At 63.6% G+C, this 113,631-nt stretch carries 104 protein-coding genes, 1 tRNA gene and 1 pseudogene (1 of these 106 only partly in view); 57 read left to right on the top strand and 49 right to left on the bottom strand.

The window, feature by feature from the left end:
* The 4 genes in view from CK218_RS21965 to CK218_RS21950 are tightly spaced (at most 38 nt apart) and all read left to right on the top strand, a layout consistent with a single transcriptional unit that may run on beyond the window.
* A protein-coding gene (locus CK218_RS21965) for a beta-ketoacyl-ACP synthase (protein WP_095828868.1) crosses the window boundary here: on the top strand, positions 1-296 show its 3' portion. 895 nt of this gene lie to the left of the window's left edge; the window shows 296 of its 1,191 coding nt (coding positions 896-1,191); its start codon lies off the left edge, out of view; it ends in the stop codon at positions 294-296.
* Between the two features lie 17 nt (positions 297-313).
* Positions 314-1,585, top strand: coding sequence for a beta-ketoacyl-ACP synthase (locus tag CK218_RS21960; RefSeq protein WP_066999795.1), 1,272 nt, complete (start codon positions 314-316; stop codon positions 1,583-1,585).
* Between the two features lie 38 nt (positions 1,586-1,623).
* On the top strand, positions 1,624-2,652 hold the full coding sequence (locus tag CK218_RS21955; protein ID WP_066999792.1) for a zinc-binding dehydrogenase: 1,029 nt from the start codon (positions 1,624-1,626) through the stop codon (positions 2,650-2,652).
* 6 nt (positions 2,653-2,658) lie between these two features.
* Positions 2,659-3,645 carry a lipid A biosynthesis lauroyl acyltransferase gene (locus CK218_RS21950; RefSeq protein WP_095828867.1) on the top strand — a complete coding sequence of 329 codons (987 nt, stop codon included), beginning with the start codon at positions 2,659-2,661 and terminating at the stop codon, positions 3,643-3,645.
* 73 nt (positions 3,646-3,718) lie between these two features.
* Here CK218_RS21950 and CK218_RS21945 read toward each other — a convergent pair whose 3' ends face one another.
* Entirely contained in the window at positions 3,719-4,564 is an 846-nt protein-coding gene (locus CK218_RS21945; RefSeq protein WP_143749675.1) for a hypothetical protein, read from the bottom strand.
* 188 nt (positions 4,565-4,752) lie between these two features.
* Positions 4,753-5,184, bottom strand: coding sequence for a L,D-transpeptidase (locus CK218_RS21940; RefSeq protein WP_066999783.1), 432 nt, complete (start codon positions 5,182-5,184; stop codon positions 4,753-4,755).
* Positions 5,185-5,440: 256 nt separating this feature from the next.
* Between CK218_RS21940 and CK218_RS21935 the strand changes: the two genes are divergently transcribed.
* The 5 genes from CK218_RS21935 (at position 5,441) to CK218_RS21915 (ending at position 11,774) form a co-directional block, all read left to right on the top strand.
* Positions 5,441-6,718 carry an acetylornithine deacetylase/succinyl-diaminopimelate desuccinylase family protein gene (locus CK218_RS21935; RefSeq protein ID WP_095828924.1) on the top strand — a complete coding sequence of 426 codons (1,278 nt, stop codon included), beginning with the start codon at positions 5,441-5,443 and terminating at the stop codon, positions 6,716-6,718.
* A 115-nt stretch (positions 6,719-6,833) separates the two neighbouring features.
* Positions 6,834-8,312 carry an ABC transporter substrate-binding protein gene (locus tag CK218_RS21930; protein ID WP_095780788.1) on the top strand — a complete coding sequence of 493 codons (1,479 nt, stop codon included), beginning with the start codon at positions 6,834-6,836 and terminating at the stop codon, positions 8,310-8,312.
* A gap of 29 nt (positions 8,313-8,341) precedes the next feature.
* On the top strand, positions 8,342-9,289 hold the full coding sequence (locus CK218_RS21925; RefSeq protein WP_095828865.1) for an ABC transporter permease: 948 nt from the start codon (positions 8,342-8,344) through the stop codon (positions 9,287-9,289).
* Positions 9,286-10,155, top strand: coding sequence for an ABC transporter permease (locus tag CK218_RS21920; RefSeq protein ID WP_095828864.1), 870 nt, complete (start codon positions 9,286-9,288; stop codon positions 10,153-10,155). Before CK218_RS21925 ends, CK218_RS21920 begins: the two co-directional genes overlap by 4 nt.
* On the top strand, positions 10,152-11,774 hold the full coding sequence (locus tag CK218_RS21915; protein WP_095828863.1) for a dipeptide ABC transporter ATP-binding protein: 1,623 nt from the start codon (positions 10,152-10,154) through the stop codon (positions 11,772-11,774). Before CK218_RS21920 ends, CK218_RS21915 begins: the two co-directional genes overlap by 4 nt.
* A 15-nt stretch (positions 11,775-11,789) precedes the next feature.
* Here CK218_RS21915 and CK218_RS21910 read toward each other — a convergent pair whose 3' ends face one another.
* Complete coding sequence (locus CK218_RS21910) at positions 11,790-12,215, bottom strand: TerB family tellurite resistance protein (RefSeq protein ID WP_066999766.1); 426 nt, start codon at positions 12,213-12,215, stop codon at positions 11,790-11,792.
* 112 nt (positions 12,216-12,327) lie between these two features.
* On the opposite strand from CK218_RS21910, the gene CK218_RS21905 reads away from it, so the two are divergent.
* The 4 genes from CK218_RS21905 (at position 12,328) to CK218_RS21890 (ending at position 14,814) form a co-directional block, all read left to right on the top strand.
* A complete protein-coding gene (locus CK218_RS21905; protein ID WP_066999763.1) occupies positions 12,328-13,113 on the top strand; it encodes a TSUP family transporter in 786 nt (261 codons plus the stop codon).
* A 52-nt stretch (positions 13,114-13,165) separates the two neighbouring features.
* Complete coding sequence (locus tag CK218_RS21900) at positions 13,166-13,336, top strand: hypothetical protein (RefSeq protein ID WP_082980616.1); 171 nt, start codon at positions 13,166-13,168, stop codon at positions 13,334-13,336.
* Between the two features lie 138 nt (positions 13,337-13,474).
* On the top strand, positions 13,475-14,308 hold the full coding sequence (locus CK218_RS21895) for a helix-turn-helix domain-containing protein (protein WP_095778480.1): 834 nt from the start codon (positions 13,475-13,477) through the stop codon (positions 14,306-14,308).
* An 86-nt stretch (positions 14,309-14,394) separates the two neighbouring features.
* A complete protein-coding gene (locus CK218_RS21890) occupies positions 14,395-14,814 on the top strand; it encodes a VOC family protein (RefSeq protein WP_095828862.1) in 420 nt (139 codons plus the stop codon).
* A gap of 152 nt (positions 14,815-14,966) precedes the next feature.
* On the opposite strand, the gene CK218_RS21885 is transcribed toward CK218_RS21890, so the two are convergent.
* Both CK218_RS21885 and CK218_RS21880 read right to left on the bottom strand, forming a co-directional pair.
* Positions 14,967-16,442 (bottom strand): cobyric acid synthase, encoded by a 1,476-nt coding sequence (locus CK218_RS21885; protein WP_095828861.1) that lies wholly within the window; start codon positions 16,440-16,442, stop codon positions 14,967-14,969.
* Entirely contained in the window at positions 16,442-17,047 is a 606-nt protein-coding gene (locus CK218_RS21880) for a dimethylsulfonioproprionate lyase family protein (protein WP_095828860.1), read from the bottom strand. Before CK218_RS21880 ends, CK218_RS21885 begins: the two co-directional genes overlap by 1 nt.
* A gap of 138 nt (positions 17,048-17,185) precedes the next feature.
* On the opposite strand from CK218_RS21880, the gene CK218_RS21875 reads away from it, so the two are divergent.
* Both CK218_RS21875 and mmsB read left to right on the top strand, forming a co-directional pair.
* Positions 17,186-18,352, top strand: coding sequence for an isobutyryl-CoA dehydrogenase (locus CK218_RS21875; RefSeq protein WP_095828859.1), 1,167 nt, complete (start codon positions 17,186-17,188; stop codon positions 18,350-18,352).
* A gap of 24 nt (positions 18,353-18,376) precedes the next feature.
* Positions 18,377-19,261: a 3-hydroxyisobutyrate dehydrogenase gene (mmsB, locus tag CK218_RS21870; protein WP_095828858.1), complete on the top strand. Its 885-nt coding sequence runs from the start codon at positions 18,377-18,379 to the stop codon at positions 19,259-19,261.
* Between the two features lie 321 nt (positions 19,262-19,582).
* Here mmsB and CK218_RS21865 read toward each other — a convergent pair whose 3' ends face one another.
* From CK218_RS21865 to CK218_RS21850, 4 genes are all read right to left on the bottom strand, one after another.
* The gene (locus tag CK218_RS21865) at positions 19,583-20,962 is read right to left on the bottom strand and encodes an aspartate aminotransferase family protein (RefSeq protein WP_066999742.1); all 1,380 of its coding nucleotides are present in this window, start codon (positions 20,960-20,962) and stop codon (positions 19,583-19,585) included.
* A gap of 50 nt (positions 20,963-21,012) precedes the next feature.
* Complete coding sequence (locus CK218_RS21860) at positions 21,013-21,135, bottom strand: capsid protein (RefSeq protein WP_066999731.1); 123 nt, start codon at positions 21,133-21,135, stop codon at positions 21,013-21,015.
* 32 nt (positions 21,136-21,167) lie between these two features.
* The gene (locus tag CK218_RS21855) at positions 21,168-23,237 is read right to left on the bottom strand and encodes a prolyl oligopeptidase family protein (protein WP_095828857.1); all 2,070 of its coding nucleotides are present in this window, start codon (positions 23,235-23,237) and stop codon (positions 21,168-21,170) included.
* A gap of 89 nt (positions 23,238-23,326) precedes the next feature.
* Positions 23,327-24,487 (bottom strand): MFS transporter, encoded by a 1,161-nt coding sequence (locus tag CK218_RS21850; RefSeq protein WP_095828923.1) that lies wholly within the window; start codon positions 24,485-24,487, stop codon positions 23,327-23,329.
* Between the two features lie 255 nt (positions 24,488-24,742).
* Between CK218_RS21850 and CK218_RS21845 the strand changes: the two genes are divergently transcribed.
* The 4 genes from CK218_RS21845 (at position 24,743) to CK218_RS21830 (ending at position 31,909) form a co-directional block, all read left to right on the top strand.
* Positions 24,743-26,320, top strand: coding sequence for a trimethylamine methyltransferase family protein (locus CK218_RS21845; protein WP_095828856.1), 1,578 nt, complete (start codon positions 24,743-24,745; stop codon positions 26,318-26,320).
* A gap of 53 nt (positions 26,321-26,373) precedes the next feature.
* Positions 26,374-28,944 (top strand): FAD-dependent oxidoreductase, encoded by a 2,571-nt coding sequence (locus CK218_RS21840; RefSeq protein WP_095828855.1) that lies wholly within the window; start codon positions 26,374-26,376, stop codon positions 28,942-28,944.
* A gap of 92 nt (positions 28,945-29,036) precedes the next feature.
* On the top strand, positions 29,037-30,545 hold the full coding sequence (locus tag CK218_RS21835; RefSeq protein WP_179294568.1) for a glycosyltransferase family 39 protein: 1,509 nt from the start codon (positions 29,037-29,039) through the stop codon (positions 30,543-30,545).
* A gap of 17 nt (positions 30,546-30,562) precedes the next feature.
* Positions 30,563-31,909, top strand: a complete 1,347-nt coding sequence (locus tag CK218_RS21830; RefSeq protein WP_095828853.1) for a Xaa-Pro peptidase family protein — start codon at positions 30,563-30,565, stop codon at positions 31,907-31,909.
* Here the strand turns inward: CK218_RS21830 and CK218_RS21825 are convergent.
* Together CK218_RS21825 and CK218_RS21820 are read right to left on the bottom strand one after the other, a co-directional pair.
* Positions 31,871-32,716 (bottom strand): PhnD/SsuA/transferrin family substrate-binding protein, encoded by an 846-nt coding sequence (locus tag CK218_RS21825; protein ID WP_095828852.1) that lies wholly within the window; start codon positions 32,714-32,716, stop codon positions 31,871-31,873. The genes CK218_RS21830 and CK218_RS21825 overlap by 39 nt on opposite strands.
* Positions 32,717-32,791: 75 nt before the next feature.
* Positions 32,792-33,802 carry a fatty acid desaturase gene (locus CK218_RS21820; RefSeq protein WP_095828851.1) on the bottom strand — a complete coding sequence of 337 codons (1,011 nt, stop codon included), beginning with the start codon at positions 33,800-33,802 and terminating at the stop codon, positions 32,792-32,794.
* A gap of 228 nt (positions 33,803-34,030) precedes the next feature.
* On the opposite strand from CK218_RS21820, the gene CK218_RS21815 reads away from it, so the two are divergent.
* Positions 34,031-34,888: a helix-turn-helix transcriptional regulator gene (locus tag CK218_RS21815; protein ID WP_066999708.1), complete on the top strand. Its 858-nt coding sequence runs from the start codon at positions 34,031-34,033 to the stop codon at positions 34,886-34,888.
* A gap of 155 nt (positions 34,889-35,043) precedes the next feature.
* Positions 35,044-36,060: a betaine--homocysteine S-methyltransferase gene (gene bmt, locus CK218_RS21810; protein ID WP_066999705.1), complete on the top strand. Its 1,017-nt coding sequence runs from the start codon at positions 35,044-35,046 to the stop codon at positions 36,058-36,060.
* A gap of 12 nt (positions 36,061-36,072) precedes the next feature.
* Here bmt and CK218_RS21805 read toward each other — a convergent pair whose 3' ends face one another.
* The 6 genes from CK218_RS21805 to CK218_RS21780 all read right to left on the bottom strand — a co-directional run bounded on the left by CK218_RS21805 (position 36,073) and on the right by CK218_RS21780 (position 42,486).
* Positions 36,073-36,474 carry a hypothetical protein gene (locus CK218_RS21805; RefSeq protein WP_245299688.1) on the bottom strand — a complete coding sequence of 134 codons (402 nt, stop codon included), beginning with the start codon at positions 36,472-36,474 and terminating at the stop codon, positions 36,073-36,075.
* Positions 36,475-36,488: 14 nt separating this feature from the next.
* The gene (locus tag CK218_RS21800) at positions 36,489-38,657 is read right to left on the bottom strand and encodes a VWA domain-containing protein (protein ID WP_095828850.1); all 2,169 of its coding nucleotides are present in this window, start codon (positions 38,655-38,657) and stop codon (positions 36,489-36,491) included.
* A gap of 2 nt (positions 38,658-38,659) precedes the next feature.
* A complete protein-coding gene (locus CK218_RS21795; RefSeq protein WP_095828849.1) occupies positions 38,660-39,223 on the bottom strand; it encodes an RNA polymerase sigma factor in 564 nt (187 codons plus the stop codon).
* A gap of 73 nt (positions 39,224-39,296) precedes the next feature.
* Positions 39,297-40,028: a dienelactone hydrolase family protein gene (locus CK218_RS21790; RefSeq protein WP_095828848.1), complete on the bottom strand. Its 732-nt coding sequence runs from the start codon at positions 40,026-40,028 to the stop codon at positions 39,297-39,299.
* Between the two features lie 104 nt (positions 40,029-40,132).
* On the bottom strand, positions 40,133-40,822 hold the full coding sequence (locus tag CK218_RS21785; RefSeq protein WP_095828847.1) for a hypothetical protein: 690 nt from the start codon (positions 40,820-40,822) through the stop codon (positions 40,133-40,135).
* A gap of 89 nt (positions 40,823-40,911) precedes the next feature.
* On the bottom strand, positions 40,912-42,486 hold the full coding sequence (locus CK218_RS21780; protein ID WP_066999687.1) for a trimethylamine methyltransferase family protein: 1,575 nt from the start codon (positions 42,484-42,486) through the stop codon (positions 40,912-40,914).
* Between the two features lie 281 nt (positions 42,487-42,767).
* Between CK218_RS21780 and CK218_RS21775 the strand changes: the two genes are divergently transcribed.
* Entirely contained in the window at positions 42,768-43,466 is a 699-nt protein-coding gene (locus CK218_RS21775) for a B12-binding domain-containing protein (RefSeq protein ID WP_066999684.1), read from the top strand.
* Between the two features lie 86 nt (positions 43,467-43,552).
* Here the strand turns inward: CK218_RS21775 and CK218_RS21770 are convergent, their stop codons facing one another.
* On the bottom strand, positions 43,553-43,690 hold the full coding sequence (locus tag CK218_RS21770) for an entericidin A/B family lipoprotein (protein ID WP_019858698.1): 138 nt from the start codon (positions 43,688-43,690) through the stop codon (positions 43,553-43,555).
* A gap of 56 nt (positions 43,691-43,746) precedes the next feature.
* Between CK218_RS21770 and CK218_RS21765 the strand changes: the two genes are divergently transcribed.
* The 7 genes from CK218_RS21765 (at position 43,747) to CK218_RS21735 (ending at position 49,244) form a co-directional block, all read left to right on the top strand.
* Complete coding sequence (locus CK218_RS21765; RefSeq protein ID WP_066999681.1) at positions 43,747-44,376, top strand: DUF1638 domain-containing protein; 630 nt, start codon at positions 43,747-43,749, stop codon at positions 44,374-44,376.
* 167 nt (positions 44,377-44,543) lie between these two features.
* Positions 44,544-45,119: a DUF4893 domain-containing protein gene (locus CK218_RS21760; protein WP_095828846.1), complete on the top strand. Its 576-nt coding sequence runs from the start codon at positions 44,544-44,546 to the stop codon at positions 45,117-45,119.
* A 105-nt stretch (positions 45,120-45,224) separates the two neighbouring features.
* Entirely contained in the window at positions 45,225-46,007 is a 783-nt protein-coding gene (locus CK218_RS21755; RefSeq protein WP_095828845.1) for a formyl transferase, read from the top strand.
* Positions 46,008-46,142: 135 nt separating this feature from the next.
* Positions 46,143-46,445 (top strand): virulence factor, encoded by a 303-nt coding sequence (locus CK218_RS21750; RefSeq protein ID WP_066999671.1) that lies wholly within the window; start codon positions 46,143-46,145, stop codon positions 46,443-46,445.
* Positions 46,438-47,037: a methylenetetrahydrofolate reductase C-terminal domain-containing protein gene (locus CK218_RS21745; protein ID WP_066999668.1), complete on the top strand. Its 600-nt coding sequence runs from the start codon at positions 46,438-46,440 to the stop codon at positions 47,035-47,037. The genes CK218_RS21750 and CK218_RS21745 overlap by 8 nt, the downstream gene beginning before the upstream one ends.
* Positions 47,034-48,128, top strand: a complete 1,095-nt coding sequence (locus CK218_RS21740) for a methylenetetrahydrofolate reductase (RefSeq protein WP_095828844.1) — start codon at positions 47,034-47,036, stop codon at positions 48,126-48,128. Before CK218_RS21745 ends, CK218_RS21740 begins: the two co-directional genes overlap by 4 nt.
* 138 nt (positions 48,129-48,266) lie before the next feature.
* Positions 48,267-49,244, top strand: a complete 978-nt coding sequence (locus tag CK218_RS21735; RefSeq protein ID WP_066999662.1) for a methyltetrahydrofolate cobalamin methyltransferase — start codon at positions 48,267-48,269, stop codon at positions 49,242-49,244.
* A gap of 79 nt (positions 49,245-49,323) precedes the next feature.
* Here the strand turns inward: CK218_RS21735 and CK218_RS21730 are convergent, their stop codons facing one another.
* Entirely contained in the window at positions 49,324-49,566 is a 243-nt protein-coding gene (locus CK218_RS21730; RefSeq protein WP_245299687.1) for a hypothetical protein, read from the bottom strand.
* 89 nt (positions 49,567-49,655) lie between these two features.
* Between CK218_RS21730 and CK218_RS21725 the strand changes: the two genes are divergently transcribed.
* The 3 genes from CK218_RS21725 to CK218_RS21715 all read left to right on the top strand — a co-directional run bounded on the left by CK218_RS21725 (position 49,656) and on the right by CK218_RS21715 (position 53,304).
* The gene (locus tag CK218_RS21725; protein ID WP_095828843.1) at positions 49,656-51,725 is read left to right on the top strand and encodes an ASKHA domain-containing protein; all 2,070 of its coding nucleotides are present in this window, start codon (positions 49,656-49,658) and stop codon (positions 51,723-51,725) included.
* A gap of 185 nt (positions 51,726-51,910) precedes the next feature.
* Positions 51,911-52,096: a hypothetical protein gene (locus CK218_RS21720; RefSeq protein ID WP_067329623.1), complete on the top strand. Its 186-nt coding sequence runs from the start codon at positions 51,911-51,913 to the stop codon at positions 52,094-52,096.
* Positions 52,097-52,344: 248 nt separating this feature from the next.
* Positions 52,345-53,304 (top strand): alpha/beta hydrolase, encoded by a 960-nt coding sequence (locus CK218_RS21715; protein ID WP_095828842.1) that lies wholly within the window; start codon positions 52,345-52,347, stop codon positions 53,302-53,304.
* A gap of 1 nt (position 53,305) precedes the next feature.
* On the opposite strand, the gene CK218_RS21710 is transcribed toward CK218_RS21715, so the two are convergent.
* The gene (locus CK218_RS21710) at positions 53,306-54,205 is read right to left on the bottom strand and encodes a LysR substrate-binding domain-containing protein (protein ID WP_066999645.1); all 900 of its coding nucleotides are present in this window, start codon (positions 54,203-54,205) and stop codon (positions 53,306-53,308) included.
* A gap of 220 nt (positions 54,206-54,425) precedes the next feature.
* On the opposite strand from CK218_RS21710, the gene CK218_RS21705 reads away from it, so the two are divergent.
* The 3 genes from CK218_RS21705 (at position 54,426) to CK218_RS21695 (ending at position 56,361) form a co-directional block, all read left to right on the top strand.
* Positions 54,426-54,611 (top strand): hypothetical protein, encoded by a 186-nt coding sequence (locus CK218_RS21705; RefSeq protein ID WP_066999640.1) that lies wholly within the window; start codon positions 54,426-54,428, stop codon positions 54,609-54,611.
* A 336-nt stretch (positions 54,612-54,947) separates the two neighbouring features.
* Positions 54,948-55,082, top strand: a complete 135-nt coding sequence (locus CK218_RS31430; protein ID WP_082980636.1) for a hypothetical protein — start codon at positions 54,948-54,950, stop codon at positions 55,080-55,082.
* Positions 55,083-55,422: 340 nt separating this feature from the next.
* Positions 55,423-56,361 carry a GlxA family transcriptional regulator gene (locus CK218_RS21695; RefSeq protein ID WP_348626470.1) on the top strand — a complete coding sequence of 313 codons (939 nt, stop codon included), beginning with the start codon at positions 55,423-55,425 and terminating at the stop codon, positions 56,359-56,361.
* Between the two features lie 143 nt (positions 56,362-56,504).
* Here CK218_RS21695 and CK218_RS21690 read toward each other — a convergent pair whose 3' ends face one another.
* The 5 genes from CK218_RS21690 to CK218_RS21670 all read right to left on the bottom strand — a co-directional run bounded on the left by CK218_RS21690 (position 56,505) and on the right by CK218_RS21670 (position 63,681).
* Entirely contained in the window at positions 56,505-56,846 is a 342-nt protein-coding gene (locus CK218_RS21690; RefSeq protein WP_095828922.1) for a peptidase inhibitor family I36 protein, read from the bottom strand.
* A gap of 114 nt (positions 56,847-56,960) precedes the next feature.
* Positions 56,961-57,809, bottom strand: coding sequence for a DUF1194 domain-containing protein (locus tag CK218_RS21685; protein WP_067329284.1), 849 nt, complete (start codon positions 57,807-57,809; stop codon positions 56,961-56,963).
* A gap of 92 nt (positions 57,810-57,901) precedes the next feature.
* Positions 57,902-60,463, bottom strand: coding sequence for an FAD-dependent oxidoreductase (locus CK218_RS21680; RefSeq protein WP_095828841.1), 2,562 nt, complete (start codon positions 60,461-60,463; stop codon positions 57,902-57,904).
* Between the two features lie 322 nt (positions 60,464-60,785).
* On the bottom strand, positions 60,786-61,049 hold the full coding sequence (locus CK218_RS21675; RefSeq protein WP_179294567.1) for a hypothetical protein: 264 nt from the start codon (positions 61,047-61,049) through the stop codon (positions 60,786-60,788).
* Between the two features lie 142 nt (positions 61,050-61,191).
* Entirely contained in the window at positions 61,192-63,681 is a 2,490-nt protein-coding gene (locus CK218_RS21670) for a mechanosensitive ion channel family protein (RefSeq protein ID WP_095828839.1), read from the bottom strand.
* A 205-nt stretch (positions 63,682-63,886) separates the two neighbouring features.
* On the opposite strand from CK218_RS21670, the gene CK218_RS21665 reads away from it, so the two are divergent.
* The 5 genes from CK218_RS21665 to CK218_RS21645 all read left to right on the top strand — a co-directional run bounded on the left by CK218_RS21665 (position 63,887) and on the right by CK218_RS21645 (position 70,693).
* The gene (locus CK218_RS21665) at positions 63,887-65,146 is read left to right on the top strand and encodes a sarcosine oxidase subunit beta (RefSeq protein WP_095828838.1); all 1,260 of its coding nucleotides are present in this window, start codon (positions 63,887-63,889) and stop codon (positions 65,144-65,146) included.
* A gap of 12 nt (positions 65,147-65,158) precedes the next feature.
* The gene (locus CK218_RS21660; protein WP_067329272.1) at positions 65,159-65,452 is read left to right on the top strand and encodes a sarcosine oxidase subunit delta; all 294 of its coding nucleotides are present in this window, start codon (positions 65,159-65,161) and stop codon (positions 65,450-65,452) included.
* Positions 65,449-68,442: a sarcosine oxidase subunit alpha gene (locus CK218_RS21655; protein ID WP_095828837.1), complete on the top strand. Its 2,994-nt coding sequence runs from the start codon at positions 65,449-65,451 to the stop codon at positions 68,440-68,442. The genes CK218_RS21660 and CK218_RS21655 overlap by 4 nt, the downstream gene beginning before the upstream one ends.
* 22 nt (positions 68,443-68,464) lie before the next feature.
* On the top strand, positions 68,465-69,052 hold the full coding sequence (locus tag CK218_RS21650) for a sarcosine oxidase subunit gamma (protein ID WP_095828921.1): 588 nt from the start codon (positions 68,465-68,467) through the stop codon (positions 69,050-69,052).
* Positions 69,053-69,250: 198 nt separating this feature from the next.
* Positions 69,251-70,693: an MFS transporter gene (locus CK218_RS21645; RefSeq protein WP_095828836.1), complete on the top strand. Its 1,443-nt coding sequence runs from the start codon at positions 69,251-69,253 to the stop codon at positions 70,691-70,693.
* Between the two features lie 27 nt (positions 70,694-70,720).
* Here CK218_RS21645 and CK218_RS21640 read toward each other — a convergent pair whose 3' ends face one another.
* Positions 70,721-71,425 carry a nitroreductase gene (locus tag CK218_RS21640; protein ID WP_066999610.1) on the bottom strand — a complete coding sequence of 235 codons (705 nt, stop codon included), beginning with the start codon at positions 71,423-71,425 and terminating at the stop codon, positions 70,721-70,723.
* A gap of 235 nt (positions 71,426-71,660) precedes the next feature.
* Here CK218_RS21640 and CK218_RS21635 point away from each other — a divergent pair, with 235 nt between their 5' ends.
* The 6 genes from CK218_RS21635 (at position 71,661) to CK218_RS21610 (ending at position 80,339) form a co-directional block, all read left to right on the top strand.
* Positions 71,661-72,248 carry an XRE family transcriptional regulator gene (locus tag CK218_RS21635; protein WP_179294566.1) on the top strand — a complete coding sequence of 196 codons (588 nt, stop codon included), beginning with the start codon at positions 71,661-71,663 and terminating at the stop codon, positions 72,246-72,248.
* A gap of 107 nt (positions 72,249-72,355) precedes the next feature.
* Complete coding sequence (locus CK218_RS21630; protein ID WP_095828835.1) at positions 72,356-74,809, top strand: FAD-dependent oxidoreductase; 2,454 nt, start codon at positions 72,356-72,358, stop codon at positions 74,807-74,809.
* Positions 74,806-75,705 carry a homocysteine S-methyltransferase family protein gene (locus CK218_RS21625; RefSeq protein WP_095828834.1) on the top strand — a complete coding sequence of 300 codons (900 nt, stop codon included), beginning with the start codon at positions 74,806-74,808 and terminating at the stop codon, positions 75,703-75,705. The genes CK218_RS21630 and CK218_RS21625 overlap by 4 nt, the downstream gene beginning before the upstream one ends.
* Entirely contained in the window at positions 75,705-76,886 is a 1,182-nt protein-coding gene (locus tag CK218_RS21620; RefSeq protein ID WP_095828833.1) for a pyridoxal phosphate-dependent aminotransferase, read from the top strand. The genes CK218_RS21625 and CK218_RS21620 overlap by 1 nt, the downstream gene beginning before the upstream one ends.
* Positions 76,883-79,330, top strand: coding sequence for an FAD-dependent oxidoreductase (locus tag CK218_RS21615; RefSeq protein WP_095828832.1), 2,448 nt, complete (start codon positions 76,883-76,885; stop codon positions 79,328-79,330). Before CK218_RS21620 ends, CK218_RS21615 begins: the two co-directional genes overlap by 4 nt.
* Before the next feature lie 94 nt (positions 79,331-79,424).
* On the top strand, positions 79,425-80,339 hold the full coding sequence (locus CK218_RS21610; protein ID WP_095828831.1) for a LysR substrate-binding domain-containing protein: 915 nt from the start codon (positions 79,425-79,427) through the stop codon (positions 80,337-80,339).
* 3 nt (positions 80,340-80,342) lie between these two features.
* Here the strand turns inward: CK218_RS21610 and CK218_RS21605 are convergent, their stop codons facing one another.
* The 5 genes from CK218_RS21605 to CK218_RS21585 form a co-directional block, all read right to left on the bottom strand.
* A complete protein-coding gene (locus CK218_RS21605) occupies positions 80,343-80,615 on the bottom strand; it encodes a DUF3303 family protein (protein ID WP_095828830.1) in 273 nt (90 codons plus the stop codon).
* Between the two features lie 73 nt (positions 80,616-80,688).
* Positions 80,689-82,152: a RimK family protein gene (locus CK218_RS21600; RefSeq protein ID WP_067321133.1), complete on the bottom strand. Its 1,464-nt coding sequence runs from the start codon at positions 82,150-82,152 to the stop codon at positions 80,689-80,691.
* Positions 82,153-82,156: 4 nt separating this feature from the next.
* On the bottom strand, positions 82,157-83,254 hold the full coding sequence (locus CK218_RS21595) for a GNAT family N-acetyltransferase/peptidase C39 family protein (RefSeq protein ID WP_095828829.1): 1,098 nt from the start codon (positions 83,252-83,254) through the stop codon (positions 82,157-82,159).
* A gap of 207 nt (positions 83,255-83,461) precedes the next feature.
* Positions 83,462-84,256: an anti-sigma factor gene (locus CK218_RS21590; protein WP_095828828.1), complete on the bottom strand. Its 795-nt coding sequence runs from the start codon at positions 84,254-84,256 to the stop codon at positions 83,462-83,464.
* Complete coding sequence (locus tag CK218_RS21585; protein ID WP_066998131.1) at positions 84,253-84,771, bottom strand: RNA polymerase sigma factor; 519 nt, start codon at positions 84,769-84,771, stop codon at positions 84,253-84,255. The genes CK218_RS21590 and CK218_RS21585 overlap by 4 nt, the downstream gene beginning before the upstream one ends.
* A 245-nt stretch (positions 84,772-85,016) precedes the next feature.
* Here CK218_RS21585 and CK218_RS21580 point away from each other — a divergent pair, with 245 nt between their 5' ends.
* Together CK218_RS21580 and CK218_RS21575 are read left to right on the top strand one after the other, a co-directional pair.
* The gene (locus tag CK218_RS21580) at positions 85,017-85,262 is read left to right on the top strand and encodes a type II toxin-antitoxin system VapB family antitoxin (RefSeq protein ID WP_095777849.1); all 246 of its coding nucleotides are present in this window, start codon (positions 85,017-85,019) and stop codon (positions 85,260-85,262) included.
* Positions 85,262-85,690, top strand: a complete 429-nt coding sequence (locus CK218_RS21575) for a type II toxin-antitoxin system VapC family toxin (protein ID WP_095800114.1) — start codon at positions 85,262-85,264, stop codon at positions 85,688-85,690. The genes CK218_RS21580 and CK218_RS21575 overlap by 1 nt, the downstream gene beginning before the upstream one ends.
* Positions 85,691-85,693: 3 nt before the next feature.
* Here CK218_RS21575 and CK218_RS21570 read toward each other — a convergent pair whose 3' ends face one another.
* Entirely contained in the window at positions 85,694-88,438 is a 2,745-nt protein-coding gene (locus CK218_RS21570; RefSeq protein ID WP_095828827.1) for a DUF2339 domain-containing protein, read from the bottom strand.
* Between the two features lie 246 nt (positions 88,439-88,684).
* On the opposite strand from CK218_RS21570, the gene CK218_RS21565 reads away from it, so the two are divergent.
* Positions 88,685-89,149 carry an NUDIX domain-containing protein gene (locus CK218_RS21565; RefSeq protein ID WP_066997443.1) on the top strand — a complete coding sequence of 155 codons (465 nt, stop codon included), beginning with the start codon at positions 88,685-88,687 and terminating at the stop codon, positions 89,147-89,149.
* 9 nt (positions 89,150-89,158) lie between these two features.
* On the opposite strand, the gene recO is transcribed toward CK218_RS21565, so the two are convergent.
* Positions 89,159-89,911 carry a DNA repair protein RecO gene (gene recO / locus CK218_RS21560; RefSeq protein WP_066997446.1) on the bottom strand — a complete coding sequence of 251 codons (753 nt, stop codon included), beginning with the start codon at positions 89,909-89,911 and terminating at the stop codon, positions 89,159-89,161.
* Positions 89,912-90,200: 289 nt separating this feature from the next.
* On the opposite strand from recO, the gene CK218_RS21555 reads away from it, so the two are divergent.
* The gene (locus CK218_RS21555) at positions 90,201-90,995 is read left to right on the top strand and encodes a type II CAAX endopeptidase family protein (RefSeq protein ID WP_095828826.1); all 795 of its coding nucleotides are present in this window, start codon (positions 90,201-90,203) and stop codon (positions 90,993-90,995) included.
* Between the two features lie 34 nt (positions 90,996-91,029).
* Here CK218_RS21555 and CK218_RS21550 read toward each other — a convergent pair whose 3' ends face one another.
* The 10 genes from CK218_RS21550 to rpoZ form a co-directional block, all read right to left on the bottom strand.
* The gene (locus CK218_RS21550; RefSeq protein WP_095828825.1) at positions 91,030-91,923 is read right to left on the bottom strand and encodes an aminoglycoside phosphotransferase family protein; all 894 of its coding nucleotides are present in this window, start codon (positions 91,921-91,923) and stop codon (positions 91,030-91,032) included.
* Positions 91,924-91,963: 40 nt separating this feature from the next.
* Entirely contained in the window at positions 91,964-92,896 is a 933-nt protein-coding gene (gene era / locus CK218_RS21545; protein ID WP_179294565.1) for a GTPase Era, read from the bottom strand.
* On the bottom strand, positions 92,881-93,597 hold the full coding sequence (rnc, locus tag CK218_RS21540; RefSeq protein ID WP_066997455.1) for a ribonuclease III: 717 nt from the start codon (positions 93,595-93,597) through the stop codon (positions 92,881-92,883). The genes era and rnc overlap by 16 nt, the downstream gene beginning before the upstream one ends.
* 4 nt (positions 93,598-93,601) lie before the next feature.
* The gene (lepB, locus tag CK218_RS21535; protein ID WP_066997458.1) at positions 93,602-94,351 is read right to left on the bottom strand and encodes a signal peptidase I; all 750 of its coding nucleotides are present in this window, start codon (positions 94,349-94,351) and stop codon (positions 93,602-93,604) included.
* 80 nt (positions 94,352-94,431) lie between these two features.
* The gene (gene acpS, locus CK218_RS21530; RefSeq protein WP_067321104.1) at positions 94,432-94,845 is read right to left on the bottom strand and encodes a holo-ACP synthase; all 414 of its coding nucleotides are present in this window, start codon (positions 94,843-94,845) and stop codon (positions 94,432-94,434) included.
* Positions 94,842-95,426 (bottom strand): DUF2062 domain-containing protein, encoded by a 585-nt coding sequence (locus CK218_RS21525; protein WP_066997464.1) that lies wholly within the window; start codon positions 95,424-95,426, stop codon positions 94,842-94,844. Before CK218_RS21525 ends, acpS begins: the two co-directional genes overlap by 4 nt.
* Positions 95,427-95,704: 278 nt before the next feature.
* Positions 95,705-96,085, bottom strand: coding sequence for a VOC family protein (locus CK218_RS21520; protein ID WP_066997467.1), 381 nt, complete (start codon positions 96,083-96,085; stop codon positions 95,705-95,707).
* 73 nt (positions 96,086-96,158) lie between these two features.
* On the bottom strand, positions 96,159-96,737 hold the full coding sequence (gene pyrE, locus CK218_RS21515) for an orotate phosphoribosyltransferase (protein ID WP_066997469.1): 579 nt from the start codon (positions 96,735-96,737) through the stop codon (positions 96,159-96,161).
* Positions 96,738-96,856: 119 nt separating this feature from the next.
* Entirely contained in the window at positions 96,857-99,085 is a 2,229-nt protein-coding gene (locus CK218_RS21510; protein ID WP_066997471.1) for a bifunctional (p)ppGpp synthetase/guanosine-3',5'-bis(diphosphate) 3'-pyrophosphohydrolase, read from the bottom strand.
* Between the two features lie 125 nt (positions 99,086-99,210).
* Positions 99,211-99,612 (bottom strand): DNA-directed RNA polymerase subunit omega, encoded by a 402-nt coding sequence (rpoZ, locus tag CK218_RS21505; protein ID WP_066997473.1) that lies wholly within the window; start codon positions 99,610-99,612, stop codon positions 99,211-99,213.
* Positions 99,613-99,908: 296 nt separating this feature from the next.
* Here rpoZ and CK218_RS21500 point away from each other — a divergent pair, with 296 nt between their 5' ends.
* On the top strand, positions 99,909-100,490 hold the full coding sequence (locus CK218_RS21500) for an NYN domain-containing protein (RefSeq protein ID WP_066997475.1): 582 nt from the start codon (positions 99,909-99,911) through the stop codon (positions 100,488-100,490).
* Positions 100,487-101,158 carry a uracil-DNA glycosylase gene (locus CK218_RS21495; RefSeq protein ID WP_164747319.1) on the top strand — a complete coding sequence of 224 codons (672 nt, stop codon included), beginning with the start codon at positions 100,487-100,489 and terminating at the stop codon, positions 101,156-101,158. The genes CK218_RS21500 and CK218_RS21495 overlap by 4 nt, the downstream gene beginning before the upstream one ends.
* Here the strand turns inward: CK218_RS21495 and CK218_RS21490 are convergent.
* The 3 genes from CK218_RS21490 to dapA form a co-directional block, all read right to left on the bottom strand.
* Positions 101,127-101,828 (bottom strand): glycoside hydrolase family 25 protein, encoded by a 702-nt coding sequence (locus CK218_RS21490; protein ID WP_245430627.1) that lies wholly within the window; start codon positions 101,826-101,828, stop codon positions 101,127-101,129. The genes CK218_RS21495 and CK218_RS21490 overlap by 32 nt on opposite strands.
* Positions 101,829-101,912: 84 nt before the next feature.
* Entirely contained in the window at positions 101,913-102,392 is a 480-nt protein-coding gene (smpB, locus tag CK218_RS21485) for an SsrA-binding protein SmpB (RefSeq protein ID WP_095777858.1), read from the bottom strand.
* 25 nt (positions 102,393-102,417) lie between these two features.
* Positions 102,418-103,299, bottom strand: coding sequence for a 4-hydroxy-tetrahydrodipicolinate synthase (dapA, locus tag CK218_RS21480; protein ID WP_095828824.1), 882 nt, complete (start codon positions 103,297-103,299; stop codon positions 102,418-102,420).
* 301 nt (positions 103,300-103,600) lie between these two features.
* Here dapA and CK218_RS21475 point away from each other — a divergent pair, with 301 nt between their 5' ends.
* Both CK218_RS21475 and CK218_RS21470 read left to right on the top strand, forming a co-directional pair.
* Complete coding sequence (locus CK218_RS21475; protein ID WP_095828823.1) at positions 103,601-105,643, top strand: lytic transglycosylase domain-containing protein; 2,043 nt, start codon at positions 103,601-103,603, stop codon at positions 105,641-105,643.
* 291 nt (positions 105,644-105,934) lie between these two features.
* A complete protein-coding gene (locus tag CK218_RS21470; protein WP_095828822.1) occupies positions 105,935-106,822 on the top strand; it encodes an alpha/beta hydrolase in 888 nt (295 codons plus the stop codon).
* A 69-nt stretch (positions 106,823-106,891) separates the two neighbouring features.
* On the opposite strand, the gene CK218_RS21465 is transcribed toward CK218_RS21470, so the two are convergent.
* Together CK218_RS21465 and CK218_RS21460 are read right to left on the bottom strand one after the other, a co-directional pair.
* Positions 106,892-107,965, bottom strand: coding sequence for a site-specific integrase (locus CK218_RS21465; RefSeq protein ID WP_095828821.1), 1,074 nt, complete (start codon positions 107,963-107,965; stop codon positions 106,892-106,894).
* 243 nt (positions 107,966-108,208) lie between these two features.
* Positions 108,209-109,396, bottom strand: coding sequence for a porin (locus tag CK218_RS21460; protein ID WP_095828820.1), 1,188 nt, complete (start codon positions 109,394-109,396; stop codon positions 108,209-108,211).
* A gap of 442 nt (positions 109,397-109,838) precedes the next feature.
* Between CK218_RS21460 and CK218_RS21455 the strand changes: the two genes are divergently transcribed.
* From CK218_RS21455 to CK218_RS21445, 3 genes and pseudogenes are all read left to right on the top strand, one after another.
* Positions 109,839-109,929, top strand: a tRNA-Ser gene (locus CK218_RS21455).
* A gap of 105 nt (positions 109,930-110,034) precedes the next feature.
* Positions 110,035-110,276 (top strand): annotated as a pseudogene (locus CK218_RS21450) (GIY-YIG nuclease family protein).
* A 100-nt stretch (positions 110,277-110,376) separates the two neighbouring features.
* Positions 110,377-111,570 (top strand): porin, encoded by a 1,194-nt coding sequence (locus CK218_RS21445; protein WP_095828819.1) that lies wholly within the window; start codon positions 110,377-110,379, stop codon positions 111,568-111,570.
* Between the two features lie 269 nt (positions 111,571-111,839).
* Here CK218_RS21445 and CK218_RS21440 read toward each other — a convergent pair whose 3' ends face one another.
* Positions 111,840-113,522, bottom strand: a complete 1,683-nt coding sequence (locus CK218_RS21440) for a sulfotransferase (RefSeq protein ID WP_095828818.1) — start codon at positions 113,520-113,522, stop codon at positions 111,840-111,842.
* Between the last annotated feature and the right edge of the window lie 109 nt (positions 113,523-113,631).

Here is a 113,631-nt window from a genome sequence, read left to right as displayed (position 1 = left end):
TGCTGACCATTTCCGGTGCCTCCGGCGCCCATGCCGCCACGACGGCCGAAAAGGTGGCACTCGATGCCAACCCGGCGCTTGCAGTGCGCGCCTTCTCGACGCTCACCGGCCACATGAAGGAAGCGCAGTTCCCCTTCGCCGTGGCGCTTGCCGCGCTCGCCGTCGACCGCAAGGCCCCCTACCCTGTCTTCGATGCCACAGTGGAGCAACCATTCGAAGGCGCCCCCAGCTCCGTCCTTGCAACGGCTATCGGCTATCACCAATTCGAGGGCCTGGGGCTGATCAAGGCCGCTTAGAGCGAGACAGACAGAACATGGCCAATCTCCGCGATCACATGGGCAGGCCGATCGTCGCCGTGACCGGCATCGGCGTGGTGACTTCGCTTGGCGTCGGCAAGGCCGACAACTGGGCGGCGCTGACCTCGGGAAAGTCCGGCATCCATCCGATCACCCGTTTTCCCGTCGATCATCTGAACACCCGCATCTCCGGCATGGTCGATTTCCTGCCGTCGAGCTCCAAGGGTGCCAGTCCCCTCACCTACGAACTGGCCGAGACGGCCGCCCAGGAGGCGGTGTCGGAGGCCGGCCTCGATTCCGGCGATTTCGGCGGCCCGCTCTTTCTCGCCTCGCCGCCGGTCGAGCTCGATTGGGCCGACCGCTTCTCGCTCTACAATTCCGACAAGAAGGAAAGCGGTTCCGAGAGATTGCTGCGCGTGGCGCGCGGACTGAAGGAGCTCGGCATTTTCGAGACCACCCAGTTCGGCTCGATCGCCGATCGCCTGGCCGATCGTTTTGGCACGCGCGGCCTGCCGATCACGCTGTCGACAGCCTGCGCGTCAGGCGCCACCGCCATCCAGCTCGGTGTCGAGGCCATCCGCCGCGGCGAATGCGACAAGGCGCTGTCGATCGGCGCCGATGGCTCCGCCACGGCCGAAGCCCTGATCCGCTTCTCGCTGCTCTCGGCGCTTTCCACCCACAACGACATTCCCGAAAAGGCCTCGAAACCCTTCTCCAAGGACCGCGACGGTTTTGTCCTTGCCGAAGGTTCCGGCGCGCTGGTGCTGGAATCGCTGGAGGCGGCACTTACCCGGGGTGCCACGATCCTCGGCATCATGCGCGGCTGCGGCGAGCGCGCCGACGACTTCCACCGCACCCGCTCCAAGCCTGACGGTTCGCCGGCCATCGCCGCGGTACGCGCCGCCCTTGCGGATGCCGGCTTGAGCGAAGACGAGATCGACTACGTCAACGCGCACGGCACCTCGACGCCGGAAAACGACAAGATGGAGCATCTGTCGCTGTCGACCGTGTTCGGCGAGCGGATCGGCTCGATGCCGATCTCGTCGAACAAGTCGATGATCGGCCACACGCTGTCCGCTGCCGGCGCGGTCGAGGCCGCGTTCTCGCTGATGACCATGCGCGAAAGCGTCATCCCGCCGACCATCAATTACGACAATCCTGATCCGGCAATCGTGCTCGACGTGGTGCCAAACAAGAAGCGCAACGCCGAGGTCGGCACGGTTCTGTCGAATTCCTTCGGTTTCGGCGGCCAGAACACCTGCCTTGTCATGGCGCGGGAACCGGTCTAAGCGGATGTTTTCCCGCTTCCAAAGTACCGACAGGCCAAATGCGCGCATTGCAACTTATCGAGGACCGCCGCCTTGAAACGGTGGACCTTCCGCCTCCCCCGCCGCCTTCGCAAGGTGAAGTGACGCTCCGCATCAAGGCGGTGGCGCTCAACCATATCGACGTCTGGGGCTGGCGCGGCATGGCCTTCGCCAAGCGCAAGCTGCCGCTGGTCGTCGGCGCCGAAGCCTCGGGCGAGGTCGAGGCGGTCGGACCCGGCGTCTCCACCCTCCTGCCGGGGCAACTGGTGTCGATCTACGGCGCGCGAACCTGCGGGCTCTGCCGTGCCTGCCGCGAGGGCCGCGACAATCTTTGCGAGCACGTCTCCGGCGTCCACGGTTTTCATCTCGACGGCTTCGCGCAGGAAAAGATCAACCTGCCTGCCCGTCTCCTGGTGCCTGCGCCGCCCGGTGTCTCCGAGATCGGCGCTGCCGTCGCACCCGTCACCTTCGGCACGGTCGAGCATATGCTGTTCGACAACGCGAAACTGGAGCCCGGTGAGACCATCCTCGTCCATGCCGGCGGCTCCGGCATCGGCTCCGCAGCCATCCAATTGGCGAAGCGCATGGGCTGCACGGTCATCACTACGGTCGGCTCGAACGACAAGATCGACAAGGCGAAGGCGCTTGGTGCCGACCATGTCATCAACTATCGCGAGGATCGCTTCGAAGGCGTGGTGCGCAAGCTGACGAAGAAGAAGGGCGTCGATGTCGTGTTCGAGCATGTCGGCGCCGACACCTTTGCCGGCTCGATGCTGTGCCTGAAGCGCGGCGGCCGCCTCGTCACCTGCGGCTCGACCTCCGGCGTCTCGACGCAGGTCAACCTGATGCAGCTTTTCCAGCAACAGCTGAAGCTGCTCGGCTCCTTCGGCTGCCGCATGGAGAACATGGCCGATGCCATGCAGAAGATGGCGGCCGGTCTCGTCGCGCCCGTGATCGACACCGAAGTCGGCTTCGACGACATCGACGCCGCGCTGAAGCGCATGGAAGGCCGCGACGTCTTCGGCAAGATCATTCTTCGCGTTTCCTAAGACAAGATGGTCGGCAAGGTGCTCAAGAAAGCCCGCCGGGACCTCATGTTCCGCTATGGCCGGCGGCTACGCCAAATGGAGCACTGGCTGGTGGCGCGGCTTGCCATGGCGATCATCGGCCTGCTGCGCCTTTTGCCGCCTGACAGCGCGCTCAACTTCGCCGACCGCGTCGCCCGCCGCATCGGGCCGATGGTCGGACGGCACAGGGTAGCCGTCAACAATCTGCGCCTTGCCTATCCGCAAAAGAGCGATGCCGAAATCGAGGCCATCGCGTCCGACATGTGGGGCAACATGGCCCGGCTTGCCGCCGAATACATCTTCCTCGATGCCCTCTTCGATTTTGACCCGAATGCCGCCAAGCCGGGCCGGGTCGAGGTCAGCGGTATCGAGCATTTCGTCGAAATCGCAGGCGAAAAGAAGCCGCATATCCTGTTCACCGGCCATCTCGGCAATTTCGAGCTTTTGCCGGTCGCCGCCGCCACCTTCGGCATGAACATCACGGCGCTGTTCCGCCCGCCCAACAATCCCTACCTTGCCGACTACATCCACTCGACACGCCGCTCGAGCATGGGAGGCCTGCTGCCGTCCTCGACCGGCGCATCGTTTGCCCTCGCCGCCATCCTGGAAAACGGCGGCAATATCGGCGTGCTGGTCGATCAGAAATTCACGAACGGCGTCGAGACGACCTTCTTTGGTCGCCCCTGCCAGAGCAATCCCGTGCTGGGCATGCTCGCCCGCCACTATGACTGCGATGTCTATCCGGCGCGCTGCGTCAGGCTGCCGGGAAACCGTTTCCGATTGGAAATCGAAGACAAGCTCGACTTGCCGCGCACCGAAACCGGCAGCGTCGATGTTCACGCCACCACGCAGCTGCTCGCCGACATCGTCGAGCGCTGGGTGCGCGAGGATCCCGGACAGTGGATGTGGTTCCACAAGCGCTGGGAGATGAGCGGCCGCCGACGTAAGCGGCGTGAGCAGGCCAAGGTCAGCTAAAGCGGCCCAGAACGTCCCATGCGCAACGCAAAGCCGCGAGGACTAAGTCCACGCGGCTCCAGGTTCAGATGTCTCAAAGCGGAGCGGGGATGGTGAAGTTCGGCCGGAACGTATCCATCGTGGCACCGTTGCGATCCTCGGAAAGCAGTGTGTCCGAGCCGAAGCTTGCCCGCAGGCCAACCACGTATTTGTGGGTGTTCACGGTGCCTGAAGCTTCCGAGAAGGTCAGGTGATCCAGCTGATAGCGGCCAAATACCGACCAAGGGGTCCCCGAGAACCGATAAGTAGCCTGCAATGCCGCCGTTACCGTATCGAAATGTCCGCCAAAACCGGACAGCCGCGAGAAGCCGAGTTCACCGTCGAAGCGGAGATTGTCTTGCGCGAAATACCGCACGACACCCCGGCCGCCCCAATTGTCGAAATGTTCGGACTCGGCGCTGGCCCGCAACTGCCCGTAGTAGGCCTGCCCGTAGATCGTCACGTTGCCGAAATAGGCCTGAGCCTCTGGACCGACAGTGAAGGTATAAAGGTCTAAGTCACCGATGCCGTTATCGCCGCCAAATCCGTTTATCGTCGCAAATCCACCCAGCGCATATGAGCTCGGATCGCGCCAGTAACCGTGGATCGCACCGCCGTAGCTGTAGATGTTCGTGCCTTCGACCCAAAGCGAATCGATCACCCCGTCAGTCTGGATGTTCCAGCGGGCGTCGATCGGGAAATTCACCCGAACAGCGCCGCCGGCAGTCGTGCCATCCGAGTCGTCCCCGGGGGTCGCGAAATAGAGACCTCCGAGATAGATTTCGCCATAACCTGATATATGCGGCTGCGCGAGTTCCTGGTCCAGAAGAACGGGTGCATCGGCAGCAAAAGCCGAGGTTGCGGTTGCCGCGATCGCAGCGCTCAATAGAAATCGATACATTAAAGTCCCCAAGCAGCCAGAACAACGCTTCGTACTTACCACTGCGCCGTCATGCAAACCAGCTTCGGCGATGCTCACGCTAGTATAAGCTGTTTGTTTTCGAAGCATGTGCGGCATTGCTGCAACGCTCCGAGCAGGCGCAGCCATCAAATGCTGCCTGCGGCCTAGGCAGCCCTCTCCGGCCCGTTTCAATCGGTGACGACGATTCGCGTGTTGCCGTAGCCGGCTTCCTTCACCATCGAATAGAAAGTCGCGGCATTGGCCGTATGCAGGCGCACGCAGCCATGCGAGGCCGGACGCCCGAGATACTTCACGGCGCCGGTGCCGTGAATGGCGTAGCCGCCGCGGAAGAACACCGAATACGGCATCGGCGAATTGTCATACTTGCGCGAGTACCACATCCGCGCGGTCCATTGCGGCCGGTAGCTGCCGCGCGGTGTGAAGTAGCCCCTACGGGCCGTCGATACATTCCAGCGATACAGCACCTGGCCGTATCTGCTGACGGTCATCGTCTGCGTCGAGACGTCGATATTGGCGACCAGCGAAGCCGCCCGGCTTGCGATCGACGTGCCGAGCAACGTGGTTGCCAGCACGGCCGCCATGAGGCTGGATTTTTTCATGCGATGAACCCCCTTCGATTGCCCCCTGCCATCACGTGGTCTCTTTTCCATCATTTTTGCCGGCAGGTGCGTTAAGTACCACACACTCCTTGACAAATTCGCCAATTCGATTTCGCGAATTTGAATGATTTCCCGTCATAGTTGCTGGGCCGCCACCCACTCTCAACGGTTTAAGCGCGAGCCTGTCCTCAATCATTGTCCGGCAACCGCGAAAGGCAGCTTGCAAAAGCGCCGCGTTGCTTTTTCAATCGGCAGGATGAATGAACGACTCCTCCGGGCCGTCGATGACCGGGTCGACGACCTGATCGCGCTGACCGCCGAGCTCATCCGCTTTCCGACCGTCAATCCGCCCGGCGAGGCCTACCGGCCATGTGCCGAGTATCTCGGCGCACGCCTCAAGAAGCTCGGCTTCGAAACCGAATTCATTCGCGCAGAAGGCACGCCCGGCGACACCGACCGCTACCCGCGCGTCAATGTCGTCGCCCGCTTCGACGGCCGCTCGCCCGGTGCCTGCGTCCATTTCAACTCGCATATCGACGTGGTCGAGGCCGGCGAAGGCTGGACCGTCGATCCTTTCGCCGGCCTGGTGAAGGAAGATAGGGTCTACGGCCGCGGCGCCTGCGACATGAAAGGCGGGCTGGCGGCTTCTGTCATTGCCGCCGAAGCCTTCATGGAGGTCTACCCCGACTTTCCCGGCGCCATAGAGATATCCGGCACGGTCGACGAGGAATCCGGCGGGTTCGGCGGCGTCGCCCATCTGGCGAAGCTCGGCTATTTCTCGAAGCCGAAGGTCGACCACGTCATCATCCCCGAGCCGCTGAACAAGGACCGCATCTGCCTTGGCCATCGCGGGGTCTGGTGGGCCGAGATCGAGACCAAGGGCGAGATCGCGCATGGCTCGATGCCGTTCCTCGGCGACAATGCGGTGCGCCATATGGGCGCCGTCGTGCAGGCCTTCGAGGACGAGCTTTTCCCGGCGCTCGACCGCAAGGTGACGCGCATGCCGGTGGTGCCCGAGGGCGCCCGGCGCTCGACCATGAACATCAATTCCGTCCATGGCGGCCAGACCGAGGATTTCCGGCCGGGACTGCCCTCGCCCAACGTGCCGGATTCCTGCCGGCTGACCATCGACCGCCGCTTCCTGCTCGAGGAAGACCTCACCACCGTCAAGGGTGAAGTCACCGGCATCCTCGACCGGCTGAAGCGCGAGCGAGAAAAGTTCGACTACGAGATCCGCGACCTGATGGAGGTGCTGCCGCTGATGACCGAGCGCGACGCGCCGGTGGTGAAAGCCGTCGCCAAGGGCATCATGGAAATCTTCGACCGCGAGCCGGAATACGTCATCTCGCCCGGTACCTACGACCAGAAGCATGTTGCCCGCATTGGCCAGATCTATGACTGCATCGCTTATGGCCCCGGCATCCTCGATCTCGCGCATCGGCCGGACGAATGGGTGGGCATCGCCGACATGGTGGACGCGGCCAAGGTGATGGCGATCGGCCTCGACGTGCTGCTGCGCGGTACGACCGGCTGATCGGGAAAAACATTTCCCTTGGCGCCACCCGGCAGCACGAAACGCAATTTACTCACAGGCCAAATCACGCTTCTATCGGCTGGGCTTGTCCGTTTGACCGCATGGGAGTTCGGCAATGAAACTGTGGAAGACCATTTTGGCCGCCGCTGTGCTTACTTTCGCTGCCGCCACGTCGGCATTTTCGGCCCGCACCGACCTCGTCATCGGCATTCCGCTCGAACCCCCGCATCTCGATCCGACCGCGGGCGCCGCCGCCGCCATCGACGAGGTGCTCTACGCCAATGTCTTCGAAGGTCTCACCCGCATCGGTCCGAACGGCGAGGTGATCCCCGACCTTGCCGAAAGCTGGACCATCTCGGATGACGGCAAGATCTACACTTTCAAGCTGCACACCGGCGTGAAATTCCACGACGGCAGCGATTTCAGCGCCGATGACGTGAAATTCTCTCTCGACCGTGCCCGGGCCGACAATTCGGTCAACGCCCAAAAGGGGCTGTTCGCGCAGATCGACAAGGTCGATGTCGTCGATCCGGCGACGGTGAAGGTCACGCTGAAAAACCCGCAAGGCTCCTTCCTGTACAATATGGGCTGGGGCGACGCGGTGATCGTGTCACCGAAATCGGCCGACACCAACAAGGAAAAGCCGGTCGGCACCGGCCCCTTCAAGTTCCAGAGCTGGGCCAAGGGCTCGTCGATCACGCTTGTGAAGTCGGATAACTACTGGGGTGCCCCGGTTGCGCTCGACAAGGTCGAGTTCCGCATCGTACCCGATGCCGCCGCGGCCGTGCCGGCGCTGCTTTCCGGCGACATCCAGGCCTTCCCCTTCTTCGATCCCGACAGCGTCGCTCAGGTCAAGGACGATCCGCGTTTCAAGGTGGTGATCGGCTCCACCGAAGGCGAGACGATTCTTTCGATCAACAACAAGAAGCCGCCCTTCGACAAGCTCCAGGTGCGCCAGGCCATCTCCTTCGCGCTCGACCGCAAGGCGATCATCGACGGCGCCTCGGCGGGCCTCGGCGTGCCGATCGGCTCGCATATGTCGCCCGCCAACAAAGACTATGTCGACCTCACCGGCCTCTATCCGCACAATGTCGACAAGGCCAAGGAACTGCTGAAGGAAGCCGGCCTAGAAAAAGGCTTCAAGGCGACGCTGAAGCTTCCGCCGCCGTCCTATGCGCGGCTTGGCGGCGAGATCATCGCGTCCGAGCTGCGCGATGTCGGCATCGATCTGGAGATCATCCCCGTCGAATGGGCGCAATGGCTGGATCAGGTCTTCACCAAGAAGGACTACGACCTCACCATCGTCTCCCACACCGAGCCGAACGACATCGATATCTATTCGCGCAAGGACTATTACTTCAACTACGACAACCCGGCCTTCGACGCCATCATCGCCAAGCTCAACCTGACCTCGGACGAGGCGAAGCGGAAAGAGCTGCTGGCAGAGGCGCAGAAGATCCTGGCCGACGACGCCGTGGTCGGCTTCCTTTACGAGCTGCCGAAGGTCGGGGTCTGGGACGCGAAGCTGCAGGGCCTGTGGGAGAATGCACCGATTCAGGCCAATGACCTTACCAAGGTGAAGTGGACGGATTGACGGCCGGCGCGGTCGCCTGATCGCCTCCCATGGCCACCTATCTCCTCAAGCGCCTCATCATCGCGGCCATCACGCTGGTGCTGGCCTCGATGGTGGTGTTTGCGGTCATGGAAATCCTGCCTGGCGACCCGGCGCGCCTGATGCTGGGCTTCAACGCCAGCGCGGACCAGGTCGAGCTGTTGCGCAACCAGATGGGCCTGAACGCGCCGCTTGTCCTGCGCTACCTGCACTGGGCGGGCGGGTTGCTCAGCCTCGATTTCGGTCGCTCCTACACCTATTCGGTTCCCGTCATCGACCTCGTGGGTGAGCGCGTCGTCGTTTCTCTGCCGCTGGCGCTAATCGCGCTGGCGCTGTCGACCGTCATAGCCATTCCGGTCGGGGTGTTTTCCGCCGGCCGCCAGGGCCGGGCCGGCGACACAGTCGCCATGGGTGCTGCCCAACTCGGCGTTGCCGTGCCGAATTTCTGGTTCGCGCTGATGCTGATCTATCTCTTCGCCGTCTGGCTGCGGCTGGTGCCGGCGGGTGGGTTTCCTGGCTGGGGCGCCGGGATCTGGCCGGCGGTAAAATCGCTGCTGCTGCCGGCGGTGGCGCTGGCGCTACCGCAGGCGGCGATCGTGGCGCGCGTCGCCCGCTCGGCGCTGATCGAGGTGCTCAACGAAGACTATATCCGCACCGCCCGCGCCAAGGGCCTGCCCTACCGCGCCGTGCTCTGGCGCCACGCGCTGCGCAACGCCATGATCCCGGTGCTCACCATTCTCGGCCTGCAATTCGCGTTCCTGCTTGCCGGCACCATTATCATCGAGAATGTCTTCTATCTGCCGGGGCTTGGACGGCTGGTGTTCCAGGCCATCACCCAGCGCGACCTGATCGTCGTTGAGAGCGTCGTGATGCTGCTGGTCGCCGCCGTGATCGCCGTCAATCTGCTGGTCGATTTCTCCTACGCCGTTGTCGATCCGCGGCTCAGGGGGCGACAATGACGGTGCGCGTCGACCTGCCCGAGGAAACGCTTGCCGGGGTTTTGGCCAAAGCCTTCGGCAACCGCTCATTTCTGATCGGCTTCGCCATCACGCTGCTGGTGGCCGCGATCGCGCTGCTCTCCTTTGTATGGACGCCCTACGACGTCACCAAGCTGGTGATCGCAGACAAGACGCAGGCGCCCTCGTGGACGCATTGGTTCGGCACCGACCATTTCGGTCGCGACATCCTTTCGATGATCATGGTCGGCGCACGCAACTCGATCGCGGTGGCGCTGGTGGCGGTCGGTATCGGCATGGGCATCGGCGTGCCGCTCGGCGCCTTCGCGGCGGCGCGGGGCGGCCTTGCGGACGAGGCGCTGATGCGCATCAACGATCTCGTCTTCGCCTTCCCGGCGCTGCTGTCGGCGATCATGATCACGGCCATTTTCGGCCCGGGCGCCGTCAACGCCATCATCGCCATCGGCATATTCAACATCCCGGTCTTTGCGCGCGTGGCCCGCGCCGGCGCCTTGGCGATCTGGCCGCGCGAATTCATCCTCGCCGCACGGGCTGCCGGCAAGGGCATGACGCAGATTTCTATCGAGCACATCCTGCCCAACATCGCGACACTGCTGCTGGTACAGGGCACGATCCAGTTTGCGCTGGGCATCCTCGCCGAAGCGGGGCTTTCCTATGTGGGCCTGGGCGCGCAGCCGCCAATGCCGAGCTGGGGCCGCATGCTGTTCGACGCGCAGACGCGGATGGTGACGGCGCCGTGGATGGCGATCTTTCCCGGCATGGCGATCATCGTGACCGTGCTTGGGCTCAACCTGCTCGGCGACGGCATCGCCGACATCCTCGATCCGAAATCGCGGCGGCGGCGATGAGCCTGCTCCAGATCGAGAACCTGTCGCTTGTCATCGGCGGAACGCCGATCCTGAAGCAGGTCGAGCTTGCGATTGCGCCCGGCGAGGTGGTCGGCCTGGTCGGCGAATCCGGTTCCGGCAAATCGATGACGGCGCTGACGATCATGAGCCTGCTGCCGCATCTAGCTCAAGCCCGCGGACGCGTCACTTTCGACGGCATCGACCTCCTTGCAGCGAGCGAGGACCAGATGTGCGCGCTGCGCGGCGACGACATCGGCATGGTTTTCCAGGAGCCGATGACGGCGCTCAATCCAGTCAAGACCATCGGCGAGCAGGTGGCCGAGGGCATTCGCTGGCACACCAGGGCGGGCCGCGCCGAGGCCGAGGATCGCGCGCGAAAAATGCTCGACCGTGTCGGTCTGCCGGAAGCCAAGTTCCCACTGTCGCGCTACCCGCATGAGCTCTCCGGCGGGCAGCGCCAGCGCGTCGTCATCGCCATCGCCTGCGCGCTGAAGCCAAAACTGCTGATCGCCGACGAGCCGACCACGGCGCTCGATGTGGTGCTGCAGGCGCAGATCCTCGACCTGCTGCGCGACCTCGTCAGCGAAAACCGCATGGGCCTGCTGCTCATCTCGCACGATCTCGCGGTGGTGACCGAGATGGCCGACCGTCTGACCATCCTGCGCGGTGGCGAAGTGATGGAGGCCGGCGACACCGCGCGCACGCTGTCGGCACAACACCACCCCTACACGCGCGAGCTGGCGCTGGCTTCCATGCATGTGCCGGCGCGGCCCAAAAAACACCTTGCCGGTTCGGCAAGGCCGCTGCTCGAAGTCGAAGGCCTGAGCCGCGACTATCCGGGTCGGCGCAAATCCTTGTTCCGGGCGGCAGAACCGATTCGCGCCGTCGACGATGTCTCGCTAACCATCGAGCCGGCCCAGTCGGTAGCCCTCGTTGGCCGTTCCGGCTGCGGCAAATCCACGCTCGCCCGCATGATCCTGGCACTGGACAAGTCGACGGCGGGCTCAATCCGCTTTCGCGGCGAGACCATCACCGGCAAGTCAGAGGCCGAACTGAAGCCGGCCAGGCGCGACATGCAGGTCGTCTTCCAGGACCCTTACGGCTCCTTCGATCCACGCCAGAAGGTCGAGAAGCTGGTCGCCGAGCCGTTGCATCTTCTCGAGACCCAGCCGTCGAAAGCCGAGCGGCGCGAATTGGTCGCGCATGCGCTGCATGAGGTCGGACTCGGCCCGCGCGACATGGACAAATATCCGCATGAATTCTCGGGCGGCCAGCGCCAGCGCCTGTCGATCGCCCGCGCCATCATCACCCGCCCGAAACTGGTCGTCGCCGACGAGCCGGTCTCGGCGTTGGATGTGTCGATCCGCGCCCAGATCCTCGACCTCTTCGCCGAGCTTAACCAGAAGCTCGGCATCGCCTATCTGTTCATCACCCATGACCTGACGGTTGCCCGCGCCATGTCGGACGAGGTGCTGGTCATGCATGAGGGCAAGATCGTCGAGCGCGGCAGGACGGCCGATGTGCTCGACAGCCCGCGCTCGGAAGCCGCGCAGGCGCTGGTCGCGGCGGCGCCGGACCTTCACCGTGCGATAGCGCGACGCATGCAGGAACAAGGGTAAGCGGCGAGCCCGCGCTCAGCCCTCCGGTTTGACCAAATCCACCGGGCTGATGTCGAGCAGGTCGAGCGTGCGACGCAGCAGCTTCACCTCGCTCTCGGCAAGCTTGGAATCCGCCTTCGCGATCTCGGCCATGTGGCGCGCAAGCAGCTTTCGCCGCTCGACATCGAGGTCGCGGAACAGCGCGATCGCTTGTGAGCCGTTGGTCTCGTAGCCGTAGTCGTTGAGATATTCGACGACGCTGTCGATCGAGGCTTCGGGAATGCCAAAGGCTTCCTTGCAGATGTGCCGGAAGGCGACCATCTCGCTCTCCGACACCGCGCCGTCGGCCAGGATCATCCGGAACAGCATCAGAAGCTCGGCCGACAGCACCGGATCGTCCGCTACCTTGCGCACGCCCGGGTCGCCGTCGAAGATCGAGCGTATCTGGTCGAGCAGCGCCATCGCCGTAAGCCTCCCTTTGCGATTCCGTTGAAATTGTTAGCGTGGAATCGGTCTTGCGCAAACTGTCTAAGCATGATGGAAGCAGCCGTCCCCCGCCTTGACCCACAGCCCGATGATCGACCTTACCTTGCAGACTGTCTTCATGCTCACCGCAGCCGCTTTCGCGGCGGGCTTCGTCGACTCGATCGCCGGCGGTGGCGGCCTGATCACCATCCCGGCGCTGCTCCTGGCGGGCTTCTCTCCGGTGGCAGCGCTCGGCACCAACAAGCTGCAGGGCATGTTCGGGTCCGGCTCGGCCACGATCCATTATGCCGCCAATGGCCAGGTCGATCTGCGCCGACAACTGCCTCCCGCGCTGCTGGCGCTGGTTGGCGGCGCCATCGGCGCCTTGCTGGCGACGATCGTGCCCGGCGACTTCCTGCGCGCCCTTTTGCCGGTTCTCCTGATCGCGATCGCTCTATACTTCGCGTTCAAACCCAACATGAACGACGTTGACCGCGCAGAACGTCTGTCGCCGCTCCTATTCGGCCTAACGGTTGTGCCTGCCATTGGCTTGTACGACGGTCTGTTCGGCCCAGGCACGGGCTCGTTCCTTATGCTCGCCTTCGTCAGCCTTGCCGGCTATGGTCTGCTCAAGGCGACCGCGCACACCAAGCTGCTCAATTTCGCCTCCAACATCGGCGGCTTCGTCGTCTTCGCCGCCGTCGGCGTCATCGACTGGAAGATCGGTCTGATGATGGGTGTCGCCCAGTTTCTGGGCGCCCGCCTCGGCGCAGGCCTCGCCATCAAAATCGGCGCAAGACTGATCAAGCCGCTGCTGGTGATCGTGTGTGTAGCGCTGGCGGTGAAGCTGCTTGCCGACCCGGCCAATCCCCTACGCCAACTCATTGGTGTGTGACTGTCCTGCTGGTAGAATTCGGGTGTTGCGAATCATGTTGGAGGGACCAGACATGAATCTTAGTGCGCCCACGCAGATCGTGTTCATTATTTCGTTGGTCATCGCCGTCATTGGCCTTCTCGCCGCTCTCGGCCTTCTTGCGTTCATTCCTCTTGCGTCGGTGTGGATCATGCTCATCGCCTATGTCGTGCTCGCCGGCGGCTGTCTGATGCGCGGCGCTTGACGCAATTCCAGGAAAAGTGTGCAGCGGTTTTCCGTCCGGAATTGCGTTAACCGCCAACACCAATCTCAGGCAACTCGGGGCGCCCGGCCCTGCCGGGCGCTTTTGATTTTTGCGAGCGTGTTCTGCTAGACTCGCGGCATGTCCGACGAGACGGAGCGCCATCGGCAGGATACTCGCTCTCCCGCCCTCCATTTCGAGATGGTGCGGCGCAAACCCGCCGCTTCTCTCGCAGGCATCGTCACGGATATCTGCGGCTACCGGGAAATACGGCCAGGCCATTTCCGCATGGTCGAATATGCCTCGCTGACTGTACCGCTGGTGATCAGCTTCGCCGGAGCCTTCGCCATCGGGCTCGGCCGCAGCCCGGGCGACAACGATCGCTACGCCAGCTTCGCCGCCGGTCTCTATGCCGGCCCGGTCATGATCGAATCCTTCGGCGCCGCCTGCTGTGTCCAGGTCAATTTCACGCCGCTCGGCGCCAGGCAATTCTTCGGCCTGGCGATGAGTGAATTGCGCGACCGCATGGTCGGGTTGGACGATGCGATGGGCTTTGATGGCATCGCGCTGCGCGAACAGCTCGGCGAAGCGTCGGATTGGGACAAGCGCTTCGACATTGCCGAGGGGTTCATCGCAGGCCGCCTCGCGGACGCGCATGCGCTTTCGCCCGAAATCGCCTGGGCCTACCGAACGGTCATCGCATCGGGCGGCCGCACCCGCATTTCGGCGCTCGCCAGCGAGATCGGCTGGAGCCGCAAGCATCTGGCGGCGAAATTCACCGACGCGATCGGCATCGGCCCGAAGACATTGTCACGCATCGTGCGCTTCAACCGCGCGCTGTCGCTGTCGAAGCGGCAGGACGACAACTGGGCCGGCATTGCCGCCGATTGCGGCTACGCCGACCAGGCGCATCTGGTGCGCGAATTCCGTCAGCTTGCCGGCGAAACGCCGTCCGGGCTCGCCGCGCGGATCTAAGCCTCAGGCGAGGTAACATTTCTTCAAGACGTGGAAACCGCCTTCGCACAGACTGGCATTCATTCAACCGGCACAGGGATATTGTCATGCCAGCAACAAACGAAGCACCCCGTCTCTATCCAGCCCTGCGATACAGGAACGCCGCTAGGATGATCGACTGGCTCAGCGAGGCCTTCGGCTTCGAACTGCGCTCCCGTTATGGCGATGGCGGCATCGTTCACCACGCGGAACTGACCTTTGGGTCCTCGATGATCATGCTCGGCACCGCGCGCGACGACGATTACGGCAAGATGGTCGGCGAGCCCGGCGGTGGCGGCGGCAAGTCCATCTACATCGCCGTCGATGATGCCGATGCCGCCTATGCCAAGGCGAAGAAGGCCGGCGCCAGGATCACCCAGGAACTGGTCGACCGCGACTATGGCAGTCGCGAGTTCATCTGCCTCGACCCCGAAGGCAATGTCTGGTCCTTCGGCACCTACTGGCCGAAGGCGGGCGAGAAGGCGTAGTTGCTATCCGCGCCGGCATTTGCGGCTGGCGAAAACGCCTGAACTTCGTCATCCACGGGCGGAGCGGGAGCGAAGCGGACGCGAAGACCCGAGGATGACGATGCGACGGAAGCTTTCGCTAATGGCAAGCGTATGCGCATCGACGGGAGGACCTACCGCGCCAGCCCGAAAAGCGCATCGCAGTCGAGATGCTTCTCCAGCTCGGCCGCGACCTCGTCCAGCGCCTTCTCGACCTCGGCGCGATAGTCGATGCCCCCATCCTTGACCCCGAGGCTCGCAAGGTAGGCCGCGCGAAAAGCGTCCGCTGCAAACAGCCCATGCAGATAGGTGCCGATAACCTTGCCATCGGCGGAGACCGCGCCGTCCTCGAAGCCGTTGATGATCGCCGAAGGCCGCGCCGTGTCCGGGCCGGTGGTGCGGCCGAGATGGATCTCGTAGCCTTCGAGCGGCAGGCCGAACTGCACCGAATGAGCGCTCGAGTTGCGCACCGTTTTTTCCGGTTCCATCACCGTCTCGATGTCGAGCAGGCCAAGGCCCTCCGTCTCGATGACGCTGCCTTCGATGCCATTGGGGTCGCGAACCTTGCGGCCGATCATCTGATATCCGCCGCAGATGCCGACGACATGGCCGCCGCGTTTGCGGTGCGCGGCAAGGTCGCGATCCCAGCCATTCTCGCGGAATTTTATCAGATCGCCGATGGTCGATTTCGAGCCCGGAATGACCACCAGCCCGGCATCTTCCGGCAGCGGCTTTCCCGGCGGCACGAACACCACCTCGACCTGCGGCTCGGCCTTGAGCGGATCGAGATCGTCGAAATTGGCGATCCGCGCCAGCATCGGCACCGCCACCTTCAGTGCCCGCCTTTCGCCCGAGGCAAGGCGCTCGAGCACAACCGAATCTTCGGACGGCAGCCTTGCCGCGGACTTCAGCCAGGGCACGACGCCGAAACAGCGCCAGCCGGTAAACTTGCCGATGGCACTGACCCCATCGTCGAATAGCGAGACATCGCCGCGGAACTTGTTGATGAGATAGCCAGCGATCATGCGCCGGTCTTCCTCCGGCAGGATCAGATGCGTGCCGGCGACGGAAGCAATGACGCCGCCGCGGTCGATGTCGCCGATAAGCACCACCGGGACGTTGGTACGCGTGGCAAAGCCCATATTGGCGATGTCGCGGCTTCTAAGGTTGATCTCGGCCGGCGAGCCGGCGCCCTCGACGATGACGAGGTCGGCGTCCTCGCCGACCTTCGCCCAGGAATCGAGCACCGCATCCATCAGCCTTGCCTTTATCGCCTGATAGTCGCGCGCCCGCGCCTCGCCAAAAACCTTGCCCTGCACCACCACTTGCGAGCCGATGTCGCTTTGCGGCTTGAGCAGCACCGGGTTCATGTGCACGGTCGGCCTCACCCCGCAGGCCAGCGCCTGCAGCCACTGCCCGCGGCCGATCTCGCCGCCGCCGGTCTTGTTGTTGCCGGGGATGTCGGCGACGGCGGCGTTGTTGGACATGTTCTGCGGCTTGAACGGCCTGACCTTCAGTCCGCGTTTCTTTGCTGCCCGGCAGAGCCCCGCCACCAGCACCGTCTTGCCGACATCCGAGCCAGTGCCTTGCAGCATGATCGCTCTGGCCATCAGCCCCTGCCCTCCGCGCCGATGATCGATTTCTGCGCGAGCGGTCCACCTCGCCAGATATAGAGCGCCATCAGTGGCTCCTTGCCGGTACTCATGGCGTGATTGACGTTTGACGCATGGTGGATGATTTCGCCCGCCGCTCGAACCCGAAAGCCGGCCTCGCCCATGCGCCACTCGGTGCCGCCGGTCAGCGGAATGTAGATCTCCTCGGCGGTGTGGTGATGGTCTGGGTAGACACTGTCGGGCCCGAGGATCAGCAGGCCGCCCGCGACCTCGTCATTGGCGAAATGCCCGCGCATGCCGAACACCTCCAGCCAGCCGTAATTGTCGATGAAGAGCTGTCCGAAATCGGCAGCGGTATAAGTCTGGCCCCAGCACAGCTCATTGCGATGGTCCGCGATGAACCGCGTCAGCGGCCCGGCGTCCCGCCGCGCAAGCTCCGCAATCCGATCGAGATGGCGAAGGCAACGAAGCGCACGTGGTTCGCGCGAACGAGAGGGCATGTGCCAATCGATGCGCGCGACGGCGTCCGCAACCAGATCGCTGTCGATGCCGGCGAGATAGAAGTGGAACCGGTCCAGCAGCTGATCGAAAATTGTCGGCACGCAAGACTCCGTTGATCAATCCATGCACAGCCGGTCCGCGGCGGGCTGGGTTGCGCGGCGGCATCATTGGTCTAGATTGATCGCTGCGCAAAGCCAAAAACGACAGGCCACAAGGCCTGAAACGACAGGGAGCACGCCATGGACGCGGCAGTCGATGCGGGCACTGGCCAATTCGAACTCACCGAGCAACAGCGCGCCATAAAGGAGATGGCTGAGGCCTTCGCGGCCGATCGGGTCGCGCCGAACGCGCTCGACTGGGACCGGGCAAAGCACTTTCCGGCCGACGTGATCCGCGAGACAGGGCCGCTCGGCCTGGGCGGCATCTATGTCCGCGACGATGTCGGCGGCTCGGCGCTCGGTCGGCTCGATGCGGTGCTGATCTTCGAGGCGCTGGCGCATGCCGATCCGGCCTTCTCCTCCTTCATCTCCATCCACAATATGGCGGCCTCGATGATTGACCGCTTCGGCAGCGACGAGCAGCGCCGGCGCTTCCTGCCGAAGCTGACCACGATGGAATGGCTGGCGAGCTATTGCCTGACCGAGCCTGGCTCCGGCTCGGATGCCGCCGCCTTGAAGACGAGAGCGGTGAAGAGCAGCGGCGGCTATGTCTTGAACGGCGCCAAGCAGTTCATCTCCGGCGCCGGCGACAGCGACCTCTATGTCGTCATGGCGCGCACCGGCGGCGACGGGCCCAAAGGCATTTCGACCCTGGTGGTGCCCAAGGATGCGCCCGGCCTCTCCTTCGGCGCCAATGAGCACAAGATGGGTTGGCATATGCAGTCGACCCGCCAGGTCATCTTCGAGGATTGCATGGTGCCGGCCGAGAACCTGCTTGCCACCGAAGGCGCGGGCTTCGGCATCGCCATGGCGGGGCTCGACGGCGGCCGGCTCAACATCGCCGCCTGCTCGCTGGGCGGCGCGCAATCGGCGCTCGACAAGGCGCTCGCCTACACGAGCGAGCGCAAGGCCTTCGGATCGAAGATCAACCAGTTCCAGGCCCTGCAGTTCAGGCTGGCCGACATGGAGACGGAGCTGCAGGCGGCCCGCATCTTCCTCTATGCCGCCGCCTCGAAGCTCGATCGCAAGGCGCCGGATGCCGGCAAATGGTCGGCTATGGCCAAGCGCTTCGTCACCGACATCGGCTTCGACGTCGCCAACGAGGCGCTGCAGTTGCATGGAGGCTACGGCTATCTGCACGATTACGGCATCGAGAAGCTGGTGCGTGATTTGCGCGTCCACCAGATCCTCGAAGGCACCAACGAGATCATGCGCGTCATCATCGCGCGTACGCTGATCGGCCGCTGAAGCAGCAAATTTCGGGAGACAACGATGGCAACGATCGCCTTCATCGGCCTTGGCAATATGGGCAACCCAATGGCTGCCAACCTCGTAAAGGCGGGGTTTGCGGTGCAAGGCTTCGACCTCCTGCCGGAGAACCTCACGATCGCAAAAGAGCATGGCGTCACCGTCATGGCCAATGCCGTCGCCGCGGTGAAGGACGCCGACGTGGTGATCACCATGCTTCCCGCGGGCAAGCATGTGTTGTCGGTCTACGAGGACATCGCGCCCAAGGCGAAGAAAGGCGCCTTGCTGATCGATTCCTCGACCATCGATGTCGAATCGGCACGCAAGGCTCACGCCATTGCCGCCAGGCACGGCTTGCCTTCGATCGACGCGCCTGTGTCCGGCGGCACCGGCGGCGCGACCGCCGGCACGCTCACTTTCATGGCCGGCGGGTCGGACGCAGCATTCGCCTCTGCCGAGCCGATCCTGAAGCCGATGGCCGGCCGCATCGTTCATTGCGGCGGTGACGGCGCCGGCCAGGCCGCCAAGATCTGCAACAACATGATTCTCGGCATTTCGATGATCGGCGTCGCCGAAGCCTTTGTGCTCGCCGAGAAACTCGGCCTGTCGCACCAGGCGCTGTTCGACGTCGCCTCCACCTCCTCCGGCCAGTGCTGGTCACTGACCGCTTACTGCCCGGTGCCCGGCCCTGTTCCGGCGTCGCCCGCCAACCGCGACTACAAGCCGGGTTTTGCTGCCGCCCTCATGCTCAAGGACCTGAAATTGTCGCAGGAAGCCGCGCAAAGCGCCGGCGCCGTGACGCCTCTGGGCGCCGAGGCGACGCAGCTCTACGCGCTGTTCAATGCGCAGGGCAACGCAGGCGCCGACTTTTCCGGCATCATAAATTTCCTGCGCGGCGATCAAACCTAAGCAGCTGCTTGCAAAGGGTTATTAGCAAATTTTTTCGACAGAAATCCGGCAAATTTAGATTTGCTTAAGGTCTCGCTAACTCACCGGTAACGATGTGCCTTTAAAACGGACTGCGAGGCGGACATCGCAACCGCCCGGCGCTCCGGATCAGGTCTCGCGTACCGGAGCCCGTAAGTTTCGCAGGTCTCGAGTAGCGAAACGCCATGCGTATTTGGCAAAGCCGCGTTCCCTTCTGGGACGCGGTTTTTGCGTCTGGGCAAGGCTTCGCTGCAGATTCGGGTCGCCGGGCACCCTCCAGCAAGGGCGCCTGGCTGTGTTTTCTCAGCGCTTCCGCAAATCCGCCTCCGCAAGGTCGAGCGCCTTGGCGATGCGCTCGCAGGCCATGTCGATGGTGTCGCGCGTCCAGATCAGCGGCGGCGACAGTATCATCGTGTCGCCGGTGGCGCGCAGCATCATGCCCTGCGAGATCGCGTGATCGCGCACGACGACCGCCGCACTTCCCGACGGCAGGTATCGTTCCTTGGTCGCCTTGTCCTTGACGATCTCTATCGCACCCATAAGACCGATCGAGCGCACCTCGCCGACCAGCCTGTGGCCGGCGATGCGCTCCTGCAGCGCCTGCGCGAAATAGGGACCGGTGTCGGTCCTGACGCGCTCGACCAGACCTTCCCGTTCAATGATCTCGAGGTTCTTCAGGGCCACCGCGCACGCGACCGGGTGACCGGAATAGGTGTAGCCGTGGTAGAACTCGCCGCCCTTTTCGACGAGCGTCCTGCTGATGCGGTCGCCGACCAGGAGCGCCGACAGCGGCTGGTAGCCGGAGGTCAGCGCCTTGGCGGTGGTGATGGTGTCGGGCTCAACGTCGAAGGTCTGCGCCGCGAACCATTCGCCGGTGCGGCCATAGCCGGTAATCACCTCGTCGAGCATCAAGAGCACGTCGTATTTGCGGCAGATGCGCTGCACCTCCGGCCAGTAGCTGATCGGCGGGATTTTCACACCGCCCGCACCCATCACCGGCTCGCCGATAAAGGCGGCGACCTTGTCGGCGCCGGCTTCGAGGATGGCGTCCTCGACGGCCTTGGCGGCGCGCAGGCCGAAATCATGGTCGCTTTCGCCGGGCAGCGCGACCTCATAGGCATAGGGCATCATCACATGGACGATGTTCGGCACCGCGCCGCCGAGTTGCTTGTGCATCGGCTCCATGCCGCCGAGCGAGGTGCCGGCGATCGTCGAGCCGTGATAGGCCATCTTGCGCGAGATGATCCGGTTCTTCTCAGGCTTGCCTTCGAGCGCCCAATAGTGGCGCACGAGCCGCAGCGCTGTGTCGTTGGCCTCGGAGCCGGACGAGCCGTAGAAGACCTGACCGACATGCTCCGGCGCCAGTTCCGCCAGCTTCTGCGACAGCAGCACCGGTGTAGGCGTCGAACACTTGAAGAAGGAGTTGTAGTAGGGCAGCTCCTTCATCTGGGCGTAGGCGGCCTCCGCCAGTTCGTCGCGGCCGTAGCCGACATTGACGCACCAGAGGCCCGCCATGCCGTCGAGGATTTCCGTTCCGTCGGAATCATAGATGAACGGCCCTTTGGCGTGGGTGATGATGCGAGAGCCCGCTTCACGCAGTTCCTTATGGTCGGTGAAGGGATGGAGGTGATGCGCGGCATCGATCTGCTGAAGCTGCTTCAGCGAATAGTTCTGATAAGTCATGGGTTTGTCTTTCCTCTTGAATCAATCCGGCGGTGGCCGGGGCGGATTCGTCAGAGGAAACGGGGCGGCGAATAGCCGATGCGGGCGCACAGCCGCAAAAGCTCGGCGCGCAGCGTGCGCGGTGACGGCGTCACCGCGACCCCGAAGGCGCCTGATGTGCTGATGCGGACCATGGCGGCACATTAAGCCGCCAACGGCCACCAATTCAAGCTGGACCGGCAAGCGTGCGCTGCAGAAAGACGTAGCGCATCGCCGTCTGCGCGGCCTGGGGCCGGCGATCGCCGCGCCCGCCATGGCCGCCTTCGGTCTCTTCGAAGAACAGCGTCTTGCCGTGACCGGCGGCCTGCAGCCGCGCCGCCATCTTGCGCGCATGCCCCGGATGGACGCGGTCGTCCGCGGTCGAGGTCATCAGCAGCACCGGCGGATAGACGGCACCGGTCGCCACACGCTGATAGGGCGAATAGGCGGCGAGCCATGCCGCCTCCTCCGGCTTTGACGGATCGCCATATTCCGCCATCCACGAGGCACCGGGCGGCAGTTCGGTGTAGCGCAGCATGTCGAGCAGCGGCACGTCGATGAGGACGGCGCCGAACAGCTCCGGACGCTGCGTCAGCGAGACGCCGGTCAGCAGGCCGCCATTCGAGCCGCCCTGAATGCCGAGTTGTGCCGCCGTGGTGATGCCGCGCCTGACCACATCCTCGGCGACCGCGGCAAAATCATCGAACGCCTTCTGGCGCTTACCCTTGAGCGCCGCCTGATGCCACGCCGGGCCGAACTCGCCGCCGCCGCGGATATTGGCCTGCACATAGGCATTGCCCTTGTCCAGCCAGAGCCTGCCGCGGATCCCGGCATAGCCGGGCAAGAGCGGCACTTCGAAGCCGCCATAGCCATAGAGCAGAGCCGGCACCGGTCCCGTCTGGTCGCGCCGCCTGACGACGAAATACGGGATCATCGTGCCGTCCTTCGAGCGCGCCTCGAACTGCTCCGAAACATAGGGCGATGCATCGAAGCGCGGCGGCTGCGATTTCACGGTTTGCAGTGTGTCGCCATTGTCGTCCGACCATATGATCGAGCTCGGCGTCAGGAAATCGGTGAAGGAGAAGGAGACGCTGGAGCCGAAATGCTCGGCATGGCTGATGCCGACATTGCCGTTGTCGGGCAGGTCGACCGGCTTCACCGACCAGCCATTGCCGGTGCGGTCGCAAACGACGACCTTGCCGCGCACATTGTCCATCAGGTTGATGAACAGCCGGTCCTGCGTCCTCGCGAGACCTGCGATTGAAACGCGGTGCTCCGGTTTGAGCAGCGTCTCGACCGGCTCGAACGAACCGGTTTCAATCCAGCGGTCGAAATCCACGGAATAGAGCCCATCCGGCAGGCAGCGCGTGCCGTCCGGCGCCGTCCACGGGCTGCGGACGCCAAAGACGAGCTCTCCCTTGAAGATCGCGGTGTCGGTCGCGTCGTCGGGCAGCGGGATGCGCCGGTTCTCGCCCGAAGCCAGCCGGAGAAAACTGTGCGAGGTGAAGAAGTCGATGGTCTTGCCGAGCATGACATGTTTCTTGTCGCCATCGAACTCCACGCCGCCGCCGACCGCGAGATGATTTTTTTCGCCCTCGAAGATCGGCGTCGCCTCCTCCAGCTTCGTGCCGCGCCGCCAGAGCTTGATCACCCGCGGATAGCCTGACTGAGTTTTGTCCTCGTCCTCGAAAGCCGCCGAGACGATCACCGTATCCCTGTCCAGCCAGGAAAACCCCGACTTCGAAGCCGGTGCCCGAAACCCGTCCTCGACGAAGGATTTGGTCGCAATGTCGAACTCGCGCATCTCGCTGGCGTCGCCGCCGTCCGGCGACATGAACAGCAGGCAGCGGTCGAAATCGGGATAGAGCCGGCTCGCGCCGCCGAACACCCATTTCACGCCTTCCTTGGCCGAGAGCTGATCGAAATCGAGGATCGTTTCCCATTCCGGCTTGTCGGTCTTGTAGGAGGCGACCGTCGTGCGGCGCCACAAGCCCAGCGCGTTGGTCTTGTCCTGCCAAAAATTGTAGACGTAACCGGCGAGCGCCGATCCGACCGGGATATTGTCCTCGGCCGTCATCAGGTCGAGCGCGGTCTCGAATGCCGCCTGATAGGATGGATCGCCCTGCAGTTCGGCGACAGTCGTCGCATTCTGGCGATGGACCCACTCAAGCGCTTCCTTGCCGTTGCGATCCTCCAGCCACAGGAAAGGATCCTCGACCGGCAATTCAGGCTGGGTTTGGGTCATCGGGCTGGTCATGCTGGTCTCCGAGTCTGGCGGCCCTGCCTACATCGCGTTCGCCGCGCCAACATTCAAGAGCAGCGCTGCCTGCGCTCAGCCAGCCGGCCCTACATCACCCGCCGGCGAATGACGGTGGCTACAGCCAGCGCCGCGCAGATCGCGCCGAGCGTCACCGGAAGCCCCGCGGCGCCGATCAGGTCCATCACGCCGCCGGTCAGCGGCGGCACGAGGATGCCACCGACGCCCCACATCAAGGAGAAGGCCGCATTGCCCGCGACCAGCGCCGAGCCGGTAAAACGCTCGCCGAGCTCGATGATCGACATCGTGTAGATCCCGTAGGACACCGCGCCCCAGATGAAGACGCAAGGCCAGATCAGCGGCGTCTCGATGAGCGCCGGCAAGAGCGCGCAGCCAAGAACCGTCACCGAGACACAGCCGAAGCGCACGAGGCGCGCTGTCAGTCTTTCGGCGAGCAGGCCGAGCGGCACCTGCATGGCGATGTTGCCGGCGATCATCGTCGACAGCAGCGCCGACATGCGCGTCTCGGGAATGCCGAAGTGGGTGCCATAGACGGGAAGCAGCGCCAGCACCGACTGCTCGAAACCGGCGGCGGCGACGACCGCCGACAGGAGCAGCCAGGCGAGCGGCATGAAGCCGAGCACCGAAACTTTTTCGCCTGCCTCGTCGACCTTGGGCAGGCGTTTCACCACGACCGCCAGGCAGGCGCCGCAGAAAAGAAAAGCAAAGATGCCGACCAGAAAAGGCGGCCAACCCTCCGTGCCGACCGCCAGCAGGCAGAGCGGCCCGGCCGCGAACCCAGCCGAGATGATGGTCGAATAGATGCCCATGACGCGCCCGCGCCGCGACGGCGGCGCCAGCGCGATCACCCAGATTTCGCTGAGCACATAAAGCGGGTTGGTGACCACGCCGACCAGGAAGCGCAGTGGGAACCACAAATAGACGTCCTGCGTCCAGCCGATCAGCGCCAGCACCAGTGCCGAGAGCCCGGCGCAGGTGAGCGCAGTGCGCCCTGCTCCGAACCGGCGCGCCAGCCCCGGGATCAGTGGCGAGGATAGGATGAAGCCGACCGGCGTCATTGCCGCCGACAGGCCGATCACCGCCGGCGACACACCCTGACGCTGCAGGATGAAGCTCAGCAGCGGATAGGAAAGCCCCTGCGCGATGGCGAACACCGACACGGTCGCGATCACGCCGGTAATCGCGGCCCACTGCACCGTCTCGCCGGTCTCTGATTTCGCCAGAGCCATCATTCCTGCTCCATTCAACGGAGGCTTAGCCGCTGCCGGCGACAGCCGTAACGGCCAACTGACGGCAAGGGCGCATGTTCCAGCCAATCCTTGTCAGGAACGCCGGCAGGGAATGCTTTGGCGGCGGCAATTCGGCGGGCCAATCTGCCCTTCCGTCATGTCGCTTCCCTCGCCCTAGTGGTCGCCGCCTCCTTACCGGCAGCATTGCCGCCGGTCCATTATGCCGACCACTTTCGCATCCCCACGAGGCCTCTCATGACTGCCGCCATTCATCCCGCCGAACCGGCATTGGCATCCGATCGCGCCCGCCGCGGCGGCCGTGCTGGCAAACGCGCCGGCGGATCGGCAGCCTTCGAGCAGCCGCCGTTCCGGCAGCTTAAGAACCCGCTGGTGCCCACCAGGCTGGTGTCCGACGACGAACTGGAATCGATCCACCTCGCCTCGCTGCGCGTTTTGAAGGAGATCGGCGTCGACGTGCTGCATGACGAAGCCCGCCGCATCATGAAGGCGCATGGCGCCGACGTTCGCGAAGGCAGCGAGCGCGTTCGCTTCGATAGCGACATGATCCTCGAGCTCATCGCGCACTGTCCGCCGGAGTTCACGCTGCACGCCCGCAACCCGGCGCACAATCTGCGCTTTGGCGGCAACAACGTCATCCTGTCGATGATGGCCTCGGCGCCGAACTGCTCCGACCTCGACCGCGGCCGCCGCCCCGGCAACCAGGTCGACTACCGCAATTTCCTGCGCCTGGCGCAGATGCACAACATCCTGCAGTGCACCGGCGGCTATCCGGTCGAGCCGATTGACATCCATCCCTCGGTCCGGCATCTCGAATGCATCCGCGACCTCGCCACGCTGACCGACAAGGTCTTCCACATCTATTCGCTCGGCAAGGAACGCAATGTCGACGGCATCGAGATCGCCCGCATCGCGCGCGGCATCAGCCGCGAGCAGCTGATGGAGGAGCCGTCGGTCTTCACCATCATCAACACCAATTCGCCGCTCAAGCTCGACGTGCCGATGATGGAAGGCATCATCCAGATGGCCAGCATGGGCCAGGCGGTGATCGTCACGCCGTTCACGCTCTCCGGCGCCATGGCGCCCGTCACCATCGCCGGCGCGCTGGTGCAGCAGAATGCCGAGGCGCTTTCCGGCATCGCCTTCGCCCAGATGGTGAAGAAAGGCGCGCCGGTCGGCTATGGCGGCTTCACCTCCAATGTCGACATGAAGTCGGGCGCACCGGCCTTCGGCACGCCCGAATACATGAAGGCGCAGCTCGCCGGCGGCCAGCTTGCCCGCCGTTACAATATCCCCTACCGCACCTCCAACACCTGCGCCGCCAACACGGTCGACGCGCAGGCCGCCTATGAAAGCGTCTTTTCGCTCTGGGGCGCCATCCAGGGCGGCGGCAATCTGATGATGCACGGCGCCGGCTGGCTGGAAGGCGGCCTGCGCTGCTCCTATGAAAAGACCATCCTCGACATCGACCTCTTGCAGATGGTGGCCGAATTTCTCACCCCGCTCGATCTCTCCGAAGACGCGCTCGGCTTCGACGCCATCCAGTCGGTCGGCCCGGGCGGCCATTTCTTCGGCACCCAGCACACGCAGGAGCGCTACAAGACCGCCTTCTACTCGCCGATCGTCTCCGACTGGCGCAATTTCGAGACCTGGACCGAGGCGGGCTCACCGACGGCGCTGGAACGCACCAACAAGGTGTGGAAGGAGCGCCTCGCGGCCTACGAAGAGCCGTATATGGACCCGGCCATCCGCGAGGAGCTCAACGACTTCGTCGAGAAGCGTCGCGCCGAAGGCGGCGCGCCGACCGATTTTTGATCTTTCACGCCCCGCTCACTCGATTCAGTCTCTGCAAAAACGGACCTATCTTCATGAAATCCCACGTTAAAGCGGTTGTCATCGGCGGCGGTGTCGTCGGCTGCTCGGTGCTCTACCACCTCGCCAAGGCCGGCTGGACCGACATCATGTTGATCGAGCGTTCGGAGCTGACCTCCGGCTCGTCCTGGCACGCGGCGGGCGGCTTCCACACGCTGAACGGCGACCCGAACGTCGCCAAGCTGCAGGCCTATACGGTCCAGCTCTACAAGGAGATCGAGGAGCTTTCCGGCCAGTCCTGCTCGCTGCATCTGACCGGCGGCGTGATGATGGCCGACACGCCCGAGCGCATGGACTTCCTGCGGCTCGCCCACGCCAAGGGCCGCTATCTCGGCATGGATACCGAGCTGATCACGCCGTCAGAAGCCAAGGCGATGTTCCCGCTGATGGACGAGAAGAATTTCGTCGGCGCCATGTGGGATCCGGTCGAAGGCCATCTCGACCCCTCCGGCACGACCCACGCCTACGCCAGGGCCGCGCGAAAACTCGGCGCCGAGATCGTGCTGCGCAACCGCGTCGTCGAGCTGACGCAAGAAGCCGACGGCACCTGGAACGTCGTCACCGAGCAAGGCACCGTGAAAGCCGAGCATGTCGTCAATTGCGGCGGGCTGTGGGCGCGCGAGATCGGCCGCATGGTCGGCGTCGAGCTGCCGGTGCTGGCGATGGAGCACATGTACCTGCTCACCGAGCCGATGCCAGAGGTCGAGGAATTCAACAGATCTACCGGCCGCGAGATGATCGGCGTGCTTGACTTCAAGGGCGAGATCTACACCCGCCAGGAGCGCAACGGCATCCTGCTCGGCACCTATGAAAAAGCCTGCAAGCCGTGGTCGCCGGTCAACACGCCCTGGGATTTCGGGCATGAACTCTTGCCACCCGACATCGATCGCATCGCGCCGTCGCTGGAGATCGGCTTCAAGCATTTCCCCGGCATCGAGAAGGCCGGCATCAAGCAGATCATCAACGGCCCCTTCACCTTCGCGCTCGACGGCAACCCGCTGGTCGGCCCAGTCCAGGGCCTGACCAACTTCTGGTGCGCCTGCGCCGTCATGGCCGGCTTCAGCCAGGGCGGCGGCGTCGGCCTGGCGCTGTCCAACTGGATGGTGCACGGCGATCCAGGCTTCGACGTCTGGGGCATGGATGTCGCCCGCTTCGGCGAATGGGCGACGCTGCGCTACACCAACGCCAAGGTGCGCGAGAATTATTCGCGGCGCTTCTCGATCCGCTTCCCGAACGAGGAACTGCCGGCCGCCCGGCCGGCGCAGACGACGCCGCTCTACGACACGATGCTCGCCAACAATGCGGTCATGGGCGACTCGTGGGGACTGGAAACCCCGCTCTGGTTCGCGCCCAAGGGCACCGAGCCAAAGGACATCGTCTCCTTCCACCGCTCGAACGATTTCGGCCCGATCGGCGAGGAAGTTCGCGCGACGCGCGAACGGGTCGGCGTCACCGAGATCGCCAACTTTGCCAAGTACGAAGTTTCTGGGCCGGGCGCCGAGGATTTCCTCAACCGGCTGATGACCAACCGGATGCCGAAGACCGGCCGCATTGTGCTCACCCCGATGGTCAACGAGTTCGGCAGGCTGATCGGCGACTTCACCATCGCCAAGACCGGTGAGGACCGTTTCATGATCTGGGGCTCTTCGGCCGCGCAGAAATACCATATGCGCTGGTTCGAGAAGCACCTGCCCAAGGATGGTTCTGTGCGCATCCACCGCTTCGACCAGACACTGGTCGGCTTGTCGATCGCCGGACCGAGCGCGCGGAATTTGCTGCAGAAACTTGTGGACGTCGACGTCTCGACCAAGGCCTTCCGCTTCATGGACTTCCGCGAGATGGCGGTCGGCGGCGCGCCCTGCATGGTCAACCGCATCACCTATACCGGCGACCTCGGCTACGAGATCTGGATGGCCCCCGCCTATCAGCGCCTCGTCTACAAGGCGATCAAGGAAGCAGGCGAGGAATTCGGCCTCGTCGATTTCGGCATGCGCGCGCTGCTGTCGATGCGTCTCGAAAAGAACTTCCCAACCTGGTTCCGCGAGTTGCGTCCGATCTACGGGCCGTTCGAAGGCTCGATGGACCGCTTCATCAAGCTGGAGAAGAACGACTTCATTGGCCGCGAGGCGGCTGCCAGGGAGCAGGCGCAAGGGCCGAAGCTGCGCCGCGTCTCCTTCATCGTCGATGCTGCCGACGCCGACGTGATGGGCGACGAGCCGATCTGGGCCAAGGTCAGCAAGGATTACGGCACGGTGGAGAAGCCGCATGGCTACGGCGCGCCGCGCTTCGACGAGACGGGCAAGGAAGTGCGCGGCTCCGAAGCCGCCGAAGGCGCTTCGGCCGAGCGCGGCATCGTCGATGGCGAGTGGCGCGTTGTCGGCTGGGTGACCTCGGGCGGCTATGCGCATTACGTGCAAAAGTCGATGGCCCAGGGCTATGTGCCGGCGGCCCTTGCCGAGGACGAGAGCGCCGGCCTGTTCGAAATCGAGATCCTCGGCCACCGCCGCCCGGCCCACATCAACGTCGAGCCGCCCTTCGACCCGAGCGGCGAGAAGATGCGCACCTGATTCCAGGAAGCCGTAATGTACCGCTTTCGGATCGTGTTGGTGGCCGGCTATATAGCAACCGGCCACCAACGCATCAGATGAGAAGACGACCCTTGCGGCAGCTGGAGAAATGGACCGACTGGCTCTGCGATGAACGGGTCGGCCCTTTCAGTGCCGCAATCGCGTTTGCACTTGCCTATTGCCTGGTCCAGATCGTGGTGATGCCGCTTTCGTCCCATTTCGTGGGCACCGGCGTCGGCGTCGACGACTCCGAACAGTTGATGGCGATGCGCTTCCTCGCGGCCGGCTATGGCGGCTCGCAGCCGCCTTTATACACCTGGTTCGGCATCCTCACGGCCTCGCTGGTTGGAACCAGCATTCTCGCGCTCAAGATCGTCAAATACACGCTGCTGGCCGGTGGATTGGTCGCGTCCTTCGCCACAGTGCGCCGCCTGGGCTATTCAGCCCGCGCGGCGACCACCGCCATGTTCGGCCTGCTGCTGTTTCCACAGATCGTATGGGAGATGCAGCATGCCCTCACCCACTCGGTCGCGGTTTTTTGCTTTTCATCGCTGCTGCTCCTGGCAGTCGCCGAGTTGCAGAAACGGCGCTCGACTACCGCGTATGTGCTGCTTGGCTTGGCGACGGCCGCCGCAATGCTGTCGAAATACAATGAGGTGATCTTTCTCGCTGCGCTGTTCCTTGCGGCGCTGTCCGTCCGCGAAACACGTGAGGCGATCTTCGATCGCCGTTTCCTGATCAGTGTGGTTGTGGCGATCCTTGCCTGCCTCCCCACATTCTACTGGAGCCTCACGCATCTCGGAGACCTGCTGGCGCACAGCGGTGGCCTGGGCGTCGCCGAAGGGGGCAGCGCGGCAAAGACCCTGTCTCGCGGCATCCGCGGCTTAGGCAATGCGATGCTCAATTTCGCCGGGCTGCCGGCCACGATCTTTGCCGTCGCGTTTTTCCTGGCGCGCAAGCAATCCGCTCCACCGCCCGAGGCCGCACCGTGGCCAGAGACGCTGGTCTGGCGGGCGATAGCCTTCGCCTTGCTGATCACGCTCGTGGTGGTGCTGGCGGGCGGCATCACACAGTTTCGCGATCGCTGGATGCTGCCCGTATTCGTGCTGTTGCCGGTCGCCATTGCCATGCGGCTGGGCGCGATGGGGGAAAGGGGCAGGAAGACGCAGGCGACAATCGTCTTCGTCGGCGCCGTGATGGCCATCCTCGTGCTTCCGGTAAGCTGGTACATGCAGGTCCACGGCGGCGATAACCGCGGCAGCATCGTGCGCATGGACTACGCTTCGCTCCATCGTCAGCTGACAGCCGACGGTCCGGTCGGCACTGTGGTCTCGAGTTGGTTCTGGATCGGCAATCTCCGCCTCGTCGATCCCGATCTCATCGTGCTCGACGACGAGATACCCGATTTCGTCAGATCGATCCGCGAGCCCGCGGTGCTTGTGCTCGCGGATGACGAGGAACCGGCCTCCGTCATCTTCAAAAGGATCACCGAGGCCGGCTATGTGATGGATACCGTCCATCGGCGCATCGCGGTGCCGCAGTTGGGGAGCGCACCGCGCCAGGTCACGATCACCAGGCTGCACAAGATGAAGCCGCAATAGACAGACAGGGGGACCGCATGGACACACAACGTTTCGGCCGCCACCGCAAGATCATGCCGTTCGAACCCGGTTCCGTCGAGGCGCTCCGCGCCGCCTCCCGCGAGAAGGCTGGCGCGCTCAACCAGCACGCTCTGGGCTATGGCGCGGTAGCCGAAGCCGAATGGGCGGCGGCAGGCATTGCCGCTCCCGACCTGCCTGCCATGCGAACCTATCGGCTCGAGCGCATCCGCGCCGAACTCAGGCGCCGCGACTATGCCGGCGCCCTGCTCTACGACCCGGTCAACATCCGCTACGCGACGGATTCGACCAACATGCAGCTCTGGGTCGCGCACAATCCGACCCGCCACTGTTTCGTCGCCACAGAAGGTCCTGTGGTGCTGTTCGACTATTTCTCCTGCGAGCATTTGTCGGATCACGCCGGCGTCGTCGACGAGGTGCGGCCGGCGGTGTCGTGGATGTACCTTTATAGCGGCGAGCTGACCGACAAGAAGGTCCGCCGCTGGGCAGCCGGCATCGCCGAGCTCCTTGCCGAGCACGGCGGCGGCAATCGGCGGATCGCCGTCGACCACATCAACCCGGAAGGCGTCGAAGAGCTTGCCCGCCGCGGCATCACGGTCGGCAATGGCGAGGCGGTGATGGAGAATGCGCGCCTCATAAAGTCGCCCGACGAGATCCTCGCCATGCGCCGCGCCATTGTCGCCTGCGAGGCGGCGATGGGCGAGATGGAAGCGGCGCTGAAGCCGGGCATTTCCGAGAACGAACTCTGGGCGGAACTGCATCGCGGCAACATCGCGCGCGGCGGCGAATGGATCGAGACCCGGCTTCTGTCGTCCGGGCCGCGCACCAACCCCTGGTTCCAGGAATGCTCGTCGCGCATCGTCGAGGACGGCGATCTCGTCGCCTTCGACACCGACCTCATCGGTCCCTATGGATTTTGCGCCGACCTCTCGCGCACCTGGCTCTGCGGCGATGGCCGGCCGTCCGACGAGCAGCGTGACCTGTTCCGCATCGCCGCCGACCAGATCGCCCACAACACGGCATTGATGCGGCCGGGCATTTCCTTCCGCGATCTCGTCGAACGCTCCGCCGTGCCGCCTGGAGACTGCTTCCCGGCGCGCTACGGCGTGCTCTACCACGGCGTCGGTCTGGCGGACGAATATCCGACCCTGCCGCATGCCAGCGACTGGACGGACGACACGCCGGATGGCGTCCTGGAACCCGGCATGGTGCTGTGCGTGGAAAGCTATATCGGCAGGCTCGGCGGCCGCGAGGGCGTCAAGATCGAGGAGCAGATCCTCATCACCGAGACCGGCAACGAAAAACTCTCAGCCTACCCGCTCGACGAAAAGCTGCTTGGCAGCTGACCCGTCCAAGCCAAACTCGGCGATGGCCTCGCGCATGGACGCAACGACGTCCGCCGATGTGGCCCTGGCCGAAATAAATGGCAATCCCTTCCGCCTAGTCGTCCAGCCGACGACTTTCATGCGCCGCGCCGCCGGCTCGAATCGCTGCGCCAATGCCCAGCTCTGGCAGTCGATGGCGGCGATATCGGCCCTGCCCTCGGCGATGGCGACGATCGACGACCGATGGCCGCCGCTTTCGCCGCACGAGGCGAAGACGCCCAGACTTTCGCCGATCGCCTCCAGGTCGCGCGTCAGCCCGAGCAGCCCGGACATCGAATCCGGATTGTTGAAGATGAAGCGCTTGCCGCGGATGAGATCGAGCGGGATGACAGCCTTGCCATCCTCGGGCGAGCCAACCGACCGCCCGCCATCAGCCGGCATCACCAGCGCGCTGGAATAGAGCTCGCCCTGCCCGCCCTCGAACGCGTCATAGCTTGGCTGAGCGACCACCTGCACATGCCTGGCAAGGCCGAGCTCCATCGGCCCCCAGCAGGTCTGTCCGAAAAGCAGCGCCGGGCTCAGCCAGAGCTGGTGAAAATCGAACTCATCCGGGGGCAATGTCGCGGGGTCGGGCGCTATCAGCTTTCCGGCGCCGTCTTGGATGCCGCCGGACACCGGCGGCAGGTCGCGATTGCTGCGCGCCATTCTTTCCGGCGCGTCGATACCCCTCCGTCGAAAAGCGTCGCGGAGCTGCGCCCATTGCGCGTCGATCTCGCCACGAACTTCCGGCCAGTCATACATCGGCAGAGCCGCAATCAACTTGCTCATGACGAACAGCTTTCAAAACAGGCGGTCATCGGCGCCTGAATTCCGCGGCGATAAAGCAGTCGCGAAAGTTCGAAATTACTCTTTGGGCGGCTCAGCCGGCACCGGAGCCGTGCCAAGTCCACTCACATTACGCGCTCTGATACGCGGTTTGAAGGCGCGGCCGGGTTCGGGCGCGCGGCGCAGCACCGGATGCACCACCGGCTCCTTGGCCTTGAAGGCAAATGATTTGATCAGCGCGAAATAATTCGGATAGACGTAGCCGTTGTTCATCCGCAGCCATTCTTCGCGGCGATCGCGAAACATCTTCGGCAGTCTGTACCAGGCGACCGTCGGGCTCTTGTGGTGCACGAAATGCAGGTTGTTGTTGAGGAACAGGAAGGAGAGCGGCGACCGCTCGACGATGATCGTGCGGCCCTCCGGATGTTCCGACCACTGATGCTCGGCATAAGTGCGCACCGAAATCAGGGACTGGCCGAGCCACACCGGCCCCAGTATGTAGAGCCAGAGCGGGATGCCGAAGCCGAAGGTCACGATCGGCACGACCACTGCAAGTCCGATAGCATGCAGCAGCCAGGCTTTGCGGATCGCCTTGTCGCCGGCGGCCATCTGTCTGGCGTCGTCGAGGAAGAAGCCGATCGACGACAGCCAAGGTCCGAGAACGAAGCGGCCGACCATTGTGTTGTTGATCTTGAGCAGGAACTTCATCGCCGGCGGCATTTCCTCATGCATCCAGAGCGCCTGGTAATAGCTTTCCGGATCGTCGAGCGGGTCGGTCAGCCGCTCGTCGGCGTGGTGGCGAAGATGGATCGCCTTGAATCGGCGGAACGGCCAGACCAGCCCGATCGGCAGGACGACGAAGGCTTCGTTGATGCTGGCGTTGCGGGTCGGATGGCCATGCAGCACTTCGTGCATCAGCGAGGATTGCAGGGCCAGTATCAAGGCCAAGGCGACAAGGGCCAGCAGCGGATAGGAAGGCCAAAGCAGGAAGCCGGTGGCAAGCCAGGCGCCATAACAGAACAGTGTGAGGAATACTGTCGGCCATTCCACGGCCGGTGTGCTGCTATGTCTCTTGCGTATGCCAGTCATGCTATCGACCACTGCCTTCCAGTCGCCGGAACCACTTTGATTCCTGACAGCATTGTGTCAGGAGCCTGTCGTTGTCGCAACGCGACAAAGTGAACAATCTGTTGCGAATGCGCATTTTTGGCTGCAGATGTTATATATTGTAAACAGATTTGGAGATTTATTTGCGCCTGAGCACCTAGCCAGCAGGCCTGGGCGCAAATTTTTCCTCCATTGGAAAGGCGCGGCGTGATGGACAAGCGTGATCTGTCGACGGTCTTCCGAGAGCGCCTGAAATTGCTCTTGACACGCTCGGACTTGAACCAGTCGGCCTTCGCGAGCGCCGTCGGCATCGATCGTTCGGCGCTGTCGCAACTCCTGTCGGGCGCCTCGACGCGCCTGCCCCGCGCCGAGACGCTTCTCAACATTGCCGCCGAGTTCAAGGTATCGCTCGACTGGCTGCTGGGCCTTAGCCAGGACGAAGGCGTCACCGGCGAGATTCGCGAAAGCCTCGAGATCGAGGAGGCGCCGGACGGCTTTGACCGCACGCTACTTGCCAAATGGCACGCCGAGGCGGTCGGCACCAAGATCCGCTACGTGCCGGCGGGCATTCCGGACCTCCTGCGCACCGAGGCCCTTGTCGAATACGAGGCCGGCATTACCAACAAGAGCCGCGAGGCGCAGGCCGGCGAAACGCAATACCGCATCGACTACAACAGGCGGCCCGAGACCGACATGGAGGTCTGCATGCCGCGCCATACGCTGGAGATTTTCGCACGCGGGCTCGGCGTCTGGGACCGGTTCCCGGAAGCCGAGCGCCGCCGGCAATTGCTGCACATGGCAACGCTCCTCGACGACCTTTACCCGACCTTCCGCCTGTTCCTCTATGACGGCCGCATGCGCTATTCGATCCCTTATACGATCTTCGGGCCGTACCGCGCCGCAATCTATGTCGGCGACATGTATCTGGTGCTGAACGCCACCCAGCCGGTCCGTACCCTGACCAGCCACTTCGACAATCTGATCCGAGCCGCCGACATCAACGCGCATGAGGCGGCGAGCTTCACGCAGAAGCTGGCCGGCATCTCTTTCCCCTCAGGCTCTGTCTGAACGTGACCATCATCGCCATGCTGGCATGCGGCGACCAACCTGGCCGACCCGTCCGTTTTAGGAAACTCATGCAAGAGCGGGGGCGCAAATTCATTGACTAGATATAAAGACTTCTTTATATCGTTATTTGAATTCAAGATGCGAAAGCCAGAGCCATGACCGCCACCAATCCGATCGACGCATTGCTTGCCGAAAAAGGCGTGCTGCTGGCCGACGGCGCCACCGGCACCAATTTATTCGCGATGGGACTTGAGGCCGGCGAAGCCCCCGAGCTGCTCAACGAGACGGCGCCCGACACCATCGCCGCGCTGCATCAGAATTTCGTCGATGCCGGCGCTGACATCATCCTGACCAATTCCTTCGGCGGCACCCGTCATCGGCTGAAGCTGCATCACGCTCAGGACCGCGTGCATGACTTGAACAAGCGCGCCGCCGAAATCGCCCGTTCGGTGTCCGACAAGGCAGGCCGCAAGGTGATCGTTGCCGGCTCCGTCGGCCCGACCGGCGAGCTTTTGGTGCCGCTCGGCGCTATGTCCTATGAGGAAGCGGTGGATGCCTTCGCCGAGCAGATCGAGGGCTTGAAGGCCGGCGGAGCCGAAGTCGCCTGGATCGAGACCATGTCGGCGCCGGATGAGATCCGCGCCGCGGCCGAAGCCGCGATCCGTGTCGGCCTGCCCTACACCTATACCGGTTCCTTCGATACGGCCGGCCGCACCATGATGGGGCTGTTGCCCAAGGATATCCACGGCGTTGCGGACGGACTATCGCAGGCTCCGCTTGGGGTGGGCGCCAATTGCGGCGTCGGCGCAGCCGACATCCTGGCCTCGCTGCTCGACATGACCGACGCGAAGCCGGAAGCCACCGTGATCGTCAAGGGCAATTGCGGCATTCCGGAATTCCGCGGCAGCGAGATCCACTATTCCGGCACGCCGGAACTGATGGCCGACTATGTCCGGCTGGCAGTCGATGCCGGCGCCAAGATCGTCGGCGGCTGCTGCGGCACCTCGTTCGCTCACCTTGCCGCGATGCGCAAGGCGCTCGACGCGCACACCAAGTCGGCGCGTCCGACAGTCGAGTCCATCGTCGAGCGCATCGGGCCGATGCGCAACAAGATAGCGAGCGCTGCCGAGGCAGGCGAAGGCCGTCGCGAACGCCGGCGCAGCCGCGCCTGAAGTCGGCCTGCTCTATTCGCTGTTTTCAGCGTAGCGCGACAGCGCCGTACCGAGATCGGTGGCGGCGCTGTTCTTGCCGTCGGCGCCCATCGTCATCAACGCGCCGGACGCGCGCGGGTCGCTGATCTGTTCCAGCATCACGCGAAAGCGGTCGTTGTTGAGCGCAGAGAGCGCCGTGTCGCGGGCCGCATCGACATTATTCCTGATCCGCGCGGATTCCGCCGACGGAGCGGACGGTGCTCGCGTCTGAAGATTGCCCGCAGTCGGCGTCACGTTCCCGGTGATATGCAATTCCAGCCCCTCACTTCTATCAGCTTTGACTAACAGGAGGGCATTGCGATCAAGTTCCGGAAAAGCCGCGCAATTTAACGATCGGCAAAAGCCGGCAGGTCCTCCGCCGGCTTTTTGTTCCATGGATGGCACCCGCCCTATCTGTTGGTGCCCAGCGACGAGGCTAGCCGCACCAGCGACAGGAATTCCGCCCTGTAGCCGAACGGATCAGCGCCGCGCGCGGCGTTGGCGATCTCCAGGATCCGGTCGTAGCCGAAATTCGCCGTCTGATCCGCGTCGCGCAGCTTCTGCCCGAAAGCCGCGACCGCGACCGAAAAGCGCTGGTCGACGCCGGCTTCATCGAAGGACGGCACCTCGTTGGCCGCGGTCACCGGTGTCGTGATCAGTTTCGAGACATTCTCGTTCGGCAGCTTGTAGCGGATTTTTACGAAGGCATATTCGCCCGCATTGGCAACGCCGCCATTGTCGACCTTCGCCTCGCCATAGCGCAACGGATCGACCTGCTCGGCGCCGCTTCCCTTAGGCGTGACCTCGTAGATCGCATTCACCGAATGGCCGGAACCGATATCGCCGGCGTCGACGCGGTCATTGTTGAAATCCTCGCGCTTGAGCGCCCGCGTCTCATAGCCGACCAGGCGGTATTCCGAGACCTTGGCCGGGTTGAACTCGACTTGGATTTTCACGTCCTTGGCAATGGTGAACAGCGTCGAGGACGCGTCCTCGACCAGCACCTTCTCGGCCTCGGCAAGCGTGTCGATATAGGCGGCCGTGCCATTGCCGTTCTGGGCGATGGTCTGCATCATCTGGTCGTTGAGGTTGCCGCGGCCGAAGCCGAACACCGAGAGAAACACGCCGGTCTTGCGCTCCTTCTCGATCAACCGTTTGAGTTCGTCGTCATCGGTCTGGCCGACGTTGAAATCGCCGTCGGTGGCAAGCATCACGCGGTTGATGCCGTCCTTGACGAAGGATTGCTGCGCAAGTTTGTAGGCTTCCTTGATGCCTGCCTCGCCGGCGGTCGAACCGCCTGGCTCCAGATTGTCTATCGCCGCAAGAATCTTCTGCCTTTCCGCGGCCTTTGTCGGCATCAGCACCGTGCCGGCATTGCCGGCATAGGTGACGATGGAGACGGTGTCGTCGGCCTTGAGCTTGCTGACCAGCAACCGGAACGCCGACTTCAACAGCGGCAGCTTGTCCGGCTCGTCCATCGAACCCGAAACGTCGATCAGGAACACCAGGTTGGCCTTCGGCGCCTCGACCGGCTTCACGTCAAAACCCTTGATCGCAACATGCATCAGCTTGGTGCGCTCGTTCCAGGGCGTCGGCATGACGGTGACGGTCGAATTGAACGGCGTCGCGGCCGAGTCCGGCCCCTTCCAGTCATAGGGGAAGTAGTTGATCATCTCTTCGACCCGCACCGTACCTGGGTCGGGCAGAATACCTTCCTTCAGCGAGCGGCGGACGAAGGAATAGGACGCCGTGTCGACATCGATCGAGAAGGTCGACACCGGATCCTGGGCGGCTTGGTGAACCGGATTGGTCTTGAAGGTCTCGATGCGGTCGCGGTTTTGCTCTTGCGGCTGCATTTGATCGGCCGGCATGGGCGCCGGCTGAACCATCGGCCTGGAACCAGCGACGGCGCCAGCCGGCATCTCTGCAGGCTGCATGGCGGTTGCCGGCGCCTGGGCATCCGCGCGTCCGCCGGCGGCCAGCTGGTCAACCTCCGCAGGTGCAGGCGGCGGCGCAGGCAGCGCCTGTGGTACTTGCTTGGCAAAGTCCTTCAACGCCCCGTATTCCTGCCTGGTCCGATCATCGGATCGGCTCAATTCAGTTTTCGGCGGCGATGCCGGTGCGACCTGCGCCTCGTCTTCGACACGCCTCTCGCTGTCGGCGCCGGTCTTCTTCTCCTTGGCAGGCGCGGCCGCCAGCGGCTCGCTGATCGCGGGCTGGTTCGGTATCGGCTTCTGCGCAACCGGCTTGTCGGCCACCGTTTCGGTGACCTTCCCGTTTGAAATAACGGGCGGCTGCTCCCTCAGCATCTCAAAAGCGGCATAGCCGGCGATAGGCAGCGCGACCAGCGCGGTCAGGGCCGGGGTGGCAATGAGTTTCCGTTGCATGATCTCTCTCCAGAGCCTTTGTGCTCGCTCCGTGAGACGAAGACCTGCCGGCGATCCTTGGGGGGCGGTCGAAATTTTTTCGTTCAAGTCGAAGGCCTGCATCGCGGCGGCCAACGCACGCGTTTGCGCTTCGCTGTCCGGCGCCGGAACTGCCAGATTGCGCAGCCTTTCGAGTTCGTTGTCGTCGACCATGGTCACACTTCCCCGGCTGAGCGCATGAGCAGCTTCAGCCGTTTCTTCGCTTCATGGATGTGCCAGGAAACCGTCGCCTCCGAGATCGCCATCATCTCGGCCGCAGCCGCGTGGCTCAACCCTTCGCCATAGACGAGCAGCACCGCGTCGCGCTGCTTGTCCGGCAGCATGCGCACCGCCGCCCACAGCGCCTCGGCCGGGTCCTGGGCTCCCGCCGAGCCCTCCCCCGCGATCAGCGCATACGTGCCGAAGGCCTCGGTCTTCGCGCTGTCGCGGGCGCGCTTGCGAATCATGTCGCGCGAAGCGTTCAGTGTCATGGCGTAGAGCCAGGTCGTGAACGCGCCATTGCCCTGATAGTCGCGGATTGCCCGGCCGAGCCGCACGCAGACATCCTGGGCGATATCTTCGGCATCGGCCTTGCGGCCGCACCAGCGATAGGCGGCGCGATAGACGAAGCCATAGTGCCTTTCGAGCAGTTTGCCGAAAGCCCCCCGGTCTCCGCCCCTCGCCCGCCCGATCAATTCGGCATCGGAGGCTTCGCTGTCGTCCAGCATCATCGCCGTCATTTGCCTGTTGGACGAAGGCTAATGGCGATTCCTTGGGGCGATGGAAAGATTTTTTTGCGGCAGCCTCCGCACCCTACCCCAAGGTTTCGGCGAACAGCGTGATGAGCCGCTTCCAATGGCGCTCGGCGCCCGCTTCGTCATAGACGCTGTGGTCCTTGACGCACCAGCCATGACCGACGCCGACATAGTTCTCGATCGTGTGGTCGACTTCGGCGACCCTGAGCGCCTCTGCCAGCCGGGCCGATTGCTCCGGCGGAAAGCTGCGGTCCACGCCGGCGACCCCGACGTAGATGCGTGCCTTGATCGACGCCGCCTTCCGGTGCGGGCTGTCGGGCGCGTCGCTTGCCAGATTGCCGCCGTGGAAGCTGGCGGCGGCAGCAATGCGGTCGGGATAGGCCGCGGCGGCATTAAGAGCCCGTGCGCCGCCCATGCAATAGCCGACGACGCCGACCGGCCCGTCTAGGCCTTCGGCAGTGAGCGCATCGACGAAGGCCACGCTATCGCGGATGGTCATCTCTTGCGTGGTGCCACCGCTCAGCGCCGTCAGTTGAGCCCTGGTCTTATCCTCAGCAAACGCAGTCTTAGGGTCGAACGGTCCATAGGGCACGCTGCGATAGAACAGATCGGGCACCAGCACGGCATAGCCATGCCCTGCGAGGCGTTCGGCCATCTGGTCGAGCGTCGGCCGCGGGCCGAAAATATCCATGTAGAGGATAACGCCGGCCCTGGCCGCCGCCGCCGGTCGGAACAGCCCGGCCTTGGCCTTCCCGTCCCGGGTTTCGATCTCGATCTCTTGCTTGGCCATGCTGCTCTCCGTCGTCTGTCCGCGCGATAGATATCCGGCTGGAGCGGCCCGGCAAGACAATCCCGGAGCCTGGCGTTCAAGATTTCGTGCGGTTGGCCTTCATCTTACAGCCGAGCAAAGGCCGCCATATGAAAGGCCTGCACCTCTGGCGGATAGCGATAGTCCGCCCCGTAGGGACATGCGTTGCGGTCGAGGCAGCCGCTCGTGCGGCACAGGCCGCCTCCGGGGCCGCGCACATGCCCAAGACAGGCTTCATGGGCAAAACCCTGCTCGGAATAGGCATCGACCGGACAGGAATTCATGCAGGGTTTTTCGACGCATGTGTCGCAGAGATGAATCGCTTCTCGAGGTTCGGGGAGGAAAATCTCTTCCTCGAACAGCAGCGCGCCGCGATAGGCATGCCACAACCCATACTGCGGATGCATGAGGATGCCGAGCGGCGACGGCTTCAACCCTTCCGCCCGCATCGCCCATTGCTGGAACGGCAGATAGGGCCTGTCGGAGGGCGACACGGCGCGAGCGCCGAACGCTTGCGCCACCGCGCCGATCACCTCCCGCGACCAGGTGTCGAGCGGGTTGACGATCCCGCTGGCCCGCTGCCCGAGCCAGCGCTGGAAGTGCGGCCAGGGTGCGGCGCCGGCCTGCCCGACCAGGAGGGCGGACTTCGCAGGCGCGCCTGAAAGCCCCGCAGGCACGGCTTCATCACTAGCGAAGCGAAAGCCGCCCCGAAGGATCAGGCCGTCGGCGGCAAGCGCGGCCGCGGTCCCTTCGATCGTGCCGCGCGAAAAAGTCATCCCTTCTTGTCCGGGTCGGAGAACGCGCTCCGCCAGACTTCCTTATGGATGATGTTGGCGACTTTAGCCCAGCCTGACTCGGGCTCCTTTCAAGTGAAGGCGTCGGCCATCGAGGCCTTCTTCCTGTCGATGAAATCCTTCAGTGCCTCGTCGATCGCCGGATCGAGATGCGGTGCCTCGTAGCTTTCCAGCCAGCGGCGGGCGAGCTCGTTGGCGCGCTGCGGCGCTGTCTTTTCGCCTTCGGCCAGCCACTGCTCATAGGAATTGTTGTCGGCGATGTTGGAGCGGTAGAAGGCGGTCTGGAAATTCGCCTGCGTGTGGTCGCAGCCGAGATAGTGGCTGCCCGGACCGACCTGGCGGATGGCGTCCATCGCCTGGCCGTTCTCCGACAGGTCGACGCCCTCGGCGAATTTCTGCGTCATGCCGAGCTGGTCGATGTCCATCATGAATTTCTCGTAGCAGGAGGCGAGACCGCCCTCGAGCCAGCCGGCCGAATGCAGCACGAAGTTGGTGCCGGCAAGGATGGTCGAGTTCAGCGTGTTGGCGCTCTCATAGGCCGCCTGCGCATCCGGGACCTTCGAGGCGCAGAGCGAGCCGCCGGTGCGGAACGGCAGGCCTAGCCGGCGCGCGAGCTGCGCTGCGCCATAGGAAACCAGCGATGGTTCCGGCGTGCCGAAAGTCGGCGCGCCCGACTGCATCGAGATCGACGAGGCGAAAGTGCCGAACAGCACCGGCGCGCCGGGCCTGATCAGCTGCGTGAAAGAGGCGCCGGCAAGCACCTCGGCCAGGATCTGCGTCAGCGTTCCGGCAACCGTCACCGGGCTCATCGCGCCGGCCAGGATGAACGGCGTGACAATGCAGGCCTGGTTGTGGCGCGAATAGACTTTCAGCGCGCCGAGCATGGTCTCGTCGAACACCATCGGCGAGTTGGCGTTGATCAGGCTGGTCAGCACCGTGTTGTTCTCGACGAAATCCTCGCCGAACACGATCTTGGCCATCGCCACCGTATCCTCGGCCCGCTCCGGCGCCGTCACCGAGCCCATGAACGGTTTGTCCGAATAGCGGATATGCGAATAGACCATGTCCAGATGGCGCTTATTGACCGGCACGTCGACCGGCTCGCATACCGTGCCGCCCGAATGGTGGATCGACGGCGCCATATAGGCGAGCTTCACGAAATTCTGGAAATCCTCAAGCGTTGCGTAGCGGCGGTTGCCGTCGAGGTCGCGCACGAAGGGCGGGCCGTAGACCGGCGCGAACACCGTTCCCTTGCCCCCGATCTGCACCGAACGCTCCGGATTGCGCGCATGCTGGGTGTAGATCGAAGGCGCGGTCTTGAGCAGCGAGCGGCAAAGCCCCTTGGGAAAATGCACGCGCTCGCCTTTCACATCGGCGCCGGCCTCTTTCCACAGCGCGAGCGCCTCGGCGTCGTCGCGGAAGATGATGCCGATCTCTTCCAGCACCGTGTCTGTGTTTTTCTCGATCAACGCCAGGCCTTCCTCGTCGAGGACCTCGTAGACGTTGATCTTGCGCTTGATATAGGTGAGCTGGGTGCCCGGACCGCCGCCTGCGCGCGCCGCACGCCTGGCCGCCGCGCCGCCGCTGGCGCCGCGTCCGCGTCGTCCGCCCGACGCTTCCTGCTCGACTGCCGCGTTATCGCTCATGATCGTTCTTCCTATAGATTTTAGATTTGGGCCTGAATTGGCTCGCGGCCGGTTCGCCGCCGCTTCTTTCCGGATCGTAGCCATGCACCCTATTGGAAACGGCCCGCCAGCGCCAACGCCTGTCGCAAAATCGACAAGAAAACCGCCAACTTTTCAGTCGCTTTCCTTTTGCGGGAAGTCGCAAATCAGCTATGGCTACCTTGCCCTCGCGGGTTAGGTATTGGCGCATCGATTTTTGAGCTGCAGCAAGCATTCCGAGCAGCAAGGAGCCCGAGGAAAAAATGTCCGACGACGAGATCATCCTTTCCGAGCTTTCCGACGAGGAACTCGTGCAGCAGATGCATGACGACCTTTATGACGGGCTGAAGGAAGAGATCGAGGAAGGCACGCATATCCTTCTTGAGCGCGGCTGGCAGCCCTACACGGTGCTGACCGAGGCGCTGGTCGAAGGCATGCGCATCGTCGGCGAAGATTTCCGCGATGGCATCCTGTTCGTGCCGGAAGTGCTGCTCTCGGCCAACGCCATGAAGGCCGGCATGGCCATCCTGCGCCCGCTGCTTGCCGCCACCGGCGCGCCCAAGCAGGGCAAGATGGTGATCGGCACCGTCAAGGGCGACATCCACGACATCGGCAAGAACCTCGTCGGCATGATGATGGAGGGCGCCGGCTTCGATGTCATCGACCTCGGCATCAACAACGCGGTCGAGAAATATCTGGAAGCGATCGAGCAGCATCAGCCCGACATCATCGGCATGTCGGCGCTGCTCACGACGACCATGCCCTATATGAAGGTCGTTATCGACACGATGAAGGAAAAGGGCATTCGCGACGATTACGTCGTGCTGGTCGGCGGTGCGCCGCTCAACGAGGAATTCGGCAAGGCCGTCGGCGCCGACGCCTATTGCCGCGATGCCGCGGTGGCGGTCGAGACCGCCAAGGATTTCATGAAGCGCAAGCACAACGTTCGCGCTTCCGCCTGATCCCAGGGCATCAGGATGGATCGAAAAAAGCCGCGCCTTGCAGCGCGGCTTTTTTGTTCCCAGATGATGATGATCAGGCTGAACGATCAGTTGGCGACAGTGTCTTTGACCGCCCTCGCCGTCGATTTGACGTCCTTGCCGACGCCTCGAATGGTGTTGGCGCAGGCGGTGAGTGCAAGCGCGCAGGCAAGGATGGCAATCGGCGCGATGCGTAGCAGTTTCATGGGTGTCTCCCTCAACAGATAATTAGCCCCGCAGCGAAAACCGGCTCGACTGGTTCATGGTCAAAACGCAAAAAACGAAACCGAATCAAACAGACAGGCTGCTCGTCATCGCCTGCGGGATGATTGCGCGCGAAGTTTTGGCCGTCAAGCAACAGCTAAAGCTCGATCACCTTGAGTTGACCTGCCTGCCGGCCGAGTTCCACTTCTATCCGGACCGCATCGCGCCGGCCATGGACAAGGCCATCGAAAAGGCCAAGGCGGAAGGCTACAACCACATCTTCGTCGGCTATGCCGATTGCGGCACCGGCGGCATGCTCGACCGCGTGATCGAGAAGCATGGCGTGGAGCGCATGGCCGGCCCCCATTGCTTCGCCTTCTACCAGGGCATGGACGCCTACGCGAAGGTCGCCGACGGCGACATGATGTCGTTCTACATGACCGACTTCCTCTGCCGCCAATTCGACGCCTTCTTCATCAAGCCGCTCGGGCTCGACAGGCATCCCGAGCTTATCAAGGACTATTTCGGCAATTACGAGAAGCTGATCTATCTCGCGCAAACCGACGATCCGGAACTCGACAAGGTTGCCGAGAAAGCCGCCGCCATGCTCGACCTCGCCTACGAGCGCCGCTCGACCGGCTATGGCGATCTCACGGGTGAACTGGCACGGGCGGCAGCCAACGCTTGAGGCTCTCGCAGGGCTGCTTCAAACGGCGGCCAGCGGAACGGACGATCGACTTGCAGACGAAGCCCCCTCGCCGCCGCTGTTAAGCCGGATGACAGCGGCCTGCGAACGGGTAAGTTGTGCCCCAGCAGACCAAACAGCTGTTCCAGCCACCGATTCGGGGAACGTCCATGATCCCTCGCCTGCTGCTTGCCGCCCTTTGCCTTATTGGCTTTGCCCTGCCGGCCTATGCCGATGGCGAGGTGCAGAAGCTGATCACCGCCGCCGACAAGGCGCGGCTCGACAAATATGGCGAAACGCGCAAGGCGGCTCTCGAAGAGGCAAAGGCCGGCGATCCGGCTGAGGTCAAGCAACTCGATGCGCTGCTCGCGAAGCCGCTGGTCGCTTTCTCCGACAAGGATCTGACCGGCAACTGGAAATGTCGCACCATCAAGGCCGGCGGCTTGAGCCCGCTCGTCATCTATGGCTGGTTCAAATGCAAGGTCACCGAGGACGGCTCGGGCTGGCGGCTGCAGAAGATCAGCGGCTCCCAGCGCACCACCGGTCGGTTCTTCGACGACGGTGAGAAGCGGGCCATCTATCTCGGCTCGTTTTCGGTCAATGACGAAAAGGCCAAGCCCTATGGCAGCGGCGCCGAAAGCGACCAAGTGGGCTATGCCTTCCGCAACAGTGCCACCGAGTGGCGCATCGAATTCCCCGCGCCCTATTATGAATCGAAGCTCGACATCATGGAATTCAAGCGCTGACTGAGCCCGAAAAGTTGCAGACTTTTCGGACCAGGATCATGCGTCTCACCAAGGGTTAACCCGCTCGCCCTAGCATGCGCCCGACTTTGAGAGCGGGTGCTTGCCATGGCAAAGTCGGAATCCAGTCCGCGACGGATTGTGGTCGTCACCGAAGGCGGTCCGCATATCTGGGCAATCGTCAACGCCATCGCCGATCGCGTCGGCCCTGTCAGCGTCATCCTCGAAACCCCTGAATCAAAAAGGCGCTTGCTGCTTGGCCGCGCCCGCCGCCAGGGCTGGATCTCGGCCATCGGCCAGCTCGGCACGATGCTGCTGACCAGGCTTGGCAAGCGGTTCTTTGCCGGCCATGCCGCACGCCTGATTGCCGAGGAAAAGCTCGAGTCAGAGCCTCGCCCTGACCAGGCGATCATCCATGTGCCTTCCGCCAACGGTCCGGAATGCCTTCAGGCGATCGAGAAGATCGGGCCGGGCGTCGTGCTCCTCGCCGGCTGCCGGCTGCTGTCGAGGGATACGCTCGCGAAGATGCCTTGCCCGGTGCTCAACTATCACGCCGGCATTGCCCCGAAATATCGTGGCATGAATGGCGGCTACTGGGCGCTGGCTTCCGGCGATCGAGTGAATTTCGGCACCACTGTGCATCTGGTCGATGCCGGCATCGACACCGGCGGAGTGCTGAAGCAGGCGCGCGGCACGTCGAAACGCGGCGACACCATTGCCAGCTACGCGCTGCGGCAGGCGGCATTTTCCCGCGACATCTGCGTCGAGGCAGTGGCCGAGGCGCTGGCGGGAAAACTTACGACGATCGATCCCGGCCTGCCCTCGAAACAGTGGTTTCACCCGACGATTTGGTCCTACCTCTGGACCGGCCTGACGAAGCGCGTCTGGTAATCTGCCGGCGTCGGAAATTCAGCACTCGCTTTGCGTCATCGCCAGCGTCGCTTTTGAAGGCGCGCGCGTCGTCCCATAACAAGCGGCACAAGGGCGCATGCGGCAATGCTCCCAACATCGAGGAGTTGAGAATTCATGGCCGATCTGATCGTCGTCTATTGGCGCGATATCCCTGCGCAGGTCATCGTCAAGAAAGGCCGGCAGAACGCCAAGCGCGAGCTGCCGCTGCGCTTCACCGAGGCGATCGACATGTGCGCCATGCGCACCGGCGCCGGCGGCACCGACGATTACCTCGCCGAATGGCGTAAGGCCGATCCGGTTCCGGTCGGCGACGACATCGAAGCCGAGGTTGAGAAGGCCTACCAGGAACTCGATACGAAATATGACCGCGAGCGGCTGGTCGCTCTGGTCAAGGCTGGCGGGAAAGAAAATGTCTGAGAAGCAGCCGGCGGTCACCCAGGCCACCCTGGTCAAGAAGGCAGCGCCGAAATCCGACTACAAGCCCGCGGACGTGTCGCCGCAACGCCGCGTTCAGCGCACTTTTGCCGTGAGGTTGTGGTCCATCCGCCATTCGCGACTGCTCGAATGGTTTTATGGCAGGTTCGCCGATGTCTTCCTGCTCTTGCATCCTTTGTGGAAGGGCATCGGCTACGGCCGCGTCGAAGCCCCGGTGAAATTCGTCGAGAAACGCGTCAAGGGCTTCATGTTCGACTGCCGCATGTGCGGCCAGTGCGTGCTCTCCTCCACCGGCATGTCGTGCCCGATGAACTGCCCGAAGCAGCTGCGCAACGGCCCGTGCGGCGGCGTGCGCGCCAACGGCAATTGCGAGGTCGAGCCGGACATGCCCTGCGTCTGGGTCAAGGCCTGGGAAGGCTCCCGCAACATGAAGCATGGCGACAAGATCCTCACCGTGCAGAAGCCGGTCGATCAGTCGCTGCGCGAAACCTCGGCCTGGCTCAGGGTGACCGCGCAGGCGGCTGCGGCGCGTGAAGCCGCCCAGAACCCGCAGAACCCCGGAGCGTCAGCATGAGCGTCCGCCACCAGCGCGACGAGAACCCGGCCGGCGTTCACCTGCCGCTCGATCCCCTGCCCGGCCATTCGTCGCGCGGCCGGCTGGAGCGCGTGCTGCGCCGCGGCGAGTTCGCGGTGACGACCGAGCTCAATCCGCCCGACAGCGCCGACCCGGAAGACGTCTACAACCGCGCCAAGATCTTCGACGGTTGGGTCGACGCCATCAACGCGGTCGACGCCTCCGGCGCCAACTGCCACATGTCGTCGGTCGGCATCTGCGCGCTTTTGACCCGCATGGGCTACGCCCCGATCATGCAGATCGCCTGCCGCGACAAGAACCGCATCGCCATTCAGGGCGACGTGCTGGGCGGGGCGGCAATGGGCGTCGCCAACATGCTCTGCCTCACCGGCGACGGCGTGCAGGCCGGCGATCAGCCGGGCGCCAAGCCGGTCTTCGACCTCGATTCCATGTCGCTGCTCGAAACCATCCGCATCATGCGCGACAACGGCAAGTTCCTGTCCGGCCGCAAGCTGACGACGCCGCCGCAGATCTTCCTCGGTGCTGCCGTAAACCCCTTCGCGCCGCCTTACGATTTCCGTCCCATCCATCTCGGCAAGAAGATCGCCGCCGGCGCGCAATTCGTGCAGACGCAATACTGCTTCGATGTGCCGATGTTCCGAACCTTCATGCAAAAGGCGCGCGACCTCGGCCACACCGAAAAAGTGTTCATCCTGTGCGGCGTCGGGCCGCTCGCCTCTGCCAAGACCGCCAAATGGATCCGCTCCAACGTGCCGGGCATCCATATCCCCGATGCGGTGATCAAGCGGCTCGAAGGCGCGCAGGACCAGAAGAAGGAAGGCAAGCAGCTCTGCATCGACATCATCAACGAGGTGAAGGAAATTCCGGGCGTCGCCGGCGTCCATGTGATGGCCTACCGCCAGGAAGAGTATGTCGCCGAGATCGTCGATGAATCCGGCGTGCTGAAAGGCCGCCAACCCTGGAAGCGGGAGATCCGCCGCGACGATCAGATCGTCGCGGAGCGGCTCGACCACATACTGCACGACGAGATTACCGAAACCCAGGTCGACATGGTGAAGACCGCGCATTGATGTATGTCGCCCAAAATTGGGAACCGGTTTTGGGCGACATACATGAACTTAAAGTCCAAGGCGCGGCCGGCACCCGTCCGCTTGAACAAGACCAGATAACGATATAAAGAACTCTTTATATCCCGACGGAGAGATTGCATGACCCGCACCATCGTCGCCTCGGCGACCCGAGAAATCGTCATCGGCTTCGATCAGCCCTTCTGCGTGATCGGCGAGCGCATCAACCCGACCGGCCGCAAGAAGCTGGCCGCCGAGATGGTGGCCGGCAACTTCGAGACCGTCATCAAGGATGCGCTGGAACAGGCCGCCTGCGGCGCCACCATGCTCGACGTCAATGCCGGCGTCACCGCCGTCGACCCCAATGCGACCGAGCCGGCGCTTTTGGTGCAGACGCTGGAGATCGTGCAGAACCTGGTCGATCTGCCGCTGTCTATCGACTCTTCGGTGACCGCCGCGATCGAGGCGGCGCTGAAGGTCGCCAAGGGGCGCCCGCTGGTCAACTCCGTCACCGGCGAGGAAGAGAAGCTCGAAGCCATCCTGCCGCTGGTCAAGAAATACAACGTTCCGGTCGTCGCCATCTCCAATGACGAGACCGGCATCTCGATGGATCCGGACGTCCGCTTCGCGGTCGCCAAGAAGATCGTCGAGCGCTGCGCCGATCACGGCATTCCCGCGCATGACGTCGTCGTCGATCCGCTGGTGATGCCGATCGGCGCGCTGGGCGATGCCGGCCGCCAGGTGTTCGCACTGCTGCGCCGGCTGCGCGAGGAACTCAAGGTCAACACCACTTGCGGCCTTTCCAACATCTCGTTCGGCTTGCCGCATCGCCACGGCATCAACGCCGCCTTCATCCCGATGGTGATCGGCGCCGGCATGACGAGCGCCATCATGAACCCGGTCCGCCCGCAGGAGATGGAGGCCGTGCGCGGCGCCAACGTGCTCAACGGCACCGACGAGAACTGCACCAACTGGATCCGCACCTACAAGGACTACAAGCCGTTCGAAGGCGGCCATGCGGTCGCGGCTCCGGTCGCGGTCACCGCCCCTGGCGATGGCGCCGCCGCTGTCGGCGGGCGTCGCCGCGGCGGTCGTGAAGCCCGCATGGCCAGGGGGTAAGCGCGCAATCGTGAGCCGCATTGCAAACAGCCCTGATCCGGTCGCATCGTCGATGCGGTCGGAGAAGTCTGCTTTGCGGTCAGGCGACGCCCAATATGGCGTCGAACAACGCCATTCCAGCCCAGGATCCGAAGATGCCTGTGCCGCCGCCGACGATGACATCATCGTCGTAGGCGGGCCAGAATGCGTGGAGCAGGAGCGCTCCGACGATCGCGCCGAGAATTCCGGAGGCCAGATATTGCGGATTGCGCAGCCATGGGCCTTTGAGCACGCGCACCATGGTGAAAGCGGTGAAGATGGCGGGCAGCAGAATATCCGACATGTTTGGCCCCTGGACCAACGTACACTCCACCCAACAGTAAAACGATCCGTTAAACGGTATCGGCAATTGCCATCGAGACGCGTGCCAGCATGAATCCCCCGCCCAACATCACCGATCCGCTTGTGCTGTTCATGCCGTCAGGCAAGCGCGGGCGGTTTCCCGTTGGCACGCCGGTGCTGGACGCCGCGCGCCAGCTCGGCGTCTATGTCGAGAGCGTGTGCGGCGGCCGCGCCACTTGCGGGCGCTGCCAGATCGAGGTGCAGGAAGGCAATTTCGCCAAGCACAAGATCGTCTCTGCCAACGACCACATCTCGCCCAAGGGCGCCAAGGAAGAGCGCTACGAGCGCGTGCGCGGCCTGCCCGAGCGCCGCCGCCTCTCCTGCTCGGCGCAGATTCTCGGCGACCTCGTCATTGACGTGCCGCAGGACACGGTCATCAACGCCCAGACCATCCGCAAGGCAGCCGACACCAGGGTTATCGCTCGCGATACGGCAATCCGCATGTGCTATGTCGAGATTGAAGAGCCCGACATGCACAAGCCGCTCGGCGACCTCGACCGACTCAAGATCGCCTTGATGAAGGACTGGGGTTTCAAGAACGTCGAGTTCGACTTCTATCTCATGCCGCAAGTGCAGGGCATTCTGCGCAAGGGCAATTGGACCGCCACCGCCGCCATCCACAAGGATGCGGACAGCGACATCGCGCGCGTCATCGCGCTGTGGCCAGGCCTGAAGAACGAGGCCTACGGGCTCGCCTGCGACATCGGCTCGACGACCATTGCCATGCATCTCGTGTCGCTGCTGTCGGGCCGCGTCGCCGCCTCTTCCGGCACCTCCAATCCGCAGATCCGCTTCGGCGAGGATCTGATGAGCCGCGTCTCCTACGTGATGATGAACCCGGACGGCCGCGAGGGCATGACGGTCGCCGTGCGCGAGGCCGTTTCCGGACTGGTCGACAAGGTCTGTGCGGAAGGCAATGTCCAGCGCAACGACATCCTCGACGCGGTGTTCGTCGGCAATCCGATCATGCATCATCTGTTTCTCGGCATCGATCCGACCGAGCTCGGCGGCGCGCCGTTCGCGCTCGCCGTTTCCGGCGCCGTGCGCATCAAGGCCTCCGATCTCGGCTTGAAACTGAACCAGGGCGCGCGCCTTTATATGCTCCCTTGTATCGCCGGCCATGTCGGCGCCGACGCAGCCGCGGTCACGCTCTCCGAGGGTCCGCACCGCCAGGACGAGATGATGCTGATCGTCGACGTTGGCACCAATGCCGAGATCGTGCTCGGCAACAGCACGCGCGTCGTTGCGGCCTCCTCTCCCACCGGCCCGGCCTTCGAGGGCGCCGAGATTTCCGGCGGCCAGCGCGCGGCGCCCGGCGCCATCGAGCGCGTGCGCATCGATCCCGACACGCTTGAGCCGCGCTACCGCGTCATCGGTTCGGAACTCTGGTCGGATCAGCCGGGCTTTGCCGAAAGCGTTCAGGCGACCGGCGTCACCGGCATTTGCGGCTCCGGCATCATCGAAGTGGTGGCCGAGATGTATCTCGCCGGTATCATCTCCGAGGACGGCGTCGTCGACGGATCGCTTGGTGCGCGCTCGCCGCGCATCGTCGCCTACGGCCGCACCTTCTCCTATGTGCTGAAGGACGGCGAGCCGAAGATCACCATCACCCAGAACGACGTGCGCGCCATCCAGCTCGCCAAGGCGGCGCTCTACGCCGGCACCAAGCTGTTGATGGAAAAGCAGCACACCGACCATGTCGACCGCATCCATTTCGCCGGTGCCTTCGGTTCTTTCATCGACCCGAAATACGCCATGGTGCTGGGGCTCATTCCCGATTGCGATCTCGACAAGGTCTCGGCCGTCGGCAACGCCGCCGGCGCCGGCGCGCGCATGGCGCTCCTCAATCGCGGCTACCGCCGTGAGATCGAGGAGACGGTGAGCAGGATCGAAAAGATCGAAACCGCGCTGGAGCCTAAATTCCAGGAGCACTTCGTCTACGCCATGGCGCTGCCGAACAAGGTTGACCCTTTCCCGAAGCTCGCGGCCGCAGTGAAGCTGCCGCCGCGCAAGACGGTCGGCGAGGATGGCACCGCGGGCGACGCCACCCCGCGCCGGCGCTCGCGCGAGGAACGGGCGGCGCGGCGCGGGCGCGAATAGGTTCCCTTCGCCCGAAGCCTATCTTTGGTTCGTATGCATGCAAACGTTTCCGGATCCATCGATCCGGAAACCGGAACGCTGTTTTCGTGAAATCCGCCGGAAACATGCCGGGCGCATTTAGCCCGCCATCGAAGGGCTGGCGCGAAATGTCTTCGAGCCGGCGCGACCTTCCGGAGGAACCCACTATGTCGATGTTCGATAACCTCGGCCGCTTCGGCGTGACCATCAGGCAGGCTCATGCCCGGAGCAAGGCGATCCGCGCGCTCAACGACCTGCCCGTGCATGTGCAGAAGGATATCGGCTGGCCGGCTTCGCCGCCGAGCGACCCGCAGGCAGCCCTGCACGCGCTGCTCCTGGGAACCGCCCGCTGATGACCTTCGCCGACAAATGTAAGCTGCTCGGCAAGCGCCGAGGCCGGCAAGCGGCCTCGGCGACCGGCGACAACAAGTTGCGCGCCGCGCTGCTGCCAGGGCGCCGCTGCTGCCAGGGCGCCGTTGACGCGACCGGCGTCGCATCACGCCGATGTGCCCGCTGCGAACCTTGACATTTTCAACCGAGCTACAATCTTCGCATAGCAGGGGGAATTTCTCTTAGTCGGCTCGACCGATCCGTGTTCCGTATGCCCAGTTTGAAAAGCCACGTCGTTTCGTTCATTCTCAGGCACAGCCGCAAGAAGGCCTTTTCCAGTCCCGAGAATCTGCAGCGCTGGATCGCCTACGCCCGCAAGACCGAAGACTATCATCCGCCGGCTCTTCTGAGGGCGCGGCTGGATATCGCCGAGACCAGCGTCGATGGTTTCCCCGTCTATCAGATCGCACCGAAATCGGGCGAGCGCCGGCGTATCCTCTATTTGCATGGCGGCGCCTTCGTCTTTCAGATCACGTCCTATCACTGGGTGCTGATTGCCGAGATGGCGGAGCGGCTGGGCTTCGGCATCACCGTGCCGATCTATCCGATCGCGCCGGAGCACAATTTCCATGACATGTTCGGCATGGTCGGCGACGTCTACCGGCGCATGCTGCAAGAGACCAATGCCGAGAACATCGTCTTCATGGGCGATTCCGCCGGCGGCAACATGGCAGTCGTGCTCACCATGATGGCCGCCGAGGAAGGCCTGCCCTCGCCGGCGCGCCACGTGCTGATCTCGCCCGGCCTCGATATGTCCTTGTCCAATCCGGAAGTGTTCGAAGCCGAACGCAACGACCCCTGGCTGGGCATCCCCGGCGGGCTCGAGGCGATCCGGCTCTACAGCGCCGGCATCGACCGCTCCGACTGGCACATCAGCCCGCTCTACGGCGATCTCTCGGTGCTGCCGAAGACGCTGCTGCTCACCGGCTCGCGCGACCTGCTCAGCCCCGACAATCTGATCTTCGCCGAACGGGCGCGCGCCGCAGGCGTCGAGGTCGATGTCGTCTACGAGGAAGGCATGTTCCACGTCTGGCCGCTGATCGATATGCCGGAAGCGCGGCGCGCACGTGACAGCATCGTCGACTTCCTCACCGCCGAGATCCTACCGCAGCGAGCCCATGCATCGCGCCGAACCACTTATGCGGCGCGACCTGCGCCGGCGGCCGAATAGCTCAGAACTTGCCGGTTTCCCGGAACAGTTCGAAGGTCGCACGGATGTGGTCGGCAACCGCCTTCACCGGCGCACTGGCATCGGGTGCCACCACCATGGCGAGATTGTAGGTGCCGATATCGGGCATGCCGTCCTTCGCGCCCAGAGAAACCATCTCGTCACCGAGGAAGGACTTCGGCAGCGGCGCGACGGCAAGGTCAGCCATGATGGCGGCGCGCTGGCCGGCGGTATGAGCGCTCATATAGGCGATGCGGTAGTTGCGACCTTCCCGGCCGAGCGCTTCCAGGGCGCCGGCCCGCCAGGCGCAGCCTTCTTCCCAAAGCGAAACCGGCAGCGGTTCGCGCAGATGCGCGCAGCCGCCCTTGGCGCCGGCCCAGACGATCGGCTCGGTTAGCAGCACCTCGGCGCCGACCGCGCTGGTCTTGTAGGAATTGGTGAGCAACGTGATGTCGAGCGCACGGTCGTCCATGCGGCGGCGCAGATTGACGCTCTGGTCGATGGTGACGTCGACGGCGATCGACGGATGCGATTGCGCGAAGCGCTTCAACACGTGAGGCAGCACGCGCTCGCCATAGTCGTCCGGAGAGCCAAGCCTGACCACACCGACAATGTCGGGAATGATGAACTTCGACACCACTTCGCGGTTGATCGACAAAAGCCGCCGGGCATAGCCGAGAAGCATCTCGCCGTCCGTGGTCAGCGTCACCGAGCGCGCGTCGCGCGCGAAGACGGAACGGCCGAGAATGTCTTCGAGCTTCTTGATCTGCATGGAGACCGCCGAGGGGGTGCGGAAGACCGCATTCGCGGCGGTGGTGAAGCTGCCGGTCTCGGCGATCGCCACGAAGGTGCGCAGCACGTCGAGATCGAGCAGCGGCAAAGGATGGTTGAGTGGGGCGTTCATCGGAGCTTGCTTTCAATTTTTCTGATGCAAATGATCATTCCATTTCGTTTGATTGAACATCACTTCGAGCGCATAGTCAACTCGATCGATGCAGGATGCTGCCAAAAGCAGCCATCGAACGACCATGATACAGACCTGCGATCGACATGAAATGAAGCTGAAACAGACCTGACGTAACCCATTGCCGGGCGCCTCCCTGCCCGAATCGAGGAGAAAGAAAATGTCTATCTTGTCGTCTATCGGTCGGCTCGCGACCGAATTCAGCGCCGCCCGCGCTCGCTACCAGACCGAACGCGCAATCCATGCGCTGCCGATCGAACTGCAGAAGGATATCGGCTGGCCGGAAGCCGCCGATGCCAAGACTGGATTGCGCTACGGCGTGGGAACCTGGGCCGGAGCCAAGTAAATAAGTGTGCATCACGTGCTAAGGGCTTGCCGCGTGTCAGACCGGCAGGCCCTTTTTGTTTGTACTCAAATGACTTTTCCAGCCATGCGGCCGTCGCATGACGCATATGAAGCACTCGCATAGCGGGGTCCGTTTCGAAATAAACCGCTGTAAATAATAGTAAATTTCGAACACGGAGCTCAAAAATGTCGCGTGGGATGTCGCTTTTCATAACAAGCGCTTCGTTTTTGCGATTTAGTTTTGACTGAAGCAGGCCTATATCAACGCCAGCAAAAACGAGCTGCCCCACTCCATTAAGCGAAGGCGACCCGTCTGAGCAACCAAATGGAGATGATGATGAAGCTCTTTGCCCGCCTGTTCCCCCGTCGCGAAATGAACCTGACGACCGCTCTTGAGCGTCAGCGTCTTGCCAAGACCATGCCCGGCCAGACCGGCGCCATGGCTGCCGCTCGCCTCGGCTTCGTTGCCTGAGACAGCAGTTTCGAACGGCACCTGGTTTGCCGTCGCGCTGAATGAAATTCAACGTCGCCCGGCTCCGCCGTGGCGGCGTTTTTCTTCTGACGGCGCATTCGTTGGAACCTGAAGTAGCAACCTTCGGTCTCGCGCCATCGACGATTGCCCGTTTGCGACCCGTGTCGCAAATTTAATCGTCGCTTAGCCGTCTAGCCGATTGACAGGAATGATTTTTCCTGATGTCGCTATGCTATTAGCGACATTCTGTTCGCGTCATGGCCGCGTGAGGTTTCCCGTGAATGCCGTAAAGCACCCGATCAAGAGATCGTTTGTGTTCTTCCTCATCCCCGACTTTACCATGATCGCCTTCGCAACGGCGCTCGACCCGCTCCGCTCGGCCAACCGGATGCTCGGCTACGAGGCTTATAGCTGGCGCCTGGCCAGTATCGACGGCAAGCCCGTGCGCGCCTCGAACGGCGTCGAATGCGCCGTCAACACCTCGCTCGAGGAAGAGCGCAGGAAGATGGCCGGGCCGGACCGCCCGAACATGGCGATCGTCTGCAGCGGCATGAATGTCGAGCGCTATCATAACAAGTCGGCCTTCGCCTGGCTGCGCGAGGAATACAACCGCGGCGTCGCCGTGGGCGGCCTGTGCACCGGCGCGCACATCCTGGCGGCCGCGGGCCTGCTCTCCAACAAGCGCTGCGCCATCCATTGGGAAAACCTGCCGGGCTTCTCGGAGGCCTTTCCCAAGGCCAACGTCTTCGCCGACCTCTTCGAGATCGACCAGAATGTCTACACCTGCGCAGGCGGCACCGCGGCGCTCGACATGATGCTAAAGCTGATCGGCGACGACTTCGACGAAAGCCTCGTCAACCGCGTCTGCGAGCAGGTGCTGACCGACCGCGTGCGCAGCCCGACGGATCGCCAGCGCCTGCCGCTGCGCGCCCGTCTCGGTGTGCAGAATTCCAAGGTGCTGACCATCATTGAATTGATGGAGGCGAACCTCTCCGAGCCGCTGTCGCTGATCGAGATCGCCGACCATGTCGATCTGTCGCGCCGGCAGATCGAGCGCCTCTTCCGCACCGAGATGGGCCGCTCGCCTGCCCGCTACTATCTCGAGATCCGGCTCGACCGCGCCAGGCATTTGCTCATCCAGTCGTCGCTGCCCGTGGTGGAAGTGGCTGTCGCCTGCGGTTTCGTCTCGGCCTCGCACTTCTCCAAATGCTACCGCGAGCTCTATGCCCGCTCGCCGCAGCAGGAGCGCGTCGACCGCAAGCAGTTGCTGGCCGCCTAAGCGACAAGGCTACGAAAACCTACGGCGGCTGTGTGGTCCGTATCGCCTCAATGCGGATGTCTTCGGTCAACTGCGCCTTCAGCGCCGAGAATTCCGGGCTGTTTTTGAGCGTTGCGTTATGACCGCTGGCAGGTTCGACCAGCTCAATATCGGTCGCAATAGCACTCCGCGGACGAGATGCGGTCGTTCCAGCCGGAACCTCCGAAATCGCGGACCCTGCGGTTGAGCTCGATCGAGCGGCCGCGCCTTCCTGCATTCTCATAGGCGACGAGCGTACAGCCCCGCCGCACCAGCACCGAGGAAACGCGGTCGTTCCAGAAGCCGCCCCGGAAATTGACGGCGTCGTCAGGACCCATTGCAAGCGAGCGTCCGCGGAAGTTCGCATTCTCGAACAGCACGCAGGCGGCCTCGCCGTAAAATTGGGCGCTGGCGCTTCCGGCAGATATTGTCGACGCAAGTGCCGCCAGGATGACCAAACGTTTCATGTAATATTTCCTCATTTCATCGCGTTGCGCGATGGCGCCGGCCCGATCACATTTTGCCATTGTGCCACACGAGGAAGCAAGTCCGAACCCCGCTCCGGCGGAGCTTGCCGACCGTCACCGGCTATCCATCATCCAGCCGCGGTTGCGCCACATCTTCTCACCGGCCAGGCAATCGGCGGCCGGCCTGTCGTCGGCAAGCACGACCGGCGGGTGAGCCGCCTCTTCTGCCGCCCATTGCCGCGAAGCCGGGCCGGCGAGCTCGAGCACCAGCTTGCGGCGGATCGCTTCCGGGAATTGCGTCCAGTCGTTGACCGGGATCATGAAGGCGCCCGGCCCGCCGATCACGCAGTCGCTGTAGTAGCGGTCGAGATTGGCGACGTCGAAGGCGCCGCCGTACCCGCCCCTTGTCATCAGCGGCAGTCCGTTGATGGTGATGCCCTGCCTCACCACCTCGTCGCGCGTGATGTCGACCGGCGCGCCCTGGTTGTTGGGTCCGTCGCCCGAAACGTCGATGACGCGCTTGGTCCCCTGAAAGCCGCTTTCGGCGAAAAGGTCGCTGCCGAAGGCCAGCGCGCCGGAGATCGAAGTACGTCGCGCGCTGTCCGGCGGACGTGCGTTCATCTGCGCAACGACCCGTTCGGCGTCGGCGCGATTGGCAATCGCTGTCCACGGTACGACGACCCGCTGCCATCTGGTGCCGGCCCACTCGACATAGGTGACCGCGATCTTGCCGTGGACGCCGTCGGCGATGGCCTTGAGCACGTTGTCATCCGTCAGTGCCGCCGCATAGCCACGGCGCTGGATCTCGAGTTCGGCCGGCGACATGGAGAGCGAAACATCGACTGCGAGCACCAGCTCGACATCGACCGGCTCTATCGCACTCGATCGCGTGGGCGGGCCGAGGAGCAGCGCCAGCGCGGCGGCGCCGGAAAGCCAATGCCTTGTTCGGCCCAAAGCGGACATGACGCAACGGTAAGCGATAATCGCGCATGAACAAAGCAAAAAGGCCCGGCGTCGACCGGGCCTTCCACCAATCCGGACGAACGCGCGCTCGCTTAGCTGCGCGGCTTGAGATTCTCCGGGTCGTAAAGCGGCTTGTAGCCGACGCCGGCCACCTCGACCGGATAGGTCTCGCCGAAATACTCCACCTGCAGCTTGCGACCTTCCTGGCAGTAGGCCCAGGGCAGATAGGCGAGCGCGATGTTCTTGCCGATGGTCGGGCCGTAGGCGACCGACGTGGTGAAGGAGCGCCGGCCGAGCTCGTCGACCAGCGTCTCGCCGGTCGCGGGATCCTGCACCGGCATGATGCCGACCGGATAGCGCGCGACGCCCTTGGAATCGGTGTTCTCGGTCATCACCAGCGTGCAGAGCATAGCCGGCTGATGCTCGCGGGCGCGATATTCCAGGTGCTTGGCCTTGCCGCAGAAGTCGTTCTCCTTGACCTTCGGGCGGGCAAGATCTGCCTCGAGCAGATTGTATTCGGTCAAGAGGTCGGCGTTCTGCAGCCGCAGGCTCTTCTCCATGCGGCGCGTGTTGGCGTAGGTCTCGACGCCGAACGGCATCACACCGGTCGAGCGCAGCGCGTCCCAGACGGCGAGCCCGTCCTCGTAGCGCATATGCAGTTCCCAGCCCTGCTCGCCGACATAGGAGATGCGGAAGGCGGTGACGTCCTTGCCGCCGATCCTGATCGGCTTGATCGCCGCGAACGGGAAATTCTCAGGCGTCAGCCCGTTCGGGTCCTCGACCACCTTCTGCAACGTCGTGCGCGCATTCGGTCCCCAGATGCCGATGGTGACGTATTTTTCGGTGACATCGGTGACAGTGACATCGAAACCTTTGTCCTGCGCGGTGCGCTGCATGTAGCGGAAGTCGCGCGGCCCGGCGTCGGCGCCGTCGATGACGCGGCAGCGATCGGCCATGCGGATCACGGTGAAGTCGGCGCGCACCATGCCCTCCTCATCGAGGAAGTGAGTGTAGATGCCCTTGCCGATATTGTTGTCGCCGCCGATCTTGGCCGCGCACAGCCATTCCAGCAGCGCAACATGGTCAGGGCCTTCGACGTCGTACATCGAGAAATGCGACAGGTTGACGATGCCGCAATCCTCGCTCATCGCCAGATGCTCGGCATTGGAGACGCGCCAGAAATGGCGGTTGTCCCACTCGCTCTCGCGCACCGGCACGCGGTTGGCGTATTTTTCCAGGAGATGCTCGTTGGCGGCATAGCCATGGGCGCGCTCCCAGCCGCCCAGCTCCATGAAGTAGCCGCCGAGTTCCTTCTCGCGCTCCCAGAACGGCGAGCGGCGGATGTTGCGGCCCTTGGAGAACGGCTCGCGCGGATGCACCGCCGGATTGTAGACCTTCATCGCCGTCTCGGTACAGCGATCCCAGATGAACTCCTCCTTCGTCTGGTGCGGGTAGAAGCGCGCATAGTCGATGGCGTGATGGTCGATCGCGGTGCGGCCGTCAGTCATCCAGTCGGCGATCAGCTTGCCCATGCCCGGGCCGTCCTTGACCCAGATGGCGACGGCGTACCAGAGGCCCCTGACCTTCTGGCTTTCGCCCATCGAAGGCCCGCCATCGGTCGTCACCTGCAGCAGGCCGTTGAAGGAATGGCCTTCATTGTAACCGAGCTCGCCGAGGATCGGCGTCAGTTCCATGGCGCGCTCCAGCGGCGCCATGATCTGCTCCATGTCGAGGTCGCGCTGCGAGGGCGAGAGCCGCGCCTGGTCTTTTTCCAGCAGGTCGCGCGGATGGCAAAGGCGCGGATTGGTCTCCTCGTAATAGCCCCATTCGATCTGCCCGCCCTCCGCGGTCTTGGGATCCCCGGTGTCGCGCATATAGGCCGAGTTGCCCTGGTCGCGCAGCAGCGGCCAGCCGATCTCCTTGCCGGTGCCGGCGAACTCGTTATACGGGCCGAAGAAGGTCAGCGGGTGGTCGATCGGCATGACCGGCAGGTCTTCGCCGACCAGTGCCGCGGTCAGCCGGCCCCAAATGCCGGTGCAGACGACCACATAATCGGCTTCGATAGTGCCGCGCTCGGTCACGACGCCCTTGATGCGGCCGTTCTCGACGATCAGGTCCTTGGCCGAGGTGTTGGCGAAAGCCTGGAGTTTGCCGGAAGCGACACCCTGGTCGACGAGCTTGCCGGCCACCGTCTGCGAGCGCGGGATGACGAGACCGGCGTCGGGGTCCCACAACCCGCCCTGCACAAGATGCTCCTCGATCAGCGGGAACTTCTGCTTGATCTCGGCCGGCTCGATCAGGCGCGCGCGGGTGCCGAATGCCTTGGCGGAAGCAATCTTGCGCTTGATCTCGTCCATGCGGCCGTCGTCGCCGACGCGCGCGACTTCGAGGCCGCCGATGCGCGCGTAATGCCCCATCTTCTCGTAGAAATCGATTGAATAGAGCGTCGTCCAGCAGGAGAGAAAATCGTGGCTGGTCGTGTAGCAGAAGTCCGAGGCATGCGCGGTCGAGCCGATATCGGTCGGGATGCCCGACTTGTCGATGCCCACGATGTCGTCCCAACCGCGCTCGATCAGGTGATGGGCGACCGACGCGCCGACAATACCGCCAAGACCGACGATGACGACCTTCGCCTTTTTCGGAAACTCTGCCATGCCCGCGACTCCAAAGTGCTAAAGCGGGCGCGCCGGCGCCCGTTCGAATTGCGCCAGAATATGCAGAGGACGCAGGTTGAGCTACCGCCTGTTTGCGACACATCGCGGATGCCGCGCGACCCGCCGCGCCGGCTCGGCTCCACATGCGATTTCGCTCAGGCGAAAGCCCAGAAGTCCTCGGCCTGGAAGCCGACCTGGCAGCTGGCAGCCTTGAGCTTAACCACGACGGGAACACTTCCGGCGTTATCGTTAAGCAGCGGCTACCGGAAACGATAAAAGGCCGGACAAACGCCCGGCCTTGCCGATCATATTCAAGGAGTTCTTACTTGATCCGCGCAACGCCGCCGGAGATCTCGACCGTTTCCGAACCGGTCAGCGCTTCGAGATCACCATTGGGCAGGGTGACGAAGCAGCCATTCGGGCAGAACTCCACAGTCTCGCCGGCGGCCAGCGCCAGCTCGGTCTTGCCGCCGCCTTCGGTCACGATCAACGTCCGCGTCTGGGCGTCCTTGTTGACCACGCTGGCGGCAAAAGCCGAACCGCTAAGGGCCAGGAAAGCGACGGCGGCAACGACAGACTTCCACATTGCAATTCCGGTGTTTCCACACCGCCTCTGTTCAATTTCGCAAGGCATTCTCGCCCTTTGCGTGAGAGCTTATATGAGATGTAACGTGAACCGCAACTGAATGCCGCATTCATGCCACAATCGGCTTCGGCGGCCGCCAAAGCTAGTCGGGGTCGGGCTTGCGGCCTCTTCTCTTGGTTTTAGCCAGACGCGCCTGCTCGGCCGCGGCCTCCGCTTCCAGCCGCTCGCGTTCGGCGAATTCGGCCTCGATCTTGTCGTCGTCGATCGGCCATGGCTCATGCTTCTTGCTCTCGACCGCGGCGCGGGGCGCCGACGGGATCTCGATGTGCTCGTCTTCGAAGATGTCGAAGATCGCGAATCGGATGTCGTTCTGGACGATGCTGCCGTTCAACACGTCGGCGACGAACACGCGGATCTCGAATTCCAGTGCAGCCGGGCCGAAATTGGCAAACAGCACGAAGGGTTCGGGGTTCTTGAGCACCATCGGATGGGCGCGGGCAATGCCGAGCAGGATGGCGTGGACGCGCTTGACGTCGCTGCCATAGGCGACGCCCACCTTGATGTCGACGCGGCCAAGCTTGTTGCGGTGCGTCCAGTTGCCGACCGCATTGTTGATGAGGTTCGAGTTCGGCAGGATCACCGACTGGCGCTGGAACGTCTCGATCTCGGTGGCGCGCACGCTTATCTTTCTGACCGTGCCGCTGATGTCGCCGGCGACGATCCAGTCCCCGACCTTGAACGGTCGCTCGGCAAGCAGGATCAGCCCGGAGACGAAGTTCGAGACGACGTTCTGCAAGCCGAAGCCGATACCCAGCGAAAGTGCGCCGGCGACCAGCGCCAGATTGGAAAGATCGATGCCCGCCGCCGATATGCCGACCAGCGCTGCAAGCGCGACGCCGGCATAGCCAACCGCCAGCCGGATTGAATTGCGCACGCCGGTGTCGACCTTGCCGCGCGCCATGACCGAGCCGTCGAGCCAGCCCTGGAACCAGCGCGTGAGAAAATAGCCGATGGCGAAGACGACGACGCCGGTGAGGATGCCGAGCACCGAGATGGTGACCGACCCGATGGTCACGCCCGTTGCGAGCTTAAAGGCCCAGGTTTCGATATCGCCGGGCTGGAAGCCCCACATCAAGAGGATCAGCGGCAAGAACACCAGCACAATCATCAGGTTGATGGCGATGCTGACCACCAGGCCAAGTTGGTCGAGCGCGGTGTCCTCATAGCTGGAATTGGCTGACAGCCAGCGCCCGACCGAAGTGTCGGCGAAACCGCCCTCCTCGCCGATCGCCCGCGCCGACAGGAAGCCGATATAGGCGGTGATCAGCGTGGTGCCGGTGACGACGACCTGAATAGAGACGAAAAGAGCAAGACCGATATAGCCGAGCAGTGCCGCGGCGATTGTGGAGACGCCGAGCCCGATGGCAATGAAGCGAAGCCAGGCCGGCCACGGGCGCCACGAGCCGTCCCTCGCTCTGAAAGGCTTCAGCACTCCCATCAGGATCAGGATGACGCCCACGATGACGGTGGCAACGAAGCTCCTGGCGATCGTCAGCGACAGCGGCGAGCCCATCTTCTCGTTGACGACGGACAGGAAGTAGTTGAAGCCGAGGACCACGGCCATGGCGGTGGCCAGCCGCACCAGCCAACGCGCCGGTCCGGTTGCCACTGGAGTAAGCCGCCAGTTCGGCAGCCGCGGCTCAAGGGCGGCATTGGTCAGCCGGTTGACGCAGAACGCCACCGCGACGACCGAGAGCAGCGCGTTGAGGAATTCGCCGATGTCGCCGCGCAGGACGTTGTAATAGTTGAAGAAGAACACGGTCGAGGCGAGGAACGCGCCGAGCGCCACGGTCGGCAGCAGCGTCGACCAGAACGCCACCGAAAGCCGGCTCAGGTACGACGGCTCTTCGACCGAAGCATCGGCCTCGAAGATGCGGCCGAAGAGACGCCTGCCGCCGATCAGCAGCACGGCCGCCAGCGCCAGCGCCATCAGCGTCGCCGCAAGCATCGCCTGGAACTTGAACTTCAATGCGAAGGTGAGCCAGGACGCCACCGCCTTATAGAGGCCGGTGAACTGGTCGTGCGCGTCGGAAAAGGCCTGCGGGCTCAGCGCATCGCTCAACTCGTAGCGTTTCGTCAGAACGCTGCGGAAAAGCTGACTGCGTAGCGTGGCGATCCTGTCGACCAGCCCGCTGATGCGGATGGACAGGTTCTGCGCGCCGGCGACCACGGCGTTGATCTCGGCCTTCTCGGCCGTAAGCGCCGCGCGCTCGTTGGCGACGATCGCCGGCTCCGGCGGCTGCCCCTGGGCCGGCGGCGGCCCCAATACCTGGATGCGCGCATTGATGTCGTTGAGGCGTGATCGGAACGCGAGCGCGCTGTTCAGCGCTGCCCGTGAAATATCCTCGAGCTGCAAGCGGATATCGACAAGGCCGGCGTCGTCCTGGTCTGGGGCGCTTAACTTGTTCTCCAGTCCGTCGGTCTTGGCCGTCAGATCCTGGATGGCCTTGGTCTGGTCGGCGATGAGCTGCGTGGAGCCCTGGCCGATCGCCTGCGCCATCGCGCCGGGCGAGGACTGCGCCGCGACGGCGACAATGGCGATCAGGATCAGGCGGAGCAGTCGGAAAATCATGACGTGACGGGCGACTCACGGCCGAAAAATCTTCGAAAATCCCGCCCTTGATAAAGACCGGCCTATCAAGCGGCAAGACGTCTCCATCCGCGGGCCTCGGCGCGGATCGAAGTCGGCCTGTCGAAAAGCGATGGCGCAATCTTGGCTTTGCGCTTCTCGCCTGCTCTATAGTCTGCCGGCTCGCACCAAAAGGACGACAGGAAGAATGGCGGAATACTCAGCCTTTTCGCTGCTCAAGAACGCGCTCAACGGCAACCAGGACTGGAAACCGGCCTGGCGCAAGCCGGACCCCAAGGCCTCCTATGATGTGATCGTCATCGGCGGCGGCGGCCATGGGCTCTCGACCGCCTATTACCTCGCCAAGGAGCACGGCATCACCAATGTCGCTGTGCTGGAAAAAGGCTGGCTGGGCTCGGGCAATGTCGGCCGCAACACCACGGCAGTGCGCTCCAACTATCTTTTGCCGCAGAACACCCGCTTCTACGAGCATTCGATGAAGCTGTGGGAGAACCTGTCGCATGACCTCAACTACAACGTCATGTTCTCGCAGCGGGGCTGCCTGAACCTCGCGCACACGCCGGCTCAGCTCGACGACTATGCAAGGCGCGGCAATGCCATGCGTCATCTCGGCGTCGACGCCGAGCTGATGAGCGTCAAAGAGATCAAGCGACTTGTTCCGGCCCTGGACGTTTCGGGCTCGGCGCGATTTCCAATCCTTGGCGGGCTGATGCAGCCGCGTGCCGGAACCGCGCGCCACGACGCCGTCGCCTGGGGCTATGCGCGCGGCGCCGACCGGCGCGGCGTCGACATCATCGAGAATTGCGAGGTCACCGGCTTCCTGCGCGACGGCGACCGCATCACCGGTGTGACGACGACGCGCGGCGATATCCGCGCCAAGAAGGTGGCGCTTGCGGTGGCCGGCAGCACCGGCCAAGTCATGCAGCTTGCCGGCATTTCGCATATGCCGATCGAAAGCCACGTTCTGCAGGCCTTCGTCTCGGAATCGCTGAAGCCGATCATCGGCACCGTGCTCACCTTCGGCATGGGCCACTTCTACATCTCGCAATCCGACAAGGGCGGCCTCGTCTACGGTGGGGACCTCGACGGCTACAACAGCTATGCCCAGCGCGGCAGCCTGCCCGTCGTCGACGAGGTGATGAGCGAGATGCTGGCACTGTTCCCGGGCCTGGCGCGGGTGCGCATGCTGCGCTCCTGGGGCGGGCTTTGTGACATGACGATGGACGGTTCGCCGATCATCACCGCCGGCCCGCTGCCCGGCATGTATCTCAATTGCGGCTGGTGTTATGGCGGCTTCAAGGCGACACCAGCCTCAGGCTGGTGCTTTGCCTGGACCATCGCCAAGGACGAGCCGCACGAGTTCAACGCGCCCTTCACGCTCGACCGTTTCTATCGCGGCCTCATCATCGACGACAAAGGCCAGGGCGCGACGCCGCGGCTGCATTAGGTTTCGAATCATATGCTGATCACTTGTCCCTATTGCGGCCCGCGCGATGTCATTGAGTTCACCTACCAGGGCGACGGCAACCGCGAGCGGCCGCAGCCGGCCTCGCAGGATCTCGACGCCTGGAATGCCTATGTCTACGACCGGCTGAACCCGGCCGGCGACCACAATGAGATCTGGCAGCATTCCGGCGGCTGCCGCGCGCATCTGCGGGTGGTGCGAAACACCTTAACCCATGAAATCCTGAGCACTGCCTTTGCCCGTGGCGGACACAAGTCCGCGGGCCACAAAGCGGGAGGCCACCAGTGAGCCCTCGCCGCACAGAAACCGGCGGCCGCATCGACCGGCTGCGCACCATCCGCTTCACCTTCGACGGCGCGCGCTATACCGGACACGCCGGCGACACGCTCGCTTCGGCGCTGCTCGCCAACGGCGTGACGCTGTTCGGCCGTTCGTTCAAATACCATCGCCCGCGCGGCCTGCTCGCCGCCGGCGTCGAGGAACCGAACGCTCTGGTGACGGTGCTGCGCGGCGAGGTGCGCGAGCCCAACATTTCCGCCACCATGGTCGAGATCTATGACGGGCTCGTCGCGGTCAGCCAGAACCGCTCCCCCTCGCTCGCCTGGGATATCGGCGCGCTCAACCAGCTCGGCGGCAAGCTCCTGTCGGCCGGCTTCTATTACAAGACCTTCATGGGACCGGTGATCGGCCCGTTGAAAGGCACGCGCTTCTGGATGTTCTGCGAGCATTTCATCCGCCGCGCCGCCGGCCTCGGCAGAGCCGGCACCGCGCCCGATACCTCGCGCTACGAGCGCATGAACGCCTTCTGCGACGTGCTGGTCGTCGGTTCCGGCCCGGCCGGGCTGATGGCGGCGAAGGCCGCGGCCGACCAGGGCGCCCGCGTGATCCTGGCCGAGCTCGAAGCAAAGTTCGGCGGCTCCGCCAACTGGTCGGGCGAAACCATCGACGGGGCGTCGGCAGCCGACTGGGCGGCGCGCATCGTCGGCCAGCTCGAAGGCAATGACAATGTCCGCCTTCTGCCGCGCACGACGGTGTGGGGCTATTACGACGGCAACACGCTGGCCGCGCTCGAACGGGTGACGGACCACAAGGAAGTTCCGGCCAAGGGCGAGCCGCGCCAGCGCTACTGGGCGATCCGCGCCAAAACGGTGGTTCTCGCCACCGGCTCCTTCGAGCGTCCGCTGGTATTCCCCGGCAACGATCGTCCGGGCGTCATGCTGGCGCATGCGGCCGAACGCTACGCCAATGAATATGGCGTGCTGCCCGGTGAACGCATCGCACTGTTCACCAACAATGACAGCGCCTATCGTTCCGCCGTTGCACTGAAGAAGGCCGGGGCCGCCGTCGTCGCCATCGTCGATGTCCGCAGCGACGTGTCGAACGAGATGAGCAGGCTGGCGAGCCAGGCCGAAGCAGAGCTGCTTGCCGGCCATGCCGTGGTTGCGACCGAAGGCGGCAAGGCGCTCACCGGTCTCAAGGTGCGGCGCTTCGAATTGATGAACGGCGCGCTGAGCGGCGATGAGCGCAGCATCCATGCCGACTGCCTGTTGATGTCGGGTGGCTGGTCACCGACGATCCATCTCGCCAGCCAGGCTGGAGCCAGGGCCATATGGAACCCTGCCAGGCAGGCCTTCCTGCCGCCGCAGCCGACGCAGCGCTGGATCGGCGCCGGCGCCTTCACCGGCAGTTTCACGACCGCGGAAGCCATTGCCGAAGGCCGCGCGGCTGGCCTTCAGGCCGCCGGCGGAAGCGCGTCCTCCGCTCCGCTACTCGTCGTCGAGGCCGTCGCCGGCGAACCGGATCCGGCACCGGTCTTCGAGATCAAGGCCAAGGGCAAAAGCTTCGTCGATTTCCAGCACGACGTGACCGCCGAGGATGTGCGGCTCGCGCACCGCGAGGGCTTCGTCTCGGTCGAGCATCTGAAGCGCTACACAACGCTCGGCATGGCGACCGACCAGGGCAAAAACTCCAACGTGCCGGGCCTCGCCATCATGGCCGAGACGCTGGGCAAGCCGATCCCCGAAGTCGGTACGACGCGGTTCCGGCCGCCCTACACGGCCGTGTCGATCGGCTCGCTGGCGGCCGAGCGCTTCGGCGACCTGAAGCCCGAGCGGCTCACGCCGATGCACGACTGGCACATCGACAACGGCGCAACCATGTATGCGGCCGGTCTCTGGTACCGCCCGATGATCTACGGTCTCGCCGGCGAGACGGTCGAGCAGGCCTATGTCCGCGAGGCCGCGGCAACGCGTGAGAGCGCCGGCATCGTCGATGTCTCGACGCTTGGGAAGATCGCCGTTCAGGGCCCGGATGCGGCGGAATTCCTCGACCGCGTTTACACGAACATGTTTTCCACCCTCGCGGTCGGCAAGGCCCGCTACGGTCTGATGCTGCGCGAGGATGGGCTTGCCTTCGACGACGGCACCACATGGCGGCTTGGCGAACAGGATTTCCTGATGACCACCACCACCGCCAATGCCGGCAAGGTGATGCAGCATCTGGAATATTTCCTCGACGTGATCTGGCCGGAACTGAAGGTCACCGTCACCTCCGTCACCGACGAGTGGGCGGGGGCCGCGATCGGGGGACCGAAAGCCAGGGCGATCCTTGCTGCCTGCGTGAAGGGCACGGCCGTCGACAACGCCGCGCTTCCCTTCATGGGCATTGTGCACGGTGAGATCGCCGGCGTGCCGGTGATGATCTGCCGCCTCTCCTTCTCCGGCGAGATGGCCTTCGAGGTCTATTCCGGCGCCGGCTATGGAATACGCGTTTGGGAGGCTCTCATCGAGGCCGGCAAGCCTTTCGGCCTGGTCGCCTACGGGCTCGAGGCGCTTGGCACCATGCGCATCGAGAAGGGCCACGTCACCGGCGCGGAGATCGACGGCCGCACCACGGCGCGCGACCTGCATCTCGACTGGATGCTGTCGAAGAAGAAGCCCTTCATCGGTTCCGCCATGATGGACCGCGAAGGGCTGATCGCTCCGGACCGGCTGGAACTGGTCGGCTTGATCGCTCTCGACAACCGCGCGCTCAACGGTGGCGGACATATCGTCGAGGAACTGGACGCAGAGAACCCGCACGATTCGATCGGTCATATCACCGCCTGCTGCTATTCGCCGGCGCTCGGCAAATACATAGCGCTTGCGCTGGTCAAAGGCGGCAAGGGGCGCCACGGCACGCGCGCCTTCGTCTCCGATCCGCTGCGCAACCGGTTCGGGCCGGTCGAGATCGTCTCCAACCATTTCTACAATCCGGACGGGAGCCGCATGCATGGTTGAACGACAACTTCCCGGGCGGCAATTGCCTGAGCGCCTGTCGCCGCTTGAACCGGTCTATCATCCAGGCTCGCACGGCAATTTCGAGCATGGCGTTGACGTTATCCTGTCCGAAACGCGGCCGGGCTCGATCCTGCAGCTCGCAGCATGGCCGGGCGAGGAGAAGCGGCTGATGTCCGGCATATACAAGATGACAGGCCTTGCCCTGCCGGATGGAGCCGGCGGCGGCGTCGTCAACGGCGCGAAAGCCGCGTTCGGATTCGCGCCGGGCAAATTCACGGTGGTTGACGAGGCCGAGGGCTTGGCTTCCGCGTTCACGGGCCTCATCACGCCCTCCATCGGCACGATTACCGATCTCTCGCATGGCCGTACCGCGATTCGCATTTCTGGGCCCAAAGCGGAGTGGGTGATGGCGAAACTCTTCGCTATCGACTTCGCCTTGCCGGCCTTGCCGCTCGGCGCCGGCCGCTCGACCAACCACCACGATGTCTTTGCACAGATCCAGCGCACCGGTGGCGACCAATTTGACATCTATGTGTTCCGCTCCTTCGCGCGCTCCTTTTGGAAGGCCTTGTGCCACGCGAGCGAGGAAGTCGGCTACGAGGTGCACTGAGCGCAATTCCAGGAAAATTGCGCGGCGGTTTTCCGTGCCGAATTGCTTCTGAGCAGGCAGCACTCGGGGATTGGTTCAGCCGGCGCGTGGCACTATCGACGGCCACAACTGCTGCTTGAGCCTTGGGCCAGCGAAGACGATAGATAAGGCAACGTGGGCTCTCGGAGCCTCAGGCAACCGGTTCGACAACATCCTTCCATGACCGCAGAGACTACGGCGACAGCCACGACCCGCTTTGCTCCGGCGGGTGACCCGTCGCTGCTGTTGCCGGCGACCGTCGCCTGCGGCGTGTTCATGACCAGCCTCGACCAGAATGTCATTGTGACCGCGCTGCCCGGCATCGGCGAAAGCCTGGGCCGCCCGCCCAGCCAGCTCGGGCTTTTGATCACCGTCTATGTCGCGAGCCTCATCGTCACGATGCCGCTCGGCGGCTGGCTGGCCGACCGCTTCGGCCTGCGCAACGTCTATTGCTTTGCGCTGCTGGTCTTCGCCAGCGCCTCGGCCCTCTGCGGCCTGTCGGAAAACATCTGGATGCTGGTCGGCTCTCGCGCGCTGCAGGGCTTCGGCGGTGCGCTGATGGGCAGCCTCGGGCAGGTCGTGATCCTGTCGAGCTTTCCGCGCGACCGCACGCTCAGGATCAACATGTATATTTCGCTCGCCGGCCAGTCCGGCCCGCTGGTCGGGCCCCTCGTCGGTGGCGCGCTGACCACTTACGTCTCGTGGCGCTGGATCTTCTACATCAACATACCGATCGCGCTGACGGCCGCGTTGCTCGCGGCCTCGCTGTTCCCCACGACCACCAAGCCGGTCCGCACGCCCTTCGATTTTCCCGGCTTCCTGCTAGTCGGCGGCGGCATGGCGCTGCTCGTCTTCGGCATGGATTCGCTTGCCGCGAAGGACGCCGCCGCCAGCATTATCGGCGTCGAGCTTGGCCTGGCAATCGCCATCCTCACCGTCGCCGCCTTCTATTGTCTGCGGGCCCGAAACCCTTTGCTCGACCTCAATCTGCTGCGTATCCGCACCTTCCGCATCAGCTTTCTGACCGGCGGCGGGCTCGACACGATAGGGCTAAGCTCCGTTGTCTTCCTGCTGCCGCTGATGTTCCAGCTCGGCTTCGGCATGAGCGCGGTGCAGGCCGGATCGCTGACCTTCGTCGCGGCGATCGGCTCGCTGCTTATGCGGTTCTTCATGCCGCGCATCTTGAACCGCTTCGGCTTCAAGCGGGTTCTGATCGTCAACACGCCGATCGCCGCCCTGCTGGTCGCCGGTTTTGCCTTGATGCAGGAAAGCACGCCTACCTGGATCGTGCTTGCCTACATCTTCGCCTTCGGCCTTTTCCGTTCGGTGCAGTGGGCCTCGACCGGCAACCTCGCCTACTCGGACATCGCGCCCGAGCAGCTCTCGCGCTTCAGCGCCCTATACTACATCCTTTGGCAACTGGCGGTGGCGATCAGCGTCGGTCTGGCCGCTGCGATGCTCTCACTGCTCGCCGGCGGCGGCCAGGCGAGCGTCAACGACTACCGGCTCCTGTTCGTTGTCGAAGGCTTGATCACGCTTTGCGCGCTGCTCGCCTATTTCAGGCTCACCCCGCAGGACGGTGCCCATGTCAGCGGCCATGGCGGGCATATCAGCACGGATTAGCACATCGGGCTGCGGTCCGCGCCGGAGCTACTTCGCGAACGTCACCCAGTCTTCGAGCGGCGCGCGGTCGGTGCGGAATTCGTTCTCGGGCTTGGACGTGTCCTCATAGCCGAGTGCCATGCCGCAGACCACGATCTCCTCGTCGGGAATGTCGAGCACCGGGCGGATCTGCCGGTGATAGGGCGCGAAAGCCGCCTGCGGACAGGTATGCAGGCCCCTGCCCCGTGCCGCGACCATGATGTTCTGCAGAAACATGCCGTAGTCGATCCACGAGCCCTTGTTCAGCCGCCGGTCGACCGTGAAGATCAGGCCGACCGGCGCGTCGAAGAAGACGAAGTTGCGGTCGTGCTGCGCCCGCATCCTGTCGACTTCGCGTCGGCCGATGCCGATCGCGCCGTAGAGACCGAAACCGTTGGCGCGACGCCGGCTGAGATAGGGCTCGAAGAACTGGTCGGGATAGTAACGGTACTCGTCCCATTCGGCCTTTTCGGCGCGGATGCCCGAATTGAGGATGGCGTCGCTGATGCGCCGCTTCACCTCGCCCTTGGTCACATAGACACGCCAGGGCTGCATGTTGGTGCCCGAGGGTGCCCTTGCCGCGACCGTCAGGATGGCGCGGATTGTGCTGTCGTCGACCATGTCGGGCAAAAACGCGCGTACCGACCGGCGCGACATGATCGCCTCGTCGACGATCGCTGCGTCGAGCGCGCTCCGGTTATTCTTCTCCAGCATGGGCCGTCCCTTCACGCATGGCTGGACCCGGCAACCCGATTCCCGCAACGACCATAGGCAGACACAAATAACTAACTGGTCCTCGACCGGACGCCCCACTCGCCGTTCGATGGCGAGGCTTTGCATCAACCGCCAAAATGGCGCAAGCAAATCTTGCGTAGCATGAAAATTCACTTGATTTTTTCATGCGCTTGCTTTTTCATGAAATTTGAGCAGATTTTTTCACGAGGAGCGGGTGACCTCGACCGCCATCAGATCGGAGCAGGACAATGGCGAGCGGCTGCTGGCCGGCGACATCCGCGCACTGCGCAAGGCCCGCGGGTTGACGCTTGCCGAGATCGCTCTGAAGCTCGACCGCTCGGTAGGTTGGGTCAGCCAGGTCGAGCGCGGCCTGTCGGTCCCTTCGCTTGGTGATCTGCGGGCCTTCGCCGAACTGTTCGGAGTGCCGCTTAGCCTGTTCTTTAGCCATGATGTGCCTGCCGAAGAGGAGCGCGGCGTGGTTGTGCGCGCCGGCAGCCGCCGCTCGCTTGGCACAAGCGAATCGGGCCTCGTGGAGGAGCTTCTGTCGCCCGATCTTGGCGGTAGCTTCGAGATGCTGCGCTCGGTCTTCGCGCCGGGCGCGGAACTGAACACCGAAGCACGGCGTCCGACCGAGGAAGCGGGCTACGTCGCGTCGGGCACTTTCGAACTCGAGATCGGTGGCGTCTGGCATCGGCTCAGCGAAGGCGACTCGTTCCGCTTCGAAGGCAAGCCGTTCCGCTGGCGCAATCCTGGCGCCGAGCCGGCGGTCGTCATCTGGGTGGTTTCGCCACCGGTGTACTGAACCAAATGCATGGCGCCCAAAACTGTGCAGCGGTCTTTGGGACAGGGCCTGCGTGAAACAAAGAATCAAAAGCGCGTCCCGACGCGCTTTGGACGTTGGAGGAGAACATGGCCGGTTTGCCGACCACGGCACGCGTGGTGATCATCGGAGGCGGTGTCGTTGGCGCCTCCTCACTTTACCACCTTTGCAAGGCGGGCTGGACCGACTGCGTGCTCTTGGAAAAGAACGAGCTGACCTCCGGCTCGACTTGGCACGCGGCCGGCAACGTGCCGACCTTCTCGTCGTCCTGGTCGCTGATGAACATGCAGCGCTATTCTACCGAGCTCTACCGGGGCCTCGCCGACGCGGTCGACTATCCGATGAACTACCATGTCACCGGCTCGTTGCGGCTCGCCCACACCAAGGAGCGCATGCAGGAGTTCCAGCGCGCCAAAGGCATGGGCCGCTATCAAGGCATGGACATCGACGTCGTCGGCCTCGACGAGATCAAGCGCCGTTACCCCTTCATCGAGACGCATGAGCTGAAAGGCGCGGTCTACGACCCGAGCGACGGCGACATCGATCCCGCGCAATTGACGCAGGCGCTTGCCAAGGGTGCGCGCGACATGGGCGCGAAAATCATCCGCTTCTGCCCGGTCACCGGCGTTCGCCGCGAAAACGGCGAATGGGTGGTGGCGACGCCGCAGGGCGAGATCCGCTGCGAGATCGTGATCAATGCCGCCGGCTATCGCGCCGCCGAAGTTGGAAAAATGTTCGGCCGCGAAGTGCCGATGATGGTGATGAGCCATCAATATATCCTGTTCGAGGAAATCCCCGAGCTGGCCGCATGGACCAAGGAACAGGGCAAGAAACTGCCGTTGCTGCGCGACGTCGACACCTCCTACTACCTGCGCCAGGAAAAGACCGGCATGAATCTCGGTCCCTATGAGCGCAATTGCCGCGCGCATTGGGTCGGCCACAACGATCCGATGCCGGAGGATTTTTCCTTCCAGCTTTTCCCGGACGATCTCGACCGTCTCGAGCATTACCTTGCCGACGCCGTTGCCCGTGTGCCGATCATCGGTACCGCAGGCCTTTCCAAGGTGATCAACGGGCCGATACCTTACGCGCCGGATGGCAATCCGCTGATCGGTCCGATGCCCGGCGTGCCGAACGCTTTCGAGGCCTGCGTCTTCACCTTCGGCATTGCGCAAGGTGGCGGCGCCGGCAAGGTGCTGGCCGAATGGGTGACCGAGGGCCAGACCGAATGGGACATGTGGTCCTGTGATCCGCGCCGCTTCACCGCCTTTGCTTCGGCACCCGACTATTGCGTTGCCAAGGGCATGGAGATCTACGGCAACGAATACGCCATCCAGTTCCCGCGCCACGCCTGGCCGGCCGGCCGCGACCGCAAGCACTCGCCGCTGCATGAGCGCGTCAAAGCGCGGGGTGGCCAGTTCGACGCTTATAATGGCTGGGAGCGCGCCACCTGGTACGCGCAACCGGGCGACGACATTTCGGAAGAATCAACGCTGACTTTCCGCCGCGATGGGCCATGGCAGCAGCGCGTTCGCGAGGAATGCCTGGCTGTGCGCGACGCAGCCGGCATCCTCGACCTGCCCGGCTTCTCGCGTTTCAACCTCGAAGGTCCGGGCGCCGCCGAATGGCTGGCCCTGCAGGTCACCGGCCTCGTGCCCAAGCCCGGCCGCATCGGCCTGGTTTATTTCGCGGACGATAAGGGCCGCATCGTTACCGAAATGTCGGTCGTGCGTCATGGCGAGGACCAGATGACGCTAATCACCGCGGCCGTCGCGCAGTGGCATGACTTCGAATGGTTGAACTCGCGCATGCCGGCCGATGCGGCCTTCAGGCTGACCGATCGCACGGAGGAATACTCAACCCAGATTCTCGCCGGCCCGAACTCGCGCGCTATCCTTGCTGACGTCTGCGACGCCGATCTCTCCCTGCCTTGGCTGACGCATCAGGAGACGACCATCGCCGGCCGCTGGGCGAAGCTGGTGCGCGTCTCCTTCGCCGGCGAGCTCGGTTGGGAGATCCACACCAAGGTCGCGGACACGGCTACCGTCTTCGACGCGGTCTGGGCCGCCGGCCAGAGGCATGGCCTAAAGCCCTTCGGCATGTACGCGCTGGATTCGCTTCGGCTGGAAAAAGGCTACCGCGCCTGGAAAGGCGACCTCTCGACCGACTATTCGATCCTGCAGGGCGGGCTCGAACGCTTCGTCAAATGGGACAAGCCCGACTTCCGCGGCAAGGCGGCGCTGCTCAACGAAAGGCAGCAGGGCGTGAAGAAGCGCTTCGTCACGCTGGTCGTAGAAAACCCCGGCGATTGCGACGCGCCCTATATGTCGACGCTCTGGCATGACGGCAAGATTGTCGGCGAGACGACGTCGGGCGGCTGGGGCCATCGCGTCGACAAGTCGATCGCGCTCGGCATGCTGCGTTCCGACCTGACCGAGCCCGGCACGGCGGTCGAGGTCGAAATCTTCGGCGACCGTTTCAAGGCGGTGGTGCAGAAGGACGAGCCGCTGTGGGATCCGAAGAACGAAAGGTTGAGAGCATGACATCCGTCATTCTTACCGATGGCGGCATGGGCCAGGAGTTGGTCCGTCGCAGTCAGTCCGAACCGACGCCTTTGTGGTCGGCCAGAGTGCTGATCGACGAACCGGAACTGGTGCGCGACCTGCATGCGGAATTCATCCGTGCCGGCGCTCGCGTCATCACCATCAACACCTATTCGGCCACGCCCGAGCGCCTGGCGCGTGAGGGCGCGGAAGAGCTGTTTAAGCCTCTGCAGAAGCGCGGCATCGAGCTCGCCCGGCAGGCGCGCGACGAAGCGGGTGAAGCCGCCATCGCCGGCTGCCTCTCGCCTCTCTTCGGCAGCTACGCGCCGGCGCTGACCATCTCCTTCGAGGAGACGCTCGGCATCTACCGCCGCATCGTCGCCGAGCAGGCAGAAGGCGTCGATCTATTCCTGTGCGAGACCATGGCTTCCGCCGAAGAGGCTCGCGCGGCGGCTACCGCGGCATGCGAGAGCGGCAAGCCGGTCTGGGTATCCTGGACTCTCGCCGACCACGGCACGCCCCGCCTGCGCAGCGGCGAGAGCATTGCCGCCGCGGCTAACGCCCTCGGCGATCTGCCGGTGGCGGCACGGCTGCTCAACTGCTGCCGGCCCGAAGCCATTGCCGCCGCATTGCCGGAACTGCTGGCCCTCGGCGGTCCGGTTGGCGCCTATGCCAATGGCTTCACCTCGGTCGAGGCGCTCAAGCATGGCGGCACGGTCGACGTGCTGCACGCGCGCCATGATCTCGATCCGAACGCCTATGCCGACCAGGCGATGGGCTGGGTCGAGACTGGCGCCAGCATTGTAGGCGGCTGTTGCGAGGTCGGGCCGGCGCACATCGCTGCGCTACGCGACCGGCTCATTCAGGCCGGCCATCACATCTCGGGAGCAGCCTGATGCCAAAACCATCAAAGCGCATTACCGGCATCGTGCCATCGGGCAAGGACGGCTGGGAAGTCCATTTCGCCGCCTGGACCCGCAGGGCAGCCGGCGAGGACATCATCGTGCTCTCGGTCGGCGACCATGATTTCGACACGCCGTCGCAAACGATCGAGGCCTGCGTCAACGCCGTCCGCGGCAGCAATCACCACTACACGCCCCTTCCCGGCCTGCCGCGCCTGCGCAAGGCGATGGCAGCGGCCTCCTCCGCCTGCACTGGGGTCCTGACGGAACCCGACGAGGTCATCGCCACGGCCGGCGGTCAGGGCGCGCTCTACGCCGCCGTGCAGGGCGTGCTCGACCCCGGCGATCACGCCATCGTCGTCGCGCCTTATTATGCCACCTACCCCAACACCTTCAGCGCCGCCGGCGCCGGCTTCACCATGGTCGAGACGCCGGCCGAGGACGGTTTTCAGCCGCGCGCCGACAGGATCCGCGCGGCGCTCAGGCCCAACACGCGCGCCATCCTGATCAACACCCCGAACAACCCGACAGGCGCAGTCTATTCGCGCGAACGGCTCGAGCAATTGGCCGAAATCTGCAAGGAGCACGATCTCTGGCTGCTGTCCGACGAGGTCTACTGGACGCTTGGCGGCGGCGAGCACATCTCGCCGCGCTCGCTGCCCGGCATGTCCGAGCGCACGCTGGTCATCAATTCCATGTCGAAAAGCCACGGCATGACCGGCTGGCGCATGGGCTGGCTCACCGGCCCGAAGGCGATGATCGCGCTGATGACCGATCTCAACCTGGTGACCACCTACGGCCTGCCGGCCTTCATCTCGATCGCTTGCGCCGAGGCGCTTGAAAACCACTACGGCGTGGACGAAATAGCCGAGCGTTACGCCGGGCGCCGCGCCGTGTTCCTCGACGCCATTCGCGGCGCAAATGAAGTCACCGTGCGCGGCTCCGAAGGCGGCATGTATGTCATGCTCGACATATCGGCCATCGAGCCCGACGACGAGAAATTCGCCTGGGCGCTGCTCGACAAGGAGAAGATCGGCGTGATGCCTGGCTCCAGCTTCGGCGAGGCCGCCGCCGGCCACATCCGCATCAGCCTCTGCCAGCCTGAACCTGTCCTTCAGGAAGCAGCGCTTCGCGTGCGCCGCTTCGCTTCCGACTACCGCCGCGAGGCCGCATGACCAAAACCATTCCAACCAAAGCTCGCGCGGTCATTATCGGCGGCGGCGTCTCCGGCTGCTCGGTCGCCTATCATCTGGCCAAGCTCGGCTGGACCGACATCGTGCTGCTTGAGCGCAAGCAGCTCACCTCGGGCACGACCTGGCACGCCGCCGGCCTGATCGGCCAGTTGCGCGCCTCGCAGAACATGACCCGGCTGGCGAAATACTCGGCCGACCTCTACGTCAAGCTCGAGGCGGAGACCGACGTCGGCACCGGCATGCGCCAGGTCGGCTCGATCACCGTGGCGCTGACCGACGAACGCAAGCATGAAATTTATAGGCAGGCTTCGCTGGCCCGCGCCTTCGATGTCGACGTGCGCGAGATTTCGCCAACCGAAGTCAAGGAGATGTACCCGCATCTCAACGTCTCCGATGTGGCCGGCGCGGTGCATTTGCCTCTCGACGGCCAGTGCGACCCCGCCAATATCGCCATGGCGCTGGCCAAGGGCGCGCGGCAACGCGGAGCGACGGTTATCGAGAACGTGAAGGTCACCAAGGTCCACACCAGGAATGGCCGCGTCTCCGGTGTCTCCTGGGCTCAGGGCGAGGACCAGGGCACGATCGAGACCGACATCGTCGTCAACTGCGCCGGTATGTGGGCGCGCGAGTTCGGCCGGCAGAACGGCGTCACCATCCCGCTGCACGCCTGCGAGCATTTCTACCTCGTCACCGAGCCCATCCCCGGCCTCACCCGCCTGCCGGTGCTGCGCGTGCCGGACGAGTGCGCCTACTACAAGGAGGACGCTGGCAAGATGATGCTCGGCGCCTTCGAGCCGGTGGCGAAACCCTGGGGCATGGACGGCATTCGCGAAGATTTCTGCTTCGACCAGCTGCCCGAGGACATGGACCATTTCGAGCCGATCCTCGAAATGGGCGTCAACCGTATGCCGATGCTGGGCACGGCCGGCATCCACACCTTCTTCAACGGCCCCGAGAGTTTTACTCCCGACGACCGCTACTATCTCGGCGAGGCGCCGGAACTCTCCGGCTACTGGATGGCGACCGGCTACAATTCGATCGGCATCGTTTCCTCCGGCGGGGCCGGCATGGCCCTGGCGCAGTGGATCAATGACGGCGAGGCGCCCTTCGATCTCTGGGAGGTCGACATCCGCCGCGCCCAGCCCTTCCAGAAGAACCGTCGCTACCTCAAGGAACGCGTCTCCGAAACGCTCGGCCTGCTCTACGCCGATCATTTCCCCTACCGCCAGATGGCGACATCGCGCGGCGTGCGCCGCTCGCCCTTGCATGAGCACTTGAAGGCGCGCGGCGCCGTCTTCGGCGAGGTGGCCGGCTGGGAGCGCGCCAACTGGTTTGCCCGCGAAGGACAGGAGCGCGAATACCGCTATTCCTGGAAGCGGCAGAACTGGTTCGACAACCAGCGCGAGGAACACCTCGCCGTGCGCAACGGCGTCGGCCTGTTCGACATGACCTCGTTCGGCAAGATCCGCGTCGAAGGCCGCGACGCCTGTGCCTTCCTGCAACGGCTCTGCGCCAATGACATGGACGTCCAACCGGGCAAGATCGTCTACACGCAGATGCTCAACGCCAAAGGCGGCATCGAGAGCGACCTCACCGTGACGCGGCTCTCGGAGACCGGCTATTTCCTCGTCGTGCCGGGCGCCACCTTGCAGCGCGACCTCGCCTGGCTGAGGCGGCACGTCGCCGACGAATTCGTCGTCATTACCGATGTAACCGCTGCCGAAGCCGTCATCTGCCTGATGGGCCCCGATTCGCGAAAGCTGATCCAGAAGGTGAGCCCCAACGATTTTTCCAACCAGGCCAATCCGTTCGGCACTTGCCAGGAGATCGAGATCGGCATGGGGTTGGCCCGTGCCCATCGCGTTACCTATGTCGGCGAGCTCGGCTGGGAACTCTATGTCTCGACCGATCAGGCCGCCCATGTCTTCGAGGCGATCATTGAAGCCGGCGCCGATGTCGGGCTGAAGCTCTGCGGCCTGCATACTCTGGATTCCTGCCGCATCGAAAAGGCCTTCCGCCATTTCGGCCACGACATCACCGACGAGGACCATGTGCTGGAGGCAGGCCTTGGCTTCGCGGTGAAGACGGCCAAGAGCGACTTCATCGGCCGTGACGCGGTGCTCAGGAAGAAGGAAGCAGGTCTCAACCGCAGGCTGGTGCAGTTCCGCCTCAAGGACCCGCAGCCGCTGTTATTCCACAACGAGGCGATCCTGCGCGACGGCAAAATCGTCGGGCCGATCACCTCGGGCAATTACGGCCATCATCTCGGCGGCGCGATCGGGCTCGGCTATGTGCCCTGCAAGAGCGAGAGCGAGGCGGATGTGCTGGGCTCATCCTACGAGGTCGAGATCGCCGGCGAACGCTTCGCCGCGGAAGCATCGTTGAGGCCGATGTACGACCCGAAGGCTGAACGGGTGCGGATGTAGCGCAGCGTTCCCTTCTCCCCGTTCAACGGGGAGAAGGTGCCCGAAGGACGGAATTCTGCAAAATAGATAAGCTCAGCTTATCTTTTCGGTCGCCATGGTCGCACTTCCCTCCCTGCGCGGACTTCAAGCCTTCGAGGCGGCGGCGCGCAGCGGCAGCTTTGCCGCAGCGGCGGAAGAGCTGTCGATTTCGGCGGCGGCGGTCAGCCAGCTCATCCGCACCGTGGAAGAACAGATGGGCCGCAGGTTGTTCCACCGCGTCAACCGGCGCGTCGTGCTCACCGAAGCCGGCGTCGAGATGTTGCCGAGGCTTACCATGGCCTTCCAGGAAATCGGCAGCGTCGCGCGGGATGTAAGCGGCGATGCGTTCCGGCCGAGGCTCGTCATCTCGGTGCCGCCTTCGATGGCGATGGGCTGGCTTTCCGAACGCCTCGCCGGCTTTGTCGCCAGCCACGGCGCCGCGGATATTTCGCTGAGAGGCGAGGACGACCCTGTGCCGTTCGACCATGAGATGGTCGACATCCGGCTATCCTACGGCCCGCACTATCGCGAGCACCCGACCGGGGCGATCGCCCGGGATGCGGTCTATCCGGTCTGCGCGCCCAGCCTTGCCGGCGCAGCCAAGCCGGAAACTCTCGCCGGCTTGCCGTTGATCCACACCGATTGGGGTCCGACCGGTGCCGCCTTTCCGTCCTGGCGCAACTGGCTCGAGGCGGCGGGCATCGCGCCGGGCCGGTCGGCCCAGCGCGGGCTTTCGGCCAACTCGTCGCGGGCCGCACTCGATCTCGCCATGTCGGGATTGGGCGTGGCGCTGGCGCAAGGCATCTACTGCGCTCGAGCGCTGGAAGATGGCAGGCTGGTCCGGCCGGTTGCCCGAGCGCTGGAATTGCGCCAGCCTTATTGCCTGACGATCCCCGAACGCAGCGCAAGGCGCGACGTCGTGGCGGCGTTCCGCGAGTGGCTGATCGCGGAATGCGTGCGCGCGGTCAGGTCGCCGGCGCTCGGTGCCTAGCAGTCAGAGATGTCCGGCCAGGGCCGCGACCATGTCCTTGCTGGTGGCTACCGGAACGATCTCGAACTCCACCAGATCGGCCCATTCGATGACCCAATGCTGCAGCAGCGTGACGTCATCGGCTTCGACCAGCAGGAAACAGCGGCTCATGTCGCCTGCGATCCAGCTATGGTGAACGACAAGCGCGTCCGGTTTCAGCCGGCCCCGATCGCGGAAACGCCGGTAGATTTCCTTGCGGTCGCAGCCGCGAAAATCCTCGATCACCAAAAACAGCATCTTGCCCCCATTCAGTTGATTGTCTTAGCCGTATTCAGCGACGCCAGGCGATCCCGTCCGGTTGCAAAATGCTTTAGCGGCCAGTGCGCTCCAGGCGTTCCAGGAACCATTGCGTAAGCCGCACCCAGAGTTCGTCCTTCTCGCCGGAATCCTCCCAGCCATGGTCGAGATTGGGGTTGTCGTTGACCTCGATGACGAAGACGCCGTCCTTGGTTTCCTTGAGGTCGACGCCGTAGAGCCCGTCGCCGATGCAGCGCGCCGCCTTGACCGCCGTCTCGACCACGTGCGGCGGCGTCTGCTTCAGCGTGAAGGTCTTGATGCCGCCCTGATCGGGCTTGCCGTTGGCCTTGTGGTTGACAATCTGCCAGTGTTTTTTGGCCATCAGGTAATGCACGGCAAACAGCGGTTGGCCGCCGAGCACACCGACGCGCCAATCATATTCTGTGGGGATGAATTTCTGCGCGATGAGGAGATCGGAATCCTCCAGCCACTCGGTCGCCAGCTTTGTCAGATCGGCAAGGTTCTCGCATTTCTTGACACCGCGCGAGAAGGATGAGTCCGGGATTTTCAGCACCAGCGGAAAGCCCAGCGTCTGGGCGGCGAGCTCCAGATCGGAGGTGCCGGCAATCATCACCGTCGGCGGCACCGGCACCTTGTTGTAGGTCATCAGCTCGTTGAGATAGACCTTGTTGGTGCAGCGGATCATGGACAGCGGGTCGTCGATCACCGGCATGCCCTCCTGCTGGGCGCGGCGCGCGAAACGGTAGGTGTGGTTGGAGATGGATGTCGTCTCGCGGATGAACAGCGCGTCGTAATTGGCAAGCTTGGCCAAATCCTTCCTGGTGATCGGCTCGACCTCGACGCCCATCTTCTCCGCGATCCTCGCCCAGTAGCGCAGGGACGAAATCTCCGAAGGCGGCAATTCCTCATGCGGATCGACGAGCGTCGCGAACGTGTAGCGCGCCGGCGTGCGCCCCTTGGTGTCGCGCCACTCGCGGTTGGTGTAGGTCTCCAGGCATTGCAGGAAGACTTCTTCCTGCTCCTCGCTCATGCGCGCGAGCGGCAGGAAGCCGATCTTGCGGATCGAAGCCCATTCGGCGCTGTCCTTGATGTGGACCTCGAGCGCCGGCGCGCGAAACCAGTCGAACAAGAGCTTGGTGAACCGGTCCCAAACTTTCGAGGGCCCGATGCCGAAAAAGACGGCGACCTTCGTCGGAAAGGTTCCGTCGAGATCCTTGCGGCATTTATTGAGCGCGAGCTCGAGTTCCGGCAATGCATGCTCATAGAGCTTGCGCTCCGACAGATCGATCATGGTCTCGACGGTCGGGATCACTTTGTGACCGCGCGATCCGGCGAGCAGCGAGGCATAGTAGCCGCGACTCTGATAGCCGTAGTTGTTCGACAGGTTGATCACCTTCGGCCGCTGGCCGCGAAACAGCGCCGGATGCGCGAGATAGTCGCGGTTGGTGATGATCTTGTGCGGCGTCGCCACCTGGTCGAGATCGTTCTGCCTGCCTGTTAGGATGACCCAGGTCATTGTGTCAGCGTTTTCCCAGGTTGATGGCGGCGCGCAACCCGTCGCGGCCGAACTGAGCCATGTTCATGAAGATGCCATAGGGCACGGGAATGTTGGCGGCGTCGAGGATGGTTTCCTGCCTTTCGTCTTCGACCCAAGGATCGTGGATGAGGATATGGTCGCCGTCGTCGCCGATGGCCAGCACCCAATGCGGCACCTTCTTGCCGAACATCAGGAAGCCGCTGATCAACACCAGCACCAGCTTGCCCTCGGCAAGGGCAGCGCGGATGTCTTCGATGCCGAACGGACGGTAATTCACCGGGATGCCGTAAAGTTCCGCGCGCTGGCGGAAGTCGACCTGGGCGAGCTCCATCACCCGGCGTTTGTCCTCGCTGCGCACCGACTGCAGGAACAGCGCGCCGTGAAAGGATACGAAGATCTCGGCGGCAAGCCCACTTTCATAGCCGGCAACCGCCAGGCCGAAAGGCTCGCAGCCGCCCGGCCCCGACATCATGAATACCGTGGTCGCCTCGCGCCACAGGCGTATTTCCATGACCGGATCGGGCACGAAGCCGGAATTGAAATTGGCCATTGCCATCATCAGGCAGCACGGACCGCAGGTGAACTCGCAGGTCTGCTGGTAAAACGGCACCCCGGTACTGGTCGGGACATCGCCGCGCAGCGTCTTTTCGTAACGCAGGGCGGTGGCGCCGTCCTCGTAATAGTCGGGCTCGCGGCCGATCTTTCGGTAGCCTGCCTGCTCGTAGATGCCGATGGCGCGCTGATTGTCCTCGCGAACCTCGAGCCGCAGCATCATGCGATCGTGTTCATAAGCCGCCTCTTCGGCCGCGGCCAGCAATTGGCGGCCGATGCCGAGATTGCCGAAGAAGGGACCGACGGCGATGGAATAGAGCCGGGCCACGCCGCTGCCCTTGCGAAACAAGACCACCGCGTAGCCGGCGACATGGCCGTCATTCTCAGCCACCAGCATCTCGGCGGTCTCACGCTCGATCAATTGGCGAAAGGAGCGGCGCGACAGGCGATCGCTTGAGAAGACAGCCTTCTCGATGGCGGCGAGGTCATCGACGTCCGACGCGCGGGCCTTGCGGATCTCGGCAGGCATGCGGGGTTTGGGAGAACCTCGATTGGATTAAAGGAAACGGCCCCGGTCAAAAGCAGCACCCCGGCCGAAGCGCCGGTCTTCATCAAGCGCTATCGCTCCTTGATTAGGGCCGAATTGTGACAGGTTCCGCGGCGGCAGAAAAGCACCACGGCTTTGAACTGAACCACTAATTCGAAACAGCGTAGGCCGTTGAAAACAGCCGCCTCCTCAGCTCGAAATACCGGCCAGAAGCTGGCCATAGGCGCTCTTGGCGACCTCCGACAGACGCTCCGGCGGCAATGTGCCGACGACGGCGCAGCCATAGCCCTTGTCCAGCCAATACACCGCTTCCGGACCGTCAGCCTCGGCCGTATAGGTTCCCTTGGTGGTCTGCGATGATTCGGCGGTGACGAAGAGCGAGATGCGCTCGCCCTTGGCGTCCTCGTAAAGCAACATCGCGGCCTTGCCACGCTCGCCCGCCGGCAAGAGCCGGCCGCCGACGAGTGCGAAGCCCTCGGTCGCGAGATCGGGCGCCACCAGCTTAAGCCCTACCCGGTTGGACAGCCAGGTCTGCAGATGGTCCTTGTCGCTTGCCGGCACCTCGACCGCGTGACGCTTCTCGGCGGCGTAGACGAGATGGGCGGCGATCGCCTGCTCCGCGAGTTGGTCGTCGCTCTCACCGTTGCGGCCAATGCCGTCGATGCCGGCGAGATAGCCACCGAACCCGCCGACCATCAGCACGGCTGCCGCCGCCGCCGAAAGCCACCAGCGCGAGCGCCAGGCAGGCGTCCGCGCCGGCGCTTCGCCAAGCACCGCGTGCCGTAGCCTTGCCGGCACCGGTTCGTCCATCACGTCGGCCAGGGCGGCGCGGAGCGTCGCACGGTCGGCTATGTAACGGGCGCTCTTCGCCTTCATTTCGGGATTGGCTTCGAGCCAGGCGTCATAGGCCATGCGCTCCTCGCCCGGCAGTTCGCCATCGAGGGCCATGTGGATATCGCGTTCGGTGAAATCGCGCCGGGTCATCGCTCGACGATCCTTATCGAGCGGCGGCGCGAGGAGTCGTCCAGCAGGCCGCGCAGTTCCTCGCGGCCACGCGCGATGCGCGACATCAGCGTGCCGGCCGGCACGCCCAGGATGTTGGCGGCCTCGGCATAAGAAAAGCCTTCGATAGCGACCATGACCAATGCCGCGCGGCGATCGGGGCCGATCGCCTGCAGGGCATCCATGATCTCGCGCGAGGCTATGCTTTCGACCTGATCGGCGGGCGCGGCCTGGGCCTCGCCGGCTTCCAGAGGCAACATTGCCGCCTCGCCTCGCCGGTTAACCTTGCGCATCTGGTCGATGAACAGATGATGCATGATCGTAAACAGCCACCTCCTCGGGCTTTCTCCAGTTTGCCAGTTGTCGAGCCGCACAAGCGCCCGCTCGAGGCAGTCCTGGACGAGATCGTCAGCGGAATCGCGGTCGCGCAGCAACGAGCGCGCGTAGCGGCGCAGACGCGGTATCTCGCTCAGGATCGCTGCCTTCTTGTCGTCCATGACCGCTTGTTTCGTGGTCGTCTTCCATTCGATTGAACGCGCCTTCCCGGCGCGGCGCAAGCAGCCAGCACGAAGCGGACCACCCGCTCCGGTACCCAAGCACCTGGATAACGCCGGCGGATGCCGGTTTATTCCCGGCGCGAGCGGAAGCGGAACCAAGGTTGAATACCGGTTCTGGCCATCGTATATTCGTCATTGAATATCTTGCATATTCATCTTAGAATATGCGCCGGAGGAATTCGACAATGTCTTTGTATATCCGCGATGACGAGGTTGACGCGCTGGCTCGTCAGCTGCAGTCCGCGATCAAGGCGCCCACGAAGACTGAAGCCGTGCGGATCGCGCTCAAGCGTGAGCTCGAACGGGCACATGCCGTCCTCCCGCTAAGCGAGCGCATTAGAAAGTATCAGGACGCAGCGAGGGCGCTCGGTCCGGACGATCCAGACTTCGACATGAAGAAATTCATGGACGAAGGATGGGATGACCTCTGATGTTCCTCGATGCTTCCGCTATCATCGCTATCATATCGGAAGAGCCGGATGCGAACCGCCTTCTTAGGAAAATGGAAGCCGCCGAGAAGCTTTATTTCTCGCCGAGTTCCGCATTCGAGGCGATTGTTGGGATAGCTCGCAGGAAGTCCGTAGCGGAAAACGGCGACCAGCTTCCGACACCACCCGCCCTGATCGAACGATGTAAAATGATCGTCTTGGGTTTCCTGGCCGAACTCAAGGCCGTTGAGGTCCCGCTGGACACGCGGATCCGAGAACTCGCTGTAAGGGCCGCGCAAGATTATGGTCGATATGTGGGCCACCCAGCCAAACTGAATTTCGGCGACTGCTTCAGCTACGCATGCGCCAAAGCCTATCGCGTGCCTCTGCTCTACAAAGGCAACGACTTCTCGCAGACCGATCTGGCCTGACCTTTATTCGGCTCCTAACCTCGCCGCCCTTGTCAGCAGACGCTGATAGAAAAGTCCGATGCCGATCAGCACGGCGCCCAGACCGATGAAGGAGAGTGCGCGCAGCACGCCTTCCAGCTCCGACATGTCGAAGAGGAAGACCTTCAGCACGGCGACCGCTATGAGCACGGCCGAGGCAATGCGCAGCACCTGCGACCTCAGCCAGACGCCGGCGGTCAGCAGCGCCACGCCGATGACCAGCCAGAGCGCCGAATAGGTATAGGTCTCGAGCTGGCCGAGGCCGCTCCACAGGCCGATGAACTCGCCCTTGAACAGGCGCCGGACCGACAGCGTGGCGTAGGCGAAGGCGAGCAGCGAAGCGACCAGCGCCAGCATCGCGGCATACCATCTCGGGCGCCTCTCGCGAACATAAAGCGCCAATGCTCCTGCTGCGACCGCCGGCAGCAGATAGGCGAGCAACAACAGGTTGAAGAACGGGACGGCGCCGGTCGATTCATCCGTCAGCAGCGGGTTCAGCACCACGAAATGCCGGATGGCGATGAAGGCGACCGAGAGCACGCCGGCGGCCATCGAGCCATAGCGCAGCACCGGGCTCGGCGAGCGCAGGTCGATGGCGACCAGTATGGCGCCGGCGCCGAGCGCGATCAGCGTGTAGATCGCCTGCTCGGCAAGGGTGACGGGGCCGGTGTCGATGACGCCGCCATGCATGGCATGGCGCACCAGCATCGCAATCGTGAGCAGGCCGAACAGCGCCGAGGCCGCTTCCATGGCAAGACGCGGCCGTCCGTTGGTGGTGCGCGCGAGTTGCCAGGCGGCGAAGCCGAAGGCGAGCGCCGGAACGCCATAGCCCGGCAAGAGCCAATTGAAGACCGGCGTCGTCGACAGTGCCGCCGCGCCGACGATGATCGGATCGAAGGCGACGCGACCAAGCACGGCGACAGCCGCGCCGACCGCGATCCAGCCCAGCACCGGGAAGCTGCGCCAGCGCGTCGCGAGCGCCGGCACGACGGCGGCGGCGCCGAGCAGCACCGTCGTCCAGCCGGAGCCGAAGGCCATGTGCAGCATCAACAAGCCTGCGACGCCGCCGCCGCCGAGCGCGAAGGAGACGGCGGGGCCGCCGCGGAGCGGCGGTTCCTCGGCGCGCGCGATCCACTCGCCGCCGGCGGCAAAGACGAGCACCAGAAGCAGGGCCGGCAGCGCGTAGCCAAAATCGCGGTCGATGTCGCCGAAGGTGAGCCAGAGCGCGGTGAGCACGACCAGCGGCACAATGACACCCCATGCCGCCCATGACGCGGCGCGGATGGGCGCAGCAGCCGCAAAGCGGCGCGCGGCCCAGAACCCGGCTGCGATGAAGACCAGGGCAAGCGCGATGCCGAGGCGGAAGGTCAGCGTGTCGGATGCCGCCAGCGGCTCGGCGCCCAGGCCGACATCCAGCGCATCGGCGCCGATGGTGGCGGGCGGGATGATGCCGAGATAGATCAGCGCGGTCGCCAGGCCGGCGGCGAAGAGGAGCGGCAAGGCGCGCGGCCGGTAGAGCGCCACTGCCAGCAGCGCGGCGAGCAGCACCGCGCCGTGCGAGGCATAACCCGCCTTGGCAAACACCGGATCGACCGACAGCCCGAGCGCGGTCAGCGCAACGAAGAAGCCGGGCGCGATCGATGGCCAGTCGAAGCCGGGCTCCGCGTCGTCGCGGCCAGCAGTCAAGAAATCGGCTAGCCAGACGAAGGCGAGCACGGCAAGCGAGGCCAGGCTGATGAACAGCACCGTCGAGAGATTCACCTCCGGTGCATTGGTCATGTAGACGATGGTCCAGATGCCGGTGCCGGCGAAGGCTGCCGCGACAAGCGCCTTCCAATCGCGGATGCGGGCGATAGCCGCCGTGGCGGCAAGCACGATCGCCAGGTAGACGAACAGCGCCCACGGGTTCGGCGCCTCCGAGGCGACGAGGGCCGGCGTCACCATGGCACCGACGAGGCCGATGCCGGCCAGCGCCAGGCCGTGGACCAGCGAGACGGCAATGGTGGCGACGCCGATCGCGCCGAGCAGCGTGAAGGCGAGCGCGGGGCCGATAAAGCCGTAAATGCCATAGGCTGCATAGACGGTGCCGAACAGGATGAAGGCGCCGGCGCCCGTCAGAATCGCCGGGATGTAGGCGCCGGCAGCTCCCTGCACCGGCACCCGGAAGCCGGTGCGGCGGATGAACTCGGCGCCGGCAAGCAGCACAAGACCGAGAACGCCGGCCATGGTCAGTCGCACGCCGGGGCCGAAAATGCCGGCCTCGATCGTGTAGCGGATCAGGAACAGGCCACCCAGCGCCAGCGCGATGCCGCCGACCCAGACCGCCCAACGCGTGCCGAGGGCCGTCTCGACATCGCGGGCGGCCCTTGTAGGTACTGCCGCTTCGGCCGGCGCGGCAGGTTGCGTCAATTGTCCCTCTCCGGCGGGTTCGGACGGAGTCCCCTCGCCCGCTTGGGCTGGCGCTTCGGCTTTTGGCTCGTCGGGCGTCGCGGCAGCTGTGGCCTGCGGGGCTGCTTCACCTGCCGGCGGCGTGGCGGCTGCGGGAGCTTCACTTCCAGCAGCTCCGCCCGCGGCCTCGCCAGTTCGGGGCGCGGGCTGCGGGACACCCGAAAGCACCAGGCTGCGCAGCGCGCCAAGCTCGCGCTCGATCAGGCCGATGCGCGTCTGCTGGCGTGAAATGATAACGAATAGAGCGATGACGGCGGCAATGGCGATCAGGCCGAAAAACATGGCGGTTTCCCCTCAAAACCGTGCCAGTCTTGGCCGACAAATGCGGCGATGAGACGGCTACCCAATCAGCGCCCTGCCGGCCTGCAAGATCGAGCATGTTTCGGCGCCGATTGCCAGCGACCGCAGGCTTTATCCAACGGCGATACGTCGAAGCGGCTGAGGCTCGGGCCGCAAATTGCCGGCCGCTCGCCGCGGACCACTCGTGCTATCCTCGAACGCTAGCGGGAATTAACAAGAGGATGACCGATGCCGCAACGAAGCGCGGGCCTGCTGATCTTCAAGCAAACCGCCGGTGTGTTCGAGTTCCTGCTGATCCATCCCGGCGGACCATTCTGGGCAAGGAAAGATGAAGGGGCCTGGTCGATCCCGAAGGGGCTGATCGACGATGGCGAGGACGATCTCGTGGCCGCTCGGCGTGAGGCCGAGGAGGAGCTAGGCGTCGCGATCGACGGCGATTTCCAGCCAGTCGGCAGCTACAAGCAGCCGGGCGGTAAAATCGTGATCGCCTGGAGCGTCGAAGCGGACATCGATGTGAATGCCGTCAGGAGCAACATGTTCACCATGGAATGGCCGCCAAGGTCGGGCGCCATGAAGGAATTTCCCGAAGTGGACAAAGCCGGCTGGTTCTCGCTCCCAGAGGCAGGTCTCAAGATCCTGAAAGGCCAGCGTCCCATCCTCGACGATTTTCTGGAGCGACGGCGAGCCGACTAGATCCTCGCCTTATTCGCCGGCAATCACCTTCACCGCCGCCTGATGCCGGCGCAGAGCCGCGAGAAAGCCGGCGCGGGCGTCGGGCGGCTCGAGGCCGCGCGGCTCATAGACGTGGCGAGTGAAGAAGAAGCCGGTCAGCCGGAAGGCGTCCTCCAGCGCCGCGGCATCGGCGCGCACGCCGGTGCCGCGCTGCAGGAAGGCGGGCAGCGCCAGCATCTTGTCGTGCCAAGCCGCGCCCGCAGCGCGCGAGACGGCGCGTCCGGATTTCGGCGAGACATAGGCGAGATCCTGCCGTGATCCGGTCGCCGCGCACTGGCTGAGGTCGAGGCCGAAGCCGAGCTCATCCAGGATCAGCAATTCGAAGCGCGCCACCAGCTCGCCCGCGGCATCGGCATCTCCCAGATGGGAGATCATCACCGCAAGAGCCTCGTAGAGGCCGCCATGGGCATCGCGTTCGGGCAGAAGCCTGAGATGCGCGGCCATGGTCTGCAGGCCGTAGACGGCGACTGCGCTGTCCATCAGCCGGGCGGCGTTCATCTCGATCGCCTCGGCCTGGAAGATGCCGAGATGCTCGTCGAGACGCGCCCGCCACAAAAGATCGACCCGATTGCCGGGCTGCAGCACCGGCTGTTGCTTGCGCGAGCGGCCGCCCCGCACCAGACCGAGATGCCGCCCATGGGCGCGCGTCATTACCTCGAGTATGGCGCTGGTTTCGCCATGCTTGCGGGTGCCGAGAATGATTCCCTCGTCGCGCCATTCCATACGTCGAGCTTTTCACCTGTTGGGCGGCGAAATCAAGATTGCCGCCCGTGACCCATAATCTGTCCTGACAGTAATGGCAGGCAACATCTGCCGCTGCCGCCGCGGCGGCAATATCGGAAAATTCTCAGAAACCGTTCGGGATTTTTCGGCCGCGCCGGCGCCAAATACCGGCGCGTTGACCGGGTGAACCGGCGCAGACCGCCGAGCGGCTCGGCTGGCCTTTTCCCGAAGCGTCGACCTCTCTCGGGCAGGCGACCACTCCTAACAATGGCCCGATGAGAGGATCGATATGAGCTCCTTCCTGGGCGTGGTGCGCGGGCACCAGTTGACCATCTTCTTTTCGCTGGCGCTCGGCCTGACATGGCTGGCGTTCATTCCCTTCTATCTGTCGCATGGCGAGAGCATTCCCTGGTTCACCTTCGGACCGGCAATCTCATGCTTCACCGTCGCAGGACTCGCCGGCGGCTGGGGCGCGGTAAAGACCATCTTCGCCTCGATGGTGAAATGGCGCGTTCGCCCGATCTGGTATCTGGTGGCGGTCGGCCTGCCGTTCGGGACGCAACTCGCCTCGATCGTGATCAATCCGTTCCTCGGTTCGGCGGAGCCGTCGTGGGGGAACATTCCTGCCTTCTCCGAGGTGGCGCCCATGATCGCGCTCTATGCCGTATTCAGCGGTCCGCTGGGCGAGGAGCCCGGCTGGCGCGGCTTTGCGACCCCGCATCTTCTTGGCCGTCGCCCCGCGCTCGCCGGCAGCCTGATCCTCGGCGTGATATGGGCAATCTGGCACTTGCCGCTCGGCCTGCTCGGCGATCTCAGCCTCTACAGCACGATCAACGTCGTGCTGGCCGGGATCGTCTTCACCTGGCTTTACCAGCACACGGGCAGCGTATTGCTGGCCATCCTGATGCATGTCTCACACCAGAACAGCGTACGCTTCCTCGCCAAGGCGTTCGTCGACGGCGACTATATCCAGCAGCAATGGATCGGCGTGGCGATCTGGGCGGTCATCGCGGTCGCGATCGTTGCCTATTACGGCACGGAAAGCTTTATGCGACGGCCGGCGAAGCGACTTGCCACTGCATGAATACTCGACCGGTGACGGCGCCTGCTCGGCGCCGTCATCCCCATTTGCGATGATCGGCGAGCACTTCGTCGATCACCCGGCGCTGCCTGCCGACCTCGGCCTGGTTGGCGTCGTGACCGGCAACGGTGATGAGCGCCTTCCACAGCGTCCAGCCGCGTCCGCGCGCCCAGGTCGCGTCATTGACGGCGATGCGCGCACGGAATGCCTCGCGGCTCTCGCCCTCGAACAGCGTCCAGGCAATCGCCAGATCGCAGGAGGGATCGCCGACGCCCGACGTGCCGAAGTCGATGACAGCGCTCAGACGGCCGTCCTCGACCAGCAGATTGCCTGAGGCGGCATCGCCGTGGAACCAGACGGGCGAGCCGTGCCAGCCGGCGGCAAGCGCCGCCTTCCAGACGGCAGTGGCGGCTTGCGTATCGATCCGGCCTTCAAGCGCAGCGATGGCCTGTCTCGCCTCGTCGTCATAGACGGCCAGCGGGCCGCCGCGATAAAAATTGTGCTGGCCAGGTGCCGGGCCGGCGGTCGGATCAATCCGTTTCAGGGCAACGAGGAACTCAGCCAGCGAGACCGCGAACGCGCGAAGGTCGGCGATGTGCCCGGTTTTCGCCGTCTCGCCTTCGATCCAGCGGTAGACGGACCAGTGCCAGGGATAGCCCGCCGCCGGCTCGCCCATGGCGAGCGGCTCGGGAATCGGCAGCGGCAGAAGCGGCGCGAGCTTGGGCAGCCAGCGATGCTCCTTCTCGACCTGCAGCGCATAGGGAGCAGCACTTGGCAGCCTGACCGCCATCGTGTCGCCGAGATGGAAGGTGCGGTTGTCCCAGCCACCGAACGCGACCGGCTTCACAGGCAGATGCCGCCATTCGGGAAACTGCGCGTCGACGAGCCGCCGCACGAGAGCGGTGTCGATATCTATCTTCGGGCTGTGCATGTCGTTATCCCAAAACCGCGTCGCTTTTGGTCGACATGGATCAGTTGGGAAACTCCAATCCCATCTCCCGATAGCGCTCCGGGTCGTCGCCCCAGTTCTCGCGCACCTTGACGAACAGGAAGAGATGCACCTTCTGCTCGAGGATCTCGGCGATCTCGGCGCGCGCGGCCTGGCCGATGGCGCGGATCGTCTCGCCCTTGTGGCCAAGCACGATCTTCTTCTGGCTCTCGCGCTCGACATAGATGACCTGCTCGATGCGCACCGAGCCGTCCTTCTTCTCCTCCCACTTCTCGGTCTCGATATGCGAGGAATAGGGAAGCTCCTGATGGAGCCTCAGATAAAGCTTTTCGCGCGTGATCTCGGCCGCGAGCTGGCGCATCGGCAGATCGGAGATCTGATCTTCCGGATAGTACCAGGGACCGGCTGGAAGGGTCTCAGCAAGATAGTCGAGCAGGTCCTTGCAGCCGGAGCCGGTGAGCGCCGAGACCATGAAGGTGCGCTTGAACGGCACTCTTTCGTTCGCTGCCGCGGCCAAAGCAAGCAGCGTCTCCGGCTTGACCCGGTCGACCTTGTTGAGGACGAGCAGCATCGGCTGCTTGACGTCCTTCAGCCGGTCGAGGATCGCGTCGGCGTCGCCTTTGATGCCGCGTTCGGCATCGATCAGCAGCACCACGACATCGGCATCCTTGGCGCCGCCCCAGGCGGTGGTGACCATGGCCGTGTCCAGCCGCCGCCTCGGCTTGAAGATGCCGGGCGTGTCGACGAAGACGATCTGCGCGTTGTCATGCGTGGCGATGCCGCGCACGATGGCTCGCGTGGTCTGCACCTTGTGGGTGACGATCGACACTTTCGCGCCGACCAGTTGGTTGACCAGCGTCGACTTGCCGGCATTGGGCGCGCCAATCAGGGCGACGAAGCCTGAGCGCGTAGGAGGCGTTTCGGAGGTTTCGGTGGCGTTCATGCAGCGCTCCATACGCCTTCGCGCAGCAGCAACGCGGCCGCCGCCGCCTGCTCCGCTTCGCGCTTGGAACGGCCGCTGCCGATCGCCGGCGCGAAAGAGCCGACCTTGACGCTGACGGTGAACAGCGGGTCGTGGTCGGGCCCCTCGCGAGCATCCACCCGGTAGGCCGGCACCGCGCCCGACGCCGCCTGGTGCGCCCACTCCTGCAGCTCGGTCTTGGCGTCGCGGCGGGCAGCACCGATCGCCTGCGAGCGCGGCTGCCAGTAGCGATGGATAAACGCGCGGGCGGTCTCAAGGCCACCATCCAGATAAAGCACGGCGATCAGCGACTCCAGCGCGTCGGCACGCAGATTGGTTCGCTTGCGGCCTTCGAGATTGCGCACGTCGGAGCCGGCGCGGATCAGCTCCGGCAGGCCGATCTCCTCGGCGATCTCGGAGAGCGCCTCGGCATTGACCAGCGCGTTGAGGCGGAGCGACAGCTCGCCCTCGGCGGCATCGGGAAAGGCAGCGAGCAGCATGTCGGCCACGACCAGGCCGAGAACGCGGTCGCCCAAAAATTCGAAGCGTTCGTAGTCGACGCCGGCATGCGTCGAACGCGCGCTGGCATGGGTCAGCGCGCGCTGCAGACGCTGGCGGTCGGCGAAGGCGTGGCCGGTGCGCTCGACAAGCGCTTCGGCAAGGGCATCGGCGGTCAAACGCTTGGTCGCCGCCATGACCTTAGTGGACGAGATGGAACAGGCGGCCGGCACGCATCAGCGACGGCCACTTCCAGATTTCCAACGGGCTGGCGCCATCGGCGATCGAGAAGAAGATGACGTTGGCGCGGCCGACGAGGTTCTCGGCCGGCACGAAACCGACGGTGAAGCGGCTGTCGGAGGAATTGTCGCGATTGTCGCCCATCATAAAATAGTGGCCGGGCGGCACGTCGAACTCGCGCGTGTTGTCGCCAATCGAATTGGGCGTCAGATCGAGCGTGTCATAGGTGACGCCGTTGGGCAGCGTCTCGCGATAGACGTCGACGGGACGGTCGACCTCGGTGATGTCGGGATTGTCGATCTGGCCGACCTTTTCGCGCGGCACGGCGGTGCCGTTGATGAAGAGCTGGCCGTCCTTGACCTGGATCTTGTCGCCGGGCAGGCCGACGACGCGCTTGATGTAGTCGACGGACGGATCCGGCGGGAACTTGAACACGACCACGTCGCCGCGCTTGGGCTCAGAGCCCCAGATGCGGCCGGAGAAAATATTGGGGCCGAAGGGCAGCGAGTAGCGCGAATAGCCATAGGCCCATTTGGTGACGAACAGATAGTCGCCTTCGAGCAGCGTCGGCCGCATCGAGCCGGAGGGGATGGAGAAGGGCTGGAACAGCAGCGTGCGGATGACAAGCGCGAGCAGCAGAGCCTGGATGATGACGGAAAAGGTTTCCCCAAGCCCGCCGGATTTCTTCTGCGATTTTTCAGCCACGCTCATGTCGTCCTCGATTGTGCGTTGGTTGGTATAGAGTCTCGGCGCGCGCTGGGCAACGTCATGCCGCCCGTGGTCAGATGGAATCAATGTGGCGCTTGTTCGGCGGGCACTGCCTCGATGATCACAAAGGCTTGAGCAAGTGGAAAATCGTCGGTGATGGTGAGGTGGATCAGCGCATGGTGGCCCTTGGGCAGGATTTTTTCCAGCCTGGCGGCAGCGCCACCGGTGAGCGCCATGGTGGGCGCTCCGCTGGGCAGGTTGACCACGCCCATGTCGCGCCAGAAGACGCCCTCGGCCATGCCGGTGCCAAGCGCCTTGGCGCAGGCCTCCTTGGCGGCGAAGCGCTTGGCGTAGGAAGCGGCACGGGCCGCGCGCTTCTCCGATTTGGCCTGCTCGACCTCGGTGTAGATACGCTGGATAAAGCGCTGGCCGTGCCGTTCCAGGGACTTCTCAATACGTCTGATGTCGATCAGGTCGCTGCCGATGCCGATGATCATTCCGCGGGAACTTCCCGTCCGCCCTGCCGAGCCTTCCCGGCTCGCTCGGTCATTCGCCGCTGCCGTTGCGCGCGAAAAGCGGTCATGCCCCACCGCGTGACACCATAGAAGACGAGCCCGAAGACCAAGCCGAGGGGCACCGCGCCGAGAAGCATCGGCTCCAGGATCGGGTGCCACAGCTTGGCGAAGGAAAGCGTGTGCATCATTTCCCCGAGATGCTCCGGCGGCCCATGCCTGGGCAGATGTTCATGCAGGATGAGCTTGCCAGTCTCCCAGGACGCGCCCCAGAGCAGCGGGAAGGACAGCGGATTGCCGAAGAACACCGCACCGAGGGCTGCCGCCACCAGATTGCCGGCGATCACCCAGCAGAGCACGGCGGCGATGATGAAGTGGAAGCCTAGCGGGAAGAAGGAGGCGAAAACGCCTGCCGCGACTCCGGCGGCCACCGAATGGGGCGTCGCTTTCAGCCGCAGAATGCGCTTGGAGAAATACTGAACGGAGCGCGAGAACGAGCGGCGCGGCCATAGGTAAGTACGCACCCGCTCCAGGAGGCCATCAGGCTCTCGGCGTCGAAAAAGCACTCTGTTTCGGTTCCTGGTCCAACACACGCTTCCCTGCCAGCCGGGTCGCGCCAACATATCTTGCGCTTCAACGGCGCAGGAAGGCAACAAAACTTTGCTATAGCGGCGATTGCCAGACCACGGAACAGCGAAACGTCGCCGCGATGGTCTGCCGCAGGCTCTTCCATGAGCGCCATTCTGGCGAAAACTGAGGAAGACTGGGCAAAGCATGTTTGGCCATTCGTCCTTGCGCGACCGCGGCGCCGAGGTATCGGACGCGGTCAGCCCGGGCTTTTCAGCTAAGTTCGATATTCGCTGACCTCGACCAGGTTGTCGTCGGGATCCCGGAAATAGACCGACATCATCCTGCCGCGAGCACCGGTGCGCTCGACAGGTCCGACTTCGACCGCCACACCGTTGGCTTCGAGGCTGGCGCGGATGTCGGCAAGAGGCACCGCAGCAATGAGGCAGAAATCGCCGGAGCCCGGCGTCGGCGCCTTTGCCTTCGGCTCAAAGGTGCGAGCGACCTCGTGCAGATTGATCTTCTGCGATCCGAACAGAAGCGCGGTCGGCCGGCTCGGCTCGTCCAGCCGCCCCATGCCAAGCACGCGCTGATAGAAGTCGCAAGTCGCTTCGACAGACCGGACCGTCAGGACGAAATGATCGATGCCGGCTATCATGGGCCTCTGCGCGCTTCGCTGGCAAAGAGATTCAACCGGCACCCTCAGGTGCTTGTTTTCATTCATCGCCAGGTCAGATATTTCGGCTTCCCGGCTTAACGGCAGGGATGGCGGCAAGTTCCGGCGGCAGGCGGTCGGGCGGGTAGGCCGGCACCTCATATTCGGCGAGCGCAATCAGCGGCACGCCGACATCGGTCTTGCCGGCCGAACGGTCGATGATGCAGGCGGCCGCCACCACCTCGGCGCCGAGCTGGCGCAGGCAGTCGATGGTCTCGCGTATCGAGAGACCCGTGGTGACGATGTCCTCGACAATGACGACGCGCGATCCCTTGGCGATCTCGAAGCGACGCAGCCGGAACTCGCCCCCTTCCCGCTCGACCCAGACCGCCGGCGCGCCGAGATGGCGCGAGGTCTCGTAGGCCGGGATCAGGCCGCCGATCGCCGGGCCGACGACATAGTCGATCCTGCCCGTCACCGCCTCACGAATCTTTTCGGCCAGCGCCTTGCACAGGCGCTCGGTCTTGTCGGCATGCATGAAGACGCGCGCCTTCTGCAGGAAGATGGGGCTGCGCAGGCCGGACGTCAGGATGAAATGCCCTTCGAGAACCGCGCCAGCCTCGCGGAAAATACCCAGCACTTCATCGGTGTTCATTGTTCGCTCCATGCTCTTGGCGAGTGGTGAGTAGTTATTAGTGAGTAGTGAGTCGAAGGATGAATGGTGAATGGTGAATGGCATTGAGAGCAACCTATTCACTATTCACTATTCACTATTCACCCATTCACACGCCGTGCGTCGCTGACGCTCGAATTGTCCTTCAGCTGTGACAGCAGCCGGTTGAGGTGCTTCAGGTCCCAAACCTCGAGGTCGATCAGCATCTCGGTGAAATCGGGCGCGGTGCGCACCATCGACAGCGTGTGGATGTTGGCATCGTTGGACGCGACGACCTGCGCGATGTCGGCGAGCGAGCCCGGCGCATTGATGGCTGTGACCGAGATGCGGGCCGGGAAGCGCTCCTTGGTCCGCTCGTCTATATCCCAGCGCACATCGATCCAGCGCTCGGGCTGGTCGTCGAAAGCCTGCAGGGCCGGCGACTGGATAGGATAAATGGTGATACCGGTTCCTGGCTGGATGATGCCGACGATGCGGTCGCCGGGCACCGCCCCTTCCGGCGCGAAGCGCACCGGCAGGTCGCCGCGCACGCCGCGGATGGGCACCGCACCGTCGCGCTGCTGGTCCTTGCCCTTGCGCGCGGCGCGGCCGGGCATCTGGAACAGCATGCCGGCGGCGTTGCGGATCTTCGACCAGCCTTCCTCGCGCTGCTTGGGCGCCGCGACTGTGACGCGCTCGTCCTTGTAGTCGGGGAAGACTGCTTTCATGACATCGGTCGAGGCAAGCTCGCCGCGGCCGACAGAGGCCAGCACGTCCTCTATGTCCTTGCGCGCCAGGCGATGCAGAACCGGCTTCAGGCTTTCCTTGGTGAAGTTCTTGCCGGCGCGCTCGAAGGCGCGTTCGAGGATGCGGGCGCCGAGCCCGGAATATTGCTTGCGGATGGCATTCTTGGTGGCGCGGCGGATGGCGGCGCGCGCCTTGCCGGTGACGACGACCGATTCCCAGGCTGCCGGCGGCACCTGCGCCTTGGAGCGGATGATCTCGACCTCGTCGCCGTTCTTCAACTCCGTCATCAGCGGCATGATGCGGCCGTTGACCTTGGCGCCGACACAGGTGTCGCCGACATCGGTGTGGACGGCATAGGCGAAGTCGATGGGGGTGGCGCCGCGCGGCAGCGCGATCAGCATGCCTTTGGGCGTGAAGCAGAACACCTGGTCCTGGAACAGCTCGAGCTTGGTGTTTTCCAGGAAATCCTCGGGATTGTCGCCCTCGGCCAGTTGCTCGATGGTGCGGCGCAGCCAGGCATAGGCGTTGGTCTCCTTGGAGATCGCGTGCGCTGCGCCGTTCGGCTTGCCGCCGCTGTCCTTGTAGATCGAATGCGCGGCAACGCCGTATTCGGCGATCTTGTTCATCTCGCGGGTGCGGATCTGCAATTCGACGCGCTGGCGCGACGGGCCGACAATGGTGGTGTGGATCGAGCGGTAGTCGTTCTGCTTCGGCGTCGAGATGTAATCCTTGAAGCGCCCGGGCACCATCGACCAGGTGGTGTGGATGGCGCCAAGCGCGCGGTAGCAGTCCTCGACGGTGTCGACGACCACACGGAAGCCGAAGATGTCGGAGAGCTGCTCGAAGGAGAGGGCCTTGGCCTCCATCTTGCGGAACACCGACCAAGGCTTTTTCTGCCGGCTTTTGACGCCGGCTTTGATCGCGTGTTTTTCGAACAGGCCGGACAGCGCCTTCTCGATCTCGTCCAGCACCCCCTTGTTGCGCTCGAAGATCTCGGCGAGCCGCGCGGTGACGGCGCGATAGGCTTCCGGATTGATGTAGCGGAAGGCGATCTCCTCAAGTTCCTCGCGCATGCCTTGCATGCCCATGCGGCCGGCGAGCGGCGCATAGATGTCCATCGTCTCCTCGGCGATGCGCAGGCGCTTGGACTCGGGCATATGGTCGAGCGTGCGCATGTTGTGCAGGCGATCGGCGAGCTTGACCAGCAGAACGCGAATATCCTCGGAGATCGCCAGCAACAGCTTGCGCAGGTTCTCCGCCTGCTCGGCCTTCTTGGAAACGAGGTCGAGCTTCTTCAGCTTGGTCAGTCCCTCGACCAGCTTGCCCATCTCGGGGCCGAACAATTCATCGATCTCGGCCCGGGTCGCGGTTGTGTCCTCGATCGTGTCGTGCAGCAGGGCAACAGCGATGGTCGCCTCGTCCATATGCATCTCGGTGAGGATGGCCGCCACTTCCAGCGGATGCGAGAAATAGGGATCGCCCGAGGCGCGCTTCTGGTGGCCATGCTTTTGCATGGCGTAGACATAGGCCTTGTTGAGCAGCGCCTCATTGACGTCAGGCTTGTAGCGCTGCACGCGCTCGACAAGCTCATACTGGCGCATCATGGGCGGGATCTCGCGGTGATGAAATGATTGATGCGCCGCACCGGCGTGCGACGCATCCCATAGATAGCCACGAAACTGACGATACGGAAGTCCCGGATGCTTGATCCAGGCCCGTGTCCAAGAGCTTAGTAGTCGTCGCTCTTTTCCGGCGGCACCAAACCCTCGATGCCGGCGAGCAGGTCTTCCTCGCTCATGCGGTCGAAGGCGATGTTCTCTTCGGCATCGTCGGTGTCGGCAGCAGCGGTGGCAGCGCCGGTCTGGTCGGCGATGGCCTCGCCCTCGGCCTCCGGCTCGTCGACCTCGACATGCTTCTGCAGCGAGTGGATCAGGTCTTCCTTGAGGTCGTCCGGCGACAGCGTCTCGTCGGCGATCTCGCGCAGCGCAATGACCGGATTCTTGTCATTGTCGCGAGGAACGGTGATCTGCGCGCCCTGGCTGATCTGGCGGGCACGGTGGCCGGCGAGCAGCACGAGCTCGAAACGGTTGTCGACCTTGTCGATGCAATCTTCAACGGTTACGCGGGCCATGGACTGCCCCTTTCATGCGTGGATTTGATGGAAAACTGGCGGGCTCCATAACAAGGACGCCGCCGAAATACAAGCTTTATGGCGGGCACCGCCGAAGCACGAGCCCTTGCCCGGCTCAATACCGGACCTCGCCTTGCTTACCTGGTGCCGATCACAATTGCTTGCAATGCGCGCCCTGCCCTTGGATATCCATAAATCTGGCGTTATCTCGAAAGGGGCGGGAAGAGGGACCATTATCGGGCCTACCCGTCACGTCCTTTTAGACGACAGAAATTTTTGAAAAGGGATATTTTTCAATGTTCGATCCCCGTGAAAAGATCGCTCTTTTCATCGACGGCGCCAACCTCTACGCCACCTCGCGGGCGCTGGGCTTCGACATAGACTACCGCAAGCTTCTGTCGAGCTTTCAGAAACGCGGCTACCTGCTCAGGGCCTATTACTACACCGCGCTGGTCGAGGATCAGGAATATTCCTCGATCCGGCCGCTGATCGACTGGCTGGACTATAACGGCTTCAAGGTGGTGACCAAGCCAGCCAAGGAGTTCACCGACTCGACCGGCCGGCGCAAGATCAAGGGCAACATGGACATCGAGCTCACCGTCGATGCGCTGGAGCTTGCCGATGTCGTCGACCACTATGTCATCTTCTCCGGCGACGGCGACTTCCGCACGCTGGTCGAGGCGCTGCAGCGGCGTGGCCGCAAGGTGTCGATCATCTCGACCATGGCCTCGCAGCCGCCGATGATCTCCGACGACCTGCGCCGCCAGGCCGACCACTTCATCGACCTCATGACGCTGAAGAATGAAGTCGGCCGCGATCCATCGGAACGGCCGGTCCGCCGGCCTGAGCCGGCTGAAGCCGACGAGGACGATTATTGAGCGCGGCAGCCTTGAGCGCCGCGCCCTCCCCCGAGCCTGACCGCGATTGTCCGCTTTGCCCGCGGCTGCACGACTTCATCGCCGCCTGGCGCCAGCGCGAGCCGGGCTGGTTCAATGCACCGGTGCCGACCTTCCTGCCGCCGGAAGGCGAGGACTCGGTCAGGCTCCTCATCGTCGGGCTGGCGCCCGGCCTGCGCGGCGCCAACCGCACCGGGCGTCCCTTCACCGGCGACTATGCCGGCGACCTGCTCTACGCAACGCTGATCGCTCAAGGGTTGGCGCGCGGGGAATTCAAGGCCAGGCCCGATGACGGGCTGGAGCTCGTCGGCACCGCGATCACCAATGCGGTGCGATGCGTGCCGCCGGAAAACAAGCCGGTCGGCGCCGAGATCGCCACCTGCCGGACCTTCCTCAAACCGACGATCGCGCGCTTTGCCAATCTGCGGGCCATCCTGACGCTGGGCTCGATCGCGCATCAATCGACGGTGCGGGCGCTGGGCGGGCGCGTCGCCACCCTTCCGTTCCGCCACGGCGGACGACAGCAGGCCGGCGGCATCACGCTGTTCTCCAGCTATCACTGCTCGCGCTACAACACCAACACCGGTGTCCTGACGGAAGCGATGTTCGTCGATGTGTTCAAGGAGATAGCGGCGTTCCTGAAGAGCTAGAATCCGGCGCCACGGCGAACAGCTCCGAGAGCCTCGCCGGGCCCCCCTTCAGCACATTCAGGTCGACGTCGCCGTCGATGCCGTCGACACGGCCTCTGTCGAGATATTGCCAATAGACCCAGTCGTCTTCGTTCAGCGGCCCCCGCACAGAGCGCAGCCAGCGCTGTCGAACCGCGATATGAGGGGCATAGGTCGGCGCCGTCTCATCGGTAATATAGAAAATGGCCGGCTTGCCGTAAGCCGCCTCGACCGGGCCAAGGAATGCCAGCAGTTCGGCGTTCAGCTCGGCGGGCGAAGGGCGTCGGGGACAATTGCCGTGGAACTCGATGTCGACTACTGGCGGCAAGAGCTGCTCGCCGCGCGGCACGACCGAAATGAAGTTCCTGGCCTGGTCGGCACCCGGGCGGCAGAAGGTGAAGAAATGATAGGCGCCGACAGCGAGGCCCGCCGCGCGGGCCTGGCGCAAATTCTCAGCAAAGGCATCATCGACATAGTCACCACCTTCCGTCGCCTTGATGATGGCGAAGACGACATCGTCGGCCGCGACGCGCGGCCAGTCGATCCTGCCCTGGTGATGCGAAACATCGATGCCCCTTATGGGGAATTCGCTGCGATCCGGCGGGAAAGCACGGGGTCGGAAAAAGCCCTCTGCCCATGTCGCAAGCGCCAGAAAGACGAAAGCCAAGGCCAGGGCAATCAAGCCGTTCCTCAAGCCTTGGCTCCCTGCTCGCCTTGCCCGCATATGAAGGTGGCTTTATCCGCGCTCCTTAAGGAGCCGCCCCTTCTCGCGCGACCAGTCGCGCTGCTTTTCGGTCTGGCGCTTGTCGTGCAGCTTCTTGCCGCGGGCGATGGCGAGCAGGAGCTTGGCGCGGCCGCGATCGTTGAAATAGATTTTCAGCGGCACCAGCGTCATGCCTTCGCGCTCCACGCTCTGGGCAAGCTTGGCCATCTCGCGCTTGCTGACGAGCAGCTTACGGCGCCGGCGCGGCTCGTGGTTGAAGCGGTTGGCCTGGAGATATTCCGGCAGATAGGAATTGATCAGCCAGATCTCGCCGCCTTCGGCCGAGGCGTAGCTCTCCTGGATGTTCGCTTGGCCCTGGCGCAGCGACTTGACCTCGGTGCCGGTCAGCACCAAGCCGGTCTCGATCGTGTCGAGCACCTCGTAGGAAAAGCGCGCCTTGCGGTTTTCGGCGACCGTCCTGTTGTTGGGGTCGGCTTTCTTGACTTGATTCATAATGCGGAGAGGTGGCGCCTCATCCCTAATTAATCAAGCCGGCGTGCTTCAGCGCCGCGTCGAGCTTCTCGGCGGTCGAAGCTTCGACCGTCACCAGCGGCGAGCGGACCACGTTCTCGACCTTGCCCAGCTTCGACAGGGCGTATTTGGCGCCGGACACGCCGGGCTCCACGAAAATTGCTTTATGCAGCGGCAGGAGACGATCCTGCAGTTCTAGCGCCTTGGCGCTGTCGCCGGAGAGCGTCGCTTCCTGGAACTCGGCGCAAAGGCGCGGCGCGACGTTCGACGTCACCGAGATGCAGCCGACGCCGCCATGCGCGTTGAAGCCGAGCGCGGACGCATCCTCACCGGAAAGCTGGATGAAATCCTTGCCGCAGGTCATGCGCTGTTCCGAGACGCGCTCGACCTTGCCGGTCGCATCCTTGACGCCGGCGATGTTCTTGAAGTCGTGGCGCAGCCTGCCCATCGTCTCCGGGGTCATGTCGATCACTGAGCGCGGCGGGATGTTGTAGATGATGATCGGCAGCTTCGTTGCCCTGGCAACGGCTGCGAAATGCTCGTAGAGGCCGCGCTGGGTCGGCTTGTTGTAATAAGGCGTGACGACCAGGGCTGCATCGGCGCCTGACTTTTCGGCATACTGCACCAGGCCGACGGCTTCCTCGGTGTTGTTGGAGCCGGCACCGGCCACAATTGGAACCCTGCCCCTGGCGACCTCGATGCAGACCTTGACGACATTGCGGTGCTCGTCATGCGACAGCGTCGGCGACTCGCCGGTGGTGCCGACGGGCACGAGGCCCTTGGTGCCCTCGGCGATCTGCCATTCGACAAACGCGCGAAAGGCTTTCTCGTCGAAACGCCCGCTCTTTTCGAACGGTGTCACGAGCGCAGTCAGCGAGCCTCTCAGCATATTGTCCAAACTCCTTGGGACTTTGTTGGTCTAAGCATGTCGCTCTCCCAAAGCCGGGTGCCCACTTTGGGCGACATGCATCAGCGTTTTGTCGATGCGTTAATTTCGGCGCCTTCTAATCGAAAGCGAAGCCGCGCACCATAGTCTCGACACGGTTCAGCGGCAAGCATTGCTGTAGTGCCAGCAAGCGTAATTCGAACGGCCTCGATAACCTTTTGTTTACGAGCCTTTCACGACCTAAGTTTAGGCTCCGGGTCGGCCTCGAAGGCCCTGCCTGCTGACAATGTGCCGGGGTGGAACAATGCCGACAAGTCGGCCTCATCTGTTCGCGCTTTTGAGCGCGGCTGTCGCGCTGATACCGGGTATGGCGATCGGCGGCAGCGTCGACGTGCGCGTGACGGCGGCGATTGCCGCGCCGGGCTCGCCGTCGGCCGCGGACCAGGCGCAGCAGCTTCAGCCTCCGTCCAGCATCGCGCAATTGAAGAGCGGACTCGACGCGCTCGCGGTGAACAACATCGCCGCGGCGCGCAATGCCCGCGACACGTTGCCCTCCACCTCGCTCGACCGGCACATTCTGGCCTGGGCGATCGCGCTCTATGGCGGCGACCAGGTGCCGAGCGGCGAAATCGCCGATGCCGCCAAGATGCTGCCTGGATGGCCGGGCACGATCGCGCTGCGCAGGAACAGCGAGCGCGCGCTCTATCGCGAGAACCCGCCGCCGCAAGTGGTGGTGCGGGCCTTCGGCCGCAGCCAGCCGCTGACGCCGGAAGGCGTGATCATCCTTGCCCGCTCGCAGGTGGCGCTGGGCGATCAAGCGGCGGCGCGCGCGGTGCTGGTGCCCTTCTGGCGCACGGAGAAGCTGGATGCCCAGGACGAAACTTCCATCATCAAGGAATTCGGCACGCTGATCCCTGCGGCCGATCATCGCTATCGCATGGAGCGCATGTTCTATGCCGACCGGCCGTCCTCGGCGCTGCGCGTCGCCGGCATTGCCGGCGCCCAGCAATTGGCGGATGCCTGGGTGGCGGTCGATAAAGGCGAAAAAAACGCGGCGAAACTGTTGAAGGCGGTGCCGGCGGCGCAGCGTTCGGCCGGCTATTTCTTCGCCGAGGCAGAATATCTGCGCAAGCAGCAAAAAGTTGCCGATGCCGCGGCAGTCGTGATGAAGGCGCCGACCGATCGCGACGCGCTGGTCGATCCCGATGCCTGGTGGGTGGAGCGGCGCGTTCTTTCGCGCGAGCTGGTCGATCAAGGCGACATAAAGACCGCCTACAAGATTGCCTCCATGCATGCGGCCGAAAGCGCGGCCAGCGCCGCGGAAGCCGAATTCCATGCCGGCTGGTATGCATTGCGCGGTCTCAACGACCCGGCAGCGGCCGCCTCGCATTTTTCACGCATCGCCGAGCTCGCCCAGGGACCGGTGTCGCTGTCGCGCGCCTATTACTGGCTTGGCCGCGCCGCGGAAGTCGGCGGCCCGGGCAGCGCCAAGGACTATTTCACCCGGGCAGCCAGCTACGGCACCACCTTCTACGGCCAGCTTGCCGGCGAGCGTGTGGGCCTCAGAACCTTGAGCATCGTCCATCCCACGCCCAGCGCGGCCGACCGCCAAAGCTTCGAGGGCCGCGAGGCGGTGAAAGCGATCAAGCGGCTGCAGGAGGCAGGGTATGACCGCTATGCCGAGACGCTCTACCGCGACCTCGCGGGGCAGCTGACCAGCCCCGGCGAGCTTGCGCTGCTGGCGGGGCTTGCCGAAAAACAGGGCAACCATTTCATGGCGCTGAAGGTCGGCAAGATCGCCGCCCAGCGCGGCATCGATGTGGGTGCGCTTTCGCATCCGTTGGGTGTCATTCCCGATTCGGCCGATATCTCCGGCTCTGGCAAGGCGCTGGCCTATGCCATCGCCCGCCAGGAGAGCGAGTTCAATGTCGCGGCGATTTCCAGCGCGGGCGCGCGCGGCCTCTTGCAGTTGATGCCGGGTACCGCCAAGCAACTGGCGAAGAAGGCCGGCATGACCTTCTCGCAAACGCGGCTGACGACCGATGCCGGTTACAACGCGACGCTGGGGTCAGCCTTCCTCGGCGAGCAGCTCGACCGCTTCAACGGCTCCTATGTGCTGACCTTCGCCGGGTACAACGCCGGCCCAAACCGGGCCGCCCAGTGGGTGGCGAAATACGGTGATCCGCGCGGCAAGGACGTGGACGCCGTCGTCGACTGGGTCGAGCGGATCCCCTACACGGAAACAAGAAGTTACGTGCAGCGCGTGATGGAGAATTATGAAGTCTACAGGATGCGTATTTCCGGCAAATACGACATCGTCGGGGATCTGGTGAACGGGCGGAGTTGATCGCCGAGGGGCGTATGCAAGCCTCAGGTTGGCGATCCTTCGCGCCCCCTGTCCTGCCGGACAGCCCCCGCACTTGGAGATTGGCAGTTTCGCTGCCGGCTCGTTCATGCCGCTTTGGCGATGGGTAAAAGCTTAGATGACAGTCAATCCCCTTGCGGGGAGATGTCCGACAGAACAGACGATATGCTGTCCCGCCAGCGTGGCAAGGTTGTGTAACGTGCCTTCCCGCGATTTGACCGCGGCCGCCCTCGCCTGTAGCTGTCGGTCACCTCAGCGAGGAGCAGCATCCGGATGGCGAGCGACAGTTTCTCCGACTTCTTCTATGCCGCACCCGATGGGCTGAAACTGCATGCCCGGATTTATGGCGAGGCGAACGGTGGCTGGCCGGTCGTTTGCCTGCCCGGCCTCACCCGCAATGCGCGCGACTTCCATGAGCTCGCGCTTTACCTCTCCGGCAAGGCGAAGACGCCGCGCAAGGTCGTCGCTTTCGACTATCGCGGCCGTGGCCGATCCGACTACGATCCCGACATCAGCCACTACAATGTCGGCGTCGAAGCCGGCGACGTGCTCGCTGGCTTGTCAGCGCTGGGTATCGAAGAGGCTGGCTTCATCGGCACCTCGCGCGGCGGACTGATCATCCATGTGCTCGGCGCGCTGAAGCCGGCCGCCTTGAAAGCCATTGTCCCCAACGATATTGGCCCGGTGATCGAGGCGGAAGGTCTGGCCCATATCCGCTCATATCTCGATCGCGCGCCGAGGCCGAAGACATTCGCCGAGGCGGTCGACACGCAGCGGCGCGTGCATGGTGCCGGCTTCCCTGCGCTCACCGATGCCGACTGGGCGCGTATGGTTGGCGCCATCTGCCGCGACACGGATGCAGGGCTGGTGCCCGATTTCGATCCTGCCCTGGTCGAGACCCTGGCCAATGTCGACTTCAGCAAGCCACTGCCGGATCTTTGGCCACAGTTCAACGCGCTTGCCGCCGTGCCGTTGCTCGCCATACGCGGCGGCAATTCGACGCTTCTCTCCACCGCGACGCTCGAGGAGATGGCAGAGCGTCATCCCGGCATGGAGACGATCACGGTGGAAGGCCAGGGACACGCGCCCTTGCTGGAAACCGGCAACCTGCCGAAGAAGATTGCGGATTTCCTCGATCGCGCCGAAGTCAAGTCCACGTAAAGTAAAGCCCGAGACTAACTCCGCCCCTGGCTTGTTTTTGAAATAGATTCCCGGCGCGTGGCGTGCCGCCTATTTGCCCTTCGAGCTCTTGCGGCCTGCCTTCGCCGGCTCCGAGCCGCTCTCCTTGCGGGCGGCTTTGGCGGATGAAGGCGTGGTCAACGGGGACGCAAACACCGAGTTCTCTGCGGGCCACGGCGCCTCTTCGGCACGCGGCTTCTCCAGCACCACGACGCAGCCATCGAGGTCGTTGGTGGCGAGGTGCGCATACCGCATGGTCATCGAAAGCGTCTGGTGACCGAGCCACATTTGCACGCGCCGGATATCGATGCCGCCCTGGACGAGTCGCGAAGCGCAGGTGTGGCGCAGGATATGCGGCACCACCTGCTCATCGGCACCAAGACCGACCTCGGCCTTGGCCTCATTCCAGATGGCGCGGTACTGCGCCTGGGTGAGCTTGGTGAACGGACCCTTCGGTCGGCGCCCTTCTGTGGTCGGCGGCAGCTTGATCACCTCCTTGACCCGTTCGGTCATCGGGATGGTGCGGCTGCGGCCGGATTTGGTGATCCAGAACGAGACGCGGTGCTCCTGGATGTCGTTCCAGATCAGGCCGAGCGCCTCGCCGAGACGGCATCCGGTGTCGACCAGGAAGACGGAAAGCCTGTAAGCATCCTCGCTGCGGCTGCGGATCGCGGCGAACAGCCTTGCCTCTTCGTCCCTTTCGAGGAAACGAATCCGACCCGCCCGCTCCTTCTGGCGGCGAAACTCAGGCAGGCTGTGGATATCTCCCATCTTATGAGCCTTGCGCAGCAACTTGCTGAGGGCAGCCATCTTGCGATTGATGGTTGCATTGCTGTTCCCGCGCTGGCGCAAGGTACCGATAAGACTGTCCAGGGTGTTCTGGTCAAAGGTGCTGAAACGCTCTCCCAGAAGGATCTCGTCTATTTCACCGATGAATGAGCTGACATTGTATTTATGCCGCCCATCATCCCAGAGTATGTCCCGGTATGCTGTAAAGAGCTCACTGACCCTGTACGATTTTACTTCCCGGATCTTGTTGTAGGTGTACCTAAACTTCGAATTCTGAGAAGAAAATACCGCAAAATGACCAGAGGGCTCCCCCTCTTGAATCGCTTCGTTCGACATTTTTAGCCACACCCCCTGTGGTTAAGCGTTCAGCCGTAACCGCTCGGGAGCGTCCTTTCAAGAGTTTTCGAATCTGGCGGCCGACCCCATCCACCGACGGCGGATCCCACAAAGTCGCCCTACAGACCCGATCAGCTTACCGTTTTCACCCCCATCCTTTCGTTGCGTTGATCCAGTCGCGAAACAAAAACGGCCCGGGCGTGGAGACGCCCGGGCCGGATTTCAGATGTAGCAGTCCAGCCCTTAGAAGGAGCGCTGGAAGCGGAGCATGCCGCCGATCGCGTCGTCGCCATCAGTAATACCGGTCCAGTTGTGGTTCGTGCCACGGGTATCGAGCTCGTCGATTTTGCCTGCATTGACATAGTCGACTTCGGCCGTGACCGTCAGGCCCGGGACAATATCGTAAGCGATGTTGGCGGCGATGCCGAGGTTCTCACCTTCGTCATACGAGATCTGGGCGTTGAACGAGGTCTTCTCGTTGAACTTGTAGGTGCCACCGCCCCAGACTGCCCAGTTGCCGTCCCACTGCTTGTAGAAGCCGCGACCGCCAGCTGCGAAGGCATAGGTCGGGTCCGACAGGTTGTCATCGGTGCCGTAGCCGCCGATGATGAACAGCGAGATCGCGTCGTTGACGTTCACGTCCAAACGAATCTTTGTGGCGACTTCTTCATAGTTGCTGTCGTAGGCAACGACGCCGGTGATGGCGCCCCAGCCCTGCGTCCACTTCACGCCGCCGACGACATGCGGAACGTAGCTGTCGATCGTGCCCACGCCGTAGGAACCATCCGTGCCGCCGCCCGCGCCTTCTTCGAGCGAGATCACGGCCGAGAAGCCGTTGCCTGCGTCGAAGTAGTACTGGACGACGTTGGTGTCGAAGTCGCCGTAGGGAACCAGCGTATCCTGGATGACGTTGCCGGCATAACCGATGAACGTGTTGAAGGCCGATTCGTCCTTACCAACGCGCAGGCCACCGAGCTGGATCCAGGCGAAGTTCAGCGAAGTGCCCTTGTTAAAGGCCGGATTGACGGAGCCGTCCGCGCCCAGATCGGCGTTGCGGTTGCCGAAGTTCCAGCGGGTCTCGGTGTAGGTCTTCAACGTGCCGAGCTCGGTCTCCTGGCCGGTCCAGGTCTTCAGCGTGAAGCGAGCATTCTTGTAGAAGGTGTCGTTGCTGCCGCCATCCTCAACATCGGCAGACGTCGCGCCGTCGAACGAGCCGACGTCGCCGACGCCGATGTCGTAACGGACATAGCCGCCGATGCGCAGGCAGGTCTCGGTGCCGGGGATGTAGAAGTAGCCCGAGCCGTACACGTCGCAGATCTTGACGTATTCAGCCGGTTCCGGCTCGGCGACGGTCACCGCGTCGGCGGCGCGGGCACCGGAAACTGCGATCAGGGCCGCAGCTGAGCCGAGAAGAAGGCTCTTGATGTTCATTTTCTGACCTCCAGTCAAAAGTTAAAAAACGGGTCTGGGTATTTTTTGCTGAAGGACAGCGTTCCCTGCCCCATCCCCACTTACCGAAAAAGATGCGCACCGCGCCGCTCCTTCGAACGTGACCTTTACCCAGGCGGCGGCAGCGTTCAACCACGATCGTATCGGCAGAAGCCCCATCCGGGCGCTATCCCCGGACGTTGTTGCACAAATGACACGATTTGGCCTCACTCCGAAAGCTCTCGTTAACCAATGAGGCCCGCCGCCCGGCCGAATCCGGCAGTGAGGGGCCGCAATTGCGGCGTGAGGCCCGAGTCAGTGGTCAGGGAATCGCCATGGAATCGCCGCATGGGAACACTCATCCTGCTGCCGGCGTCGAATTTTCAGCGATTACGGCGCGGGCTTGTTGATTGTGCCGGCGCTTTTCTTTATCCACCGGCGCGACGGAGAGGTGGCCGAGTGGTCGAAGGCGCTCCCCTGCTAAGGGAGTAGAGGTCAAAAGCTTCTCGTGGGTTCGAATCCCATCCTCTCCGCCATCCTGCTTCGCTCTCCGAGCTACGCAGGACAAGCCCCAACCGTTCGTGCGAAGCAGGATGGCGGAGAGGATGCCCTCCGAAGCCTTGGCGAAGGAGGGCCGGTTCGTGTGGTACGTCTATCTGCTTGAGAGCGAGGCTTCGGACGGCGAGCGCTATATCGGCATAACATCGGACCTGCGGCGACGAATTGCTGAGCATCACGCAGGAAAGTCCAGTCACACTTCCAAATTTCTGCCGCGGCGAATCGTGACCTACATGGCCTTTCAAGCCGAGCAAAGGCGACTTCGTTCGAGCGCTATCTCAAATCGGGATCCGGGCACGCGTTCGCCAGCAAACGTCTGTGGTAGCGGCTACCCAGCAAAAAAATACAGCAATAACAAAGCACTGACACCGGTGACAGTCGAGTGAAATCGACGCTGCCGTTCGATTCTGACTGGAGGTCAGAAAATGAACATCAAGAGCCTTCTTCTCGGCTCAGCTGCGGCCCTGATCGCAGTTTCCGGTGCTCGCGCTGCCGACGCGGTGACCGTCGCCGAGCCGGAACCGGCTGAATACGTCAAGATCTGCGACGTATACGGCTCGGGCTACTTCTATATCCCCGGCACTGAGACCTGCCTGCGCATTGGCGGCTATGTCCGTTACGACATTGGCCTCGGCGATGTCGGTTCGTTCGATGGCGCGCGCAGCCTCGACGTGCGGAATGGCGGCGACCAGGGTACCTGGTACAAGAACACCCGCTTTACGCTGAAGACCTGGACTGGCCAGGAGACCGAGCTCGGCACGTTGAAGACTTACACCGAGACGCGCATCAACTTCGGCAATTCCAACGGCTATGGCGATTCGGTCACCGCCGGCGGCCAGCCGATCGGCAATCCCGCCGGTAACAAGGGCATCACGCTGAATTTCGCCTGGATCCAGCTCGGCGGCCTGCGCGTCGGCAAGGACGAATCGGCCTTCAACACGTTCATCGGATACGCCGGCAACGTCATCAACGATACGCTGGTTCCCTATGGCGGCTTCGACACCAACGTCGTCCAGTACTACTTTGACGCCGGCAACGGCTTCTCGGCTGTGGTCTCGCTGGAAGAAGGGTCCGGTTCCGCTGGCGGCCCGGTTGTTGATGGGGTTGGCAATTACCTCTACAATGCCGGTTCGGGCAATGACACCATCGACAGCTATGTTCCGCATGTTGTCGGCGGCGTGAAGTATACCCAGGGCTGGGGCGCCATCACGGGCGTCGTCGCCTATGACAGCGCCTGGGATGAATGGGCAGGCAAGGTCCGCTTGGATGTGAACGCGACCAACGAGCTGTCGCTTTTCCTCATGGCCGGCTACGGGTCGGACGACCACATCGACCGAAACTTCTACAAGCAGTGGGGCGGAAACTGGGCAGTCTGGGGCGGCGGCACCTACAAGTTCAACGAGAAGACCTCGTTCAACCTCCAGGCCTCTGCTGATGACGCCAAGAACTACGGCGTCGCAGCCAACGTCGCCTACGACATTGTGCCTGGCTTCACGGTTACGGCCGAGGTCGATTACTTGCACGATGGCAAATTCGGCGACCTGGACGACCGAAACTGGACCAACGCCAATAAGAAGAACAGCGTCGGCGGTATGCTCCGCTTCCAGCGTTCGTTCTAATCAGCAGCGTCCAACTGAAATCGAAACCCGGCGGGCAACTGCCGGGTTTTTTCTTTTCTGCGGGCAGTTCCTCAAAGCACCATTGCGCAGTGCTGCACTCGATAAGATGGCAGAAATCCGCCGTTCACGCCCCGGCTCCTGGTCTCCGCCGTGCCGCTTCCCTCCTTGCTTCGCCAGAGAACGACGAAACAATGAACGTTCTGCCAATCGCCACACGAGCGATTTTGCGGTGTACCTTCCGGCCAGAATTTTTCTAGTAGGAAACTAAATTACAGGTCAACCTCAGCCAAGTTGCCCAAGGCTTCGATCAGCGGTTGGATCTCGCCTTCATAGTTCCTCCAACGCTTGACGGACGACTTGTAGATCGGCTGGCGCACCTGCCAATTGCTATAGGTGTTTACTGAGCCGTCCCTGTCAAAAAAGCGCAAGCACGCATCGTCCCAAGGCAACCCGAGATAATCTATGAGACGGTGCGAGTGCTCCTCTTGATCTTCAATCAAGGTCTCATACCGGTTTTCGAAGATGCGGCCCGGAAGAACCTTGTTCCAGTGCCGCATCAGGCGGTCATATTCTCTGTAGTAGAGCCCCAGTGTCTCAAGATCTGCGCTGTAGTTGTGCGTTTCATTGAACTGCAGCACGAAGCAGGAGATGCAATTGTCGATGGCATCGCGGCGGCAATGAATGATGCGCGCGTTGGAAAACAGAATGCCGATCAGCCCTATCAACTCGAAATTGTGGGGCATCTTGTCGACGATTCGAAGCGCGTCAGGCGCACGCTCACGCAGATAGGCAAGATGCTCCGATGCCAGCGTCTTGGTCAGTTCGGGAGTAATCGCCGCGACCGATTTGCCGACGTCTGTGTCGGAGCTGTATTTGAGGCCTAGCCCATTGGCCATTCGTCTAAGCTTGCTGAGCTCGCCGGCGCCATGAACATCAGGATGGCTGGCGCAAATCTGCTCGGTCAGCGTCGTGCCCGAGCGCGGCATGCCGACGACGAACACAGGCACCTCAGACGGATCGCCGTAAGCGGCCATTGACGCCACCAGTTCGGGTGTGAAGGTCTCGATCACGGCATCGACCAAGCGACGGTAGTTTTCCAGATCGAATTTTAGGCCCCTGACTTGATTCCCTTTCTTGAAGTGGTCCATCGCCTCCTTGTAGCGACGGAGGTCGTTGAGCAGCTTCCCGGCCGCGTGATGGAGCGATGCTGCTCCCTCCGACCCATGGTCCGGATCTCGAAGCTCGGTGAGGATTGCCGCGAGTTCTGGCGGCTCTTCGGTGAATTTGCGCGTGTGTACAAGTGCATTGTAGGCAGCCGGTACCGCGATGCGCCGATCTATTGCCTCTTTCAGATGAACCGCGGCTTCGTCCATACGACCGAGGCTCGCGAGTGCACCCGGCAATCCCAACCGGGCCACAGGATGATCCCGGTCGATCTTGAGTGCCTTCTCAAAGAGCGGCAGCGCCATTTCTCCCTTGTCAAACGCCTTGTAAGCTTCGCCCAGGGCGCAAAGCGCTTCCACCAGATCCGGTTTCAAGGCCAAGGCCTGCTGAAAGTGCCTGATTGCCGGCGTAAACTCGCTGAGCTTCAGGTAGGTCTCACCGAGACTAAGGTGGTAGTAAGGATTTCGTGGCTCCTCTCCGACCGCCCGGGCGAAGTACCGCAAAGCCTTCTCGTTGTCGAATCCGATGCCGAGGGTTCCCAGGATGTAAAAAGCCAGCGGATGGTTTGGGGTACGCGCCAGGACACGAAAGCAGAGTTCCTCCGCCTCAGGCAATTGCTCAGCTTTCTGAAACTCGAGCGCCTGCCTCAACAGCATGTCGTCGGCTTGCACGCGAGACGGACCGGACCTCAGCTGTGCTTTGGGTGCTACGGTTTTCGGCGGTGCCGCCTTAGCCGAGGGTTGAGTTTTCAGGTGCTTTGCCCAGGAAGGCGGCAATCGGTTGCTCATCCTGCGTCGCTAGCAAAAGCGGGCGGGAGAATCTAGAGCGGGATGAAATTGTTGGGAGTCGTTGAGGATTCCCAAATCAGCGGGTTTATGATTCACCATTCATGCTGGG

Origin of the sequence: Mesorhizobium sp. WSM3879 (assembly GCF_002294915.1) — a bacterium.
Lineage (GTDB): Bacteria > Pseudomonadota > Alphaproteobacteria > Rhizobiales > Rhizobiaceae > Mesorhizobium.
This window is presented reverse-complemented; position numbering and strand designations above follow the sequence as displayed.

Bases quoted from the DNA above. Each gene is read 5' to 3' on its own strand.
- CK218_RS21960 (WP_066999795.1), top strand. From the start codon at position 314: ATGGCCAATCTCCGCGATCACATGGGCAGGCCGATCGTCGCCGTGACC.
- CK218_RS21955 (WP_066999792.1), top strand. From the start codon at position 1,624: ATGCGCGCATTGCAACTTATCGAGGACCGCCGCCTTGAAACGGTGGAC.
- CK218_RS21950 (WP_095828867.1), top strand. From the start codon at position 2,659: ATGGTCGGCAAGGTGCTCAAGAAAGCCCGCCGGGACCTCATGTTCCGC.
- CK218_RS21945 (WP_143749675.1), bottom strand. From the start codon at position 4,564: ATGTATCGATTTCTATTGAGCGCTGCGATCGCGGCAACCGCAACCTCG.
- CK218_RS21940 (WP_066999783.1), bottom strand. From the start codon at position 5,184: ATGAAAAAATCCAGCCTCATGGCGGCCGTGCTGGCAACCACGTTGCTC.
- CK218_RS21935 (WP_095828924.1), top strand. From the start codon at position 5,441: ATGAATGAACGACTCCTCCGGGCCGTCGATGACCGGGTCGACGACCTG.
- CK218_RS21930 (WP_095780788.1), top strand. From the start codon at position 6,834: ATGAAACTGTGGAAGACCATTTTGGCCGCCGCTGTGCTTACTTTCGCT.
- CK218_RS21925 (WP_095828865.1), top strand. From the start codon at position 8,342: ATGGCCACCTATCTCCTCAAGCGCCTCATCATCGCGGCCATCACGCTG.
- CK218_RS21920 (WP_095828864.1), top strand. From the start codon at position 9,286: ATGACGGTGCGCGTCGACCTGCCCGAGGAAACGCTTGCCGGGGTTTTG.
- CK218_RS21915 (WP_095828863.1), top strand. From the start codon at position 10,152: ATGAGCCTGCTCCAGATCGAGAACCTGTCGCTTGTCATCGGCGGAACG.
- CK218_RS21910 (WP_066999766.1), bottom strand. From the start codon at position 12,215: ATGGCGCTGCTCGACCAGATACGCTCGATCTTCGACGGCGACCCGGGC.
- CK218_RS21905 (WP_066999763.1), top strand. From the start codon at position 12,328: ATGATCGACCTTACCTTGCAGACTGTCTTCATGCTCACCGCAGCCGCT.
- CK218_RS21900 (WP_082980616.1), top strand. From the start codon at position 13,166: ATGAATCTTAGTGCGCCCACGCAGATCGTGTTCATTATTTCGTTGGTC.
- CK218_RS21895 (WP_095778480.1), top strand. From the start codon at position 13,475: ATGTCCGACGAGACGGAGCGCCATCGGCAGGATACTCGCTCTCCCGCC.
- CK218_RS21890 (WP_095828862.1), top strand. From the start codon at position 14,395: ATGCCAGCAACAAACGAAGCACCCCGTCTCTATCCAGCCCTGCGATAC.
- CK218_RS21885 (WP_095828861.1), bottom strand. From the start codon at position 16,442: ATGGCCAGAGCGATCATGCTGCAAGGCACTGGCTCGGATGTCGGCAAG.
- CK218_RS21875 (WP_095828859.1), top strand. From the start codon at position 17,186: ATGGACGCGGCAGTCGATGCGGGCACTGGCCAATTCGAACTCACCGAG.
- mmsB (WP_095828858.1), top strand. From the start codon at position 18,377: ATGGCAACGATCGCCTTCATCGGCCTTGGCAATATGGGCAACCCAATG.
- CK218_RS21865 (WP_066999742.1), bottom strand. From the start codon at position 20,962: ATGACTTATCAGAACTATTCGCTGAAGCAGCTTCAGCAGATCGATGCC.
- CK218_RS21860 (WP_066999731.1), bottom strand. From the start codon at position 21,135: ATGGTCCGCATCAGCACATCAGGCGCCTTCGGGGTCGCGGTGACGCCG.
- CK218_RS21855 (WP_095828857.1), bottom strand. From the start codon at position 23,237: ATGACCAGCCCGATGACCCAAACCCAGCCTGAATTGCCGGTCGAGGAT.
- CK218_RS21850 (WP_095828923.1), bottom strand. From the start codon at position 24,487: ATGGCTCTGGCGAAATCAGAGACCGGCGAGACGGTGCAGTGGGCCGCG.
- CK218_RS21845 (WP_095828856.1), top strand. From the start codon at position 24,743: ATGACTGCCGCCATTCATCCCGCCGAACCGGCATTGGCATCCGATCGC.
- CK218_RS21840 (WP_095828855.1), top strand. From the start codon at position 26,374: ATGAAATCCCACGTTAAAGCGGTTGTCATCGGCGGCGGTGTCGTCGGC.
- CK218_RS21830 (WP_095828853.1), top strand. From the start codon at position 30,563: ATGGACACACAACGTTTCGGCCGCCACCGCAAGATCATGCCGTTCGAA.
- CK218_RS21825 (WP_095828852.1), bottom strand. From the start codon at position 32,716: ATGAGCAAGTTGATTGCGGCTCTGCCGATGTATGACTGGCCGGAAGTT.
- CK218_RS21820 (WP_095828851.1), bottom strand. From the start codon at position 33,802: ATGACTGGCATACGCAAGAGACATAGCAGCACACCGGCCGTGGAATGG.
- CK218_RS21815 (WP_066999708.1), top strand. From the start codon at position 34,031: ATGGACAAGCGTGATCTGTCGACGGTCTTCCGAGAGCGCCTGAAATTG.
- bmt (WP_066999705.1), top strand. From the start codon at position 35,044: ATGACCGCCACCAATCCGATCGACGCATTGCTTGCCGAAAAAGGCGTG.
- CK218_RS21805 (WP_245299688.1), bottom strand. From the start codon at position 36,474: ATGGAACAAAAAGCCGGCGGAGGACCTGCCGGCTTTTGCCGATCGTTA.
- CK218_RS21800 (WP_095828850.1), bottom strand. From the start codon at position 38,657: ATGGTCGACGACAACGAACTCGAAAGGCTGCGCAATCTGGCAGTTCCG.
- CK218_RS21795 (WP_095828849.1), bottom strand. From the start codon at position 39,223: ATGACGGCGATGATGCTGGACGACAGCGAAGCCTCCGATGCCGAATTG.
- CK218_RS21790 (WP_095828848.1), bottom strand. From the start codon at position 40,028: ATGGCCAAGCAAGAGATCGAGATCGAAACCCGGGACGGGAAGGCCAAG.
- CK218_RS21785 (WP_095828847.1), bottom strand. From the start codon at position 40,822: ATGACTTTTTCGCGCGGCACGATCGAAGGGACCGCGGCCGCGCTTGCC.
- CK218_RS21780 (WP_066999687.1), bottom strand. From the start codon at position 42,486: ATGAGCGATAACGCGGCAGTCGAGCAGGAAGCGTCGGGCGGACGACGC.
- CK218_RS21775 (WP_066999684.1), top strand. From the start codon at position 42,768: ATGTCCGACGACGAGATCATCCTTTCCGAGCTTTCCGACGAGGAACTC.
- CK218_RS21770 (WP_019858698.1), bottom strand. From the start codon at position 43,690: ATGAAACTGCTACGCATCGCGCCGATTGCCATCCTTGCCTGCGCGCTT.
- CK218_RS21765 (WP_066999681.1), top strand. From the start codon at position 43,747: ATGGTCAAAACGCAAAAAACGAAACCGAATCAAACAGACAGGCTGCTC.
- CK218_RS21760 (WP_095828846.1), top strand. From the start codon at position 44,544: ATGATCCCTCGCCTGCTGCTTGCCGCCCTTTGCCTTATTGGCTTTGCC.
- CK218_RS21755 (WP_095828845.1), top strand. From the start codon at position 45,225: ATGGCAAAGTCGGAATCCAGTCCGCGACGGATTGTGGTCGTCACCGAA.
- CK218_RS21750 (WP_066999671.1), top strand. From the start codon at position 46,143: ATGGCCGATCTGATCGTCGTCTATTGGCGCGATATCCCTGCGCAGGTC.
- CK218_RS21745 (WP_066999668.1), top strand. From the start codon at position 46,438: ATGTCTGAGAAGCAGCCGGCGGTCACCCAGGCCACCCTGGTCAAGAAG.
- CK218_RS21740 (WP_095828844.1), top strand. From the start codon at position 47,034: ATGAGCGTCCGCCACCAGCGCGACGAGAACCCGGCCGGCGTTCACCTG.
- CK218_RS21735 (WP_066999662.1), top strand. From the start codon at position 48,267: ATGACCCGCACCATCGTCGCCTCGGCGACCCGAGAAATCGTCATCGGC.
- CK218_RS21730 (WP_245299687.1), bottom strand. From the start codon at position 49,566: ATGTCGGATATTCTGCTGCCCGCCATCTTCACCGCTTTCACCATGGTG.
- CK218_RS21725 (WP_095828843.1), top strand. From the start codon at position 49,656: ATGAATCCCCCGCCCAACATCACCGATCCGCTTGTGCTGTTCATGCCG.
- CK218_RS21720 (WP_067329623.1), top strand. From the start codon at position 51,911: ATGTCGATGTTCGATAACCTCGGCCGCTTCGGCGTGACCATCAGGCAG.
- CK218_RS21715 (WP_095828842.1), top strand. From the start codon at position 52,345: ATGCCCAGTTTGAAAAGCCACGTCGTTTCGTTCATTCTCAGGCACAGC.
- CK218_RS21710 (WP_066999645.1), bottom strand. From the start codon at position 54,205: ATGAACGCCCCACTCAACCATCCTTTGCCGCTGCTCGATCTCGACGTG.
- CK218_RS21705 (WP_066999640.1), top strand. From the start codon at position 54,426: ATGTCTATCTTGTCGTCTATCGGTCGGCTCGCGACCGAATTCAGCGCC.
- CK218_RS31430 (WP_082980636.1), top strand. From the start codon at position 54,948: ATGAAGCTCTTTGCCCGCCTGTTCCCCCGTCGCGAAATGAACCTGACG.
- CK218_RS21695 (WP_348626470.1), top strand. From the start codon at position 55,423: ATGATCGCCTTCGCAACGGCGCTCGACCCGCTCCGCTCGGCCAACCGG.
- CK218_RS21690 (WP_095828922.1), bottom strand. From the start codon at position 56,846: ATGAAACGTTTGGTCATCCTGGCGGCACTTGCGTCGACAATATCTGCC.
- CK218_RS21685 (WP_067329284.1), bottom strand. From the start codon at position 57,809: ATGTCCGCTTTGGGCCGAACAAGGCATTGGCTTTCCGGCGCCGCCGCG.
- CK218_RS21680 (WP_095828841.1), bottom strand. From the start codon at position 60,463: ATGGCAGAGTTTCCGAAAAAGGCGAAGGTCGTCATCGTCGGTCTTGGC.
- CK218_RS21675 (WP_179294567.1), bottom strand. From the start codon at position 61,049: ATGTGGAAGTCTGTCGTTGCCGCCGTCGCTTTCCTGGCCCTTAGCGGT.
- CK218_RS21670 (WP_095828839.1), bottom strand. From the start codon at position 63,681: ATGATTTTCCGACTGCTCCGCCTGATCCTGATCGCCATTGTCGCCGTC.
- CK218_RS21665 (WP_095828838.1), top strand. From the start codon at position 63,887: ATGGCGGAATACTCAGCCTTTTCGCTGCTCAAGAACGCGCTCAACGGC.
- CK218_RS21660 (WP_067329272.1), top strand. From the start codon at position 65,159: ATGCTGATCACTTGTCCCTATTGCGGCCCGCGCGATGTCATTGAGTTC.
- CK218_RS21645 (WP_095828836.1), top strand. From the start codon at position 69,251: ATGACCGCAGAGACTACGGCGACAGCCACGACCCGCTTTGCTCCGGCG.
- CK218_RS21640 (WP_066999610.1), bottom strand. From the start codon at position 71,425: ATGCTGGAGAAGAATAACCGGAGCGCGCTCGACGCAGCGATCGTCGAC.
- CK218_RS21630 (WP_095828835.1), top strand. From the start codon at position 72,356: ATGGCCGGTTTGCCGACCACGGCACGCGTGGTGATCATCGGAGGCGGT.
- CK218_RS21625 (WP_095828834.1), top strand. From the start codon at position 74,806: ATGACATCCGTCATTCTTACCGATGGCGGCATGGGCCAGGAGTTGGTC.
- CK218_RS21620 (WP_095828833.1), top strand. From the start codon at position 75,705: ATGCCAAAACCATCAAAGCGCATTACCGGCATCGTGCCATCGGGCAAG.
- CK218_RS21615 (WP_095828832.1), top strand. From the start codon at position 76,883: ATGACCAAAACCATTCCAACCAAAGCTCGCGCGGTCATTATCGGCGGC.
- CK218_RS21610 (WP_095828831.1), top strand. From the start codon at position 79,425: ATGGTCGCACTTCCCTCCCTGCGCGGACTTCAAGCCTTCGAGGCGGCG.
- CK218_RS21605 (WP_095828830.1), bottom strand. From the start codon at position 80,615: ATGCTGTTTTTGGTGATCGAGGATTTTCGCGGCTGCGACCGCAAGGAA.
- CK218_RS21600 (WP_067321133.1), bottom strand. From the start codon at position 82,152: ATGACCTGGGTCATCCTAACAGGCAGGCAGAACGATCTCGACCAGGTG.
- CK218_RS21595 (WP_095828829.1), bottom strand. From the start codon at position 83,254: ATGCCTGCCGAGATCCGCAAGGCCCGCGCGTCGGACGTCGATGACCTC.
- CK218_RS21590 (WP_095828828.1), bottom strand. From the start codon at position 84,256: ATGACCCGGCGCGATTTCACCGAACGCGATATCCACATGGCCCTCGAT.
- CK218_RS21585 (WP_066998131.1), bottom strand. From the start codon at position 84,771: ATGGACGACAAGAAGGCAGCGATCCTGAGCGAGATACCGCGTCTGCGC.
- CK218_RS21580 (WP_095777849.1), top strand. From the start codon at position 85,017: ATGTCTTTGTATATCCGCGATGACGAGGTTGACGCGCTGGCTCGTCAG.
- CK218_RS21575 (WP_095800114.1), top strand. From the start codon at position 85,262: ATGTTCCTCGATGCTTCCGCTATCATCGCTATCATATCGGAAGAGCCG.
- CK218_RS21570 (WP_095828827.1), bottom strand. From the start codon at position 88,438: ATGTTTTTCGGCCTGATCGCCATTGCCGCCGTCATCGCTCTATTCGTT.
- CK218_RS21565 (WP_066997443.1), top strand. From the start codon at position 88,685: ATGCCGCAACGAAGCGCGGGCCTGCTGATCTTCAAGCAAACCGCCGGT.
- recO (WP_066997446.1), bottom strand. From the start codon at position 89,911: ATGGAATGGCGCGACGAGGGAATCATTCTCGGCACCCGCAAGCATGGC.
- CK218_RS21555 (WP_095828826.1), top strand. From the start codon at position 90,201: ATGAGCTCCTTCCTGGGCGTGGTGCGCGGGCACCAGTTGACCATCTTC.
- CK218_RS21550 (WP_095828825.1), bottom strand. From the start codon at position 91,923: ATGCACAGCCCGAAGATAGATATCGACACCGCTCTCGTGCGGCGGCTC.
- era (WP_179294565.1), bottom strand. From the start codon at position 92,896: ATGGAGCGCTGCATGAACGCCACCGAAACCTCCGAAACGCCTCCTACG.
- rnc (WP_066997455.1), bottom strand. From the start codon at position 93,597: ATGGCGGCGACCAAGCGTTTGACCGCCGATGCCCTTGCCGAAGCGCTT.
- lepB (WP_066997458.1), bottom strand. From the start codon at position 94,351: ATGAGCGTGGCTGAAAAATCGCAGAAGAAATCCGGCGGGCTTGGGGAA.
- acpS (WP_067321104.1), bottom strand. From the start codon at position 94,845: ATGATCATCGGCATCGGCAGCGACCTGATCGACATCAGACGTATTGAG.
- CK218_RS21520 (WP_066997467.1), bottom strand. From the start codon at position 96,085: ATGATAGCCGGCATCGATCATTTCGTCCTGACGGTCCGGTCTGTCGAA.
- pyrE (WP_066997469.1), bottom strand. From the start codon at position 96,737: ATGAACACCGATGAAGTGCTGGGTATTTTCCGCGAGGCTGGCGCGGTT.
- CK218_RS21510 (WP_066997471.1), bottom strand. From the start codon at position 99,085: ATGATGCGCCAGTATGAGCTTGTCGAGCGCGTGCAGCGCTACAAGCCT.
- rpoZ (WP_066997473.1), bottom strand. From the start codon at position 99,612: ATGGCCCGCGTAACCGTTGAAGATTGCATCGACAAGGTCGACAACCGT.
- CK218_RS21500 (WP_066997475.1), top strand. From the start codon at position 99,909: ATGTTCGATCCCCGTGAAAAGATCGCTCTTTTCATCGACGGCGCCAAC.
- smpB (WP_095777858.1), bottom strand. From the start codon at position 102,392: ATGAATCAAGTCAAGAAAGCCGACCCCAACAACAGGACGGTCGCCGAA.
- dapA (WP_095828824.1), bottom strand. From the start codon at position 103,299: ATGCTGAGAGGCTCGCTGACTGCGCTCGTGACACCGTTCGAAAAGAGC.
- CK218_RS21475 (WP_095828823.1), top strand. From the start codon at position 103,601: ATGCCGACAAGTCGGCCTCATCTGTTCGCGCTTTTGAGCGCGGCTGTC.
- CK218_RS21470 (WP_095828822.1), top strand. From the start codon at position 105,935: ATGGCGAGCGACAGTTTCTCCGACTTCTTCTATGCCGCACCCGATGGG.
- CK218_RS21465 (WP_095828821.1), bottom strand. From the start codon at position 107,965: ATGTCGAACGAAGCGATTCAAGAGGGGGAGCCCTCTGGTCATTTTGCG.
- CK218_RS21460 (WP_095828820.1), bottom strand. From the start codon at position 109,396: ATGAACATCAAGAGCCTTCTTCTCGGCTCAGCTGCGGCCCTGATCGCA.
- CK218_RS21445 (WP_095828819.1), top strand. From the start codon at position 110,377: ATGAACATCAAGAGCCTTCTTCTCGGCTCAGCTGCGGCCCTGATCGCA.
- CK218_RS21440 (WP_095828818.1), bottom strand. From the start codon at position 113,522: ATGAGCAACCGATTGCCGCCTTCCTGGGCAAAGCACCTGAAAACTCAA.